Consider the following 114560-nt stretch of genomic DNA (forward strand, 5'->3'; position numbering starts at 1 on the left):
AATTTCCAGCTGGTGCCCGTTGCACGTTTTATGACCCTCACACAGCCAATCGGCTGATCAGCCTTGGTGGATGAGATCGCGAATCGCCTGCAGCATCCGCTCGATGTCCTGCGGGCGGGAGAGACGGTGATCGCCATCGCGAACGAGTGTGAGAACGACATCATCGGCAGGCAGATGTTCGACCAGACGGAGCGCATGAGTATGCGGCACGTCGGGATCGGCCATGCCCTGGATGATATGGATCGGGCAGCCCGCATCGATCACGCCGTTGAGTACGCGATTGCGACGGCCATCCTCGAACAGCGCGCGGGTAAAGACGTTCGGCTCCGGACCGTAGGGAGTCGGCTCCTCGAAATAGCCTTTGGATTCAAGGTCGCTCTTCTGCGCCTCGGTCAGTTCCGGCTCCATCAGTTCGATCGTGAAATCGGGCGCAGGCGCCAGGAGAATGAGACCAGCGATGCGATCGGCCTCGCCCCGGCGCTGAAATTCCTGAACGAGCCGCAGCGCGATCCAGGCCCCCATCGAAGAGCCGACCAGAATCTGCGGGCCGGGCGCCTCCTGACCCATCACCGCCAGGCTCTCCTCCAGCCAGCGCGATATCGTCCCGTCGCGAAAATCGCCGCCTGAGCGGCCATGCCCCGAATAGTCGAACCGCGTGCAGGCAAGGCCTTCCGCGCCACAATAGCGGTCGAGTTCGACAGCCTTGGTCCCATCCATGTCGGAGCGATAGCCGCCGAGCCATACAAGTCCCGGCCGGCCGACAGCATCACGGGGCGCGCGGCGCACCAATGCAATCGTCCGCTTGGTTGCGCCCTCACCTACAGTCAGCGTCGTCGTGCCGTGGCTTTCAACCGTCATGTCTCATCCCTCAACATGGCCTGATCTCAGTAATTCCCGAAGCCCACTCACTGTCCGGGATGATTTTTTCGCCGGGGCATGCTATTGACTTGCCCGGTTCGATCACGACATTGCGGCAGATCACGCAATGCCGAGGGCCGGCATATGCGATATTCCATGCATCGGTTCAACAATTCGAGGAGAATACGACCATTCGCAGACCATTCAGAGCCCCACCGCCGACCAGGGAAGGGCCGCGCGCCAACGAGGAGATCCGGGTCGACCGGGTCCAGCTTATCGATTCCGAGGGTGAGAACCGGGGCGTCGTCCCCATTCGCGAGGCGCTGGAAATCGCCGCCGACGCAGGTCTCGATCTCGTGGAAATTTCGCCGAACGCCGATCCCCCGGTCTGCAAGATCCAGGACCTCGGCAAGCTGAAATACGAAAAGCAGAAGAAGGCCGCCGAGGCGCGCAAGAAGCAGAAGACCGTCGAGGTCAAAGAAATCAAGATGCGCCCGAACATCGACACGCATGATTATGACGTGAAGATGCGCGCCATGAACCGCTTCTTCGACGAAGGCGACAAGGTCAAGGTGACGCTGCGATTCCGCGGGCGCGAAATGGCGCACCAGGAACTCGGCATGAAGCTGCTGCAGAAGGTCAAGGAGCAGACGGCGGAGATCGCCAAGGTCGAGGCCGAACCGAAGCTCGAGGGCCGTCAGATGATGATGGTGCTGGCGCCGCGCTAGAGGCGGCCGCTTCCGCTGATCAATGCCCCTCCCCACAAAGAATGCGGGAGGGGCATTTTGTTTTTCGGACGATTTTCCCCGATGGATGATCCAGCCAGTTCCCGCGTGGTCCTGCAAAAGTTTCAGCGGTTGCGCCGACTGGTTCTCGCCTCGATCCTTGGCGCCGTCATTCTGGCGCTGCTGTTCGTGCGCTCACGCTGGCAATCAGAAGCCATTCACGAAACGATCGAGATTCTCGGGCTCGCCTGCATTGCCGCCGGGATATTGGGCCGCCTGTGGTGCACGCTCTATATAGGCGGGCGAAAGGCGGACGAAATCGTCGACGGCGGGCCGTATTCCATCACACGCAATCCGCTCTATCTCTTTTCGACGCTCGCTGCCGCCGGTGTCGGAGCCCAGACCGGAAGCCTTTTGGTGACGGCATTCTTCGCCATCGGCTCGGCTCTCGCCTTTCACGTCGTTATCGCCCGTGAGGAACAGTATCTGGCAGAACGCTTTGGCGACCCGTATGCGGCCTACATGGCGCGAGTACCGCGCTTCCTTCCGCGGCCAAGCCTCTTCCAGACCGACGACGTGCTGACCGTCCGCCCGGCCCGGCTTTACCGGACCTTTGCGGACGGCCTCGTCTTCTTCCTGGCGATGCCGCTTCTCGAGACGGTCGAATACCTTCAGGACAGTGGTGTGCTACCGGTCATTCTGCACCTCTACTGAGCGGCGTCCCATCATGCAGCCTTGGCGACAGCATCTCCCCGGCCGAGCGTGGCAAACGGATAGTCGGTGTAACCTTCCGCTCCACCTCCATAGAACGTGTCCTTGTCCTGCGGATTGAGCGCCGCTCCCGTGCGGAATCGCTCCGGCAGATCAGGATTGGCGATGAATGCCTTGCCGACTGACACAGCATCTGCATGGCCGCTCCTGATCGCTTCCGCCGACCGTTCGGCATCGTATTCGCCGTTGGCAATATAAAAGCCGGTCCAATCGGAACGCAGTGTACGGATCAGCGCCTCGCCCTTCTCGTCGCCCGCCGTCCCGAAGCTTTCCACCACATGCAGGTAGGCCAGCCCGCGCGTGTCGAGCGCCTTGTAAAGCGCGGAAAACAGCCCGTGCGGATCGCTGTCGGTGATGTCGTTGGCTTGGCCTCGCGGCGACAGCCGGATGCCGACGCGGCCGGCACCGATCTCCGCGATCACGCGATCACACACCTCCAATGTCAGACGCATGCGATTATCGATCGATCCGCCATAGGCGTCTGTCCGGTCATTCGCGCCATCCTGAAGGAACTGGTCGAGCAGATAGCCATTTGCGGAATGGATTTCGACACCGTCGAAACCGGCGGCAATGGCGGACCGCGCCGCATGGCCATAGTCCTCGATCAGCGCGGCGATCTCGTCGCCTTCAAGAGCGCGCGGCTTTGACGTATCCTCGAACCCATTGCTCGTGAACGTCTTCGACCGGGCGCGGCGGTTGCTGGACGACACCGGGGCCTGGCCGTCGGGAAGCAGGGACGTGTGAGAAATTCTGCCGACATGCCAAAGTTGGCAGAAGATGCGGCCACCATTGGCATGGACGGCGGAGGTGATCGGCTTCCATGCCTCGACTTGCGCGTCGGTATATATGCCGGGCGTATCGATATATCCTTTGCCCAAGGGCGATATTTGCGTGGCTTCGGAGACGATCAAACCAGCCGAAGCGCGTTGCGCATAGTAAGTCGCGGCAAGCGGCTTCGGCGTGCCGTCGGGATTTGCACGGTTGCGCGTCAGCGGCGCCATGAAAATTCGGTTTGGAATTGTGAGCTCGCCCATTTCCGTCGGCGAGAACATCTGATGTGTCATGAACTAAGCCTCAAATCTGAAGGTGCGCCATAGGGCGTCAATCGATCGCTTGGACATGGGGACGGCAGCCCGATGGTCAAGTGAACGCATTGGGCAGCATGAGTGAACGCTTGATGGCGGTTTTCGAACGGCGAGGCCTTGCACATTCGCGCGCTTATGGGTAAGGGAGCGCGTTCGAACCGGCCGGCAGGGCATGCCGTGGCGGTTCACAATGCTTGCGGAGGACGGTTCGTCTCGTTTCCGCAGACCAACAACCAAGCGTTCCGGCTCAGTCTCGGTCAGCCAGCCTCAGGGCAGGCCCGACGTCCAAGGACATCGCGGCACTGATCATAGCCTCGAACGCGCATAGGAGAAGCAAAATGCCCAAGATGAAGACGAAGGCATCCGCGAAAAAGCGGTTCAAGATCACCGGCTCCGGCAAGGTGCTGGCGGCAGCTGCCGGTAAGCGGCATGGCATGATCAAGCGGTCCAACAAGTTCATTCGCGACGCCCGCGGCACGATGGTTCTCTCCGAGGCCGATGCCAAGATCGTCAAGAAGTTCCTTCCGAACGGTCTTTGAGACCTTCGATCAGACCGACATTTAAGGAGATCATACCATGGCACGCGTCAAGAGAGGCGTTACCGCCCACGCCAAGCACAAGAAGGTCCTGAAGAAAGCTAAGGGCTTTTACGGCCGTCGCAAGAACACGATCCGCGCAGCCAAGGCTGCCGTCGATCGTTCGATGCAGTTCGCCTATCGCGACCGCAAGGTCCGCAAGCGCAACTTCCGTGCGCTCTGGGTTCAGCGCATCAACGCGGCCGTTCGCGAACACGGCCTGACCTATGGCCGTTTCATCGACGGCTTGACCAAGGCCGGCATCGAGGTCGACCGCAAGGTTCTTTCCGACATGGCTATCCACGAGCCCGAAGCATTCGGTGCCTTGGTTGCCAGCGCCAAGAAGGCATTGGAATACCTCAAGGATACGACGCCGAACGCTTTTGAAAGCGCTGTCCGTTAGTCAGCGCTTTTCCAAGCATACATGGATTTGGGAAACCCGCGCTGGCTCGAGGCCTTGCGCGGGTTTTTGCTTTTCAGGGGTGGTCGGACGACCTTTCACCGGCCCGCCCTTTCTGATTAAAGCCTGGCACAACGGTTCAGGCGACACGCAAGATGCAGGACATGGAATGAGCGATCTCGTCCAACTGGAAGAACAGATCATGGCGGAGATTTCCGCCGCCGATGATGAGCCCGCCATCGAAGCGGTGCGAGTGGCGGCACTCGGCAAGAAGGGGTCGGTTTCCGAAAAGCTCAAGACGCTTGGGGCGATGAGCCCGGAAGAGCGGCAGACCATGGGTCCGGCGATCAACGGGCTCAAGAGCAGGATCGCCGACGCCATCGCCGAGCGCAAACAGGCACTGAAGGCCAAGGCGATCGAGGCAAGGCTCGAGCGCGAGCGGGTCGATGTCACGCTTCCCACACGGCCGTCGCCGGTCGAGACCGGCCGCATCCATCCGATCAGCCAGGTCATCGATGAGATCACCGCAATCTTCGGGGACATGGGCTTCTCGATCGCCGAAGGCCCGGATATCGAAACGGACTACTACAACTTCACCGCGCTGAACTTCCCCGAAGGCCATCCGGCGCGTGAGATGCACGATACGTTCTTCTTCGCCAAGGACGACAAGGGCGAGGCCAAGGTGCTGCGCACCCACACCTCTCCCGTGCAGATCCGTACGATGGAAAGCCAGAAGCCGCCGATCCGCATCGTCATCCCCGGCAAGACCTATCGTCAGGATTCCGACGCCACGCACTCGCCGATGTTTCATCAGATCGAGGGTCTCGTCATCGACAAGACCGCGAATGTCGCAAACATGAAGTGGGTCCTGACGGAATTCTGCAAGACGTTCTTCGAGGTGCCGCAGGTCAAGATGCGCTTCCGGCCATCGTTCTTCCCATTCACCGAACCGAGCCTGGAGGTCGATATCCAGTGCGACCGGTCGGGATCGGAAGTGAAATTCGGCGAAGGCGACGACTGGATGGAAATCCTCGGCTGCGGCATGGTTCACCCGAACGTGTTGCGGGCCGGCGGTCTCGATCCCGACGAGTACCAGGGCTTTGCCTGGGGCATGGGCATCGACCGCATCGCCATGCTGAAATACGGCATGCCGGATTTGCGCGCCTTTTTCGACGCCGATGTGCGTTGGCTCAACCATTACGGTTTCCGCCCGCTCGACATGCCGACCCTGTTCGGCGGCCTCAGCAGCTAGGTGCCGGCAGGGAGCGCGACCGTCCGCATCTTTGCGTCACAATGGAGCTGACCATGTCCCATACCGGATCCTGCCGCTGCGGCGTCATATCCGCCGATGCACACGGCGAACCCTTTCGCCGGGCCTATTGCCATTGCCGCGATTGCCGCAAGCAAACCGGCGCGCCCGTAATGGCGTTCGTCGGGTTCAAGGATGAAGACCTGACCTTTTTCGGAGAGCCGCAGAGCTATCGTTTCGGCGGCGTGGAGCGGGTTTTCTGTGGCCGCTGCGGCAGCCAGATCGGCTATCGCGACGAGGAACTGCCCGGCCGCATCTATCTGACGCTGGGCTTCATGGACGAACCGCAGAACCATCCGCCCGCCTTCCATGCCTTTACCAAGCGGCAGCTTCCCTTTGTCGAACTCGCCGACGACCTGCCCCATTTCGATGGCTTCCCGCCGGAACGCTGAAACCCTCAAGGGACGACCAGACCAATGAAATTCACACTCTCCTGGCTCAAGGAGCACCTTGAGACCGATGCCACGCTGGAAGAGATCGCCGAGCGACTGACGGCGATCGGACTTGAAGTTGAAAGCATCGATGACAAGGCGGCGCTGAAGCCTTTCACCATCGCGCGCGTGCTGAGCGCAGAAAAGCACCCGGATGCCGACAAGCTTCAGGTCCTGACGGTCGACACTGGATCGGGCACGCCGGTACAGGTCGTCTGCGGCGCGCCGAACGCGCGCGCTGGCCTCGTTGGCGCATTCGCCGCGCCCGGCTCCTATGTGCCTGGAATCGACGTCACGCTTTCGGTCGGCAACATTCGCGGGGTGGAAAGCCGGGGCATGATGTGCTCGGAACGCGAATTGCAGATGTCGGACGAGCATTCGGGCATTATCGATCTTGATGACGACGCACCTGTCGGTCAGTCCTTCGCCGCCTATGCGGGCCTTGACGATCCTGTCATCGAAATCGGCCTGACGCCCAATCACCCGGAAGCGACGGGCGTTTACGGCATCGCGCGCGATCTGGCGGCAGCCGGTATCGGCCGCCTCAAGGAGACGGCGATCGAGCCTGTCCGCGCGGAAGGTGCGTGCCCGGTCAATGTCGCGATCGAGGCCGGCGATCTTTGTCCCGGTTTTGCCTTGCGGCGCGTCAAGGGTGTGACCAACGGCCCAAGCCCGCGCTGGATGCAACAGCGCCTTCTGGCCATCGGGCTGCGTCCGATCAATGCATTGGTCGACATCACCAACTACATGACGTTCGACCGCGGACGTCCGCTGCACGTCTTCGACGCCGCCAAGGTCGCGGGGAACCTGACCATCCGCCGCGCACGCGATGGCGAAACCCTTCTGGCTCTGGACGAACGCACCTATCGGCTCACCCCGGAGATGTGCGTGATCGCCGACGAGCGCGGTGTGGAATCGCTCGCCGGCATCATGGGTGGGGAGCATTCTGGCTGCGACGAGACCACGACCGACGTGTTGATCGAATCGGCACTTTGGGATCCGATCGCGACCGCAAAGGCTGGCCGGTCGCTCGGCATCATCACGGATGCGCGCTATCGCTTCGAACGCGGTGTCGACCCGGAGTTCATGATCCCCGGATTGGATCTTGCAACGCACCTTGTCATGCAGATTTGCGGCGGGACGCCGAGCGAGATGGAAGTCGCGGGCTACCGGCCGCCGGAGCGCAAGGTCGTCAGCTTCCCGTTCTCCGAGGTGAAGCGGCTGACCGGCCTTGACGTGCCGGCGGGTGAAGCGACGGACATCCTGACGCGCCTCGGCTTCGAGCCGATCGGCAGCGGCGAGGTGATCGAGGTCAAGGTCCCCACATGGCGCCCCGATGTCGACGGCAAGGCCGACCTCGTCGAAGAGGTCATGCGCATCAAAGGTGTCGACCACATTGCTCCATTGCCGCTGGAAACCCACAGTGCGGTCAACGGCAGGATCTTGACGACGTTGCAGATCCGCACGCGCCTGGCACGCCGCGCACTTGCTGCCCGCGGCATGCTGGAAGCGGTGACGTGGTCGTTCATTCCCGAGGCGCATGCGAAAGCGTTCGGCGGGGGCGCCGCGGGCCTCAAGCTTGCCAACCCGATCGCAGCCGACATGTCGGACATGCGCCCATCGCTGCTGCCTGGTCTACTGGCGGCTGCCCAGCGCAACACGGATCGCGGGTTCGGTGATGCCGCGCTGTTCGAAGTGTCGGGGACGTATGAAAGCGATGCGCCTGACGGTCAGCGACGCGTTGCCGGCGGCGTGCGCCGCGGCACGGCCAAGTTCGGTGGCGCCAGCCGCCACTGGGACGGGGCGGCCAAGCCGGTCGATGTCTTCGACGCCAAGGCCGATGCGATCGCCGCGCTGGAAGCGGCCGGCGCGCCGGTGGACAAGCTGCAGATCGAACCCGGCGGCCCTGAATGGTATCACCCCGGCCGCTCGGGCACGATCAGGCTCGGACCGAAGATGGTGCTCGCCCATTTCGGGGAGTTTCATCCCATCACGCTCGAAACGCTGGACGTCTCTGGTCCACTGACCGGCTTTGAGGTCTTCCTCGACGCCATCCCCGAGCCAAAGCGCAAGGCAACGCGCACCAAGCCGTCGCTCACTCTGTCGCCGCTGCAGGCCGTCAAGCGTGATTTCGCCTTCGTGGTGGACAAGGCCGTCAAGGCTGCCGACCTCGTCAAGGCCGCGTCCGGCGCCGACAAGAAGCTGATCGCCGGCATCACCGTGTTCGATCTTTTCGAAGGCGCGGCGCTCGGCGAAGGCAAGAAATCTGTGGCCATCGAGGTCACGATCCAGCCGCTTGACCGGACACTGACGGACGAGGACCTGGAGGCACTGGCCGGCAAGGTCGTCGACAACGTCACCAAATCCACCGGCGGCACGCTGAGGCGCTGATCGATCCTGGATGTCGCTGCCGAAACCATCCGTCCGGCAGGGACATCCGATCGCATCTCCGCAGGACGAATACAGCCGATCTCGGAACAAACTGGCCTTTCCCGCGTCTGGTGCAGAGACACCGAATCCGAGCGGATGCCATGCCTTCCTATTCTCCTTCGCCTATCGTCGTCGGTCGCCATCCGGTGCACGGCGCACTCGTCGCCTTCCCCATCGTCTGCTTCACGCTGACGCTCCTCAGCGATGTCGCCTACTGGCAGACGTCCAATCTGCTCTGGCAGCATTTCGCCGAGTGGTTGCTGCTTGTCGGGGTGGTCATGGGAGCGCTGGCCGCCGTCGCGGGCATCGTCGACCATGTGCTGCATCGCCATATGCGTTCTCCGGGCGCAGGTTGGCCCTATGCCATCGGCTCCGGCCTGGTTCTTCTGCTCGCCTTCATTAACAATTTCGTTCACGCCGGTGACGGCTGGACCGGTGTCATGCCCTATGGGCTGGCGCTGTCGGCCATCACGGTCATCGCTCTGGTCGTTACCGAAGTCATCGGCCACGCGACAATCCACCGACGCGGCGCGGGAGTATACGTCAATGACTGACCGTCTTTGGAGCCGAGGCATTGTCCTTGCCGGTGGCTGCACGATGTTTCTGGCACTTGCCGGCTGCGGCAATGGATCCGATTTCGATGTGACGCAGCAGATCGGGCCCGACCCGGAGTTGCCCGAACCCAGCATGAGCCTCTGGCCCGATCTCAAGGTGGCTGAAGTCACGGGTTGGCAAGACGGCGAGACGCCGACCGTGCCAGAGGGGCTGACTGTATCCGCCTACGCGAAAGACCTCGCCAACCCGCGCACGGTCCACACGCTGCCCAATGGAGACGTTATCGTCATCCAGTCGCGCGCGCCGGCCGGCAAGCCACTCGATCGCCCCAAGGACTACATTCGCGGCTGGATCATGTCGATTGCCCATGGCGGCGGTGGCGGCGCGCAACCGGAAAGCAACATCGCGACCTTGCTGCGCGACACCGACCGCGACGGTACGGTGGACGAACGAAGCGACCTGCTGACCGGCCTCAACTCGCCCTTTGGCGTCGCCTGGTACGACGGCACACTCTACATCGCCGCTGCCGATGCGATCCTTGCATATCCCTATGAGCTGGGGACGAGCGAAATTTCGGCCGAGCCGGAGATCCTGACACCGCTTCCCGGCGGGCCCATCAACCATCACTGGACCAAGGATCTGGCCGTCAGCCCGGATGGGCGGTTTCTCTACGCCTCCGTCGGCTCGAACTCCAATATCGCCGAACGCGGACTTGAAGCCGAAAAGGGCCGCGCGGCAATTTGGCAGGTCGACCGCGAGACCGGCGCGGCGCGGGTTTTCGCCTCGGGCCTTCGCAATCCGAACGGCCTCAACATCCATCCCGAGACCGGAGAACTCTGGACCGTCGTGAACGAACGCGACGAGCTGGGCCCCAACCTCGTCCCCGATTACATGACTTCGGTCGAGGATGGGGCCTTCTACGGCTGGCCGTGGAGCTATTACGGCGAGCATGTCGACGAACGCGTGCATCCACCACGTCCCGACATGGTGGCATCCGCAACATCACCGGATTATGCGCTATCGAGCCACGTCGCGGCGTTGGGCCTGACATTCTCCAACGATTCCGCGATGCCGGAAGCCTATGGCAACGGTGCGTTCATCGGCGAACACGGCAGTTGGAACCGCAGTGCGTTCAACGGCTACAAGGTCGTCTATGTGCCTTTCGAGAATGGCGAACCCGCCGGAATGGCGCAGGACGTCGTGACGGGCTTCCTTGATGGAGACCAGGCGAAGGGCCGTCCGGTCGGTGTCGCGATCGACGGCACAGGTGCACTTCTCGTCGCCGACGATGCCGGGAACACCGTTTGGAGGGTTGCCGCCGCCGATGGATCCGTCACGGATGAGCCAGTGCCGACGGACCGGATCGAGCAGGCGGCTGACGCTGCAGCAGAGAGCGACGCAGCCGCGCCGCAGGAGGCCGTCGATTCTCAGCCGACTCAGCCCGAAAATGCTGGTGAGCCAGCAGCGCAGGGCGAAGGGGAGCCGGCAGACACCGAGGCACCGGCCGAGGGGCAGCCGTCGCAGACGGACATTGCCCCCGCGACACAGCCAGAAGGGACCGTCGACGACGGAGACGGTGCGCAGGATCAGTAGCAGGTCTCCGACGACTGTATGTCGCGGCGACGGGGTAAGGCCTCCTTCGGCCTCCTGCCCTTTTCGATGGGCGCCGCGTCGGCTATGCCTCTCTTCCGCGTGAAGGGACAGCCGACATGAACCCCATTCTCAACACAGACAGCTACAAGTACTCGCATTTCGCGCAGTATCCGCCGGACACCGCGGCCATATCCGCCTATATCGAATCGCGGCCGGGCGGGGTCTATGACCACGTGCTGTTCTTCGGCCTCCAGATGTTTCTCAAGGCCTATCTGACACGGCTCGTCACGCTCGAAGACGTCGAAGAGGCAGCCGATCTCGTAACCGCGCACGGGTTGCCCTTTCACCGCGAGGGGTGGGAACTCCTCGTTGCGCGCCATGGCGGGGCGATGCCGATCGAGATCGAAGCGCTGCCTGAGGGCATGGTCGTGCCATCGGGAACGCCGCTCGTCCAGGTCAAGAATACCGATCCCGACTTCTTCTGGCTGCCGACGTTCATCGAGACCGCCCTGCTGCGTGCCGTATGGTATCCTTCAACCGTCGCTACCGTTTCGCACGCCGTACGCCAGATGATCGCAGCATCGCTGGAGCGGACCTGCGAGACGCCCGAGGAGGTCCTGCCGTTCCGGCTCCACGATTTCGGAGCTCGTGGCGCGACCTCGGCCGAGCAGGCCGGCATCGGCGGCGTTGCCCATCTCGTCAATTTCCTCGGAACCGACACGGTGGCCGGCGTCGTCTATGCACGGCGCTACTACCACGAAGCGATGGCGGGATTTTCCATCCCGGCCGCCGAGCATTCGACGATGACGAGTTGGGGCGAGGACCGTGAAGCGGACGCCTATCGCAACATGCTTGTTCAGTTCGGCGGCAAGGACAAACTGGTCGCCGTCGTATCCGACAGCTACGATCTTTATCGCGCGGTGAAGAAGATCTGGGGCCAGGAATTGCGGGCCGAGGTCGAGGCGACCGGTGGAACGCTGGTGGTCCGGCCCGATTCCGGAGATGCCGCCCGCGTGCCCATCGACACCATCGAGATGCTGGGCGAAATCTTCGGCTTCACGGTGAACGGCAAGGGCTACAAAGTGCTGAATCCGGCGGTGCGCGTCATTCAGGGCGACGGCATATCACCGGCGATGATCAAGCGCCTTCTCACAGGCCTGGAGGATCGCGGTTGGTCGTCTGAGAACCTCGCCTTCGGCATGGGTGGCGGTCTGCTGCAAAAGGTCAATCGCGATACTCTGCGTTTCGCCATGAAGGCCAATGCCCGCCAGGATCGGGACGGTCAATGGACCGGGATTCACAAGGATCCGAAAACCGACCCCGGCAAGGCATCGAAGCGGTCACGGCAGGCGGTCGTCATGGAAAACGAGAGCCCCGTGGCGGTCCCGCTGCGTGACCTCGGCGAACGCCAGAACCTGCTGCAGCCGGTATGGCGCAACGGCGAATTGCTCAAGGACTGGACGCTCGAGACAATCCGCCGAAGGGCGGCTGGCTGAGGCGCGTCGCCCAACATGAAGAGGACTTGCCACATGTTCCGATGGGGAATTTTGTCGACCGCCAAGATCGGCCGCGATCAGGTGATCCCGCAATTGCTGGATGCGCAGAATTGCGTGGTCACGGCGATCGCCAGCCGCAGTGCCGACAGCGGCGCCAGCGTCGCGGAGCGCTTCTCCATCGCGCATGTCTTCGATTCCTACGATGCACTCCTCGCCTCGGACACCGTTGACGGTGTGTATATTCCGCTGCCGACCAGCCAGCATGTGGAATGGGCGATCCGGGCTGCCGACGCAGGCAAGCACGTGCTTGTCGAGAAGCCTCTGGCCCTCGATGCGGCATCGATCGACGAGGTCATCGCGGCGCGCGAGCGCAACGGTGTCCTGATCTGCGAGGCCTTCATGGTCTTCTACCATCCGCAATGGCAGAAGGTGCGGTCGCTGATTGCCGAAGGCGCGATCGGAACGCTCAGGCATGTTCAAGGCGCGTTCACCTATTTCAACACGGATGCGGCCAATATGCGAAACAAGGTCGAGCTCGGCGGCGGGGGCCTGCTCGACATCGGCGTTTACCCGACTGTCACCACGCGCATCGCCACCGGCGCGGAGCCGAAGCGCATCCAGGCAACGATCGATCGCGATCCGACCTTCGGCACGGACCGCTATGCCAGCGTGAAAGCCGATTTCGGCGCTTTCGATCTACAGTTCTATTGTTCGACGCAGATGTCGCTCCGCCAGTCGATGGTCTTCCATGGCGATGCCGGCCTGATCGAGGTCGACGCACCGTTCAATGCCGGAGACTACGGCCATGCCGCCATTACCCTGCATGGGCGCAGGCACGATCATGCCGAAACGTTCCGTTTTCCCGGCGTGCGGCAATACCGGTTGCAGGCAGAGGCCTTCGTCAAGAAATTGTCGGGCGAGGATGTCGATGTTTTCACGCTGGAAAGTTCACGGTCCAACCAGGCAACGATCGACGCAATCTTCCGCGCCGGAAAGCATGACGGCTGGGAGACGGTCTGACACGCCTCAGGTTCCGGCCCCTTTGCGGTCTTCAGCGCTTGAAGACCAGCTTGGAATAGCCGGTATAGGCGAAGATCGTCGCAGAGGCGGAGCCGAGCGTTAGCGCAATCAGCGGCTCGATCCGCGGAAATGCGATCAGCAGTCCGGAATAAACGCCATAGTTGATCAGGCTGCCCAGCATCCCGACGGAGCCGTAGCGCATACCCTCGATCGCGACGTGATGACGGCTCGCGCCGAAGGTGAACCGCCGGTTCAGCGTCCACGTCACGCAAAGGGCAAGCGCGATTGCGACCACGCGGGCGCTGAATTTGTCCGCGAGCCTGTATTCCAGGAGTGCTGTGAGAACCCCGGCATCAACGATGAAGCCTGTGCCGCCAACGACGGCAAAGGCAAAAAGCTTTCTCATGCGTGGACTGCTTTGTCCTGCTTGTCTCTTCTGACACGCTTGCCGGGCACGATCGGATCACCGGGATCGGAGCGGCGGAGCGCCGGGATGGTCATATACTGCACACGCTTGTGTTCTGCACGTCCCCTGGCGACCGAATCGAGAATAATTCCGGCGACCAGGATCATGAGCGATATCATCAAGAGCGCCATCGACAGCACCCAGGTCGGCATGCGGTCAACGAGTCCGGTGCGGAAATAGTCGACCAATACGGGCAACATGAAGGCAAGCGACAATCCGAGGAACGTCAGGCTGACATGGGAGAAGAAATAGAAGGGCCGCGTTTCCTTCATCAGGAGCACGAACGTCCACAGAATGCGCGCCCCGTCGCGAAAGGTCGAAAGCTTGCTCATGGAGCCAAGCGGCCGGCGGCCGTAATCGACGCCGATCTCGCAGACTGGCATCTTGAGCTGGCCGGCATGGACGGACATCTCCGTTTCGATCTCGAAACCGCCGGACAAGGCCGGGAAGCTTTTGGCAAAGCGGCGTGAGAAAGCACGATAGCCGGAGAAGATGTCGGTGAAATCGCGGCCGAACAGGCGCTGGTAGAGTGTATTGAATATCCGATTGCCGAAGGCATGGCCGGCACGACCGGCGTCGACCGTCACCTTGCGGCGTGTGGCCACCACCATGTCAGCGCGTTCGCTGAGCAGGGTCAGAACAAGTTCGGGCGCGTCTTCGGCCGCGTAGGTGCCGTCGCCGTCGGCCATGATGTAGATGTCGGCTTCGATGTCGGAAAACATGCGCCGCACGACGTGGCCCTTGCCCTGCCGACTCTCGCGCACGACCGTTGCGCCCGCAAGAGCGGCCCGCAACGCCGTTCGGTCCGTGGAGTTGTTGTCGCACACATAGATTCTCGCGCCCGGCAAAGCCGCGATGAATCCTGCGACCACCTCCATGATGGTGGATTCCTCGTTGTAGCAGGGGATCAGCACCGCGATATCGAGGTCGGCTGGAAAGCGTTCTGGCATCGTCTTCGTTCCGGGGTCGGATCGCCACGGCGCCCGTGGCCGGTCTCCGCAAGGAGCCTGCTTTACTATTTCTTCGGAAGGTTAAGGCTAGGTTGCGCGCCACGAAGAAAGGCAGGGGCGCGCGATGACACCGATCGCAACGACAAGCGGCGCGGCGACCGATACGGTCCGCCCCTCTGGGCAACAAGCGGCCCGCTGCAAGACGGTGGTCCTGCTGACGTTCCTGGCCGTAGCGGGTGTCATTCTCCTGCGCCATTTCATGTTCGGGGCGGATTACGTCGGCCTCGACAACGATGACACGATGCGCCTCGTTCAGGTTCGCGATCTGCTCGCAGGACAAGCCTGGTTCGACACCACCCAGCTGCGTCTCGGCCTGGAAGGCGGCACGGTGATGCACTGGTCCCGGCTCGTCGATCTGCCCATCGCCAACCTCGTTGCATTCTTTTCCGCGTTCGCCGACCGGGAAACGGCCGAAGCGATCGCTTTGACGGTTTGGCCGCTGGTCACGATGCTGGTGCTTCTGGCAGCCATCGCCCGTGTCGCAGCCATCCTCGGCGATGAACATTGCGTCTTTGCCGCCATGCTGCTGACCGGGATCTTCGCGGCGACATCGCACCGCTTCGCACCCGGCGCCATCGATCATCACAACGTGCAACTGGCCCTTCTCGCCGTCGGGCTGATCGGGTTGGCCCGCCCCGCATGTCCCCGATCGGCGGGGTTGTCGGGCGCCGGGCTTGCTCTGGCGATAGCCATCGGCGCAGAGACGGTGCCGATCGTTGCCGCCATGTGCGGCGCCTATGCCTTGATCTGGCTTCGTCACGGGTCCGAGATGCGCCAAGGCGCGGTCACCTTCGCGCTTTCGCTCTCTCTGACGCTGACAGCGGCGTTCTATGCGACCGTTGCGCCAGCTGACTACGGCCGCGTCGTGTGCGACGGCTTCTCGACCGGTTTTTATGCCATCGGCGTGTTCGGCGGCGGAACGCTGTTTGCCCTCGCGGTCACATTGAGCGGACGATCCTTCACCGCGCGCCTCGTCGGCTGCGGATGCGCGGCATTGGCGATCGCGGCTGCGATCCTCCTGGTCGCGCCGCAGTGCGTCGCAGACCCGCTCGCCGGCCTCGATCCGATGTTGAGGACCATGTGGCTGGATCATGTCGGCGAGGCGCAGTCGATCGCTGCGATGTGGTCCACTAGCCCCGCCATGATCGCAGGGCACTATCTGGTCCCGATCATTGCCCTTGCGATCGCGCTCCGTGCGGCTTGGAGGGATGACGCGCGGCAGTTTCATCTCGTTTCGGCGCTCCTCGTTGCGGCGGCTCTTGCCATTGCTCTCGTCCAGGTCCGAGGTGCCGTCTTTGCCGCCTTGTTCGCCATACCTGTGCTCGCTCTGGTGGCAGGGCGCGCCAGGGCCAGGCTCAGAGCCAGTCCGCGCAGTCTTCGGGCAGCGGCAGCCTTCTGTCTGTCGATCGTGCTGGCAGCGCCGGCGAGTTGGGCGCTCGCTGGCAACCTCATCGGCTCCAGCTTGAGAGGGAAAAGCATCAGCGGCCCCGCGACCGCCGACAGTGCAAAGGGCTGCCGGTCCCAAGCCCAGATGGCGGCCCTCGCCGATGCCCCCACCGGCGTCGTTTCCGCCGTCTCCAATATCGGCGACGACATCCTGCGCCACACCGAACATCGGGTTCTGTCCGCCCCCTATCATCGCAATCAGGCGGGAATGCTGACGCAGTTGCATATCGCCACCGAAGGGCCGCAGACGGCGCAAGCTTTCCTGAATGGTGCCGGGGTCACGCTCGTCGTCTTTTGCCCCGGCGATCCGGAAACACGTCAGATCATCCGCGCGGCACCGGACGGGCTTTATGCAAGTCTCGCTCGGGGCGATGTGCCCGACTACCTGGCGCCCGTTCCAGGCGGCAATGGTGCCATGACGATTTATCGCGTGCGCTGAGCGTTTCCCTCATTATCGATTTGGCGATAGCCTTCGCAAGGAAGAGGCCGATTCGGAGCGCACGCGTATGGGAAAAGCCAAGACCATGACGGCCTGGACCAATGCGTTGAGCGCGTTGCTCATCATCGCGTTTGCCGGAGATGCACTGGCGCAGGGGCCGGCCGCGCGCGATCTTTTCGGGTCGAAGTCCCTGCCTTCGCAGGCTGCGCCCGCCGCCTTCGGCTTTTACAACAAGGGGTGCCTGGCCGGTGGCGTAGCGATTCCGACCGACGGTCCGACCTGGCAGGCCATGCGCCTTTCGCGGAACCGGCGCTGGGGTCACCCGGACATGATCGCGTTGCTCGACCGGCTGTCCAGGGAGGCCGCGGCGCAGGACGGTTGGCCGGGACTTCTCATCGGCGACATATCGCAGCCGCGCGGCGGACCAATGCTGTCGGGCCACGCCTCCCATCAGATCGGGCTCGATGCAGACATCTGGCTCACGCCGATGCCGGACCGCCGGCTCAGCTATCGCGAGCGCGAGGACATCAGCGCTCGAACCGTCCTGCGGGAAGGAACGCTCCAGGTCGATCCATCCGTCTGGACGCCGGCCCATGCACGCGTCATCATGCGGGCCGCGAGCTATCGCGAGGTGCAACGCATCTTCGTCCATCCCGGAATCAAGCAGAAGCTGTGCGACAGCTGGCAGGGTGATCGCAGCCACCTCGGCAAGGTCCGGCCCTATTGGGGGCACCACTACCATTTCCACATTCGCATGCGTTGCCCGGATGGCTCGCCGGGCTGCACGCCGCAAGCCCCGATCGGTCGCGGAACCGGCTGCGACGAGTCGCTTGCCTGGTGGTTCACCGACGAGCCGTGGGCGCAACCCGACGACCCGCCTCCCGCACCGACGAAACCTCGCCTCACGCAGCTGAGCGAGCTCCCCAACGCCTGCGCCATCGTGCTCGACAGCGACGCGGTATCGGAAGAGGCCGCGACCTATCCGGCATCCTCCGCGGCCAATGCCTATCAGGCCGTCGATGTGCCCGTTCCCACGCCCCGGCCGCGCTGAGACGACCTCTGTCCACGCTCCTGCATCTTTTCATCGCGCGCGGCATTGGCTATAGAGCTATTCAAATCGATTTAAATCGAAGCTGGAGCCATACGCCTTGGAGCGTCGAAGGACCATCGCGCTCATCGCGCATGACAGCAAGAAGGACGACATGGTGGCATTCGCAGCCGCGCATGCTGGCGTCCTTGCCGACCATCGGATCGTCTCCACCGGTACGACTGGCGGCTTGGTTCTTGCCGCCTGCCCGAAACTCGACGTCATGCGCGTCAAGAGCGGCCCACTTGGCGGCGACCAGCAGATCGGTGCCCTGATCGCTACCGGGGACGTCGACATGGTGATCTTCTTTGTCGATCCGTTGACGCCTCTGCCGCATGACGTCGACGTCAAGGCGCTGATGCGGCTGGCGATCGTCTACGACATTCCGATGGCGCTCAACCAGGCGACCGCCGAAGTGCTGTTGCGCCGCTGAGACGCGGCACCCATACTCGACCCGAACAGGGAGTTTGAACGGATAACCTCATGGCTCAATCGACCGAACAGGACCAAACCTATCCATTTCCGATCCTGATCGGCGACATCGGCGGCACCAATGCCCGCTTTGCAATTCTCGTCGATGCCCTGGCCGAGCCGAAGGAATTCCCGATCGTCGCAACGGCCGATTTCCCGGCGATCGACGAGGCCATTCAGGCCAGCGTGCTGGACAAGACCTCCCTGCAGCCCAAAACCGCCATTCTCGCAGTCGCCGGGCCGGTCGATGGCGACGAGATCGACCTGACCAATTGTCCCTGGATCGTCAAGCCTCGTCAGATGATCGCCGAACTGGGTTTCGACGAGGTGATGGTCGTCAACGATTTCGCGGCCCAGGCGCTCGCCGTCGCCTCGCTCGACGAGGCAAATCGCCACCAGATCGGCGAGGGCAGGATCGCGTTGCACGCCTCGCGCGTCGTCGTGGGGCCCGGGACCGGGCTCGGCGTCGCGGGCCTGGTCTATGCGCAGCGCAAATGGATCCCGGTCCCCGGTGAAGGCGGCCATATCGACATGGGACCACGTACCAAGCGCGATTTCGAGATATTCCCCCACCTCGAAGCGATCGAGGGGCGCATTTCCGCCGAGCAGCTTTTGTGCGGCCGCGGCATCGTCAACATCTACCGGGCCGTCTGCAAGGCGGATGGCCGCGATGCCTCGCTCGGCACGCCGGCGGAGATCACGACGGCCGGTCTCAAGGCGGCCGACCCGCAAAGCGAGGAAACGCTTTCTCTGTTCTCGACCTATCTCGGCCGTTGCGCGGGCGATCTGGCGTTGATCTTCATGGCGCAGGGCGGTGTCTATCTTGCCGGCGGTATCTCGCAGAAGGTCATCCCGGCCCTCGAGCGCCCGGATTTTCGCGCTGCCTTTGAGGACAAGGCGCCGCATTCGGCTCTGCTGCGCGCCATGCCGACCTTCGTCATGACGCACCCTCTGGCAGCGCTTTCCGGGCTCGCCGCATATGCGCGCACCCCGGCACTGTTCGGCGTCGCCACCGAGGGACGGCATTGGAAGCGGTAGACCCTTTGCCGGCGTGGCGCTCTTGCCATAGGCAAAGCTTCGCCGAGAGGCTATAGACCCGTCTGCACCCGGCTGCCTTGCAGCCACCAACGCGCGGACTGGACGCTTTTTGGAACAGAAGCGAGCAAAGAAGACCCGGCTCGACCCCGATACCGTTCTCGGCATGCTGAAGCGCATCCTGGCCGAAAACGGCAAGGACTATGTGGGCACCTACGCCGTCGCCATCGTGTGCCTGGTGATCGTGGCCCTGACGACCGCATTTACGGCATGGATCATGGAAGCGGTCGTCAACGAGGCGTTCGCCAATCAGCGCGCCGATGTCGTCTGGCTGATCTGCGGATCGATCCTCGCCGCCTTCATCCTGCGCGGCCTTGCGTCCTACGGGCAGGCCGTTGCGCTGGCACAGGTCGGTAACAACATCGTCGCCCGCTACCAAAAGCGCCTGTTCGATCATCTGATGGCGCTTAGCGTCGGTTTTTTCTCCGACATGCGCTCAGCCCAGATCGCCGCGCAAATCAGCCAGAATGTCACCGGCATCCGCGATGTGCTGAACCTGACGATCACGTCGCTGGCCCGAGACCTGCTGACTCTGGTGGCGTTGATCGGGGTGATGATCTCGAAAGACGCACTCTTGACCCTTGTCGTCTTCGCCGTCGCGCCGCCGCTGCTGATCGCATTGCGCTACATCTCCAAGCGTCTGCGAAGCGCGACGCGGGAATCGGTGGAACTCAACAGCCACGTTCTCGGCGCCATGCAGGAGACAGTGCAGGGCGTCACCATCGTCAAGGCCTTCACGATGGAGGAGCAACTGCGCGCCAAGATGCGGGTGCTGATCGATGCGGCGGAAGGACGGGCCAATCGCATCGTCCGCCTCACCGAGCGCACGTCTCCCCTTACCGAGACGCTCGCCGGCATCGCCATATCAGGCGTTCTCGCCTATGCCGCCTTCCGCTCGATCTATGGTGGCGTCCTTCCCGGTGCGTTCTTCGCGTTCGTCACGGCGCTTCTCCTCGCCTATGAGCCGGCGAAGCGGCTGGCGCGCCTGCAGGTCAATCTGGAACGCGCGATCGTCAATGCGCGGATGATCTACGAGATCCTCGACATCGTGCCGACACAAGCCGACGCGCCGAATGCGGTGCCGCTCAAGGTCGAAGGCGGGCGGGTCGTCTTCGACGCCGTCGACTTCGCCTACACCGAAGGCGAGCCTATCCTGACCGATGTCAGCTTCACGGCCGAAGCTGGCCGCACGACCGCGCTTGTCGGCCCCTCGGGCGCTGGAAAATCAACGGTGATCGGGCTGATCCCGCGCTTTCACGACCCCGAGAGGGGCCGCATCCTGATCGACGGCCAGGATATCGCGGCCGTGACCAAGAATTCGCTGCGCGCCGCGATCGCTTATGTCTCGCAGCAACCTTACCTTTTCGAAGGCACCATTCGCGACAACATCCGCTATGGCCGGCCCGACGCCACGGATGCCGAGATCGAGGCGGCCGCGCACCAGGCGCATGCCCATGCGTTCATTCTGAGCCAGCCCCAGGGCTATGACACCCCCGTTGGCGAAAACGGCATCACGCTTTCCGGCGGACAGCGCCAGCGTCTCTCGATCGCCCGCGCCCTCGTGCGCAATGCTCCGATCCTCCTCTTGGACGAAGCCACATCGGCGCTCGACACCGAATCCGAAGCGCTCGTCCAGAGCGCCTTGGAGACCGCAATGGAAGGGCGCACGGTCATCGTCATCGCGCACCGTCTTTCCACGATCGCACGGGCGGACAAGATCATCGTCATGCAGAATGGCCGTGTCGCCGAGGAAGGTCGCCACGAGGAACTGGCGCGACGTGAGGAGGGGCTTTATGCCCGCTTCCATCGCATGCAGGCGCTAGGCCTCGACAGCGACGCCGCGCTGGAAGCGGCCGCCGAAACCGGCGACACCGAACGCAAGGGCAAGAGTGCATCATGAGCGAGATGAAGGATCTGGGGCTGGTGGTCGTCGGTGCCGGTGGGCGCATGGGACAGACGCTCATCAGAGTGATCGCGGCGATGGACGGCGTGCGTCTTGCCGGTGCCGTCGAGCGGCAGGGCTCCAGCGACCTTGGACGCGATGCCGGTGAGATTGCAGGGTCGGGCAAGTTGGGCGTCGCGCTCACCGACGACCTCGATACAGCGCTCGCCGGTGCCGATGGCATCATCGATTTCACCACGCCGGAAGCCACATCCGCATTCGCCGCCAGAGCGGCAGCCGGCGGGCTCATACACATCATCGGCACGACGGGATGCAACGAGGACGTGGAGCGCGCGATCTCTCAGGCCGCTGAGAAGGCGCGGATCGTCAAGTCGGGCAATATGAGCCTCGGCGTCAATCTCCTGTCGGTTCTTGTCGAAGACGCGGCCCGCGCGCTGGAGGCAGCGGACTGGGATATCGAAGTGCTGGAGATGCATCATCGCCACAAGGTCGATGCGCCGTCCGGAACCGCGCTTCTTCTTGCCGAGGCTGCTGCGCGGGGGCGCGCCATCGACCTTGCGGAGAAGAGCGTGCGGGTGCGCGATGGCCACACCGGCGCCCGCCCCCTGGGCACGATCGGGTTCGCCACGTTGCGCGGCGGTTCCGTCGTCGGCGAACACGCTGTGCTGCTCGCTGGCGAAGGCGAAACCATCGAACTGACCCACAAGGCAAGCGACCGCGCGATCTTCGCTCGCGGCGCCATCAAGGCCGCACTCTGGGCCAGCCGGCAACAACCGGGCCTTTATTCCATGCTCGATGTTCTCGGGCTTGCCAGCCACAATTGATCCGTTTGCCATCAGGAGAGCGATACCAATGTCCGGAACCCTCGTGCTTGTGCGTCACGGCCAGAGCGAATGGAACCTGAAGAACCTGTTCACCGGCTGGAAGGACCCCGGTCTCACCGATCTCGGGGTTCAGGAGGCCAGCGAAGGCGGCAAGGCACTCAAGGCCTATGGGATCGACTTCGACATCGCTTACACGTCGGCGCTCTCACGGGCGCAGAAGACGCTGGACATCATCCTTGAGGAGATCGGCCAGCGCGACCTTGAGACGATCCGCGACGAAGCCCTGAACGAGCGGGACTATGGCGATCTGTCCGGTCTCAACAAGGACGATGCCCGCGAAAAATGGGGTGAGGAGCAAGTGCACATCTGGCGACGTTCCTACGACGTCCCGCCGCCGGGCGGCGAGAGCCTGAAGGATACCGGCGCGCGCGTGTGGCCCTATTACGTGATGGAGATTCTGCCGCGGGTGCTGCGCGGCGAGAAGGTTCTCGTGGCCGCCCACGGCAACTCTCTGAGGGCACTGGTCATGATCCTTGATCGCCTGAGCCGCGAGTCAGTGTTGAAGCTCAATCTGGCGACCGGCGTGCCGATGGTCTACAAGCTCAATGCGGATTCGACTGTCGCCTCGAAAGAGGTTCTGGGCGACATGTCGAAGGCACACTGAGCCCTCACGCCTGCCCCTGGCCCACTTCCCAGCCGAGCATTGCGCGCTTGCGGGTCAGTCCCCAGTGATAGCCGGTGAGATCACCGGATTTGCCGAGCGCGCGGTGGCAGGGAACGACGAACGAAATCGGATTGCGTCCGACTGCAGCACCGACCGCGCGTGAGGCGGTGGGCTGGCCGATCTTGCGAGCGAGGTCGGAATAGGTGCACGCCCTGGCCAAGGGAATCTGCATCAGCGCCTGCCACACCCGGATCTGGAAGTCCGAGCCGATGAGAACGACGTTGAGCGGTTCGTCGGCTTGCCAGCGGGCCGGATCGAAGACCCGCGCGGCATAGGGCGCCGTCGCCGCCGCGTCCTCGACATAGCGGGCCTTCGGCCAGCGGCTCGCCATATCCTCGAACGCATCCTTGCCGAGAGACGGGTCGTCGAACGCCAGCCCCGCCAATCCGCGGTCGGTGATCATGATCAGCGCGAGACCAAAGGGCGAGGGATGATAGCCGTAGCGGATGGTCAGGCCCTCGCCCCTGGCTTTCCAGACGCCTGGCGACATCGCCTCATGGGTGACGAAGAGATCATGCAGCCGGCCCGGCCCGGAATAACCGACCTCGAAGCTGGCATCGAGAAGCGGCAACCCCTCCGTCCCAAGCAGCCTCTTGGCGTGGTCGAGCGTGACCGCCTGGAGAAAGGCCTTGGGCGACAGGCCAGCCCAACGCGTGAACACCTTCTGCAACTGGCTCGGAGACTGTCCAAGGTCGGCCGCAAGCCGGTCTAGCGTCGGCTGGGAGCGGTAGTCCTGCGTGATCATCTCGATCACCCGTCGAACGGTCTCGTAGTCGGACCCGTCAGGCGTAATGTCTTGATGCAAGCGGGCGGCGACGGTCATGGCGGTTCTCCTGAATTGGTCCGATTGGACCATGGTCCGCGATCCGCCGCCACCCGATTCATGCCAGCCGTCAGCTGCTGGCGTTGAACGCAGCGATAGCGGCCATGTTGACGATGTCGGAGTCCTTGGCGCCCATCGAGGCGATCTGCACCGACTTGTCCAGGCCGACAAGCAAGGGGCCGATCACCGTCGAGCCGCCCAGTTCCTGCAGCATCTTCGTCGAGATCGATGCCGAGTGGAACGCCGGCATCACGAGGACGTTGGCGGTGCCCGACAGACGGCAGAACGGGTACTGCTCCATCAGCTTGGCATTGAGCGCGACATCGGCGGCCATGTCGCCGTCATACTCAAAATCCACGCGGCGCCGATCGAGAATGCGCACGGCCTCCTTGACCTTTTCCGACCGCTCGCCGGAGGGATGACCGAATGTCGAATAGGCAAGCATCGCCACGCGCGGCTCATAGCCCATGCGCCGTGCCATGTGCGCCGCCTCCTCCGCAATATCGGCCAGTTCGTCCGCCGTCGGCATGTCGATCACCGCCGTATCGGCGACAAGGACGGTGCGGCCGCGGCACAGCGCCAGGGAAGCGCCGATGACGCGGTGTCCGGGCTTGGTGTCGATCACCCGCCGAACGTCTTCGAGCGCCGTCGAATAGTTGCGCGTCGTGCCCGTAACCATCGCGTCGGCATCGCCGAGCGCAACCATGCAGGCAGCAAAGTGGTTGCGATCGTTGTTGATCAAGCGCTGGCAGTCGCGCTGGAGAAAGCCCTTCCGCTGCAATCGCGCATAGAGATAGTCGACATAGGCGTTGACGCGGTGCGAGCGCCGGGCATTGACGAGTTCGATGCCCGGACGATCGAGGTCGATGCCGGCCCGCCGCGCGGTCTCCTGCATCTCCTCGTCGCGGCCGAGCAGGATGGCTGTGCCGAGGCGCTGATTCACATAGGAGATCGCCGCGCGCATCACCTGTTCTTCCTCGCCCTCCGCAAAGACGACGCGGCGCGGATGGCGCCTCACGCGTTCGTAGATGCGCTGCAGCGTCGATGCGATCGGATCGCGGCGGGCCGACAGTTCGTGCGCGTAAGCCTCAAGATCGAGGATCGGCCTGCTGGCGACACCGGAGTCCATCGCAGCCTTGGCGACGGCAACGGGGATGGCGGAGATCAACCGCGGATCGAAGGGCACCGGGATGATGTATTGCGGGCCGAAGCGCGGGCGGTTGCCGGAATAAGCGGCGGCGACGTCGTCGGGCACGTCCTCGCGGGCAAGCGCGGCGAGTGCCTCGGCGGCGGCGATCTTCATGGCGTCATTGATGGTGGACGCCCGCACATCCAGCGCGCCGCGGAAGATATAGGGGAAACCCAGAACGTTGTTGACCTGGTTCGGATAGTCAGAGCGCCCGGTCGCCATGATCGCGTCGTTGCGGAACTCGGCGACCTCCTCCGGCGTGATCTCCGGGTCGGGATTGGCCATGGCGAAGATGATCGGCTGCGGCGCCATCGAGCGGATCATATCTTCCGTCAGGGCGCCCTTGACCGAAAGCCCGAAGACGACGTCGGCTCCTTTCAGGGCGTCAGCGAGCGAGCGCGCCTCAGTGTCCGTCGCATGGGCCGATTTCCACTGGTTCATGCCCTCGGTGCGGCCCTCGTAGATGACGCCCTTGGTGTCGCAGAGGATGACGTTCTCCGGCGAAAAGCCCATGGCCTTGATGAGGTCCATGCAGGCGATCGCGGCTGCGCCCGCGCCGTTGCACACCAGCTTGGTCGACTTCAGGTCGCGGCCGGTCAGATGCAGGGCGTTGATCAACCCTGCCGCGGCGATGATGGCGGTGCCGTGCTGGTCGTCGTGGAAGACGGGAATGTCCATCACTTCGCGCAGGCGCTGCTCGATGATGAAGCAGTCCGGCGCCTTGATATCCTCCAGATTGATGCCGCCGAAGGAGGGACCGAGGAAACGCACCGAATTGATGAATTCGTCCGTGTCCTGCGTGTCGACCTCCAGATCGATGGAATCGACGTCGGCGAAGCGCTTGAACAGCACCGCCTTGCCTTCCATTACCGGCTTGGAGGCCAACGCGCCGAGATTGCCGAGACCGAGAATTGCGGTTCCGTTGGAGATCACGGCAACCATGTTGCCGCGCGCGGTGTAATCGAACGCCTTGGATGGATCTTCGGCGATCGCCTTGACCGGCACGGCGACGCCCGGTGAATAGGCCAGGGAGAGGTCGCGCTGCGTCGCCATCGCCTTGGTGGGATTGACCTCCAGTTTGCCGGGTCGGCCGCGCGCGTGAAAATCCAGAGCCTCCTGATCGGAGACGGTCGTCGGCGACTGGCCGGAGCGTTGCTTCTTCGGCTGCAATTCTATGGGCATGTTTCCTCAAACCTTTTGTGGGCGACGGTTCTTGCGCCATCGCATCCTGATCGTTTTTGTGGCCTTAACTTCCTGTGGAGCCAGGCCCGCGGCCGGCTGTTCTTTCGCCACGGGGAAACGCAGACTACCCTATCGGACCGAAACCGCAATTCGATTGGACGGACAAGGTTTTTTGCTGAAAGAGACGGACCCGAAAGCCGAGCGCGCGGCACGCCTTGCCTCGACGGAAAGCCTGTCGAGTGCGACGCCGATGATCGCCCAGTTCATCGAGATCAAAGCAGCCAACCCCGATTCCCTGCTCTTTTATCGCATGGGCGATTTCTACGAGCTGTTCTTCGACGATGCCGTCGAGGCCTCGCGCGCGCTCGGCATCACGCTCACCAAGCGCGGCCAGCATATGGGCGAGGCCATCCCGATGTGCGGCGTACCGGTGCATGCGGCCGATGATTATCTGCAGAAGCTGATTGGCCTTGGCTATCGCGTTGCGGTCTGCGAGCAGGTCGAAGATCCCGCAGAAGCAAAAAAACGCGGCGCAAAATCGGTCGTGCGGCGTGACGTGACACGGCTCGTCACGCCCGGCACGCTGACCGAAGAGCGATTGCTGAACCCCTCCGAGTCCAACTATCTGATGGCTCTTGCCCGCGTTCGATCCGGCGGTGCGAACGGGTTTGCCCTCGCCTGGATCGACATCTCGACCGGGGTCTTCCGGCTGGCGGAAACAAGCCCGGCAAGGCTCGTCGCCGACATCATGCGCGTCGACCCGCGCGAGGTGATCGTCGCCGACACCGTCTTTTACGACGACGAGATGCGAGCGGTCTTCCATGCGCTCGGTCGTCTCACCGTCCCGCAGCCGGGCGTTCTCTTCGACAGCTCGTCGGCAGAAGGGCGCGTCGCACGCTTCTTTGGCGTTGCGACCCTCGATGGCTTCGGCAGTTTCTCGCGCGCCGAACTCGCCGCGGCCTCCGCTGCCATCGCCTATGTGGAAAAGACGCAGATCGCCGAACGCCCTGCGCTGTCCAGGCCGGAACGGGAAGCGACATCATCCGCGCTCTATATCGATCCGGCGACACGGGCCAATCTGGAGCTGCTGCGCACGCTCGCCGGCAGCCGCGAGGGCAGTCTGCTCAAGGCGCTGGATCGAACGGTGACAGGGGGCGGTGCACGGCTGCTGGCGGAACGGCTGATGGCGCCGCTGACGGAACCGAAGTCGATCGACGCACGTCTTGATTCCGTCGCGCATTTCCTGGCGGCTCCGGGTCAGGCGGACCGCCTGAACACGGCGCTCAAATCAATGACGGACATGCCGCGTGCGCTGTCCCGCATCGCGCTCAACCGCGGCGGCCCACGGGATCTTGGAGCGCTGCGGCATGGCATGGCGACCGCGCGGAACATTGCGGAGTTGCTCGAGGCCAGCGATCTTCCCGCCGAACTGGCAAGCGCCCGAAAGGCGCTGATCGGCCTGCCGGCGAAACTGATCGAGCGATTGCATGAAACGCTTGCCGAGGACTTGCCGCTGATGAAGCGCGACGGCGGCTTCGTGCGGGCCGGACATCATGGCGAACTCGACGAGCTGCGCGATCTGCGCGACCAGTCACGAAAGGTCATCGCCGGACTGCAGGCGCGCTACGCGGACGAGACCGGGGTGAAATCACTCAAGATCCGCCACAACAACGTGCTCGGATACTACATCGAAGTGACGGCCGGGAATGCGGGTGCGCTGACTGGCGAGGATGCGCGCGCACGGTTCATCCACCGGCAGACCATGGCGAGCGCCATGCGCTTTACCACCACGGAACTGTCCGACCTCGAAAGCCGAATCGCCAATGCCGCCGACAGGGCGCTGACAATCGAGCTTTCGATCTTCGACGCCGTGAGCGCTGCCGTGGTGGACGCCGCGGACGCGATTCGTCAGGCGGCACAAGCCGTTTCCGTCATCGACGTGGCGGGCGCCCTCGCCGTCCTTGCGGAGGAACAAGGCTATTGCCGACCGACCATCGACAATTCACTCGCATTCCAGATCGTGAGCGGCCGGCATCCGGTGGTGGAACAGGCGCTGAGACGCAGCGCGGGCCAGCCCTTCGTCGCCAATGATTGCGACCTCTCCCCCTCGGGCGAGGCGGGCAACGGGGCGATCTGGCTCTTGACCGGACCGAACATGGGCGGCAAGTCGACGTTCTTGCGCCAGAATGCGCTGATCGCCATCATGGCTCAGACCGGCTCGTTCGTACCTGCCGGAAGCGCGCATATCGGCGTGGTCGACAGGCTCTTCAGCCGTGTCGGCGCCTCGGACGACCTGGCGCGCGGACGCTCGACCTTCATGGTGGAGATGGTCGAGACGGCCGCGATCCTTAACCAGGCAAGCGAGCGCTCGCTGGTGATCCTCGACGAGATCGGACGCGGCACGGCGACATTCGACGGACTGTCGATCGCCTGGGCTTCGGTCGAGCATCTGCATGAGGTCAATCGTTGCCGCGGCCTCTTCGCCACCCACTATCACGAGCTTACGGCGCTTTCGGAAAAGCTTGGGCGCCTCGCCAATGCAACGATGCGGGTGAAGGAATGGAACGGTGACGTGATCTTCCTTCACTCGGTCGGACCGGGGGCAGCCGACCGCTCCTACGGCATTCAGGTCGCACGCTTGGCGGGCCTTCCCGAAACGGTCGTTGAACGCGCGCGCAACGTCCTGGCACGGCTGGAAGACACCGAGCGCAAGAACCCCGCTATCAGCCTGATCGACGATCTGCCGCTTTTCGCGGCAATGTCGCGTCCGCCCCCGGCATTGCCGCCATCCGACGACCGTTTGAAGACGGCCCTTGATGCGCTGGACCCGGACGACATGACCCCTCGCGATGCCATGGAAGCCCTCTATCGCCTGAAAGGCTTGGCTTTCGAGCCATGAATGAGGCAGACGATGCCTTGATTTTTGGACCGGAAGCATCGATATCCGGCGCACGGAAAGGCTTGGCCAGGCTCCCCGCACGACCGGGTCTGCCAGCGAGCCGATAATCGGACGACGGGACAGGGATCAAAATAACGTCATGACCGACGAGACCAAGAAGCACGCGCCGGACGATAAAAAGGAAACCCAGAACGGGTTTGACGAGGCCCGCGAAGCCGCGGAAGCCGCGCTCGGTGAGGAAGATCAGCCCTTTGGCGACGAGATTGCGGACAACGGCGAAGCCTTGACGATCCTCGTCGACGGCCTGAAGAGCGAGAACGCCGATCTGAAGGACAAGTATCTGCGGCTCGCAGCGGAGATGGACAATCTGCGCCGCCGCACGGCACGCGACGTCAAGGATGCCAAGAGCTACGCCATCGCGAATTTCGCGCGAGACATGCTGGCCGTTTCGGACAATCTGCGCCGCGCACTCGACGCCATACCGGACGAACAGCGCCAATCGGACGATGCCGGCTTCAATTCGCTTGTCGAGGGCGTGGAGATGACCGAGCGGGCCATGCTTTCCGCGATGGAGCGCCATGGCGTGCGCAAGCAGGAGCCGGAAGGCCAGAAGTTCGATCCCAACTTCCATCAGGCAATGTTCGAGGTGCCCAATACGGACGTGGCGAACAACACGGTCGTCCAGGTCGTCCAGGATGGGTATGTCATTGGCGAGCGCGTTCTGCGGCCCGCAATGGTGGGCGTGTCCAAGGGTGGCCCGAAGCAATCGGCAGAAGCAGCGGCAGAGGGCGGCGCTGCGGCACAGAGCGCCGACGGCGAGGCCGAACCCGGCGCGCCCAACGCGCAGTCCGAGAAGGACGCCTAGAGCGCTTAAGCCCGGCCGTTCTGGCCGGGTTTTGGTCATCGGGGGCCCGTCATGCCGATCCTGGAACTGATGGATTATGCCGGCGTCGCTGTCTTTGCCGCGACCGGCGCACTGGCGGCTTCGCGCAAGCTGCTGGATATCATCGGCTTCCTTTTTCTTGCCGGCGTGACGGGCATCGGCGGAGGAACATTGAGGGACGTCATTCTGGGCGTGCCGGTCTTCTGGGTGGAGAACCCGACCTATCTCATCGTATGCGCCAGCGTCGCCGTAATCGTTTTTCTCACGGCGCACCTTGTGGAGTCGCGGTACCGTCTCCTCATCTGGCTCGATGCGGTCGGGCTTTCGGCCTATTGCGTGATGGGCGCCGCGAAGGGTTTCGACGCAACCGGATCGATGACCGTCGCGGTCGTCATGGGCATGCTCACGGCGACGTTCGGCGGCATATTGCGGGATCTGCTCTCGGGCGAACCCTCCGTCCTGATGCGGCCGGAGGTCTATGTGACGGCGGCTCTTGCCGGCGCTTCCACCTACACCGTCACCGCCGCGATCGGTACGCCGATCATCGCCGCCTCGCTTGCAGGCCTTGCCGTTGCCTTCACCGTCCGCGGCGGTGCGCTGCGCTATGGCTGGGCATTTTCGCCCTATCGCCCGCGTCCGGGCCGCCCGCCCGACGACGTGATGTGAGCGGGTGCATCAGGCAAGGCCAACCTTCTCCGCTTCCTTTGACAGCTGCTGCATGGGACGCGGTCCCACCTGCTGAATGACGAGGCCGGCGGCCAGGCTGCCAAGTCGGCCGCATTCGTCCAGCGTCTTGCCGTTGGTATAGCCATAGAGGAACCCGGCGGCATAGAGATCGCCGGCTCCGGTCGTATCGACCAGCTCGCGGATTTCGATCGCATCGATCTCGACACGCTCGTCACCACGCAGCACGATCGAGCCAAGCTCGCTGCGCGTCACGGCGGCGAGCCGGCAGTCCTTCGCGATCCGCGCCAATGCTTCCTCCAGGTCGTCCGTCTGGTAGAGCGACTTGGCTTCGCTGGCATTGGCGAAGACGATATCCACCGTGCCCGACCGCATCAGATCCAGAAACTCCTCGCGATAGCGATCGACGCAGAATGGATCGGACAGCGTCATCGACATCTCGCGTCCATTGGCATGCGCGATGCTTGCACATTGGCGGATCGCTTCCTTGGCACGCGGCGGGTCCCAAAGATAACCTTCGAAATACGTGACCTTGGATGCGGCCACGACGGCTTCCTCGACGTCTTCCGGCCCCAGTTCGACGCAAGCGCCGAGATAGGTGTTCATAGACCGCTCCCCATCCGGCGTCACGAAGATCATCGAGCGTGCCGTCGGCGGTGGCCCGGCGAGCGGCGCGGTGGCAAAACGCACACCCTGGGCGCGGATGTCGTGGGCGTAGATATCGCCAAGCTGGTCCTTCGCGACCTTGCCGAAAAAGGCTGCCGCTCCGCCAAAACTGGCAACGCCGGCGGCGGTGTTTCCAGCCGAACCGCCGGAGGCTTCGAGTGCCGGACCCATGCGGTCGTACAACAACTCGGCGCGCTCGGCATCGATCAGGTTCATCGCTCCCTTGATGATCCCGTTATCTGTCAGAAATTCTTCCTCGCAGCGCGCGATGATGTCGACAATCGCATTGCCGATGCACAAAACGTCGATGGTAGTCATGAGCTCCGATCTCGTTTCTTCGAATGGACGGTCGATCAATAATCGACCTGCATGAAATAAAGCCCGCAGGGCGGCGCAACCGGGCCGCATGCCTTCCGGTCACGCGCCTCGAGCGCCGTGCGGAGGTCGTCCGGCCGCCACTTGCCTTCTCCGACAAGCTTGAGAGATCCTGCGAAAGAACGGATCTGATTGTGGAGAAAACTCTGGGCGGTCACTTGAAGATCTATCCGCTCACCGCAGCGGGTCACGTCCAGCCGGTCCATTGTCCTCACAGGGCTGTTGGCCTGGCACTGAACCGAACGGAACGTCGTGAAATCGTGACGGCCGACCAGCAATTGCGCAGCCTCGTTCATCGCGGCGGCATCGAGCGAGCGGGCGACGCGCCAGGCGCGGGCCGCCTCCAGCGTCAGTGGCGCGGCACGATTGATGAAGCGATAGAGATAATGTCGCTTCCTGGCGGAAAAGCGGGCATCGAAATCTTCGGCAACCTCGGCCGCGTCCAGAACGCAGACAGTCTGCCTCGCCATCGTCAGATGCGCGTTGATCGCATTGCGCACCGTCTCAAACGGCCATTGCTTCGAAAGATCGAAATGCGCGACCTGGCCGCGCGCATGGACACCGGCATCGGTGCGCCCTGCCCCGGAAACACGCGGCGCTTCGCCGCTGAAACATGCGATGGCCTGTTCGAGCGCGGCCTGAATGGAAGGGCCGTTCTCCTGCCGCTGCCAGCCGACATAGCCGGTCCCATCATATTCCACGATGATACGATAGCGCGGCATTACGCGACCTTCATTCCCTCGAAAAGGCCAGTGCCGCGCTGGAACGCATCGGCCGGAAGTGCCTTGCCGCCGGCGCGCTGAAGGGTAACAAGCCGCACCGCGCCCTCGCCGCATGCGATGGTCAGGCTGTCGTCTAGAACGTTTCCCGGTTCGCCGCTGCCGCCGGCCCGCTCGCTGCGCAGGACCTTTATCCGCTCCGGCCCCGCTCCGCGATCGGCCTCGAACCATGCGCCAGGAAACGGCGACAGTCCGCGAATATGGTTGTGGACGTCGCGCGCGGGCTGCGTGAAATCGATGCGTGCTTCGGCCTTTTCGATCTTCCGTGCGTAGGTGACGCCCTCGTCGGACTGCGGCGTCAGCGTCAGCGCATCCGCTTCCAGCGCCTTCATCGCGCGAGCCATCAGCCCGCCGCCGACCACCATCAGCCTGTCGTGCAATTCCCCGGTGGTCATGTCCGGCCCGATGGAAACCTTTTCGCTCATCGCGACCGGTCCCGTGTCGAGCCCCTCATCCATCTTCATGACCATCACGCCGGTCTCGCCATCACCGGCCATGATCGCCCGATGGATCGGCGCGGCACCGCGCCAACGCGGCAGCAGCGAAGCATGCCCATTGAAACAGCCGAGCCGTGTGCCCGAGAGGATCGCGGGAGGCAGCAACTGACCGTAGGCGACGACCACTGCGACATCCGCCTTGAGCGCGCGAAATGCGTGCTGCTCGTCCTGCCCCTTCAAGGACGTCGGCGTGCGCACGTCAAAACCCAGCAGTTCAGCCTGCTGATGGACCGGAGACTTCACCGGAGCCAGTCCGCGCCGTCCTCCGGGGCGAGGCGGCTGCGTGTAGACAGCCAGAATCTCATGTCCGTCCTGGGCGAGGGCAGCCAGTGTCGGCACGGCAAAAGCCGGCGTTCCCATGAACACGATCTTCAACGGCATGCCTCATCCGCGGGACTGCGATCTTCAAGCGAAGGTCACATATGCCCAGCCGGCGCTCCGAGGGCAAGCACCGCCACGTATTTCGCCTCAGTTCAACGCCTCGGGCAAAAGGCTGGCGGGGATGTCCTGATAGCAGACAGGTCGTAGAAACCGCCGGATCGCCAGCGTTCCGACTGATGTGGTCGAGACTTGCGTGGAAGCCGGGTACGGCCCGCCATGCATCATCGCATCCGCCACCTCGACCCCCGTCGGAAAGCCGTTTGCCAGGAGCCGGCCTGCCTTGCGCTCCAGGATGGGCAGAAGGCGGCGCGCATCCGCGTGGTCGGCCTCGTCGAGCTGCAGCGTGCAGGTCAACTGCCCTTCGAGCCCTCGGGCGATTTCGAGCATCTGATCGACATCCTTCGCCTTGACCACAATGCCGAGCGGACCGAACACTTCGTGGTGGAGGTCGGGCTCGGCCAACCAGGTCTCGCCGCTGGCGACGAAAACCGCCGGCGCGCTGTTGCGGCCGCTGCTTTCGCCGGCCCACACCGTCTGCGTGCCACCATGCGCGGCGATGCGGTCGAGCCCCTTGCGATAGGCATCGGCGATGCCGTCGCCCAGCATCGTCTGGGCCGCAACACCTTCCAGCGCCTCGCTGGTCGTGGCGATGAAGGCATCGGCTTCGCCCTCCGGCATCACGACAACGCCGGGATTGGTGCAGAACTGACCGACACCCATGGTCAGGGAGCCTGCCCAGGACTTGCCGATCTGGCTGGCACGTGCCTTTGCGGCAGCCGGCAGGACAAAGACGGGGTTCACGCTGCCGAGTTCGCCGAAGAAGGGGATCGGCTCGGGACGGTTCTGCGCGATGTCATAAAGCGCCCGGCCTCCACCGAGCGATCCGGTGAAACCGATGGCCCTGATCAGTGGATGGCTGACCAGCGCCTCGCCCAGTGCATTCGTGCTGCCATGGATCAGCGAGAAAACGCCGGGCGGCATGTCTTCCGCCCGTATCGCGGCATCGATCGCCTCTGCGACATGCTGCGCTGTCCCCGGATGGGCAGGGTGCCCCTTGACGACCACCGGACAGCCCGCAGCAAGAGCCGACGCCGTGTCGCCGCCAGCCGTGGAAAAGGCGAGCGGAAAGTTCGAGGCTCCGAAGACGCCGACCGGGCCGATGGGCCGCTGCATCAGACGCAGATCCGGACGCGGTGCCGGCTGGCGATCGGGCAGGGCCTCGTCATGCCGCCGGTCGAGGTAGTCGCCCTTTTCGATGTGGCGCGCGAAAAGCTGGAGCTGTCCCGTGGTGCGGCCACACTCGCCCTCAAGGCGCGCCTGCGGCAGACCCGACTCGGCCATGGCGGTCTCCACGATCGCGGCCTTGCGCGCGGTGATCTCTTCGGCGATGCGGTTCAGGAAGGAAGCACGTTTGCTGTCCGGCAGGTATCCATAGGTCCAGAAGGCATCCTCGGCAGCCTTGGCCGCGCGGTCGACCTCTGCCGCGCCACCTTCGGCGAAGGTCCTTGGCTCGCCCGTTGCCGGGCGCGAGGCGAAGGTCTGCGATCCGGCGACCCACTCGCCGGCGATGAGGTGCTTTCCGTCGGTCATGTCACTCAATCCTCGAAATGTCCTTTGGCGGCAAATCCGCCGCCCTGAAATCTGACGGCTGGGGCGGTGCCTTCGTCCGGCGGATCGCCAGCGAACTTGGCACGGAATTTCTCCGCATTGTCCTTTGGCCGCCAGCCCAGATAGGCGACCTTGGAATTGTCCCACCAACTCTCGTCATTGTCCGATGCACCATAGATGATCGGACAGCCGAGCCGCGGCGCAGCGAAGACACGCTCGATCAGCGAAACGAAATCATCCGCGCTGAGCCATGTCGCCAGCATGCGGCGATCCTTCGGCTCGTCGAAACAGCTTCCGATCCTGACGATCGCCGTTTCGATGCCGAACTTGTCGTAATAGAGCCGCGCCACCGCCTCGCCAAAACACTTGGATACGCCATAAAGGCTGTCGGGCCGCAGCACCGAATCCGCATCCAGCCGGGTCTCGCGCTCATGAAACCCGATCGCATGATTGGAACTGGCGAAGACAATGCGGCGGCAGCCGGTCTGGCGCGCGGCTTCATAGACATTGTAGAGCCCGCGAATGTTCGCATCGAGAATGACGTCGAACGTGTTCTCGACCGACATGCCGCCAAAATGCACGATGCCGTCACATCCGTCGACGAGATCCTTCACGGCAGCGAAATCGGCGAGATCGCACGGCACGACCTCTTCTCCCGACGTCTGGGGCGCCATTTCGGCGACGTCGGACAGGCGGATCGTTTCGGCCAGATGCGTCAAGCGGCTGCGTGCCATGCGGCCGAGATTTCCGCCGGCGCCTGTTATGAGCAATCGTTTCATGTGGCGTCCTTACTGCAGCAGGTCGGGTAGGGTCAAAGAGACGGCGGGGACGTAGGTCGTCAGCATCAATGCGATGAGGATCGCCAGATAGAAAGGCCAGACGGTTTTCAGGACATGCTCGATCTTCACCTTGGCGATCGCGCAACCGACGAACAGGCAGCCTCCGACGGGCGGCGTCGTCAATCCGAGCCCGAGATTCATCATCATCACCATGCCGAATTGCACCGGATCCATCCCGAATGACGAAACGACAGGCAGGAAGATCGGTGTGCAGATGAGAATGAGCGCCGCCATGTCCATGAACATGCCAAGCACGAGCAGCGCCAGGTTGATGAGCAGCAGGATGACGATGGGATTTTCCGAGACGCCCGTCAACATGTCCATGATCGAAGCAGGCACTCGATAAAGCGACAGGAAATAGGCGAATGCCGTCGCCGTGCCCACCAGGGTCATCACCATCGCGGTGGTGCGGATTGCCTGCGTGATGCACTCCCAGAAGGCCGAGAGCGACAAGGAGCGGTAGACGACAATGGTGACGAAAAGCGCGTAGATAGCGCCGATCGCTGCCGATTCGGTAACCGTGAAGATGCCCGACAATACCCCGCCGATGATGACGACGGCGGTGAGGAAGCCCGGCAGTGCGGCTGTCGCGGCAACGACCAACGCCCGCATCCCGGGGAACGGCGAAGCCGGATATCCCCGTTTGACGGCAACGAGATAGGCCGCCACCGCAAGGAAGAAGCACATGATCACGCCCGGCACCACCCCGGCCAGGAAAAGCGAGGTGATCGAAATGCCGCCCCCCGCTGCCAGCGCATAGAGGATCATGTTGTGGCTGGGCGGGATCATGACGCCTGCGATCGACGACGTGACCGTGACATTGACCGAGTAATCGTCGTCGTAGCCGCGCTCGCGCATCATCGGGATCATGACGGAACCGAGTGCCGACGTATCGGCCACCGCCGAGCCGGAAATGCCGCCGAACAGCATCGAGGAAAAGACGTTGACGACGCCGAGGCCGCCGCGCACCCGGCCCACCAGCGCTTCGGCGAAGTGGACCAGCCGGATCGCGATGCCGCCGCGCATCATCAATTCGCCCGCGAAGATAAAGAACGGGATCGCAAGGAGCGAATAGACATTCATCCCAGCGACCATGCGCTGGAACACGATCATGGGCGGCACGCCCTCGTAGAATGCGGCCAAGAGCGCGGCGATCCCCAGGCCGAAGGCGATAGGCAGGCCGATCACGACGGCAACCGCAAAACTGACGAGAAGGATGGCAAGGCCCATGCAAATGCTCCTGTGGCCGGATCAATCCTGACGCGGCGCGTCGACGGCTTCGTCCAGCAAAGCCTCACCCGGCGTCCTGACCCTGGCGGACGAACCGATCAGCCCGACCAAGCGCTCGATCATGAAGATGAAGATCAGCACGCCGCAGATGACCAGCGGCAGGTACTGGAAGGATTGGGGTATTCCCAGAAGCGGGATCGAGCGATTCCACGTGGAGGTGACGAGGCTCCACGAGAAATACGCCATCGCGGCGCCGAAGGCCGCCAGTATCACCGCATTGACGATCTGCAGGCTCCGTTGAATACGCTTCGGAAGCATTTCGACGATCAGCGAAATGCCGAGATGAAAATCCTCCCGCAATCCGATGGCCGCAATCGGCAATGAAACGACGAGGATCAGGATCAAGGACAGGCGCTCGGCCCATGTGGGCGTATCGTTCAAGACATAACGCCCGAAGACCTGCCAGCCTGTCGTCGCGATGATCACGATCAGCGCCAGACCGCCCAAAGCCACGACCGCCGCGGCGAGATGGTTCAATGGCTTCCAGTGCATGAAGGCTCCCTATGGCAGATGGGCCGGCCAGCCCAGAAGCGCGCCGGCCCGGATTCAGCAAAGGATGTTATTCGGTGTTCTGAATGCGCTCGAGCAGATCGGCAACGACGGGATCGGCGGCGAACTCTTCATAGACCGGCTGCATCGCCTCGATGAACGGTGTCTTGTCCTCGACCTCGATGACCGTCGTGCCCGCTTCACGTACGATCTTTTCCGATTCCTCGTCGCGTTTGGCCCATTCCTCACGCTGGAAGGCCTGCGATTCCAGAGCGGCTTCGCGCACGATTTCCTGATCCTCGGCGCTCAGCCCGTCCCAAACCGGCTTCGAGACGGCGAAAATCTCCGGAACGATCGAGTGCTCGTCGAGGATGTAATAGGGCGCCACGCTGTAATGGTTGGTGTATTCATAGGACGGCCAATTGTTCTCGGCGCCTTCGACCACACCCGACTGGATCGCGGAATACAGCTCTCCAAAGGGGATCGGCGTTGCGTTGGCGCCGAGCGCCTCGACGAGGGCGACGAACATGTCGGAGGACTGTACGCGGATCTTCAGACCCTCGAAATCATCGATCGTCTCCAACGGAACGCTGGCATAGAATGAGCGCGCGCCGCTGTCGTACCAGGCCAGCGCCACCATGCCCGCCTCTTCCATCGCGGCGCCGATCTCCTGGCCGATCTCGCCGTCCATGACGGTATGCATGTGATCGAGCGACCGGAACGCATAGGGCAGCGTCGTGGCCTGGGAGGCTGGGACTATGTTGTTGAGCGGAACCATGTTGAACACGGCGAAGTCGATGCCGCCGAACTGCATCTGCTCGATGGCGAAGTCCTGCTCGCCGAGTTCGGCATTGTGGAAGACGTCGGCCGTGATGCGCCCCTCGGTCCGCTCCTCCACCAGCTCGGCAAAGCGCTCCATCGCGGTGGACACCGGATAGTCGGGCGCATGCTGGTTCCAGCCGCGCAATTCCTGCGCGCCCGCGGACGCCATGAAGGTCAGGGTGGTTCCGGCCAGCAGAGCGGCGATCGACAGCTTGTTCGTGAAATGGGACATCGGTGGCTCCTCCCGAGGGTCGATGGTGTTGGGCAAGGCCGCAACAAACCTCCGGCGGCCAATGTGATCCTTTTCTAGATGTCATAGTATGACTTGTCAACGAGACATCTTACCGGCTTGCCTTTACCCGCGCCGTCGCCCAGAATGCCGGAACGACAAGGAAGAGGATTTTCATGGCGGCCCCGCAACAGGACAAGCCCCGGATCAGCCTGACGGCGACACTGGTGCGCCGGCTGCGCGATGATATCGAAAGCGGCCGATACGCCGCCGGGGAAAAGCTGCCGACCGAGCCCGAGATGATCCGCCAGCACGGCGTCAGCCGCACGGTGGTGCGCGAGGCGATCGCTGCGCTGCGCGCCGACGGCCTGGTGGAATCGCGCCACGGGGTCGGCGTCTTCGTGCTTCAGGCGCAACCGGCGCCATCCGGACTCGACCTCCTCACACAGGTCAGCGACAAGATTTCCGACATCATCGAGGAACTGGAACTGCGGGCTGGCGTCGAGATCGAGGCGGCGGGCCTTGCAGCGCAGCGGTCCTCGCCCGCGCAGGAGGCCGAAATTCAGGCCTGCGTCGATGCATTTGCCGCAGACATGGAGGCCGGGCGCGCCACGGACGAAGCCGATTTCGCCTTCCACATGGCAGTCGCCCGCGCGACCAACAATGCCCGCTTCGAGGCCTTTCTCGCCCACCTTGGGCGCCGCACCATTCCACGGGTGAAGTTTCGCAGCGCGCTCGGCGGCGTCGACCCCCTCCCCAATCGGGACCATGAACTCAACGCCGAGCACGCGCGCGTCGCCGACGCCATATTCGCGCGCGATGCAGAGGCTGCACGCGACGCAATGCGCCAGCATCTTGTCGGCGGAATGGAGCGCTACAGGGCCATCACACGCTCCCCGCGCGCAGCCCGCGCAAAGCCAGGCGACAGTTGACGTCATTTCATAGTCATACTATGACTTGATCATCATACGAATATATGTGGATTGATCTCAGATGACGCCTAATGCCATCAAGCAGCGGATTTCGTCCGGCTTGCTATCCTTTCCCGTCACACATTTCAAAAACGACCTGACGCTCGATCTGGACAGCTACGGCAGACACATCGAATGGCTGTCCGGGTTCGGCGCCGGCGCCCTGTTTGCCGCAGGCGGTACGGGCGAATTCTTTTCGCTTTCGCGCGAAGAAATATCCCGGCTCACCCGTGCGGCGAAGGAAGCTTCCGGCACGGTTCCCATCATTACCGGGTGCGGATACGGCACAGAAATGGCGAAGGAAATTGCCGCCGATGCCGAAGCGGCGGGCGCGGATGGGCTTTTGCTTCTGCCGCACTATCTCATCGGCGCTCCGCAGGAAGGGCTTTATCGCCACATCAAGGCGGTCTGCCAGTCCACGGGTCTTGGCGTGGTGGTCTACAATCGCGCCAATTCCATCGTGAAAGCCGATACGATGGCGCGATTGGCGGAGGATTGCGACAACCTGATCGGCTTCAAGGACGGAACCGGGCAGATCGATGTCGTGCGGGAAATTTCGGCAAGGCTCAAGGATCGCCTCTGCTACATCGGCGGCATGCCGACACACGAACTCTACGCCGAGGCCTATCACGGAGCGGGTGTCACCACCTACTCGTCGGCCGTGTTCAACTTCGTGCCCGACCTCGCCGTGGCCTTCTACAACGCGTTCCGCGCCAACGATACAAAGCGCATGGAAGACATCCTCACCGGGTTCTTCTATCCTTTCGCGCGGATCCGCGACCGACAGACCGGATATGCGGTCTCTGCGATCAAGGCAGGGGCGCGGCTGGCCGGCTATGACCCCGGACCGGTGCGCCCACCCCTCACGGACCTCACCGAGGAGGAACAGGCGATGCTCGAAGACCTGATCGGGCGCAACGTGCAATGAAGATCGTTTCCGTCGCGACCCACGTTCTGAGGCACCAACTTGAGCAGGCGTTCGACAGCGCCTTCTCCACCTTTCACGATCGCTGGGCTTGTCTCGTGGAAATCGGGACGGACGCCGGCGTTGTCGGCTGGGGCGAGTGCCTTGGACCGGCCGGTCCCAACGCCGCGCTGGTCGAGGCGATGGCCGGGCGTCTGATCGGTCGCGATCCGCTCGATATCGAGCCGATCTGGGCCGACATCTACAACCAGTTCCGCGATCAGGGTCAGCGCGGCGCCACCATGACCGCGCAGTCGGGCATCGACATCGCTTTGTGGGACATTGCCGGCAAGCATTTCGGCGCCCCGATCCACCGGTTACTGGGCGGCGCCCACCGGACCTCGATCCCGGCCTATGCAACCGGCGGCTTCCGCCCGGTCGGCAGGGACCGCGTCGCGACGGTGGTCGAGGAGGTCAAGGGCTATATGGCGGCCGGCTTCTCGGCGACGAAAATCAAGATCGGCTTTAGCGTCGCGGACGACCTGGCGCTGATCGCCGCCGTGCGCGAAGCGATCGGCCCCGGTGCACGGCTGATGATCGACGCCAATCACGGCTACGATGCCATCGAGGCGATCGCGCTCGGCAACAAGGCCGCTCACTTCGATATCGACTGGTTCGAGGAGCCGGTGGTTCCCGAAACGCTCGATGCCTATTGCGACGTTCGGGCGCGCCAACCCCTGCCGGTGGCCGGCGGCGAAACCTGGCACGGCCGTCTCGCCTTTACTCAGGCGATCGAAAAGCGCGCCGTCGATATCCTTCAGCCAGACGTTTGCGGCTGCGGCGGCATCACGGAAATGAAGAAGATCTTCGCTCTGGCCGAGACGGCCGGCGTTCGAGTCGTCCCGCATGTCTGGGGCACCGGCGTCGCGCTCGCCGCTTCGCTTCACATGCTTGCCGTCCTGCCACCGGCGCCGCTGCGGCACGGCGCCAGGTCGCCCTGGCTGGAATTCGACCAGACCCACAATCCGTATCGCCAGGCGATCCTGTCGACCCCGATCGTCCAGAAGGGCGGCCGCGTTGCGGTGCCGCTGAAGCCGGGGCTTGGAATCGACATCGTGCCGGAGATCGTCGCGCAGTACCGCGTCGGCGGATCGACCAGCGAATGAAGCGCCCCTTCACAGGCAAGAAGCCTCGGTGCCCGCTGCCGCCCGGCACGGTGGACACGCAGATGCATCTTTACCCACCGGGCTTTGACGCCGTACCGGGCGGCCCTGCCCTGCCGCCGAACCCACCATCGGTGCCAGCGTACCGATCGGTGATGCAATGGCTCGGAATCGAGCGTGTCGTCGTCACCCAGGCCAACGCGCACCAGGCAGACAATGCCGCGCTCATCCACTGCCTCGGCGAACTCGGCGATATCGCACGCGGCGTGGCGGTCATCGAGCCCGGCGCAACACGCGAACACATTGCGCATCTCGACGCGGTGGGCGTGCGCGGGGCGCGCATCATGGACCTGCCGGGCGGCGCTGTCGGGCTCAGTTGCCTGCGGGACGTCGAACCGCTGATCCGCGATTTCGACTGGGTCATTGCCGTCCAGTTCGACGGCATGCACATTGCGGATCACGTCGCGACACTGGAAACGATCGAGGGCGACTACATCATCGATCACCACGGCAAGTTCTTCGGCAACGTTGGTCCCGACGATCCGCGCATCGACACGCTCAAGCGTTTGATGGATCGCGGCAATTGCTATTTCAAGCTGGCGGGGTGCTATGAATCCTCGCAGAGCGGCCCGCCCGACTATGCCGATGTCGCGGCCGTGGCGCGGGCAATCCTCGCGCACGCACCGGACAGGGTCGTCTGGGGCACGAACTGGCCGCACGTCCTGATGCGCGAGGAGGCGGACTATCCGGACGACGCCGCGCTGTGCGATCTCGTCACGGGCTGGATTCCCGAAGCGGTGAGACGAAAGGTGCTGGTGGAGACACCCGCCAGGCTTTTCGACTTTACCTGACGTTCACCGGGCTCAGGCGCGCTGGCGCGCCAGCTTGGTGAACTTCTTGACGACCATATCGCGCTTCAGCTTCGATATATGATCGATGAAAAGCACGCCGTTCAGGTGATCGATCTCGTGCTGAAGGCACGTGGCGAGCAGGCCTTCGGCCTCCACGGTCTGTTCCTTGCCGTCGCGATCGAGATGACGGACCGTGACGCGGGCCGGCCGCTCGACCTCCGCGTAATAGTCCGGAATTGACAGGCAACCCTCTTCATAGATCGAGCGCTCATCCGAGGTTGCGACCACTTCCGGGTTGATGAAGACCTGTGGTCGGCGTCCCTCCTCTTCCCCCGCGACATCGATCACGAGCAGCCGACGCGGAATGCCGACCTGAACGGCGGCAAGCCCGATGCCGGGCGCATCATACATCGTCTCCAGCATGTCGTCGGCCAACCGGCGCAGGTCGTCGTCGACGCGCTCGACTGTTGCGGATGGCTGGCGGAGGACGGGATCGGGCAGAAGGATGAGAGGCTTGATCGTCATGGCCCGCAATTAAGCATGGAAAACCATGCCGTCAATCTGCACGCGGCCAGTTGTTCTTGTTTTGATCTGGCCTTCCGGCGAGAATCGGGTATCGTCGCGCGCATGAATCCTGTTGCCACGACTTCCGATACCATCGCCATCGGCGCTATCACCATCCCGATCGAAGACGCGCTCGTCTTCGCCGGCGCAGCCATGCTGGCGATCCTTCTGATCATGCTGATCGTGCTATGGCGGAGCGCGCGTCAGCGTGCCGACGCCCAGGAGGAGGCCGCGGCCGCTGCGCGCGATGCCGAATTCCGCATGGCGGAAATCTTGAAGACGCAGTCCGAGATGCAGGGCCGAATGGCCACCATCGCCGACGTTTTCGGCTCGCGCCAGGCCGAGCTCAACCAGTCGATCCAATCCCGCCTCGACGGAATGACGCAGCGGCTCGGCAGCACGATGAGCGAGCAGACGAAATCGACGCACGAGAATCTTGCCAAACTGCAGGAGCGCCTAGCCGTCATCGACACGGCCCAGAACAACATTCAGGCGCTGGCGAAGGACGTCGTCGGTTTGCAGGCGATCCTGTCCAACAAGCAGACGCGCGGCGCATTCGGCCAGTCGCGCATGGAAACCATCGTCGCCGACGGCCTGCCGATGGGCAGCTATGCCTTCCAGTCGACCCTGTCGAACGGATCGCGGCCGGACTGCACCGTGGACATGCCGAACGGACAGCCCTCGCTGGTGATCGACGCGAAATTTCCGCTCGAAGCGTGGAATGCCATCCGGTCCGCGGACTCGGCCGACGCCACCAAGACGGCGTCGCAGCAATTCCGCCGGGACATGGAGGTGCATATCCGCGACATTGCTGAGAAGTATCTCATTCAGGGCGAGACGCAGGACACCGCATTCCTCTTCGTTCCATCCGAATCGATTTTCGCCGAGATCCACGAGAATTTCGAGGGTGTCATCCAGCGGGCGCACAAGGCGCGCGTGGTCATCGTGTCGCCATCGCTGCTGATGCTGTCCATCCAGGTGATCCAGGCGATCCTGAAGGATGCCCGCATGCGCGAGCAGGCGCATCTCATCCAGGGCGAAGTCATCCGCCTGATGGAAGATCTCGGCCGGCTCGACGACCGGGTGCGCAAATTGCAGTCGCATTTCTCGCAGACGCAGAAGGACGTCGACCTGATCCTCACCTCGACCGACAAGCTGACCAAACGCGGTGCCAAGATCGAAGCGCTCGAGTTCGAGGCCCCCGAAAAGCGGTCCGCACGGAGCGAGGGCGCGGATTTGCGCAACGTCGAACAGCGCACCGGTTCACTTAAACTGCGGATCGTCGACGAGGATTGAGGTGCCGCACTTGCCTCGGCGCGCGAAAGCGGCACACTGCGGCGCCTTTCGACCCGACAGCAGGACAAGCCGACCATGATCACGGTTTTCGGTTCCATCAACATGGATCTGATCGCAACGACGCCCAGACTTCCCAAGCCTGGCGAGACGCTTGCCGGACGCAGCTTCACAACCGCCGCAGGCGGCAAGGGAGCCAATCAGGCACTGGCGGCGCGACGCGCCGGGGCGCAAGTCGCGCTGTGCGGGGCGGTGGGCGACGACGCCTTTGCCGACGGAGCCCTTGGCCTTTTGAGCGAGGCGGGCACCGACCTTTCTCGCGTGCGACGCGTCGAAGGCGCGACAGGCACCGCTTCCATTCTCGTTGGTGACGAGGATGGCGAAAACGTCATCGTGGTCGTCGCCGCCGCCAATGACATGGTCTCCCCCGATGACGCGCGAAACGCTATCGCGGCCATGTCGCGCGGCGACATACTTCTCCTGCAGTTGGAAGTCCCTGCACCATCGGTCGAGGCTGCCTTGACGGCCGCGCGCGAAGCCGGCGTCACCACCATCCTCAACACCGCGCCGCTGACAAGCGACGCAGCGCGCCTGGCAGCGCTCGCCGATATCGTCATCGCCAATGAAACCGAATTCGCGCTTCTGATCGAACGCGAGGCGCTTGGTGCGGACGAGCGCGAGGCGGAAATGATGACCCGCCAGCGCGAGACCGGCCGCAGCTTCATCGTGACGCTTGGCGCCGACGGCGTTGTAGCCGCCCATGAGGGCGCCTTGCACAAGGTGCAGGGTTTGAAGATCAAGCCCGTCGACACGGTCGGGGCAGGCGACACATTCTGCGGCTATCTCGCCGCCGGCCTCGACACGGGCCTTGCCCTGCCAGAGGCGCTGCGCCTCGCCGCGGCGGCCGGCAGCCTCGCCTGCCTCAAGCCGGGCGCCCAGCCATCCATACCGCTTGCTGACGCGGTGACTGAAGCCTTGAGCGCGCCATTCGCATCCTGACATCTGCCATCCACCGCGAGGCCCGCAGTCTTTGACTAGCTGTCCAACCGTTCGATGAACCAGTTGGTCAGCCGCATCCAGACCTCGTCCTTCTCCGCGTGATCCTCGACGCCGTGTTCCATGTTCGGGTTGTCGTTCACCTCGATGACGAAGACGCCGTCGTCGGTTTCCTTGAGATCGACGCCATAGAGGCCGTCGCCGATGCACCTGGCCGCGCGCAGGCCGGTGTCCACGACGAGGGGCGGCGCGGCGGCGAGGGAGAAGGACTTGAACCCGCCTTCCAGCGGCTTGCCGCCCGCGGTGTCGTGCTTGATGATCTGCCAGTGCTTCTTCGCCATCAGGTATTGCACGGCAAAGAGCGGTTTTCCGCCAAGCACGCCGATGCGCCAGTCGTAGCTGGTCGGCATGAATTTCTGCGCCAGAAGCAGGTCGGAATCCTCAAGCCATGTGGTGGCGAGCTGCCGGAGCTCCTCCATGCTGGCGACTTTCGATACGCCGCGGGAGAACGATGAATCCGGGATCTTGAGGACCATCGGGAATCCGAGAAGATCAGCCGCGCGCGGCAAATCCTCCAACCCTGCGATCATCACGGTCTTCGGTACGGCGATACCGTTGGATGCCATCAACTCGTCAAGAAAGACCTTGTTGGTGCAGCGGATCATGGACACCGGGTCATCGATGACTGGCATCCCTTCCTGCTGGGCGCGCCGCGCGAAGCGGTAGGTGTGGTTGGAGATGGAGGTCGTTTCGCGAATGAAGAGCGCGTCGTAATTGGCAAGCCGGGAAAGGTCCTTCTTGCCGATGGGTTCGACTTCGACGCCCATGCGCGCGGCTATGCGGGACCAGTGCTTCAGCGTGGAAATCGAGGACGGCGGCAGGGCCTCGGACGGGTCGACCAGTGTCGCGAAGGAATAGCGCGCCGGGGTCTTGACCTTCGCGTCCCGCCATTGGCGACCGGTATATCTGGCAAGGCAATCGAAGAAGAAGGCGCGTTCGTCGCCCGCAAGCTTGGCTGTCGAGCCGAGCGCGATCCGGGTGATCGTCAGCCAGCTTCCATTGTCCTTGATCGCGACATCGAGATAGGGCGCGCGAAACCAGTCGAAGACGAGCCGGCCGAAACGTTCCAGCCGGTTGTCGGCGGTGAAACCGAAGAAGATGCGGATGACGGAAGGCTTCAAGCCATCCTTGAGGCAGGCTCTGTTCAACGCGTCTTCAAGCTCCGGGATCGCGTTTTCGTAGAGCTTTCGCGCCGACAGATCGATGATCGTCTCGACCGACGGGATCACCCTTTGCCCCCGCGCCCCGGCGAGCAGCGATGCGTAGTACCCCCGGCTTTGATAGCTGTAGGACCTGGCAAGGTTGATGATGTTTGGACGGGCGCCGCGGAAGAGCTCGGGCCGCGCCAGATAGTCGCGCGTTGCCAGGACCTTGTGCGAAGTGGCGGCGTGGTCGACGTCGTTCATCCGGCTGGAAAGGATGACCCAGTTGAACATTGCTATCTCTTGCCCTTGATTATGACCGCGGCGCGCAGATGCGCCTTGCCGAATCGCGTGATGCGGTCGAAGATTTCGTAAGGAACGGGCAGGTTTGCGGCGTCTGACGCCGTTTCCTCGATCTTGTCCTCGACCCATGGATCGTGAAGGATGATGTGGCGCCCGTCGTCGCCATGCGCCAGCACCCAATGCGGCACCTTCTTGCCGAACATGAAGTATCCCGAAACCAGAACGATCGCCGAGTGACCGCGCGCGATCGCAGCGCGGATGGTGTTCAACGAAGCTGCATGGCTCATGACGGGAATGTCAGCCTCGACCACGCGTTGGCGGAAGTCGCGCTGCGCCAGTTCCATCACCTGGCGCTTTTCCGGGTCACGCACCGTATCGAGAAAGAGAACGCGCGTGTCCGTGACGTAGATCTCGGGATCGAGTCCATATTGATGCGCTGCCACCGCAAGACCGAACGGTTCGCAACCGCCCATGCCGGACATCATGAAGATGGTCGTCGCCTCGCGCCAGAACCGGATTTCCCACACCGGGTCGAGATAGTCCGCCGAGACATAGCGACCCATCGCCATGTTGAGACAAGCGGCGCCACAGGTAAAATCCGTCGTCTGTTCGTAGAACGGCGTCTCGTAGACGGCATGCTCTTCCTCACGCAGGAGCTTTTCGAAGCGAAGCGCGGGCGTATGGTCGGCATAATAATCCTCGTAACGCCCGATCTTGCGATAGCCCGCGCGCCGGTAGAGCGCGATCGCCGCTGCATTGTCCTCGCGCACCTCCAGCCGAAGCAGATAGCGGTCGTGTCCAAGCGCTTCGGTCTCGGCAGCCTCCAGAAGTGCACGTCCGACGCCCCGCCCGGTGGCCCTGGGCGAAACGGCGATCGAATAAAGCCGCGCCAAACCCGTTCCCTTGCGAAAGAGGATCATCGCATAACCGAGGATGCCGCCTTCATCTTCGCAAACGAGCGTCGCAGCGGTCGGCCGGGAGACAAGCAGACGGAAGGATCGCCGCGATATGCGGTCGGCGGAAAACGCCGCGTTTTCAAGGTCTACCAGAGCATCGATGTCGGTCGGGGTGGCAGCGCGGATGCGCATTGGCGGTGCTTATCGCAAGAGCTTGGAGACGAGCTGCGCCGTATAGTCGACCATCGGCACGATCCGCGCATAATTCAGCCGCGTTGGACCGATGACGCCCACGGCGCCGATGACGCGCGAATCGCTGTCTCGATAGGGGGCGACCACAAGCGACGAGCCGGAGAGGGAGAACAGCTTGTTTTCCGATCCGATGAAAATCCGCACGCCCGAGCCTTCTTCGGCGAGCGTCATCAGTTCAATGAGGCTGTCCTTCGTTTCCAGATCGTCGAAAAGGAGCCGCAGGCGCTCGATGTCTTCGCTTCCCGACACGCTGTCGAGCAGATTGGCGCGCCCCCTGACGATCAGCCGTGCCGGGTGGCCGTCGCCAGCACCGGACCAGACGGCGAGCCCGCGCTCGACGAGATCACGCGACAGCACGTCAAGTTCACGCGAGACCTCACCCTTCAGTTTCTCAAGCTCGGCGCGCACCTCGCCGATCGTCCGTCCCGACAGATGGGCGTTGAGGAAATTCGAGGCTTCCGTCAGCTGCGAAGCGGTCGTGCCGGCGGGAAGCTCGACGATCCGGTTCTCGACCTGATCATGTTCGCCGACCAGCACCGCGAGCGCCTTGGTAGGCTCCAGCCTGATGAATTCGATATGGCGCAGCACCGCGTCGCTCTTGGCGGTGATCACGAGGCCGGCGCCGCGCGACAGGCCGGACAGCATCTGGCTCGCATCCGTCAGAAGGGTTTCCACCGACTGATCGCGATGCTGGGCGCGCACTTCGGTCTCGATCCGGGCGCGCTCGTCTTCGGAAAGGTCGCCGGTCTGCATGAAGGCGTCGACGAAGAAGCGCAGGCCCCGCTGGGTCGGCAACCGCCCGGCGGAAATATGCGGCGCGTAGATGAGGCCCAGATGCTCCAGATCGCTCATCACATTGCGCACTGACGCTGGCGACAGCGCCATGGGCAGGATGCGCGAGAGATTGCGCGAGCCGAGCGGCTCGCCCGACTCGAGATAGGATTCGACGATGCGCCGGAAAATCTCTCGCGAGCGATCGTCGAGGTCACCCGCAATGTTTCTAAGGTCGGATACGGAGGTAAAGCTATTCACCATCAAACCGCTGAAAATCGCTCCGCCATGGGCGGCGCCTCCTTCAATTCAACAGATATAGCGTTTCCGTGCGAGTCGAAAAAGGGCACTTCAAGCAAGAGTGTACCGCGCATCGCCGGCTTTTTCTTTGCAAGGCGGCGGCGGCGGCGATAGAAGGCGGCAACCAAACGACAGGGAGATCCCAATGCGACCATCCGGACGCAAGCCAGACCAGATGCGCGCCGTTTCCTTCGAGCGGAACTTTTCCAAGCATGCCGAAGGATCGTGCCTGGTCCGGTTCGGCGATACACACGTGCTGTGCACCGCTTCTCTGGAAGAGCGCGTTCCGCCATGGCTGCGAAACGGTGGCCGCGGCTGGGTGACGGCCGAATACGGCATGCTGCCACGCGCCACGGGCGATCGCATGCGCCGCGAAGCCGCTGCCGGCAAGCAGGGCGGCCGCACCGTCGAAATCCAGCGGCTGATCGGCCGTTCGCTTCGTGCCATCGTCAACCTCGAGGCATTGGGCGAGCGTCAGATCTCGATCGATTGCGACGTTCTCCAGGCCGATGGCGGCACACGCACCGCTTCGATCACCGGTGCCTGGGTGGCGCTGCATGACTGCCTGAAGTGGATGGAAGCGCGGCAGATGGTCAAGACCGACCGCGTCCTCAAGGATCACGTTGCGGCCGTCTCCTGTGGCATCTTCGCCAGTCAACCGGTCATCGATCTCGACTATCTGGAAGATTCCGCAGCCGACACGGACGCAAACTTCGTCTTGACCGGCACTGGCGGCATCGTCGAAATCCAGGGAACGGCCGAAAAGGACCCGTTCAGCGAGGAACAGTTCGGCACGTTGATGTCACTGGCCAAAAATGGGGTCGGCGAGCTCGTCGCGATGCAGAAGGCGGCGATCGCCCAATGAGCAAGGCGCCTTTGGCTCCGGCGGGCATCCTGGAATCGGCGCTTTACGCCGAGGATCTCGCCGCGGCCGAGGCGTTCTATGCCGGGATCATGGGACTGGAGAAGATCGTCGCGGTCGAAAGCCGCCATGTCTTCTTCCGCTGCGGCGACGGCGTCCTGCTGATCTTCGATCCGCGCGCAACGGTCGAAGCGCCGTCCAATCCCGACATGCCCGTTCCACCGCACGGCGCACATGGTCCGGGCCATCTGTGCTTTCGCGCCGACGCCGCGGCGATCGCGCAATGGGCCGACCATCTGCGGGCAAACGACGTGGTGATCGAAGCCGATTTTCATTGGCCGAATGGCGCGCGTTCCATCTATTTCCGCGACCCCGCCGGAAACAGCATCGAATTCGCCGAACCCTCAATCTGGGGCCTATCATGAGAAAACTCGACAGCGATCGCCTTGTGGTCGCCAGCCACAACGCCGGAAAGATAAGAGAGATTCGCGATCTCATCGAACCGTTCGGGTTCAAGGTGGTCACAGCCGGCGAGCTTGGCCTGGAAGAGCCGGAAGAGACCGGGACGACCTTCGAAGAAAACGCCGCGATCAAGGCGCTGACTGCGGCCAGGGCCGCGTCGCTTCCTGCGCTGTCCGACGACAGCGGCATCATGGTCGACGCGCTGGACGGCCAGCCGGGCGTCTACACCGCCGATTGGGCGGAGACAGGCAGCGGGCGCGACTTCAACATGGCGATGCAGAAGGTCGAGGATTTGCTGATAGAGAAGGGTGCGCGCGAGCCCGAAGCCAGGACCGCCAGGTTCGTTTCGACGCTGTGCCTTGCCTGGCCGGACGGCCATGTCGAGTATTTCCGCGGCGAAGTCGAGGGCACGCTGGTCTGGCCGCCGCGCGGAGAAAAAGGGTTCGGCTACGACCCCGTCTTCCTGCCCGAAGGCCGGCAGCAGACGTTCGGCGAGATGAGCGCCGAGGAGAAGCACGGGTGGAAGCCGGGAGACGGCGAGGCCCTTTCGCATCGCGCACGCGCTTTCAAGCGCTTTGCCGAAACCGGACTTGCGGCCAGGACCGGAGCGTGAGACCGATTGCGACATGAATGAGATGACGCGATTCGGTGGCGTGTTCGAGCCTTTCGCCGACACGGGAGATCCCGGTTTCGGGGTCTATCTGCATTGGCCCTTCTGCGCGGCCAAATGCCCCTATTGCGACTTCAACAGCCACGTACGCCACAAGCCCGTCGACCAGCAGCGCTTCATCGAGGCGTTTCGGCAGGAGATAGCGTATACGAGCGGAATGACCGGGCCACGCACCGTGACGTCGATTTTCATTGGTGGCGGCACGCCCTCCCTGATGGAGCCGTCCACTGTCGGCGCGATCCTCGACAGTGTGGCGCGTAACTGGACGGTGCCCGATGGGATCGAGATCACGCTCGAGGCCAATCCGTCATCCGTCGAGGCCACACGTTTTCGCGGCTATCGCGATGCAGGCGTCAATCGGGTTTCCATGGGCGTGCAGGCGCTCAACGACGCCGACCTCAAGGTGCTCGGCAGGCTGCACGATGTGGCGGATGCCTTGAAGGCAATTCGCCTGGCGCGTGAGACGTTTCCCCGCCTGTCCTTTGATTTGATCTATGCCCGACCCGGCCAGACAGTCGCGGCGTGGGAAGCGGAGCTGAAACAGGCCATCTCCTTTGCGGTCGACCACCTCTCGCTTTATCAACTCACCATCGAGGAAGGCACGCCGTTTTACGCGCTGCACAAGGCCGGCAAACTCGTGGTGCCTGACGGCGACGTCTCGGCGGAGCTCTATGAGGCGACCCAGGCGATCACCGCCGATGCCGGCCTGCCCGCCTATGAAGTCTCCAACCACGCACGGCCCGGCGCCGAGAGCCGGCACAATCTCACCTATTGGCGCTACGGCGACTATGCAGGCATCGGTGCCGGTGCGCATGGACGCCTGACGCTCAACGGTTCGAAGGTCGCGACGGCCACCGAACGGCTGCCGGAGCGATGGCTGGAGATGGTCGAGGCGCGCGGCGCCGGCCATGTCGATATCGAGGAGCTGGAGCTTGAAGAACAGGCCGATGAGCTGCTCTTGATGGGACTGCGGCTGACGGAAGGCCTCGACCTGTCGCGCTGGGAGGCGCTGTCTGGCCACGCGATCGACACGGAGCGGGAAGCCTTCCTCATCGAGCAGGGCTTTCTTGAACGGCTCGGCAACAGCAGGATCCGGTGCACACCAGCCGGGATGCTGATCCTCGACGCCGTGGTCGCCGATCTCGCTCTTTAGAGTTTCACTGCCAATGGGTCGCGTATCTCAGCGATCCTTGTCCGGCGCGCACGACTTTCGGTCGATTGACGATCACCGCCACGGGCCTTAATTTGCCAGTGTTGCGGTTGGTTGGCATCAGCCGCTCGCTGCGCCCCGGAGAGCCGGCCATGGGTCTTTTCGACCTCGTCATGACAGTATGCCTCATCGCCCAACCGGGCGATTGCCGCCTCGAACGCATAGGCTTCGACCAGGGCGATACGGCACACAGCTGCATGTTTCTGGCACCGATGGAGATCGCGCGCTGGGCCGATACGCACCCCGGCCTGCAGGTAAAGCGCTGGAAGTGCGCCCCTCATGGTGAGCGTGACATTTAGGGTCGGGACCGTATCTCTCTCCCGGCACGACGCGATGGAAGTCAAATCGAGGCTTGCAACCTTGGCGGCTTTCGTCGCAACTGCCCGCAATGGCTGAATCGATCTCGAATGACGACACTGACCGTCCGGCGGAAGGATCGGGCCAGGACCAGCGCGCTCACTTTCGCATAGGACGAAACGCGATCCCCGCACGGCCGCTGGAGCCGGCGCTCTATCTCGTTTCGACCCCGATCGGCAATCTTGGCGACATCACGTTGCGCGCGCTTGAAGTGCTGGCAGCTTCCGACATCCTGGCTTGCGAGGACACACGCGTTTCCCGTGTGCTTCTCCAGCGTTATGGGATCGAGCGCCGCCCCGTCGCCTATCACGAGCACAATGCCGAGGCATCGGGTGCGGCATTGCTGGAGGCGCTTGCCGCCGGCCGGAGCGTCGCGCTGATCAGCGATGCGGGCACGCCGCTGGTTTCCGATCCGGGATTCCGCCTCGTCGGCAGCGCCATCGAGGCCGGGCACGCCGTCATCCCCATCCCCGGCGCGTCGGCCCCGCTCGCCGCGTTGGCCGCCTCCGGCCTGCCGACCGACGCATTCTTCTTCGCCGGATTTCTTCCCGCCAAGCAAAAAGCGCGGCGCGAGCGGATCGAGGCAGTCGGGACGATTCCCGGCACGATCATTTTTTTCGAGTCGCCGCATCGTCTCGCAGCGACACTCGCCGATTGCGCCGCTGTCCTCGGCGGCGGGCGCGGCGCTGTCGTCTGCCGTGAACTGACAAAGGCATTCGAGGACGTTCGGCGTGGCAGCCTCGACGCGCTTGCGGCGTTCTATGCCGACGCGGCGAGCGTCAAGGGTGAAATCGTTCTTCTCATTGCCCCTTACGAGCCGCCGTCGGCAAGCGCCGACGAGGCCGAAGCTTTGCTCAAGGATCTGTCCGCAACGATGGCGCCTGGGCAGGCGGCGACCGAAGCTGCCCGGATCACTGGTCTTCCCCGCAAGACGCTCTACAACCGGCTCCTTGCGATGAAGAAGGACTGACGGTGGCCCGGACGCGCGAGGAGGAAAGCGCACGGCGACGGCAGGCGGAGCGGCGCGGCCACAGGGGCGAGACGCTCGCGGCAATCGCGCTTCGACTCAGAGGCTATCGCATCCTTGCGCGCCGGTTCCGCACGCGGGCCGGCGAGATCGACCTTATCGCCCGCAAGGGCGACGTCATCGCTTTTGTCGAGGTCAAGGCGCGCGCGGGGACACTCCTTGCCATCGATGCGGTGCCGGCCGCAACGCAGCGCCGGATTCGCGCCGCCGGCGACATATGGCTCGCCCAGCAATATGACCGCGGGCGCGATTATTCGGGCTATACGTGGCGCTACGATATCGTCGTGATCCGGCCAAGGCGCTGGCCGACGCATTTCACCGATGCATTCTGAAGCCAGCGCCTTGTGCGAATGAACGGTTGCGGCGATCGGCCGGTCGGCCTTATCTGAGCACCGATTGCCAACAATGAAGGTCAGGTCATGGCGAAGTCGCTGAAAGTCGCGGTCCAGATGGACCATGTTTCCTCCATCCATATCGAAGGCGACTCGACCTTTGCCATGTGCCTGGAAGCGCAGCGGCGCGGCCACACGCTTTTTCACTACACACCCGACCGGCTGACGCTGCGAGACGGCAGCGTGTTCGCCCGCATCGAGCCGATGACGGTGAAGGACGAAAAAGGCGCGCACTACCAGCTGGGCGACGCCGAGCGCACGGACCTTTCGACGCTCGACGTGATCCTCCTGCGTCAGGATCCCCCTTTCGACATGTCCTATATAACGTCCACGCATCTGCTGGAGCGCATTCATCCCCAGACGCTGGTCGTCAACGATCCGGCGTGGGTCCGCAACTCGCCTGAGAAGATCTTCGTCACGGAGTTCCCCGACCTGATGCCGGAGACGCTGATCACGCGGGACTGGGCCGAAATCCGGGCGTTCCGCCAGGAAATGGGCGACATCATCCTGAAGCCGCTCTACGGCAATGGCGGTGCCGGCGTCTTTCATCTCGGCGAAAGCGACCGCAATCTCTCGTCGCTGCTGGAGATGTTCACGCAGATGTTCCGCGAACCGATCATCGCCCAGCGCTACCTGCCGAAGGTGCGCGAAGGTGACAAGCGCATCCTGCTCGTCGACGGTGAGCCTGTCGGCGCCATCAATCGGGTGCCTGCGGAAAACGATGCCCGATCCAACATGCATGTCGGGGGCAAGGCGGTCAGAACCGAGATGACGGATCGCGAGCGCGAGATCTGTGCGCGGATCGGTCCGGCCTTGCGGGAACGGGGTTTCCTGATCGTCGGCATCGATGTCATCGGCGACGTGATGACCGAAATCAACGTGACGTCTCCGACCGGTCTGCGCGAGGTCGAGAAATTCGGCGGTGCCAACATCGCCGCCCTGATGTGGGACGCGATCGAGAAGCGGCGCTGAGCGACTGCGCAGTCGGGAACTGCCGGCAACTGCCGATTGCGGAAACAACGCTTCGTTTCCACAATGTTCTTGTTTCATTCTCGTCATTGTGTCAAGTTGCATGGGCGGCGTGGTGAAACAGGCGGTTGTCCGGACGTTGAGGAGCGTGAGGATGGCGGCCCGGGCAAGGGGCTTGGCGCATGGTAGCACGCGTCGCGACGATTGCATTTCAGGGCATCGAGGCTGTACCGGTCGACGTTCAGGTGATGATCGGTCCGGGCAAGGTCAACACGCACATCGTCGGACTTCCCGACAAGGCGGTGGCCGAAAGCCGCGAGCGTGTGCAGGCCGCCCTGCACGCATCCGGACTGACGCTGCCGCCCAAGAAGATCACGGTCAACCTTGCGCCCGCCGACCTGCCGAAGGAAGGCAGCCACTATGATTTGCCGATCGCACTGGCTCTGATGGCGGCGCTCGGCGCGATTCCGGGCGACGTTCTGGAGGGTTATGTCGTCGTTGGAGAACTGGCGCTCGACGGGACGATTGCGCCGGTCGCCGGGGCGCTGCCGGCTGCGATCGGCGCCAATGCGCTCGGCAAGGGTCTCATCTGCCCGGCCCCGAGCGGGCCGGAAGCTGCCTGGGCCGGCGCGGAACTCGACATCCTGGCGCCCCGCAGCCTGATCGCGATGGCCAATCATTTCCGCGGCACGCAGGTGCTTTCGCGCCCCGAGCCGGCGCTGCACGCGCCGCCGGCCGATCTGCCGGATCTTGCTGACATCAAGGGGCAGGAAAGCGCCAAACGTGCGCTCGAGGTTGCCGCTGCGGGTGGGCACAATCTGCTCATGGTCGGCCCGCCAGGATCGGGCAAGTCGATGCTGGCACAGCGCCTTGCGGCCATCTTGCCGCCGCTGCCGCCGGCCGAGTTGCTCGAGGTGTCCATGGTCCACTCCATCGCCGGCAAACTGGCGGGCGGCAAGCTTTCCGACCGTCGGCCCTTTCGCGCACCGCATCATTCCGCCTCGATGGCGGCGATGGTCGGCGGCGGGCTGAAAGCTCGTCCCGGAGAAATGTCGCTCGCCCACCACGGCGTGCTTTTCCTCGACGAACTCCCGGAATTCACGCCGCAGGTCCTCGACAGCCTTCGTCAGCCCTTGGAAACCGGTGAGTGCGTCATTGCGCGCGCCAATCATCGCATCACCTACCCGGCCAAAATTCAGTTGATCGCTGCGATGAACCCCTGTCGCTGCGGCATGGCGGGCGAGCCGGGCCATCGCTGCGCGCGCGGGCCACGCTGCCAGAGCGAGTATCAGGCGCGCATCTCCGGCCCACTGCTCGACCGAATCGACCTGCGCATCGACGTTCCAGCGGTCTCGGCCGCCGATCTCATCAAGCCCGCACCGGCCGAGCGGAGCGTCGAGGTTGCTGTCCGGGTCGCGCGTGCACGCGCGCTCCAGAGGGAGCGCTTCACCGAAGAAGGTATAAAGCAGGCCACGACCAACGCCCAGTGCTCCACCTCCCTAATCGAACGGATCGCCCATCCGGACGCGTCCGGCCAGGCCCTTCTTTCCGACGCTGCCGACAAGCTGCAGTTTTCAGCACGCGCCTACCATCGCGTCCTGAAGGTTGCACGCACCCTCGCCGACCTCGATGGCTGCGACACGGTGGGACGTATTCATCTGGCGGAAGCGATTTCCTACCGGATGCCGGGCGAGCGGTTAAGCGCGGCGGCCTGACGCCGGCCCACGACCAGTCAGGACCAGCGAATTCCCCCGGCGCACTTTATGCCGCGCCGATTTTGCCCGTTCACAAACCGGCACCTCTGCAGCTAGAATCACGACGAACACAACTCTGCCGGACGACACGTCGATCCCGATGAAGCCGGCCTTCGGTGATGAGACTACGCCTGCATGACATCAACTGCCGAAAAGCCCACCACGTCCCACCATGCGGCCCCCCAAGCCCAGGATGCCGCCAGGCTGCGTGCCATGCTCGATTTTTCGAGCGACGCGATCGCCATGCTGACAGCCAGGCGCGACGCATCCGGAAACATTGTCGATTTCACCTGCACGGAGCTCAATCCGGCAGCCTGCCGTGTCTTGAAGACCGAACGCAGGCGCGTCCTCGGCGCTTCCCTCCTGACGATCCTGCCGGGGCACGACGGCGTCGACGGCCTCTTCGGCAAGTATCGCGCCGTGGTGGAAAGCGGGGAAGGTCACGACGTGGAGTTTCCCTATGACCGCGACGGTCTCGATGGATGGTGGCGCAATATCGCCGTCAAGCATGGTGACGGGGTTCTCGTGCGGTTCACCAACATCACCGAGCAGCGCCGCGAGCAGATCCATGCGCAGCGGCTTGCCGTCATCGTCGAGCAATCCGCCGACTTCATCGGCATAAGCCACCCCGACGGCCGTGTCGATTTCGTCAACGATGCCGGGCTTCGCATGGTCGGCCTGCCCGATATGGCAAGCGCCGGCAGAACAGCGATGGCAGACTATTTCCAGCCGGAGTCGCGGCGCCGGATGAGCGAGACGGCCGTACCGGTGATGGAGCGAGAAGGCTTCTGGGAAGGCGAAGTCGAACTGCGCGACTTTCGCTCGGGCAAGGCGCTGCCGGTCCACTACAGTCTGTTTCCCGTTCTCGATGCAGGGCAACGGACCGTCGCCTATGCGACAGTGGCGCGCGACATTTCGGGGTCCCGAGAAATGACGGACGCGCTGCGCGTCAGCGAAAGCAAGTTCCGTGCGATCGCCGACACGATGCCGCAAATGGTCTGGTCGACGACACCCGACGGTCTGCATGACTACTACAACGCGCGATGGTACGAATTCACCGGCGTGCCGGAGGGCTCGACCGACGGCGAGGGCTGGAACGGCATGTTCCATCCCGACGACCAGCCACGCGCATGGGAGAAGTGGCGTCGATCACTGGAGACCGGCGAGCTATATGAGATCGAGTATCGGCTGCGCCATCACAGCGGGCAATACCGCTGGACGCTCGGGCGGGCCTTGCCGATCCGCGACGAAGCAGGCGTGATCCTGCGTTGGTTTGGCACCTGCACGGACATTCACGACACCCGCATGCATACGGATCGGCTGCACAATGCGCAGTTGCGTCTGCAACTGGCACTGGCAGCGGCGGCCATCGGCGTTTGGGAATACGATCCAGCGCTCGACCTTGTCGAATGGGATGAACGGATTCGCGCTGCAACAGGTCGCACGAATGAGGACGGCCCCTTTTCGTTCAGCCGCGATTTTCTCCCACTCGTCAACCCGGACGACCGCGAACGGGTGCGGGCCGCGATCGAAGAGGCGGCCGCATCCGGCAAGGAACTGGCCCTTGAATACCGAATCCGCCCAGCCGGTTCACCTGCCGATGTCTGGGTCTCTTCGGCAGGCCGGCGCGTGCTCGGCGAGGATGGATCCGTGCGCGTCATCGGAACCGCGATGGACATTTCGGAAGATGTGCGCGCCCTTGAGGAGCAGGAGGTCGTGGCGCAGGAACTCAGCCACCGCATCAAGAACATCTTCTCCGTCATATCGGGGATGATCGGGCTTTCGGCGCGAACCTACCCGGAGACGCGCCCGCTTGCAGACAAATTGCGTGAGCGCATTGCCGCACTCGGCCGGGCCCACGACTTCGTCCGCCCCAACAAGAACCGGGCAATCGGCGCACCGGCGGCGACGCTGCAAGGGCTGGCAGCGCAGATTTTCGAACCCTATGGCGATGACCAAGGCTCGCCCATTGTCCTCCTTGGCGACGATCTGCCGATCGACGACCGCGCCGCCACGCCTCTTGCTCTCCTGTTTCATGAATTGGCGACCAACGCGGCGAAATATGGCGCGCTTTCGACAAGGGAGGGACGGGTCACGATCACCATCGCGACCGGGCCAGAATCCGTCTCGGTCGACTGGAAAGAGACCGGCGGCCCGCCGATCACCAGTCCCCCGGAGCGACGCGGCTTCGGATCACGCCTGACCTCGCTCAGCGTAGAGGCACAATTGGGCGGGACGATCAAGACACTGTGGTGCCAGGACGGCCTCCACAGTCGGATCGAGATACCGGCGTCGTCGTTCAGCCGGACCTAGACCGTTCGCTCACGCACTGCTGGGCAGGCGTCGGTTTGGCGCGAATACCCAGAGGTCAGGCAAAAAGGCGCAGGTCGGCGGGCGGTTCGATAGCACCGCGCGGCGCGCGTTTTGCTGCGGCAAAGTCGAGCGCGGCCACGATCACCCGATGCGAGCATGGTTTGGTCAGCACCCCAATGGTGCCGTCGACGCCTTCGCCGAGCAGCGAGGGGTTTGCCGTCATGTAGACGACCGTGACGCCCATTTCGCTTGCCAGACGACGGCCGACGGCGATCCCCGTCAATCCATCGCGAAGGTTGAGATCGATAAAGGCGATGTCCGCATTCTCGGCGAGCTGCAATGCGCTATGGCTATCCGGGGCTATCCCGATAACGGTGTAGCCTGCATCCTCGACCGCGTTCTCCACATCCAGCGCGACGAAGATTTCGTCTTCGACAATCAAGACATTCATAAGAACCCAGCTATTCCGTTTCAGACCCGCCAAGGGACACAGTGTGTCGCTGCGGCATTGAGAAATCGTCAATCGACGCTCTGCCGCATGAGAACATGCGAACCGCTCCCTTGCGCGCGTAACGCGTGGACCCGCCTCGAGTTCCATTCGGCGTGCGTAAATCGGGCCGTCCGCTATTCATCGGCGGGCGCCGGATTGGAGATGTAACCTTCGATCAGGGAGGAAGGCGCCGCTTTCTCGACGAAGGCGAAGCTACCATCCTGCCGCATCGCCCGCGCGGCATCGATCAGCGTCCCATAGACCAGCTTGGACAATTGCGAGCCGAGGCTGATGCGCGCCACCCCCGCCTCGGCCAGTTGATCGCGCGTGAATGGCGGATCGGCGGGAATTCCGGCCAGCACGTTGACGGGTTTCGACAAGGCGGAACAGACCGTGCGGATTGCCGCAAGGCTTGGCAGCCCGGGCGCATAGAGCACATCGGCGCCGGCCAGCTCGAAGGCGCGCAGCCGAGCGATCGTGTCGTCGAGGTCTTGGCGGCCCCACAGGAAATTCTCCGCCCGTGCCGTCAGAACAAACGTGCGGCCCAGCCGGTCGCGGGCTTCGCATGCGGCTGCGATGCGTTCGACGGCAAGGCCGGAGTCATAGATCGGGGCGCGCGGATCGCCGCTATGGTCCTCGATGGAACAGCCTGCCATCCCGGTCTCTGCGGCTTCGGCGATGCCCACGGCCACGGTATCGGGATCGTGGCCCTTGCCGTTTTCCAGGTCGGCGTTGACCGGAAGCGACGTTGCCGAGACCATCGTGCGCGCGTGGTCCAGCCTTTCGCTCCAGGACACGGTGCCGTCGCGCCTGCCGAGGGTGAAGGCATGGGCGGCGCTGCTGGTCGCGATGGCCTCAAAACCGAGACCGGCGAAAAGGCGGGCGGTACCGACGTCCCACGGGTTGGGCATGATCACGGGATCGCCCTTGCGGTGAAGGCTCAGGAAGCGATCGCCCGGAGATGGATTGAACGCACTCATGTGCCCGTCGAGCCGAAACCGCCCGCTCCGCGTCTTGTCTCGTCAGTCGTCGCGCGTTCCTCGACGACCGCTCGCAAAACGGGCGCGATCACGAGCTGCGCGATGCGCATGCCGCGGCTGATGGTGAACGGCGCCTCACCCAGATTGACCAGCAGGATCCTAACCTCGCCGCGGTAGTCCCAATCGATGGTGCCGGGGGTATTGAGACAGGTGATGCCATGCTTGAACGCGAGGCCGGACCGCGGCCGGATCTGGCCCTCATAGCCGGCCGGAATATGCATGACGAACCCCGAAGGGACCAATACGCGCGTCCCCGGCTCCAGGATCAACGGTGCCTCGCCGGCAACGGCGGCGCGCAAGTCCATTCCCGCGGCGCCATCGCTCTCATAGGCAGGAAGGGCAAGCCCCTCGCCATGCGGCAAGCGCACGAACCCGACGGTCGGGGCGGTGGCTTCGGCAGGCGGACGAATCTCAGATGCACTCATGGCACCATAGTGTGCCGCACGAACTTCAGGTCAATTGCAAGGGCCGGGCGAAAACGCTAGAAGCCCGCCAACAACAGGATATCCACAGAATGACCGAGAGCCTGGAAAAGGCGGTTGCCCGCCGCCGCACCTTCGCGATCATATCGCACCCGGACGCCGGCAAGACGACCCTGACGGAAAAGCTGCTGCTTTTCGGCGGTGCGATCCAGCTCGCCGGTGAAGTGAAGGCGAAGAAGAATCGGATGGATACCCGCTCCGACTGGATGAAGATCGAGCGCGAGCGCGGCATCTCGGTGGTCACGTCCGTGATGACCTTCGAATATGGCGAGCATGTCTTCAACCTGCTCGACACGCCGGGCCACGAAGACTTTGCCGACGACACATACCGCACTTTGACAGCCGTCGACGCCGCGATCATGGTCATCGACGCCGCCAAGGGCATCGAGCCGCGCACGCTGAAGCTTTTCGAGGTCTGCCGCCTGCGCGACATCCCCATCGTGACCTTCGTGAACAAGATGGACCGCGAAAGCCGCGATCCCTTCGAGATACTCGATGAAGTCGAACAGAAGCTGGCGCTGGACACAGCGCCGATGACCTGGCCGATCGGGCGGGCCAAGACCTTCTCGGGAACCTACCACCTTTCCGACAACACGGTGCGCGGCTCGGACGGCGAGGAAAGGACCACGCCGGCCAATGGGCCGGAATCGGATGCGGCGGCCGGGCTCTTGCCGGAGAACGAGCGCGAGACCTTCATCGAGGAATGCGGGCTTGCGATGGAGGCTTGCCGGCCCTTCGACCACAAGGCCTTTCTCGAGGGACATCTGACGCCCGTCTATTTCGGTTCGGCGCTGAAGAACTTCGGCGTGCGCGACCTCATCAATGCGCTCGGGCGCTATGCGCCGCCGCCACGCGCCCAGGTCGCCGACACGCGCGTCGTCGAGGCGACGGACGAGAAAATGTCGGCGTTCGTTTTCAAGATCCAGGCCAACATGGACCCCAACCACCGTGACCGCATCGCCTTCGTGCGGGTGTGTTCCGGCAAGCTGCAGCGCGGCATGAAGGCGCGCCTGTCCCGTACAGGCAAGCCGATGTCGCTGTCCGCGCCACAGTTCTTTTTCGCCCATCAGCGTCAGTTGGCCGACACGGCCTTTGCCGGCGACGTGGTCGGTATCCCCAACCATGGAACGCTGCGCATCGGCGATACCCTGACGGACGGCGAGCCGCTCGTCTTCAAGGGCGTGCCGAATTTCGCTCCGGAGATTTTGCGTCGCGTGCGTCTGGAAGACGCGATGAAGGCAAAGAAGATGAAAGAGGCCCTCGCCCAGATGGCGGAAGAAGGCGTCGTCCAGCTGTTCCAGCCAGAAGACGGCTCGCCGCCTCTCGTCGGTGTGGTGGGCGCGCTCCAACTCGACGTGCTCAAGGCGCGGCTCGAGGTGGAATACGGTCTGCCGGTCTCGTTCGAAACGGCACGGTTCAACGTCTGCCGTTGGATTTCAGCCACCGACAAGGCGGAACTGGATCGGTTCATCAACGCCAAGCGCGGCGACATCGCGCGAGATCTCGACGGCGATCCGGTGTTCCTCGCCTCGGACGGTTTCTCTCTCAACTATGAGACGGATCGCTGGAAAGCCATCCGGTTCGATGCGGTAAAGGAATATCAGATCGGGATCGCGGCCTGATTCATCCGCACCGGTCAAAGCGGAGTCATATTCATCGGCGAGCATCGACGGCATGATCGTCGATTTGGCAGCCAGGACCGGGCGCAGCTTCTCCGTGACCGGACTTCTGCTCGGCACGCTTTTCTTCGCTGCGTCGCTGACGCCGAGCCTCCTGCCGCGCACCGACCTTTTGCAGGGCGTCCTGTCGGGCTGTTCCTTTGCCGCCGGATACGGCGTCGGAGTCGCGGCGCGCTTCGCCTGGGATATCATTCAATTGCCGGTGCCGCCGCGGCGCTGGAAGCAGAGGCTGCGCCTCGTTGCCGCGGCCGCCTGCCTGTCGACAGCCGCTGCCTTCCTGCTGCAGGCGTCGGAATGGCAAAACGATATTCGGGCACTCATGGACCTTGAGCCGGTCGCCCAATCGCGCCCGCTTCAGATCGGCGCGCTGGCAATCGCAGTCTTCGCCGTCATTGTCCTTCTCACCCGGCTCGTCCTGCTGGTGCCGATCCGCTCGTCGCGCCTGCTCGGCCGCTATGTTCCGCCGCGCACGGCTGCCATCTTCGGGACGATCTTCGGCGCTCTGGCCTTGTGGTCCGTTCTGGACGGTGTCGTCTTCCGACTGGCGCTGCGTGCCGTCGATTCCTCGTTCCAGCAACTCGACGCGCTGGTCGAGGACACCGTTATGCAGCCGCAAGGCATTCTTCGCACCGGCAGTGATGCGTCCTTGATCAACTGGGACGAGATCGGCCGCGCCGGTCGACGGTTCGTCGCATCCGGCCCGTCGCGCTTCGCCATATCCTCATTCACCGGCGATGACGCGGAAGAACCGATCCGCGTCTTTGTCGGCCTGAATTCCGCCGAAACGGTGGAGGAGCGCGCAACGCTGGCGCTTGAGGAACTGAAGCGTACCGGGGCGTTCGATCGCTCGCTGCTCGTCATCGTGACGCCGATCGGCACCGGAGGCATCGATGCTGGCGCGATGAACACGCTTGAGTATCTTCACAGAGGCGACGTCGCGAGCGTGGCGGTCCAGTACTCCTATCTGACCAGTTGGCTGTCGCTGCTCATCGAGCCCGGCTACGGGGCCGACACGGCTCGCGCGCTCTTCACGAAGATTTACGAGCATTGGACAAACCTGCCCCCCAACGAGCGTCCCCGCCTCTATCTGCATGGCCTCAGCCTTGGCGCTCTCAACTCGGATCTCTCCGTCGATCTCTACGATATCGTTGCGGACCCGATCGACGGCGCATTGTGGAGCGGCCCGCCCTTCTCAATGGAAACCTGGCGTCTGGCAACGGCGGAACGGAACTCCTCATCCCCGGCCTGGCTGCCGACATTCCGCGACGGGTCCGTCATCCGTTTTGCCAACAGATACAACGGTCTTGCCCGGGGCGGCGCACACTGGGGGCCGTTTCGCATCGCCTTCCTCCAGTATGGCAGCGATCCGGTGACGTTTTTCGAGCCGGCCGCGTTCTACCGGCCGCCCGCCTGGATGGAAGGGGCGCGGGCCGCCGACGTTTCAGAAGATTTCCGCTGGTTTCCCGTGGTCACCTTCCTGCAACTGGCGCTCGACATGGCAAATGCCGTCAAGACCCCTGTCGGCTACGGTCATCGATATGGAGCCGCCGACTATATCGACGCCTGGATCGCCTTGACCGAGCCTGAAGGCTGGAGCGCCGAGGAGATCAGCGAACTCAAGGAACGCTTTCGTCCGCCGCCCTTCGAGCCGTCGGTCTCGTCCTTTTCTTTTCACTGAAGCCCGCAGCGCCGGCAGGAACCATCGCCGTTGCCCACCGTTGGGTTCGACACCGTCATCGACGCCATCTGGCGGATGACGGACGAACCCCGGGAGACCGACATGAGCATTGCGGACAGCACACGCGAGGGAGCAACCGACCCGCTCTCCTCCGATATCGAATCGACGCGGCACACGATCCGACAAGAGGTCGACGACGCCAAGCGGCGTGCCTCCAATCTCGGCGAGGCCGCAGGCAAAGAGGCGCACCGGCTTGGGGACAGCCTGAAGGCAAAGGCCCATCACGAAGCGGAGAAGCGCAAGAACGAGACCGCGACCCATATCGACCATTTTGCCGAAGCCGTGCGGCACGCCTCCGACGAACTGGCGGAGCGCGATCAATCCATCGTCTCCCGGCTCGTGCAGGAGGCAGCCGGGAGCATCGAAAGCGTCGCGCGATCCATCCGGACACACTCGGTGGACGACATGGCCCGCTCGGTCTCACGCTTCGGACTGGAGCGCCCGACGGCCTTCCTCGCTGGCGCGGTCATCGCAGGCATCGCCATCGGACGCTTCGCCAAGGCGTCGGCCGAACGCCAGCGCCAGCGCGACCTCGACAGCGAGTCGGATTTCGAGGGAGGCCTGCCTGTCGCCCGTCCTCTCGCCGACCGCCCGGCAATGGGAGATGACGATGCACAGCGATGATCCCGAAACGCGGCGCACGCCCATCAGTCGCTCCATCCCCGATCTTCTCAGCGATCTGATCCGCGATCTCTCGGCGCTCTTCAGGACGGAGAGCCGCCTGGTAAAGGCAGAAATTTCCGAAGCGCTCGGCAGGATGGCGACCGGGGCCGAACTCATCGGGGCCGGCAGCATCGTACTTCTGGTCTCGCTGGTGGTTCTTGCCCAGGCGCTGGTGATCGCACTCTCCAACATCATGGGTCCCGGCTGGGCAGCGCTGGCCGTCGGCGGCGCGCTGGCAGTGATCGGCGCGGTGATGGTTGCGCGCGGCAAATCCGACCTCAGCGCCAACACGCTGGTGCCGGAGCGCACGCTCGGCCAGACAAGCCGCGATGCCGAACTGGCACGCAGCCAGATGTCCTCGGACCAAACCAGGAAGGAATCTGTCAAATGAGCAAGTCTTCGGCAGAATTGGAACGCGAGGCCGAAAGCAAGCGCCAGGATGTCGAGCGCACGCTGGATAGTCTCAAGGGCAAGTTGAGCTTCGGACAGTTGGCCGAAGAGGCCGGAAATTATCTTCACGCCGATCAGGCGCGGGACGCTGCCCTCAATGTCGGACGCCAGATGCGGGACAATCCGCTGGCGCTTGGGCTTGTAGGCGCGGGACTTGCCTGGCTGATGTTCGGAGATGGCGTTCGCCACCGTGCCGACCGTCTGCGATCCGACTACGACGACTACGGCGTCGGCTATATCGAAGATCGCGAAGGTGTGCGTCCGCTGGACCGCCGCCATGCCCCGGTCCGTCGTGATGCCGCAACGCCAGGCGTCGTGCCCATCGAGCCAGCGATCAACACGCAGGGCGGCGAGGGCATTTCATCGCGCGCCAAAGACCGTGCAAGCGCCGCCAGCCATTCGGTGCGCCAGGGTGCGGCATCCCTCGCACACGGCGCGGCAGACAGCGCATCGGCGGCGCGCGAGCGCGCAAGGCACGGCTACGACCGCAGCCGTGAGGGACTTCACGACGCCGCCGACTATGTTTCCGAGCGCGGCCATCAGGCACGCACGGCCGCGGGTCGCTACGGACGGCGCGTCGAGAACGCGTTCGTCGATGCGATGCGCAATGAACCGCTGATCATCGGCGCTTTCGCGGTCGCCGTCGGTGCGGCGATCGGTGCCGCGCTGCCGCCGACGCGGCGCGAGGACGAGTGGCTGGGCGAAGAGCGCGACCGGCTGGCGGGAGAAGCCGCCGACTACGCTCGCCATGCCGGGCACGAAGCCGAGGCGGTAGCCCGTAAGGCGTACGACAGCGCCAGCGCTGCGGCCTCCGAGGAAGGCCTCACCAAGGGCCCCGACGACAAGACGGTGGCTGAGAAGGTGGAGCATGTCGCCAAGGCGGCCCGCGACACCACGGCAAGTGAAGCCGACAAGCGCTTCTGAGCCGGTGCCAGACATGAAAAAGGCTGCGGGCACCATTTGTGTCCGCAGCCTTTTGTCTTGTTCGGTAGCAGGCCGCTAGGCAGACGGCTGCTTGGTCTTGCGCAGATAGGGCAGCACGCGCTCGAACCCGCCGAAGCGCTTTTCCGCGTCCTCGTCCGACACGGCGGCGGTGATGATCACATCTTCGCCCTGCTTCCACTGCGCCGGTGTCGCAACCTGGTGCTTGGCCGTCAGTTGGATCGAATCGATCGCTCTGAGAATCTCGTCAAAATTGCGCCCCGTAGTCATAGGGTAGGTCAGGATCAGCTTGATCTTCTTGTCCGGCCCGATGACGAAGACAGACCGCACGGTCGCATTGTCAGCAGGCGTGCGCCCATCCGAGGAGTCGCCCGCGCCAGCCGGCAGCATGTCATAAAGCTTGGCAACTTTCAGTTGGTTGTCGCCGATCAGCGGGTAATCGACGCTGTGCCCCGTCGCGACCTTGATATCTTCCTTCCACTTGCCGTGGTCGGCGACCGGATCAACCGAAATTCCGATGATCTTGGCGTTGCGCTTTTCGAACTCGCCGGCGAGGCTGGCCATATAGCCCAATTCGGTCGTGCAGACCGGCGTGAAATTCTTCGGATGCGAGAAGAGCACGGCCCAGCCATCGCCAATCCATTCATGGAAATTGATCGTTCCCTGCGTGGTCTCGGCCGTGAAGTCGGGCGCGGTGTCGTTGATGCGAAGGCCCATGTTTCGTCTCCCTTCCTGTGATGATCGTGCTGACCGTTATGTAGGAACCCGGTCGGCAATTTTGAGCAGCAGAATACGCCAAAGTCCGGCCAGGCGTGAGGCAAGCGTTGCGGACGAAAGCGCAAAACGCGGAAAATTGTTGCCGAACTACGCCTCGACAGGCGCTCCGGGCAGAGTGCTGATGTCCTGTGTCCATTCCAGAGCGGATCGGCACCATATCTGTCGGGTCGGAACGAGGTCGCGACGCTGGCGGATTGCGCCCCAACGCAGGCCGAACGGCGACGCATCATCGTGTGCATCGCATGCATAGAGCGGTGTACCGCAGTCTGCGCAGAAGGCCTGCAGGCGCTTGGCGCCACTCTCGGCCATCTTGACATAGGCGCGCGGCTCGCCGCGCAACAGCGCGAAATCGCGGCGCTCGGCCCGCACTGAAACGCGAAATGCCGTTCCGGTCAGTTGCTGGCAGTCGGTGCAATGGCAGATCGCAACATTCGCAGGGTCCACCTGCGCCTCATAGGCGATGGCGCCGCAATGGCACTGCCCTTCAACCTTCATGGTCTTCTCCTGCTAGAGTGGGACCGCTGTCGTTTCCTTTATTTCCTCCATTACGAAGGAAGCCGAAACGTCCGAGAGGGGCACTTTCTCGATGAGGCGCTGATACAGCCTGTCATAGGCCTTCACATCACGCACCCTCGCCTTCAAGACATAATCGAGATCGCCCGAGGTCCGGTAAACGCCGACGACCTCCGGCAGTTGCGTCACCGCACTGCGGAAATCGGCCAGCCAGCCGGGGTCGTGATTGGCGGTGCGAATGAAGACGAAGACGCTGAGGCCGCAGCCGGCCCGCTCGGCATCCACCAGCGCGACCCGCCCCCGCATGATGCCTTTCTCCTCCAAGGCCTTCATCCGGCGCCAGCAGGCGTTGCGCGAAAGCGGAAGCCGCTCGGCCACCGCTTCGACCGAGAGCGTTCCATCCTGCTGCAGGACGGCGAGTATCTTGCGATCTATGTCATCCATTTCCGTCATTAGTTGGGATGGATATCCCAAAATTAAGGCTCACGAAAGGATATTCGGGACAAAATCGGCCCAGCGAATCGTTAGGATTGCGCATTGCCATCCAACGAGAGGACCTGCAATGAGCCGCACATTCACACGCCTTTTCACGGATCATCCTGCCTCGGTCGAGGAAAGCTACATCGAGCATATGCGTTTTGCGGGTTGGTTCGCCGGTCAGCTTCTCATTGCCGGCCTTGCGGCGCTGACGCATGCGATCCTGCCATTTCTTTTCGAGCGCACCGCGAGCCGCATCATCGATCGGCTGCATCATCGCATGCACAACAGGGCTGGATAGGAACGTCATGTGCCGCTGGGCAGCCTTTCGCGGTCAGGCGCGATTCCTTGAAGACCTTGTCGCTTCGCCCGCGCATTCGCTGATCGCCCAGTCCCATTGCGCCAGCCAGGCCAAGACCGCGACCAACGGCGATGGCTTCGGCATCGCCTGGTATGGCGAGCGACCAGAGCCGGGGCTCTACCGCGACATCCTGCCAGCGTGGTCGGACTGCAACCTCAGGAGCCTGTCGCGCCAGATCCGCTCGCCGCTGTTCCTGGCTCATGTCCGTGCCTCAACGTCGGGTGGCACGCGGCGCGACAATTGTCATCCCTTCGTATCGGGACAATGGTCGTTCATGCACAACGGCCAGATAGGCGCCTACGAATCCCTGAAGAGGACGCTCGAAGGAAAACTGACGGATCGCTTCTACCGCGAGCGCATCGGCACCACCGATTCCGAACTCGTCTTTCTGCTGGCGCGCGATGCGGGGCTGAACGAGGATCCGCTCCGCGCTTTCGAAACGGTGATTGGCCTGATCACATCAGAAGCTCGCAGTCTCGGCGTTGCCCCGCTGATCCGCTTTACCGCCGCGTTCTCGGACGGATGCACGCTCTATGCGATCCGTTACGCAACGGACGTTTTCGCGCCGACGCTCTATGTGGGCCGCTCGGTTTCCGGCTTCACGCTGGTTTCCGAACCGCTGGACGAAATCACCGAATGGGAAACCGTGCCGGCCGGCAGTTTCGTCACGGTCGACGATCGCGGGATCGACATCCGGCCGTTCTTCGGATCCGCGGGCAGCTTGGCGCTCGCCTCCTGAGGCTCTAGCCCTTTTCCGCCGACGCAAGCCGGTCGGCGAACAGGCGCGCAAGCTGCGCGGCAACCTCTTCCTTGCCCGATTCCGGCCAGTCCTCGACGCCATCCGCCGTGACGATGTGCACGGCGTTGCGCAGGCCGCCCATGACACCCTTTTCCGGCTGCACGTCGTTGGCAACGATGATATCGGCCCCCTTGCGGGCCAGTTTCGCCTCAGCGTTCGCAATGACGTTCTCGGTTTCGGCGGCGAAGCCGACAACCAGTGCCGGCCGCTGGCGATGATGACCGACCGCCTTTAGGATGTCCGGATTTTCGACGAGCGTCAGCGCCGGCGGCCCCTCGCTCGCCTGTTTCTTGATCTTTTGCCGGCTGTCTGCCTCCGTGCGCCAGTCTGCAACGGCGGCGACCATCACCGCGATGTCGGCCGGCAAGGCGGCCTCGACCGCCTCCATCATGGCTCGCGCCGTCTCCACATGCACCGTCGCAACGCCATCGGGATCCGGGATCGTCACCGGCCCGGAAATGAGGGTGACATCGGCGCCCAGCTGCGCAAGCGCGGCGGCGATGGCGTGACCCTGCCGGCCGCTGGAACGATTGGCGATGTAGCGCACAGGGTCGATCGGCTCATGGGTCGGCCCCGATGTGACGACCGCCCGCTTGCCGGAAAGGGGCTTTTCGCCGCCATCGAGAATCGAGCTCAGCGCTTCGGCAATGGCAAGCGGCTCGCTCATCCGACCAACGCCCGCCTCGTTGCGCTCCGCCATCTCGCCGGCCTCCGGCCCAATGAAGCGCACGCCGTCGCGTTTCAAGGTTTCGACATTGCGGCGCGTTGCCGGATGCGCCCACATGGCAGGGTTCATCGCGGGTGCGACCAGAACGGGCCGATCGCTCGCCAGAAGAACGGCGCCGGCAAGGTCGCCGGCAAGGCCGTTCGCCATCTTGGCCATAAGGTCCGCCGTCGCAGGCGCCACGACGATCGCATCACAGTCGCGCGCCAGGCGAATATGACCGACATCGTGCTCGTCCTCGCGGGAGAAAAGATCGGTAAAGACCTTGTCGGCGGCAAGAGCGCCTGCAGCCAGCGGCGTTATGAATTCCTGCGCGCCGGCCGTCATGATCACACGCACGGCCGCACCGCGCTCACGCAGCCGACGAATGAGGTCGAGGCACTTGTAAGCCGCGATGCCGCCGCCGATGATCAGCAGGATACGTTTTGCGTTCAGGCTCATGGCACCATCCGTTCAGCCCGCCGGCATGACGCGCTCGACCTTGGTATGGACAAAATCGTCGCGCTTGAAAAGAAGTCGCCATTCGCGGGACAGCGATAGCGAAACGGCCGCGGGTCTGAACGCCCACCCATCGGCCGCGGCGTTGCCATCGAAATCAGGCCAGCTGCCAGCCGATGAAGACCAGTGCCAGCGCGGCGATCCAGAGCGCGATGCGCCCGCTGCGGCCGTGACGCGCCTCCGAGCGGCCGATCGCCTCCGCGGTTTCCGCGTCGAAGCGAACGCCGTTCTCGGCCATCTCATCCAGTTCGCGCGAAAGCCGCTCGGCGCGGGCAGCCAGCTCCGGCGCCTGCTCGGCCAGGCGAAACGCGGCACCCAGCCCTTCGCGGGCGTCGCTCAGCAGGCGCGCGGGGCCGAGATTCTGCCGGATCCACTCGCCGACCACCGGCTCTGCGGCCTTCCACATGTTGAAGCGCGGGTTGAGACTGCGCGAGACACCCTCGACAACGACCATGGTCTTTTGCAGCATCACGAGCTCGGGCCGCGTCTGCATCTCGAACAGTTCGGTGATCTCGAAAAGCAGCGTCAGCAGGCGCGCCATCGAGATCGTCTCGGCGGACTGACCGTGAATGGGCTCGCCGATCGCGCGGATCGCCTGGGCGAAGCTGCGCACGTCGTGGTGGCGCGGCACATATCCGGCTTCGAAGTGCACTTCGGCAACGCGCAGATAGTCGCGGGTGATGAAGCCGAACAGGATCTCCGCAAGAAAGCGCCGCTCCTTCTTGCCCAGCCGGCCGACGATGCCGAGGTCGACAGCGACGATCGTGCCGTCGGGTTCGACGAAAAGATTGCCCTGATGCATGTCGGCGTGAAAAAAACCGTCGCGAAGCGTATGGCGCAGGAACGACTGGATAAGCACATCGGCCAGGTGATTGAGGTCGTGCCCGGCCCGGCGCAGTTCGTCGACATGCGACATCTTGATGCCGTCGATCCACTCCATCGTCAGGACATCGCGGCCGGTGCGCTCCCAGTCGACTTCCGGCACGCGAAAGCCCGGGTCATCGCGGGTGTTCTCGCCGAGTTCCGAGAGTGCAGCGGCTTCGAGGCGAAGGTCCATCTCGATCCGTGTCGTCTGCTCCAGGATGCGCGCGACTTCCACCGGCTTGAGGCGGCGCGCCTGCGGCACGTGACGCTCGACCAGATGGGAGACGAGATAGAAGGTCTGCAAGTCCTGGGCGAACCTTCGGCGAATGCCGGGTCGAACGACCTTGACCGCGACCTTGTGATCGCCGGCGTCGGTCCTGACCGCCGCAGGATGCACCTGTGCGATCGAAGCGGCAGCGATGGGAGCGTCGAAGCGACTGAAGACTTCCGGTATGGGCCGGCCGATGGACATGGCCGCGCTCGCCTCGGCCTTGTCCTGCGCGAAGGTCTCCATCTGGTCCTGCAGCAGGGACAGATCGCTCGCCATTTCGGCACCGACAACGTCGGGACGGGTGGCCAGGAACTGTCCGAGCTTCACATAGGACGGACCAAGGCGCGCCACCGCACGCGCCAGCCGATCGCTACGGCTCGCATGCTTGGCCTTGGAGCGGGCGAAATGCCGCGAAAGCGACTGAACCATGCGCGCCGATGGCGGCAATTCTTCGGCGGGCAGCGCCGAGATCACCCCTTCGCGCAGGAAGACCCAGCCAACACGCACCAATTGCAGATAGGAATAAAGCCGCCCCATGAAGTCTAGAGCTTCCAGGCCGAATGCAGCGCAGCGATCCCGCCCGAATAATCGGTCCATTTGACGCGATCGAAGCCGGCGCGCGCGATCATGTCGGCGAAATCGCGCTGATTGGGGAACTTGCGGATCGATTCGACCAGATAGCGATAGGGTTCGTCGTCGCCGGCGATCGCCTTGCCGAGCGCCGGGATCGCGTTGAACGACCAGGCCTCGTACACCTTGTCCAGAATCGGCATCTGCACCTCGGAAAATTCCAGGACGAGCAGGCGCCCGCCTCGTTTGAGGACGCGGCGTGCCTCGCCGAGTGCCTTGGCGATATCCGGGACGTTGCGAATGCCGAAGGCGATCGTATAGGCGTCGAAGCTGGCGTCGTCGAACGGAAGCTCCTCCGCATTCGCCTCGATGAAATCGACATTGCCGGAGAGCTTGCGCTGCTGCGCCCGCTCGCGGCCGACGGCCAGCATCGAGCCGTTGATGTCGAGCACCGTCGCATGCGCCTCGCGCCGCGACGCCTCGACGATGCGAAAGGCGATATCGCCGGTGCCGCCCGCCACATCAAGGACTCGGTAGTCGTGGCGCGCTGGAGGATTGAGCGCGGCGACCATAGCCTCCTTCCACAAACGGTGCAGCCCGCCCGACATGACGTCGTTCATCACATCGTAGCGCTTTGCGACACGGTGGAACACGTCGTTCACCAGTCCCTGCTTCTCGCCGCTCGCAACGGACTGAAATCCATAGGACGTATCCATTCCGCCAGCTGCGCTGGTGCGCTCGTCAGACATTCAAGGCCTCATGCAGTGTCATCGCGTCCGGCTTTCTTGTGGACTTGCGAGGTCTTATATGGGCAATCCACGTCAAAACGAAAGCGCGGTCGGCCGCAAAGAACAAAGTGACGCGAGATTGGGTTAAGGCGCGATGCCCGAACTGCCTGAAGTTGAGACCGTGCGGCGGGGCCTTGCGCCGGCCATGGAGGGTGCCCGGATCGTCGCCGTCGACCAGCGCCGTCCCGATCTGCGTTTTCCCTTCCCGGCGGATTTCGCCGACCGGCTTGCCGGCCGCACGATCGTGGCGCTCGGGCGCCGCGCGAAATACCTTTTGATCGAACTCGACGACGGCGGCGTCCTCGTCTGCCATCTCGGCATGTCGGGCTCGTTCCGGGTCGAAACCGAAACCCTCGCCTCCGCCCCCGCAACGTTTCACCACAAGCGGTCCAAGCTCGCCCGCCACGACCATGTCGTCTTCCACCTTTACGCCGGGGATACGAGCGGTGGCTGCAAGGTCATCTACAACGATCCGCGGCGTTTCGGCTTCATGGATATTGTCGCCACCAAGGGCGACCTTGACGCCCACCCCTATTTTGCCGGCATGGGACGCGAGCCGACCGGCAACGACCTTGACGCCGCCTATCTCGCCCGAAAATTTGCCGGAAAGAGCGCGCCGCTCAAGGCAGCCCTTCTCGACCAGCGCGTTATCGCCGGGCTCGGCAACATCTATGTCTGTGAAGCGCTCTGGCGGGCCCGCCTGTCGCCGAGGCGCCTTGCAGGATCGCTCGTGCGTGTGAACGGGCAACCCGGCGAACGTCTCGTCACCTTGAGCACCGCAATCCGCGCCGTCATCGCCGACGCGATCGCCGCAGGCGGCTCGTCGCTCCGCGACTACGTGCGCGCCGATGGGTCGCTCGGCTACTTCCAGCACAGCTTTTCCGTCTATGATCGCGAAGGCGCGCCTTGCCCGAGACAGGACTGTGGCGATACGGTCCGGCGGATCGTCCAGAGCGGACGCTCGACTTTCTATTGTCCGCGCTGCCAGCGATAGACACTGGCCGGAACGCTACCCGGAGGAACCATGAGCCACAGCACCATCAAGACCGATATCAGGGGACGCGTTGCGCTGATCACCCTCAACCGGCCCGAAGCGCTCAACGCGCTGAATTCGACGCTTATGCGCGAGCTGCTGGAAGCACTGAGGGCGTTCGACGAGAACCCGGATATCGGCGCGATCGTCATGACGGGCTCGGAAAAAGCCTTTGCCGCCGGCGCCGACATCAAGGAGATGCAGAATCTCACCTTCATCGACAACTATGTCGGCAATTTCATCGGCGGCTGGGACGACGTGGCCCGCACCCGAAAGCCGAAGATCGCCGCCGTCGCCGGCTACGCACTGGGTGGGGGCTGCGAGCTTGCGATGATGTGCGACTTCATCATCGCGGGCGACAATGCGAAATTCGGCCAGCCCGAGATCACGCTGGGCGTGCTGCCGGGCATGGGCGGCACGCAGCGTCTGGCGCGTGCTGTCGGCAAGGCCAAGGCCATGGACCTTTGTCTGACGGGGCGCATGATGGATGCGGCGGAAGCCGAGCGTTCCGGCCTCGTGGCGCGGATCGTTCCGGCTGCCGAGCTGTTGGATGTCGCGGTCAAGGCCGCAGAGAAAATCGCCGGCTTTTCGCTGCCCGCCACGATGATGGCGAAGGAAACCGTCGACCGCGCCTTCGAAACCACGCTGGAAGAAGGTCTTCGCTTTGAGCGCCGTGTCTTCCACTCGCTCTTTGCGACGGACGATCAGAAGGAAGGCATGAGCGCCTTTGTCGAGAAGCGGAAGCCTGATTTCCGCCACCGATGACAAGACGAAGCTGATCTGCGCGATTGCGCGTTGACGCGCCGCGCCAATCCAGCTATACGGCGCCTCACGGATTTGGCGGGCCATGTGCCCGCCTTCGCGTATTGCTCCCAGAGACGATGACGACGATGCCTTCGAGGCTCTCCGCTGTCATGGGCGCACTGGACAGGTTTTGAAGAGAGGCATTGATGGCCAATACAGCTTCGGCGAAGAAGGCGACCCGCAAGATCGCTAGCCGCACCTTGATCAACAAGTCGCGCCGTTCGCGGGTGCGCAACTTCGTACGCAAGGTCGAAGAGGCGATTGCCTCGGGCGACCAGAATGCTGCAAAGGATGCGCTCCAGGCTGCCCAGCCTGAGCTGATGCGCGCCGCCACCAAGGGCGTCCTGCATCGCAACACCGCATCGCGCAAGGTTTCGCGGCTTGCCGCACGGGTCAAGTCGCTCGGCGCCTGATCCCGGCTGAACGCCACACCTAATTTGCCGCACATCGACAAGCCCGGTCAGCGACCGGGCCGTTCCGATTCGTGCCTTATACACCAAGGCCGACGGCGCCTCGCTGCCGTTAGGTAACTTTTTCACCTGCAGGATATTGTTAATAAAATCAAAGGCTTGCAGGAGCTTTTTGTTTGTACGCTTCTTGTTCTCAGGGCGCCGCCGATGGCTTTGGCGTCAAGCGAAAAATAAATTATCTTTGTGCGGGATGGGCCGGACCGGGGCTTTGAATTTGAAAAAGCCTTGTCTTCAAAGCCTTACCGAAAACGCACTGCATGCGGCCGTTGCCCGGCAATCGTGTCAAGCCTCCCACAGGTTAAAATGGCGTAAATTCTCGGGTTGATCTCTCCCGGTCAGCCTGCCTTAATACAGCTCACAGGGGGCGGCCGAGAGACACTCCTCCACGATCGATAGCGGCAGGAAATGCACGACGATCTGGAAGCCTGCATGTCTCGCCACGGTCAGTTTTTTGTCGCGCGGCGTTTTACGCGCGCTTTATCATTGCAGCATGTTTCGTTCCCGACCGGACCCGTCCGGCCGACGGTCGAATTGTGCCGCATTGCCGGGGCAACATTAAGGAGGTTCGACGGTGGCGAAGACGTAACGAGGACGTTTTTTCTTCCAAATCCGCTTTCGGCATCCGCCTCGGGCAAGGCGATGGCGAGAACGGTGACCGGGGCTTGGCGACAGTTCCCCGGAGAGGCCAGAGACCGACAAAGAGCGGCCGGCCAATAAGGCCTGATCCTGTGCGAGGTAGAGCGGGGATCGGGGGGATTAGGCGAAGAACAGGCAAAAAGGCGGCAAAACATGCAATCGACCCAGACGTCCGTCGCGAAAGGCGGCGATTGGAATGCGCGTAAGGACGTTGTTGAACCGGTTTCGGCCGACATTTGCCCTCCCAAGGAGAGAGGGGGCGACGAGATGGTGCATGATGCACTGTTCGACCGGGTTCGGACTCGGCTGAAGGCCCAGTTGGGGCAGGAAATCTTCGCAAGCTGGTTCGGCCGCCTCAAGGTGGATTCCACGTCGAAGAGCGTCGTCCGGCTTTCGGTTCCGACCACCTTCCTGAAATCCTGGATTCAGAACCGCTATCTCGACCTGATCACGCAGCTCTACAAGGAAGAGAACGCCGACATCCTGCGTGTTGAGATCGTCGTGCGCTCCGCGACGCGGCAGGCGCGACCGGTGGTGGCGGCAACGGGCGAGCGGCCCGCGGCACCGACAGGACAGCACACGACAAACGTCAATCCAGTCCATATCCGCATTCCGTCCTCGGCTCCGGCCCATGCGGCCGCGAAGCGCGGCCCCGGATCCAACCCGGTCATCGGTTCGCCGCTGGATGCGCGCTATACCTTCGAGACCTTCGTGGAGGGCTCCTCCAATCGCGTGGCGCTCGCTGCCGCCAAGACAATCGCGGAAGCCGGCTCGGGTGCCGTCAGATTCAACCCGCTGTTCGTCCACTCCAGCGTTGGGCTCGGAAAGACGCACCTTCTCCAGGCCATCGCCTCGGCCGCATTGGCAAGCCCGCGCAATCCGCGCGTGGTCTATCTGACCGCAGAATATTTCATGTGGCGCTTTGCCAGCGCGATCCGTGACAATGACGCGCTGTCGTTCAAGGAATCCCTGCGCAATATTGACCTCTTGGTCATCGACGACATGCAGTTCCTTCAGGGCAAGGCGATCCAGAACGAGTTCTGCCATCTGCTCAACATGCTGCTCGATAGCGCAAAGCAGGTCGTCGTTGCCGCTGATCGTGCACCTTGGGAGCTGGAATCGCTCGATGCGCGTGTGCGTTCGCGCCTGCAGGGCGGCGTTGCGATCGAGATGGACGGACCGGATTACGAGATGCGCCTTGAAATCCTCAAGCGCCGGCTGTCGACCGCGCAGACCGAGGACCCGAGCATCGATATTCCCGCTCCGGTTCTCGACCACGTCGCCAAGAGCATCACGGCCAGCGGCCGCGAACTGGAAGGCGCCTTCAACCAGTTGCTGTTCCGCCGCTCGTTCGAGCCGAACCTGACGATCGACCGCGTCGACGAGTTTCTCGGCCACCTCGTCAATGCCGGCGAACCCAAACGTGTGCGGATCGAGGACATCCAGCGCGTCGTCGCTCGGCATTACAACGTTTCGCGCCAGGAGCTGGTGTCGAACCGGCGCACACGCGTCATCGTCAAGCCACGGCAGATCGCCATGTATCTCGCCAAGACCTTGACGCCGCGCTCTTTCCCGGAGATCGGCCGCCGCTTCGGCGGTCGCGATCATACGACGGTGCTGCACGCAGTGCGCAAGATCGAAGACCTGATCGGCAAGGACACCAAGCTGTCGCATGAGGTCGAACTCCTCAAGCGCCTGATCAACGAGTAGCGCCGAGCGCCTGCGCCAGGTTTGATATCAGGCGCGCTGCAAGACAACCGGCGATGCCGTCACGGCATCGCCCGGCATCCCGGAGAGGGCGGCGGGATGGTTGGTGGGTCGGGCCTGCATTCGTGGGTCCGACCCGCCAGCCGGTCTGAAGACCGCCCGATCCTCAAAAACCGGTGCAAGTTGATCGGCCGTATTGCTGCCGGCCTTGCGTTGCACCGTGTGAATTGCCATTTTGCTCGTCCACATTTGGGCGAGCCTTCCGGACAAGCGATCGATGGCAAACCGGCCATGGCCGGATCGACGATTCACTGATATCCGGACGGGGCGACACAAGAAACGGACAAGTCTCATGCGCGTCACACTCGAGCGGTCGAACCTCTTGAAATCGCTGAACCACGTTCACCGCGTGGTGGAACGGCGCAACACGATCCCGATCCTGTCCAATGTCCTGATGAAGGCCGAGGGCGCGAGCCTGTCGCTGCGCGCGACGGACCTCGACCTTGAGATCACCGAGGCCACCGCCGCTGTTGTCGAGCAGGCCGGGTCCACCACGGTTCCCGCGCACCTGCTCTACGAGATCGTGCGCAAGCTGCCGGACGGGGCCGAGGTGTCGCTTACGATGAGCGGTGATGCCGGATCCATGACCGTCACGTCGGGCCGCTCGCGCTTCACGTTGCAGTGCCTTCCGGAGGCCGACTTCCCCGACCTGACAGCGGGTGCCTTTTCCCACACCTTCCGGCTGCCTTCGAGCGCGCTTAAGATGCTGATCGCGCGCACGCAGTTCGCGATCTCAACGGAGGAGACGCGCTACTATCTGAACGGAATCTATGTCCATACGATGGAAGAAAACGGCAAGCTGAAGCTTCGGGCCGTAGCCACCGACGGACACAGGCTGGCGCGCGCCGATGTGGAGGCGCCTTCCGGCTCCGAAGGCATGCCCGGCATCATCATTCCACGCAAGACCGTCGGCGAACTGCAGAAGCTCGTCGACGATCCGGATGCGGTGGTCACGATCGAATTGTCGGACGCCAAGATCCGCTTCACCATCGGTTCGGTCGTGCTGACCTCCAAGCTGATCGACGGAACCTTCCCCGACTACCAGCGCGTGATCCCGACGGGCAACGACAAGGAACTGACGATCGACTGCCAGTCCTTCGCTCAGGCGGTGGACCGCGTCTCGACCATCTCGTCGGAGCGCGGGCGCGCGGTGAAGCTCGCGATCTCGGACGGTCAGCTCGTTCTGACGGTCAACAATCCCGACTCCGGCAGCGCCACCGAAGAACTCGCGGTCGGCTACGAGCACGATCCCATCGAGATCGGCTTCAATGCAAAATATCTCCTCGACATCACCAATCAGCTCTCGGGGTCTGAAGCCGTCTTCATGCTCGCCGATCCCGGCTCGCCGACGCTGGTGCGCGAGACCAAGGACGACGACGCGCTCTATGTGCTGATGCCCATGCGGGTTTGAGCCGCGCCGTCTGCCAGAAGCAGAGCCGCCAATGCCGGAATGCGTTGCAATCAAGCGGCTGTCGCTTACCGATTTCCGCAACTACGACACGCTGAGCGTTGCGTTCGACGGGCGGCATGTGGTTCTTGCCGGTGAAAACGGCGCGGGCAAGACCAATCTGCTCGAAGCGATCTCATTCCTCTCGCCCGGCCGCGGCCTCAGGCGCGCATCCTATGGTGAGGCGGTGCGCAAAGGCGCGCCTGACGGGTTCACGATCTTCGCCGAGATCGAGGGATTGGCCGGACCGGCGCGCATCGGAACCACGGCGGGCGGAGCGGCGGAGGGCGGCCAGCGCCGTGTGCGGATCAATGGCGGACCCGTGAAGGCAAATGAAGAGCTGCTGGACTATCTGCGCGTCCTGTGGCTGACGCCGGCCATGGACGGCCTCTTCACCGGGCCGGCCGGCGACAGGCGGCGTTTCCTCGATCGCATGGTGCTCGCCGTTGATCCTGAGCACGCGCGCCGCACGATCGATTACGAACGGGCCATGAAGGGCCGAAACCGGCTTTTGTCGGAGGGCCGGCTCGATCCCGTCTGGCTCGATGGCCTGGAAACGCAGATGGCCGAGCTCGGCATCGCGATCCTTGCGGCGCGGCGTGATTTCGTCGGCATGCTGAGAAGCCTCGCCGCCCGAACGAGCGACGAGGAGGGGCCATTCCCCCGCGCCGCGGTCGCCCTGGCCGGATTCTTCGATGAGGAAGAACTGGCGCCGGCGGTCGACCTGGAGAACCGCTTCATGGACCTTCTCGGCGCAGAGCGGCGGCGCGACCAGGCGGCCGGCCGCACGCTGACCGGGCCGCATCGCCAGGACCTGATCGTGCTTCACGAAGCCAAGGCGATGCCGGCAGCGTCGTCCTCGACGGGCGAACAGAAGGCGCTGCTCACCGGTCTCATCCTCGCTCATGCGCGCCTTGTCCGGGAGATGACGGGCGCTGCGCCGATCCTGCTTCTGGACGAAATCGCCGCCCATCTCGACGCCGGACGCCGCGCGGCGCTTTTCGACCTCATCGACACGCTTGGCGGTCAGGCTTTCATGACGGGAACCGATGCGGCGATGTTTTCTGCCCTTGAGGGCCGCGCACAATTCTTTAGCGTCACCGGTGGCAGCATAGCGGAGGCCGGCACGCCATGACCGATACCCCTACCCTTTCGCGTGAGGAAATCGAGCGCTACGCCCGCCACATCGTGTTGCCCGAAGTCGGTGGCCCCGGCCAGCAGAAGCTGAAGGCGGCCCGTGCGCTCGTCGTCGGAGCGGGCGGGCTCGGAGCGCCGGTTATCGCCTACCTCGCCGCGGCGGGCGTCGGCACGATCGGCATCGTCGATGATGATCATGTCTCGCTGTCCAACCTGCAGCGGCAGGTGATCCACGACACCAATCGCATCGGCATGGCAAAGACCGACAGCGCGGCGGCGGCGGCGCGTGCAATCAACCCGCACGCAACGGTGGTTGCGCATCAAACGCGCCTAGATGCTGCCAATGCGCCAGCGCTTTTCTCGGCCTATACGCTCGTGCTGGACGGTTCGGACAATTTCGCAACCCGCTACCTTTGCGCCGACATCGCTGCCAGCGTTCAACGGCCGCTCGTCACTGGCGCCGTCGGGCGTTTCGACGGGTCGCTGACCGTGCTCAAACCCTACGAGGTGGGCGATGACGGCAAGCCCAACCCCTCCTATCGCGACCTCTTTCCCGAGCCGCCGCCGGCAGGGCTCGTGCCCTCCTGCGCCGAGGCAGGCGTGATCGGCGCGCTGACCGGCGTCATCGGCACCCTGATGGCGATGGAGGCGATCAAGCTCGTCACGGGGATCGGCGAGCCGCTTGTCGGCAGGCTGTTGCTTTATGATGGGCTAGCGGCACGTTTCGACGAGATGCGCTACCGGGCGGGCTGATCAGCTGGCCTTTGCCAGAAAGTCCCGACCGGCAAAGGCAAGCACCATCTCGAGCATCATGCCGCCGTCAGCGTCGCCGATGCGGTTCTGCAGTGCCTGACGCGACAGTTCGAACACCGCCTGATCGTCCTTCAGCTTCGGGTCGAGGCGCTTGAAGCCCATTTGCCAATCGGAAAACGCGCGCGCTTCTGCCTGCAGCTCGGCCAGCACCATGAAGTTGCGATGGCGCTGATCCTTCCGGATCGTCTGGGCAAGCGACTGAACCACGTGACGCTCTCCTTCCAGGATCTGGATGAAGGTGCCATCGGCGTAAAGCAGCAGGCCGGTGACGTCCAGACGCGCATTGTTCGCCCGCGAGGCGGCCAGGATGGCGTCGATATCGGCCGGAAGCATCGGGCGGGTCGCGCCGGAGACATAGAGAAGTTGATAAGTGGACATGGTGCCTCCCTGACGTTGCAAGCAAAGCCAGCATAGGGGCAAGTCGGTTGCAGAAGGGTGAATCCATCGTCCCGCGTGTCGCCATCGCCGCTCCAACCCTTGCTCTTGCACCCTCCGCATGGTCGAACTCGGTGCAGAAACAAGGGAGCGCCAGAATGCAGACCTATGACCGTCAGCGCCGCGAGCGCTACGATGCGCAGACGAGCACCTATACCGTCATCCAGATCACCGACGAGGATCACGCATCGCAGGTGCGCCTCGACGATGGCGAGACCTTCTTCCAGGCGCGCTTGCGCTACGACCGAGCCCACCGTCATGTCGATGAGAATGGCAAGGTCCGCTACACCTTCGACATGATCCCGGACGACGAAGGCGGCGAGTTTCACGTCCATTCCAAGTTCGGCGAAGTCGACAACGAGACCTTCCGCGGCGGCGAGTTCTCCGAACTGGTGCGTTGGGGACGCCACCTGATGACGTTCGATGACCGAACGGGGATCGTCGGCGAGATTCGTGGCGACAACAACATGATCATACCGCGCCAGATCCTCATGACGGGAGCCGGCGACGAGCGCCAGAAGGGGTTCAAGTGCGAATGGGCGACGCTCTTCGGCAACGAACTGATCGTCGGGTCCCACGGAAAGGTGCGTCACGAGGAATGGGTCAAGCGGCTCGATCCGGACGGCTTCAAGGTCGTCAGCGAGGATTGGGGGCCGCGATATCAGCGCATGCGTGACGCATGCGACGTCGGGCCCGAAGGCTACATGACCCACGAGGCCGCGGAATGGGACCCGCTGCAGGAGCGCTGGTACTTCTTCCCGCGCAAACTGTCCCTTGAGCCGTTCGACGAACCCGTCGACGAGCGCGAAAAGGGCAACAACCGGCTGATCGTGGCCGACGCCGAATTCGAGCGTATCGACGTTCGAACCGTCGGAGAACCGACCCCACAGCTCGGGCCGTCGTCGCTCAAGCTCGTCCCCGGCCGCCCCGACGAGTTCCTCTACATGAAGTCATTGGAGATCGGCGACCGGGTGGAAAGCTGGATCGGCGCGGCCGACGTCAATGGCAATCTCCTGGCGGAGGAAACCAAGCTCGGCGATTTCAAATGCGAGGGAATCGAGTTTCTTTAACCGTGGATCATGTGTCCGATCGGCAAAACCGTGACTGACGAGCGAGCTTGGTGGAGCCGATATGCTCACAGAATTGGACCAGAACATCTGGAGCGTTGACGGGTCGCCAGTGTCTGCCGCCCTCGGTTTTTGCTATCCGACACGCATGGTCGTCATCCGTCTTTCGCAAGGCGGACTTTTCGTCTGGTCACCGGTGGCGCTGACGGAGGATTTGCATGCGCAGATCATGACGCTCGGTCCGGTCCGCCACTTGGTGGCGCCTAACGGGCTGCACGATACGTTCATCGCGGATTGGGCCCGCGTTTTCCCCGAAGCCCGGCTCTATGCAGCTCCCGGGCTCATCGAGCGGCGCAAGGATTTTTCCTTCGAGGAGGAGCTGTCGGATGTGGCGCCAGACGCGTGGAAAGGGGAGATCGAACAAGTGGTGGTGCGTGGGAACGCCATTGCCACGGAGGTGATATTCTTCCACCGTTCCAGCGGAACGGTGCTCTTTACCGACCTCCTGCAGCAATTCCCGCGCGGGTGGTTCTCCGGCTGGCGCGCCATCGTGGCGCGGCTGGACCTCATGCTGGCTCCGGAGCCGGCCGTGCCGCGCAAGTTTCGCCTCGCATTCACGGATCGCCGGAGCGCTCGCAGAGCAATCGAGGCAGTCCTCGCCTGGCCTGCGAAACGCGTGATGATGGCGCACGGAACACCGGTAACCGCAGACGCGCCGGCATATTTGCGACGGGCCTTCAAATGGCTGACAGGGTGACGACGAGACCTACCCGTTCGCCGGCATCCGCTGGTCGCGCCGCTACCGGCTTTGCGGCGTCCTGACCACACGGCCAAGACGCATTGCCATCAGCTGTCGCTCATCTTGAGCGCCTGGATGAACGCCTCCTGCGGGATGTCGACCTTGCCGAATTGGCGCATGCGCTTCTTGCCTTCCTTCTGCTTGTCCAGAAGCTTGCGCTTGCGTGTCGCGTCGCCGCCATAGCACTTGGCGGTTACGTCCTTCCTGAGGGCGGAAATCGTCTCGCGGGCGATGACCGATCCGCCGATCGCAGCCTGGATCGGAATCTTGAACATGTGCTTGGGGATCAGATCCTTGAGTTTCTCGCACATGTCCCGGCCACGTTTTTCGGCCGCCGATCGGTGCACCAGCATCGAAAGCGCGTCGACGGGTTCGCCATTCACGAGAATGGACATCTTGACGAGATTGCCCTCGCGATATTCGGTGATCTGATAGTCGAAGCTGGCATAGCCGCGGCTGATCGACTTCAAGCGGTCGTAGAAGTCGAACACGACCTCATTGAGCGGCAAATCGTAGATCAGCATGGCTCGGTTGCCGACATAGGACATGTCGACCTGGATGCCGCGACGATCCTGGCACAGCTTGAGGATGGCACCGAGATGGTCGTCGGGCGTCAGGATGGTGGCGCGGATCCACGGCTCCTCGATGTAGTCGATCTTGACGACATCAGGCATGTCGGCCGGGTTGTGCAGCTCGCGCTTGGAGCCGTCGGTCATGGTCAGATGGTAGACGACGGACGGAGCGGTCGCGATCAGGTCGAGATTGAACTCGCGCTCGAGCCTTTCCTGAACGATCTCCAGGTGCAGCAGGCCGAGGAAGCCGCAGCGGAAGCCGAAGCCGAGCGCGGCGGACGTCTCCATCTCGAAGGAAAAGCTCGCATCGTTGAGCCTCAGCTTGCCCATTGCGGCACGCAGATCCTCGAAATCGGCGGCATCGACCGGAAAGAGCCCGCAGAAGACGACAGGCTGCGCCGGCTTGAAGCCCGGCAGCATCTTGGCGGTGGGGCGCTTGTCCTCGGTGATGGTATCGCCGACGCGGGTATCGGCCACTTCCTTGATCGAGGCGGTGAGAAAACCGATCTCGCCGGGTCCGAGTGCCTTCACCTCCAGCATCTTTGGCGTGATCACGCCGACGCGGTCGACGGTGTATTTGGCGTCGGTGCCCATCATGCGGATCACCTGGCCCTTCTGCATGTGGCCGTCGAGGATGCGGACGAGCACGATGACGCCGAGATAGGTGTCGTACCAGCTGTCGACCAGAAGCGCCTTCAGCGGGTCGGTGCGGTCACCGCCTTCCGGCGGGGGCAGCCGTGTGACGATCGCCTCGAGCACCTTTTCGATGCCGAGCCCCGTCTTGGCCGAAATCTCCACCGCATCGGAGGCGTCGAGACCGATCACTTCCTCGATCTGTGCGCGGATGCGCTCGGGCTCGGCGGCGGGCAGATCGATCTTGTTCAGCACCGGAACGATCTCGTGATCGTTGTCGAGCGCCTGGTAGACGTTGGCGAGCGTCTGCGCCTCCACGCCCTGACTGGCGTCGACGACGAGCAGCGAGCCTTCGCAGGCCGACAGCGACCGCGAGACCTCGTAGGCGAAGTCGACATGGCCGGGCGTGTCGATGAGGTTGAGCACGTAATGCTCGCCATCCTTGGCATCATATTCGAGGCGGACGGTGTTCGCCTTGATGGTGATGCCGCGCTCGCGCTCGATATCCATCGCGTCGAGGATCTGGTCCTTCATCTCGCGCTCTTCCAGCGAACCGGTCATCTGGATGAGCCGGTCGGCGAGCGTCGACTTGCCATGGTCGATATGCGCGACGATGGAAAAGTTGCGGATGTTCTTCAGCGGAGTTTCATTGACTGATTTGCTCATGGCCCGGCCATATAGAGCCTTTCCGCCCCATACGGAAGCGCTGTCACGCAAGGCGCGGCGGAATGAAACGGTATTTGCATGTCTTGCGCGTTTCAGGCTCCGCGGCGGCGACGCCAGGCAGCGAGCGCGAGACCGAGGACGATGCCGACGCCGATCGCCACCGTCAGATCGACGAGCACGGTGATGAACAGCGTGAGGAGCAGCAGGGCCGTGTCCGCGCCGGGGCCGCGCAGGCGTTCGAAGAGATGCTGCGGCTCGGCCATGCCCCAGGCGGCGACGAGAAGGACGGCCGCAAGCGCCGGCAAGGCGAAGTGCGCAGCCAGCGGCGCGGCGATGAGAATGAAGGCGAGGATGAAGGCGGCGTGGGCCATGCCCGCTACCGGCGTCTTGGCACCGGCGCGCACGTTGGTGGCAGTTCGGGCAAGCGCACCGGTGGCCGGAAGACCGGCAAAAAGCGCGGAGGCGGTGTTGGCGATCCCCTGTGCCACCAGTTCCGTGTCGGAGCGATGGGAAAAGCCTGTCATCCGGTCGGCGATCACCGCTGATAGCAGCGACTCCATACCGGCCAGAAACGCGATGACGAGGGCCCAGGGCAGCAGTTCGACAAGGCGGGCAACATCGAACTCGGGCAGGCCGGGAGCGCGAAAGGCGATATCGAGACCGCCGAAGCGCGACCCGATGGTCGCGACATCGCCCGGGAGGAACGGCGCGATCGCCGAGGCCAGGACGACGGCGATGACAAAGCCGGGAAGCCGCGGCGCCAGGCGGCGCAGCACGAGAATGAGCGCCAGCGTGAAAAGGCCGATGGCGAGCGCGGCGGGCTCGACCGTCGGCAGCGAACGCATCAGGACGGCTGTCTTTTGCAGAAAGTCCGCCGGCAGGCCGGCAGCGTCCATGCCCGAGAAGTCCGCGACCTGGCTGACCGCGATGATGATGGCGATGCCCAACGTGAAGCCGTGGATCACGCTGTCGGGCACGAGGGCGACGAGGCGACCGGCACGAAGGAAGCCGGCGGCGATGAGGATGGTCCCCGCCATGAAGGTGGCAATCACAAGCCCGTCATAGCCATGGGCGGCGATGACCGAATAGACGACGACGATGAACGCGCCGGTTGGCCCGCCGATCTGGACGCGGCTGCCGCCGAATGCGGAGATGAGAAAACCCGCGATTACCGCCGTGAGCAGGCCGGCGCCCGGCTCGGCGCCGGAGGCGATGGCAATCGCAACGGCAAGCGGAATCGCCACGACCGCCACCGTCAGCCCCGCCGAAAGATCCGCCATCAGGGCCGTCCGGTCATACCCTCTCAAGGTCGTCAGAACCTTGGGACGGAACGGACCTATGCCCGGTCCGCGACCCGCTCCATCATGATTCTTCATCCCGCCGTGCATCGCCGATCGCATCTCCGCCGGCGGTCCGCGCGCCGCCCCCGCCTGCTTCCTTCCGACGCGGGCGGCCCCCTGTCAATTGCACGGCCATTGGCCGATAGGCGCAGCCTTCCGTTCGATCTATCATCGGCGTTATCGGATCGACCAGGAGACCTCAAATGGCGGACCACGACGGGCATGGCGGACTCGACGCTGGCGAGATCGAGGATTTCATCGAGGACGGCTACGTCAGACTTGATGATGCGTTCGACCGTGAAACGGCCGATGAGGCGCGTGCCATCCTGTGGCGCGATACGGGGTTCGATCCGCAGGATCGGTCAAGCTGGACCATGCCGGTCGTTCGCCTCGGCCATTATGACGCGCCGCCCTTTGCCCGTGCGGCCAACGCACCCCGCCTGCTCAGGGCGTTCGACCAGCTTGCGGGGCGCGGCCGGTGGAAGCCGCGCGGCGGCCTCGGAACATTCCCCATCCGGTTCCCTTCGCCCGACGATCCGGGGGACGCGGGCTGGCATATCGACGTCAGCTTCCGCGACGAGGACGACGATCCCGACGACTTCTTCGGCTGGCGGGCGAATGTCCATACCAAAGGGCGGGCATTGCTGATGCTGTTTCTCTTTTCCGATGTCGGCCACGACGATGCGCCGACACGCATCCGCGCCGGATCGCACAAGGACATTGCACGACGGCTGGAGCACGCCGGGGAAGCAGGTCTGACGCTACGCGAGCTTGCGGCAGGCGGCTTCGCTGAAACCGCGCATCGCCGGGAGGTGCTGGCAACGGGCCCGGCAGGAACGGTCTATCTGTGCCATCCGTTCATCGTCCATGCCGCACAGCCGCATAGCGGCCGCAATCCGCGGTTCATGGCGCAGCCCCCGCTGGAACTGACCGAACCCTACCCGATCGATGGTCCGTCCAGTGGTGCGCCCGTGGAGGAGGCGATCCGGCGCGCATTGCGACGCTGACCGGTACGCCCGCTGGACATCGCCATTCGCGCGATCCAGTATCGGTCCGGCGCAGGAGATACCACGTTGGCCGTCACGACACCCGGCAGGAACGGCGCACGCTTCCGGCTCGACATGAGCGAGATCAACGGCGCGCTCGGTGACCTCGGCACGCTGCTGCCGCTTCTCCTGGGCGCAGTGGCCGTTGGCGTTGTCGCGCCTCAGGCTGCTCTCGCCGGCTTCGGGCTTTGCTATATCGCCGTCGCCTTTATCTATCGCCTGCCCATTCCCGTGCAGCCGATGAAAGCCATCGCCGCTTTTGCGCTGACGGCCGCGGTGACGCCGAGCGAACTGGCACTTGCCGGCTTCCTGACGGGATTCGTGCTGCTTGTCCTCGGCCTGACGGGTTGGATCGAACGCTTGCGGCGGCTGGTGCCTCAGTCGATCATCGCAGGGCTGCAACTGGGCCTCGGCTTGTCTCTTGCCCTGCTCGCACTCAACCTGATGGGCACGTCGCCCTTGCTGGCCCTTATCGCGGCCGGCGCCATGCTGGTCGTCAGCGTGACGAGGCCCGCGGCTCCCGCCGTCCTCATACTCCTCGTCGTCGCCTGCAGCGGATCGGTGTTCGTCGGCACCGTCCCCGGCCAACCGGAAACGCACGCGTTTGCAGGGGCCATCGCGCTGCCGACGGCGGCCGAATGGGAACGGTCGCTGACACAACTCGTTCTTCCGCAACTCTCCCTGACCCTGACCAACGCGATCATCCTGACGGCACTGGTCGCCGGGGATTATTTCCAGGACCGCGCCAGGCATGTGACGCCGCGCCGGCTCTGCGTGACGAGTGGACTTGCCAACATCCTGCTTTGCCCGTTCGGGGCGATGCCGATGTGCCATGGCGCGGGAGGCCTTGCCGCGCATCACCGCTTTGGTGCCCGCAGCGGCGGCGCGCCGCTGGTGATCGGGGCTCTTCTCCTTACATTGGCTATCGTTCCGGGCGGCTCTCTTGTGCCTGCCTTGGTCCCCTCGGCCGTTCTCGGCGTCCTCATCGCCATTGCCGCGTTCGAGTTATCGGTCAGTCGACGGCTCCTGGACAGCCGTCCCTCATGCTGGCCTGTCATCGCCGCGACGGCGCTCGCCACCTTTGCGTTCGATCCATTCATCGGGCTCCTCTTCGGTACGGGAGCCGAAATGCTGCGACTCATCCTTCTGCGAAGGTTCAGCGGTCAGCGCGGTTGACCTCGCGCGCGCTTTTCGCCCAAGCGTCCGGCCGGTGAGCCAGTTGCACATCCCGGGCGCAACAATCGTATCCGATCTGATCCATTTTCTTGCGCCTTGCCCGCGACGCGCCCTGTTTCATTTTGGGGCAACCGGAAGACCGGGATCAAGCGTGCGCGCCACCAGCGCAATCATTGGATGAAATGTGATCCGCTTTGCCATCGCTGTACACGCGATCACATCAAAGTGCTTTGAACATGCATCCATAATGCAGATCACTTCGGTTTTATATTTGGAAATCAGAGTTTATTTTTCGTTGATGTGCGTCAATTTTTGTATCTCATGGTCATGCCAAGGATTAAGTGTTAACGAGTTGCTGACGTGGAAGGGCACTCCAATGCGTCTAATCGAGCAGGTCACCGGCGAAACATTCCGCTTCGACCCCGGTGTGGGAAGGATCACGGGATCGGCGTCGGCCGAAGCGGCCGCACGTGCTCCGGCGATCCGATCATCCGGATTTCCAACACCACTGCATCGCCGCCGCATAGAATCGCTGAAGATGGGCCAAACCCTGTTTCTCGACGGCGATCCAGGCGATGATGTCTTCCAGATCGTATCGGGCACGATCCGCTTCGTTTCCGTCCAGTTGGACGGGCGGCGCATGATCGCAGGTTTCGCCGTCGGCGGAGAAGCGTTCAGCATCTCCCATCGCGGCCACTATCTCTATACTGCCGAAGCGGCCTCGGACTGCCAGTTGCGGCGCATGACCCGCAGAGAACTCGCAGCCGACGGCACACGGGGTTTCATCGTCGATCGGCTGGAGCGCGAGGCGTGGGCCCTGCAAGGCGAAATGCTGCTCCTGCTGCACAAGGATTCCGATGAGAGCATCGGGCATTTCATTCTTCGCATGGCAGAGCGCCTCGCTCCCGGCATGGCCGAAGGCACCCGCTTTCGCCTCGATCTGTCGCGCGCCGATATCGCCGATTACCTTGGCCTGACAGTCGAAACGGTTTGTCGCGGCATTCGAAGGCTGCGGACGCAGGGAATTCTGCTGACGGAAGGCCCGCATCTCTTCGCGATCAGAAACCTGGCTGCCCTGCGCCGATGGGCCGGCGACGCGGAGAGCGGCATTTGAACCCCTTGTCGCGCGCGCAGTGCCATTGGTCTGCCGCCATGACAGTAACCGGCAGCGGTCGATCGCCATGAGCCCATTTAGCAATCGCTTTCCACTTGGCGATGCTTTATACTTTCAAAGCGAAAAACATTCCGGCTTTTGAAAGCCATCAGTAATTATGGTTGGTGGGCAGGGCGTTTCTTCTTCTAAACCTTTTCGCTCGTTCTGGCTCGCGGGACGGCACCGCCCGCTTTATGGCCTGATGGTTGCCATCGCATCCGTCCTCACCGTTTTTCTCTTGCGCTACGCCTTGAGCGACGTTTTCGATGACGGGGCGCTCTTCCTCTTCTTCACGCCGACGATCCTTCTGGCGGCGATGTTCGGCGGGATCGGTCCAGGGCTCGCTGCGGTCGGGCTGTCGCTGATCATGGTCATGGTGCTGGAACAACTCGTTCTGAGCCGTGAGATCGGATTGCTTGACTTCATCGCCTTCCTGTCCGTCGGGATCGCGATCGCTTGGCTTGGCGAAGCCTTCTTGAGGGCTTCGATCGCCTCGACCACAAGCGCGGAAGCGCTGGAAGAACGCGAAGCGCAGTTGCGAACGATTCTGGAAACCGCCTTTGACGCCGCTGTCGTCATCAATGCCGAAGGCGTGATCATCTCATTCAATCCTGCGGCGGAGCGGCAATTCGGATACCGTCTCGACGAGGTTCTCGGGCGCAACGTCAAATGTCTGATGCCGGAGCCCTATCACAGTGACCACGACCACTATCTCCGACGCTTCCTGGAGACCGGAGAACGGCGCATCATCGGCACGGACCGGATCGTCGTCGGCCAGAAAAAGGACGGCTCGACCTTTCCCATGAAGCTTGCTGTCGGTGAAACAAAGACAGAGAGCTGGCACTATTTCACCGGCTTCATCCGTGACCTGACGGAGCGAGAGGAGTCGGCGGCCCGCCTGGAGCAGGCCCATGGCGAGTTGGCGCGCCTTTCCCGCCTCAACGAGATGGGCGAGATGGCCTCGATGCTGGCCCATGAACTCAACCAGCCCCTGGCGGCGACGATCAACTATGTCCAGGGGTGCCGGATTCTCCTTCGCGACATCGACAATCCGAACGCCGAACGGGCGCGCGCGGCGATGGACGAAGCCTCACGCCAGGCGCTGAGGGCCGGCGACATCATTCGGCATCTGCGCGAATATGTGGTGCGCGGCGGCACACAGAAATTTCCCGAGAGTATGCACACCCTGATCGAGGGTGCGGCTGGATTGGCGCTTCTTGGTTCGCGCGACCAGGGCGTTCGAACGGAATTCCGTTACATGGCAAGCCATGACACGGTGATCGCCGATCGCGTGCAGATCCAGCAGGTGCTGATCAATCTGATGCGAAACGCCCTCGACGCGATGCGAGATACCACCCGCCGCGAGTTGATCGTGACGACACGCAACGACGGCGACATGCGCAACATCGTCGTCGACGTCGCCGATACCGGCACCGGCATCGCACCCGAGACCATCGAAAGACTGTTTCAACCGTTCGTCACGACAAAATCGAACGGAATCGGGATTGGATTGTCCATTTCGCGCCGGATCATTGGCATTCACAGTGGAACAATCTCGGTCTTCAATAATCAGGATGGCGGGGCCACCTTCCGTTTCATCCTGCCGACGCTGCAGCAAATGGGGGACAGCGATGGGTGACTGGACCGTTCATATCGTCGATGACGACGCCGCCGTGCGCGACTCGCTGGCATTCATGCTCGCTGCCGCGGGCTTTGCGGTGCGGACCTATCCCAACGGCTCGGAATTTCTTTCTGTCGCCCGATCCTTGCGCCACAGCTGTCTCTTGACCGATCTGCGCATGCCGGACATGTCCGGCGTCGAACTGATCCGACGGCTGAAAGCGGCCGATGCGGCACTGCCCGCGATCGTGATCACCGGCCATGGCGACGTTCCGATGGCTGTGGAAGCCATGAAGGTCGGCGCGTCCGACTTCATCGAGAAGCCGTTCGACGATGCAGTGCTCCTGGAGGCCATTGCCAGGGCGACAGGCGAGCGCAATGCGCCGGCCGGCGATGGCGGCATAGCCGATGATATCGTCGCACGGCTCGACACGCTGACGCCGCGCGAAGTGGAGGTTTTCGAAGCCGTTGTCGGCGGACTGCCCAACAAGACGATCGCCCACGCACTCGACATCAGCCCCCGTACCGTGGAAGTGCACCGCGCCAATGTGATGACGAAGATGCAGGCCCGCAACCTGCCGGAGCTCGTGCGGCTTGCGTTGGCGGCCGGATATGACATCACGTCGCCAGTGCGAAATCCGATAAACCGTTGATTCATAGCAATGGTTCGAAGTCGGTGGGGAGCTAGATTTGATCGAGGAGCCGGCTCGCTTTGGATTCCGGCGATGGATCAGTCGCGTGTGCGTTACCGCCAGTATCGGGATCATTCTCGCCGTCGCCAACCCCGAGCTTCGGGAATCGATCGTCTTCATGTTGGGAACGGAGAGGCTGAGCGTCGCACCTTGCGACACAGCGGATGGCGCGCTGGAGGTTGCCAGTACGAGCGGCGGCATATGCTTCATCATCGACACCGACCCGATGCCACCAGACGAGGCAGTCGCCCGGTTGGTCTCCACGGGACTGCCTTTGATCTGGCTCGTCAATCGAGAGCATTCTCAGTCGCTTGAGAAGCAGCACTTCGTTGAAAAACCGAAACTCGGCGAACGGCTGATGGCAGCGGTGCGCGATGCGATCGGCTGCAACGCGAAACAACCTACGTAATATCCCCTAAGCAGAGACCCCAATTTTGCCTTGCGTTGCAAGTTGCGACAATGGCGCTCGAAGGCTCAGGGGTCATGGTCATGCTGTCGCTCTCGCTTCACACGCTCAACGAACGCCGTGGGATAACGCCCGGCTCGCCGCCGCATCGCGTGCGCCAGGCAGTCTTTCATCGCGCCAACTCGATGCTCTATCGGCCGGGCGACCGGACCGGAACACTCTACGATATCGCATTCGGAACAGTGCGTACCTATCACATGATGAGCGATGGTCGCCGACAGATCAGCGGCTTTTATTTCGCTGGCGACGTTTTCGGGTTGGAGCCTCAGCCAAGGCACCGTCTGTTCGCAGAGACCGTTGAAGAATGCGCCATCAGGCCGTTCGACCAGCGAACGGAAGTGGCCGGCGCCGAGGCACTCTATGCGCTGGCGCAGGCTGACCTCGGCCGCCTTGGCGATCATCTCATGTTGCTTGGCCATGCCAACGCACTGGCGCGGATCAGTCGCTTCATGCTCGATCTGGACAGCCGTCAGGGCCGAGACGGGTTGGTCACGCTTGGAATGCCGCGCGCCGACATCGCCGATTTCCTCGGATTGACGATCGAAACGGTATCACGGGTCTTCACGCGTCTCAGCGAGATGCGGCTGATTGCCCGCGACACCGCCCGTTCCATCGAGCTTCTGGATCGCGACGGGTTGGCGGCGCTCTGCGATTAGCGCCGGGGCGCCTGCGCGCCTATTGTCCGGACTTGTGCGCTTCGTAGCGCTTTTTCGTCTCTTCGTTCATGGGATAGAGGCCGGGCAGCGCAACGCCGCGGTCGATCTCCGTCATGATCCAGGCTTCCATCGCTTCCTGTTCCGGCGCTTCGGCAAGGACCTCTTCCAGCAGCCCGGCGGGGATGACGACCGCGCCGTCGTCATCGACGACCACGATATCGCCCGGAATGACGGCGACGCCGCCGCAGCCGATCGTTTCCTGCCAGCCGACGAATGTCAGGCCCGCCACCGAGGGCGGCGCGGCGATGCCGCTGCTCCAGACGGCAAGTCCCGTCGACAGGACGCCGGCGGCATCGCGCACAACGCCGTCGGTGATGAGACCGGCAACGCCTTTTTTTGCCATGCGGGCGCACAGGATGTCGCCGAAGATGCCCGCGTCGCTCACACCCATAGCATCGGCGACGACGATCGCGCCTTCCGGCATGGCCTCGATTGCCGCGCGCGTCGAGATGGGCGAGCCCCAGGACGCCGGCGTGGCAAGATCTTCGCGAGCCGGCACGAAGCGCAGGGTGAAGGCCGGACCGACGAGGCGCGGCTGGCCGGGGCGGAACGGCCGGGCGCCACGAATCCAGACATTGCGCAGCCCCTTCTTCAGAAGAACCGTGGTCAATGTCGCCGTGGATACGCCCTTCAGCGTGTCGATCGCTTCGCTGGTCAATTCCATGATGCCTGTTCCTTAAGAGGGGTCGTGCCGAAAAAGATGGGTGCCCGGCGCCGGGCGGCGGGACTATAGGATCGGGCGCGGCTGGCCGGCAAGATTTGCTCGCGGCAAAACTGGCGAAAGCCCATGGACGGCCGGGCGCGATGCCACGGCGGGCAACGGCGCCTGGTTGCCATCGTGGACTTTCCGACATTTCGCGCTAATGCTTAACCCCACCCACAACGCGGCACAGACGGGCTCGGCGGCCGAGCCACTGTGGTTTGGAGGTCTCGTGGCAGACGTTTTTCCCCATGGCACCGTGCACAAAGCAGACGACGACCTTAAGGCGGCATTGCGATCGAGCCCGGACGTCTTCGCCCTGTGGAAAGGTCTGACACCGCTTGGGCGAAACGAATTCATCTGCTGGGTGGAGGATGCCAAGCGCCCCGCAACACGCGAGAAGCGCATCAGGCGGACATGCGAGGAACTCACGGAGGGCAAGAAGCGGCCCTGCTGCTGGGCGGGTTGCATTCACCGCACCGACAAATCCCCGAGCCGCTGGCAGCAAGCGGTTCTCATCGACGGCAAGCAAGAGCGTTCGTAAGCGACGAGGGCGCATCCGCGTCATGCTTTTCGGCTGCATATCTCGATGATGGTGCATGCGTGCAAAATGCCGCTCGCACTGATCAACCAAAAAAATCAGATCGGCGTGTCGGAACCCGAACCGCTCCTGCGTCCTTGGGATGTCAATTGAGGAGACAGACCATGAATGCACTCAACGACAAGTCATCCTCTGCCATCGTCGCGGTCAGTGACATTTCGCGCTCGAGGCAGTTCTACAGCGACGTTCTGGGCCTTGAGCTCAGCGAAGACGGAATGGAAGGCGTGCTGGTCTACAGGACCGGGGCGACGCATCTCGTCGTCTATCCCTCGCAATTTGCCGGCACCAACAAGGCCAATGCCGTTGTCTGGGATTGCGGCAATGATCTCGACGCCATTGCTGCAAAGCTGCGCGACAAGGGCGTTGCGTTTCAGCGGTACGAAATGGAGGGCGTTTCCTATCGCGACGGCATCCACAATGCGGGCGGGTTCAAGATGGTCTGGTTCAAGGATCCCGACGGCAATCTGCTGCATCTGAACAGCGCCTGAGGGCACTGCCTTTTCCATCATGAACAGCACCAGCGCGACAGGAGCGAGACTCAGCGATGCCTTCACCGATCATCATCTGGACGTTTGATTGGGTGCCCGGCGGGGATAGCGGCCCGCGCGGCTTTGTTCGCGACCTCAGATTGCGCTGGGCCTGCGAGGAGGCCGGCCTCGACTATGCGGTCCGTTCAGTGAACTTCGAGGATCGCGGACCAGCCCACCTTGCGCGTCAACCGTTCGGACAGGTGCCGTTCATCGAAGATGGCGATATCATGATCTTCGAGAGCGGCGCGGCACTCTTGCACCTGGCGGAGCAGAGCGAGGCGCTGATGCCGCGCGATCGTGTCGGAGCGGCCGAGACGCTGCAGTGGGTGGTCGCCGCCTTGAACTCGATCGAGATGGTGAGTGTGCCCTGGTGGTTCGTCGGCATGTCGGAGCCGAAGAACAATCCGCTCGAAGGCTGGATGACATCGCGGCTCGTTCATCTCGAGGCGGTGCTCGCCGGGCGGGAATGGCTGGCCGGCGGCCGATTCACTGTCGCGGACCTTTTGATGGCGGACGTGCTGCGCGTTCCGAAGGTGCGCAAGTTCGGATCGTTTCCCGCGCTCCAGGGCTATGTCGACCGCGTATTGGCGCGACCCGCGTTCAAGAAGGCGAAAGCCGACCAGATCGCGCATTTTGCAGCTTCAGACAAACAGCGAGCGTCCATATCCTGACCGTCGGCCCGACCCGGCCTCCCGCGCCGGTTTGTAAGGATCGCGACGAACGACGCATTCCATCATAGGGCGATAGAGCGGGAGACCTTCAAGCCCTTCGGTTTCAGGCGGTCCGATTGACATGGAACTGTAATCAATTCGTCGCGTCGCCGTCATCGGCATCGTGAATAAGCCTGCGGGTATACCGTTCACACCCGCTGGAGGCTTTCCATGAAAACGATAGTGACCGCGTTGTTGCTCAGCGCCGCGACCATGTTGCCGGCGCAGGCCCAGTTCGCCCTCGATTCCCGATTTGCAGACGAGGATGGCGACCTCATCGCCGACGTTCCGACCGATGAGGGTGAACATGTCGATCCCGACACGCTGATCTTCACCTACACGCCCGTGGAAGATCCTGCCGTCTATGCAGATGTCTGGCAGGGCTTCATGGATCATCTGGCCGAGGCCACCGGCAAGGACGTCGAGTTCTTCCCCGTCCAGTCGAATGCCGCACAGCTCGAAGCCATGCGCGCCGGCCGTCTGCACATTGCCGGCTTCAACACGGGATCAAACCCGATTGCCGTCGCCTGCGCCGGATTCCGCCCTTTCGCCATGATGGCCGCCAATGATGGATCGTTCGGCTACGAGATGGAAATCATCGTGCCGGCCGGCAGCGACGCGCAGGAAATCGAGGACCTGCGCGGCGGAGAAATCGCCTTCACTCAGGAAACCTCCAACTCCGGCTTCAAGGCGCCGTCGGCGATCCTTTCCTCCGAGTTCGACATGGTGGCGAATGAGGACTTCACCCCGGCCTTTTCGGGCTCGCACGACACCTCGATACTCGGCGTCGCCAATGGCGACTATGAAGCAGCCGCCATCGCCAATTCGGTGATGACCCGCATGGTCGAGCGCGAAGTGGTCGATGCCGACCAGATCCGCTCGATCTATCAGTCCGCGACCTTCCCGACGACAGGCTACGGCACCGTCTACAACCTGACGCCGGACCTGCAGGAACAGATCCGCGAAGCCTTTTTCTCCTTCGATTGGGAAGGCTCCACGCTGGCCGAGGAGTTCAATGCTTCAGGAGAAGAGCAATTCATCGAGATCAGCTTCGAGGAAGACTGGGAAGTGATCCGCCAGATCGATGACGCGAACGGTGTTTCCTACACCTGCCAATAGGCCTTTATCGACGATTTCGATGACCGGGCGGGGGTTCCATGCATCTCCGTCCGTTTCCCCTTCTTGACGGGAGCGCTCATGCTGACAGTCCAGTCTCTCGAAAAACGCTACAAGACCGGCGACAGAGCACTGACCGGCGTATCCTTCCGTGTGCCGCGCGGCCAGGTGGTCGGCCTGATCGGACCGTCGGGCGCCGGCAAGTCGTCGCTGATCCGCTGCATCAACAGGCTGATCGAGCCCACTGGCGGCAAGATAATGCTCAACGATACCGATCTGACGCGACTGAACGGTGCGGCATTGCGCAAGGCGCGCCGCAGGATCGGCATGATCTTCCAGGAATATGCGCTCGTCGAACGCTTGACGGTGATGGAGAACGTCCTGTCGGGCCGGCTTGGCTATGTCTCGTTCTGGCGCTCTTTTTTTCGCCGCTTCCCGCAGACTGACGTGGACAAGGCCTTCGGCCTCATCGATCACGTCGGTCTATCCGACCATGTCGACAAGCGCGCCGATGCGCTCTCGGGCGGGCAGCGCCAGCGCGTCGGCATCGCGAGGGCGCTCGAGCAGGACCCGGAACTGCTGCTCGTGGACGAGCCGACCGCCTCGCTGGATCCGAAAACATCGCGCCAGATCATGCGGCTGATCTGCGAAGTGTGCCGGGAGCGAGAGCTGCCCGCGATCATCAACATCCACGATGTCGTTCTCGCCCAGATGTTCGTCGACCGGATCATCGGCCTTCGCGCCGGCGCGGTCGTATTCGACGGCCCGCCCGCCGATCTTTCCAGCGACGCGTTGACGCAAATCTACGGCGAGGAAGACTGGGCCGCGATGCGCAAGGAGAAGGAGGCGGACGCGAAAGATGCAGCCGATGCCGACGCCTTTGAGACCGAGCGACTTGAACGGATGGCCGAACCGGCATGACCGCCCCGACCCGATCTTCGCCGGGGCGCACATGGCGCCGGCCCCCGGCTCTCATCAAGAGCCCGGCATGGCGCATCGTGATATATGGATGCGCAGCGGTCTATCTCGCCGCCGCGATGGGGTCCGTCGAACTCGACTGGGCGCGCATATCGCAGGGGCTGGAGCGCGGCGCACGCTTTGCCGAAGGGTTCCTCACGCCGAACTTCACCACCCGCTCGCGCGATATCTGGCAAGGTATGGTCGAGAGCATCACCATGACGGTCACCGCAAGCGTGGTCGGGATCCTCATCTCTGTGCCGATCGGCATCGGTGCGGCGCGCAACATCGCGCCCTTTCCCATCCATTCGCTCTGCCGCGGCGTGATCGCGATCTCGCGCGCGTTCCAGGAGATCGTCATCGCGATCGTGTTCGTCGCGATGTTCGGCTTCGGACCGTTCGCCGGCTTTCTCACGCTCTCCTTCGCCACGATCGGCTTCATCTCCAAGCTGCTTGCCGACGACATAGAGGAGGTGGACGAGGCGCAGGCCGAGGCCATTCGCTCCACCGGCGCAGGCTGGTGGCAGATCGTCAACTACGCCATCCAGCCACAGGTCATGCCCCGCCTCATCGGGCTGTCGCTCTACCGCGTCGACATCAATTTCCGCGAGAGTTCGGTGATCGGCATCGTCGGTGCGGGCGGTATCGGCGCGACGCTCAATACGTCGATGGAGCGCTACGACTACGACACGGCCGGCGCGATCATCATCCTCATCATCGTCTTCGTCATGCTGGCTGAATACAGTTCCAGCCACATTCGCAGATGGGCCCAGTAGATGCCGGTCGCGCCGCGCAACGGTCAACGCGTCTGGACCCGGCGCACCCACGCAGCCGAATGGACCGTCTGGGCGGGCTGGTTCGCCCTTGCCGTCCTTTTCGTGCTGTCCTGGCAGGTGATGAACGAGCGAACCATCTGGGCGTTCGTCCAGGATGCACCGCGTCAGGGCGCAGATCTTCTGTCCCGCGCCTGGCCGCCGCGCTGGGACTATGTGGACAATCTCTGGCGCCCGCTCTGGGACACGCTCAACATGGCGACGCTCGGCACCCTGCTCGGAACCGCGCTGGCCGTTCCGACCGCGTTTCTCGCCGCCCGCAACACGACGCCAAGCGCATTCCTTCTTCGACCGATGGCGCTCTTCGTCATCGTTTCCTCACGCTCGATCAACTCGCTGATCTGGGCGCTGCTTCTGGTCGCGATCATCGGCCCCGGCATCCTCGCTGGGATCCTATCGATCGCGCTGCGCTCGATCGGCTTCATCGGCAAGCTGCTCTATGAAGCGATCGAGGAGATAGACGAGACGCAGGTGGAGGCGGTGCGCGCCACCGGCGCCGGCCGCTCGCAGATCATCGATTATGCGATCGTGCCACAGATACTGCCGGCCTTCGCCGGCATGACGGTCTTCCGCTGGGACATCAATATCCGCGAATCCACCATTCTCGGGCTCGTCGGCGCCGGCGGCATCGGGCTGCAATTGCAAAGTTCGCTCAACACACTTGCCTGGTCGCAGGTCTCGGTGATCTTCGCTCTGATCCTCGCGACCGTCATCGCCTCGGAATGGGTTTCCTCCAGGGTGCGGCGGGCGATCATATGACGATCACCGGAAAAAGCGCCAATGTTCCACCACCGCTGCCCGGACCCATCGTCCTTTCACTCACCAAGGTGGATCGCGCTGACTGCCTATCTCGACAACGCTAGCGAGCCAGCAATGGCGCGCGACAGCACGAGCGCTCGGCAGCGGGCGCGCGGATATCGCTGACCGGCTCTGTCTGTCGCGCGTTCGGCGCGACGGATGGACGTGCCTAGTCGCAAATGGAGCGGCAGATTTATGGCATCCACCACTGGATTTCGGACAAGCATCTCGCCCGCCATCTGTCCGAGATTACATGGCGCTACAGGAGTGGGGACCGCAAATAGCCGTCTTCGCCGACACAGAGGCAAAGGTGGTTGAGAATTACCGGGAGGCTATGGAGCGCTGGCGGGAGATCTTAGATCCGATCTATGCGTTAGGTCACACACGTATGGTCCCGATGCAAGGCTGCTTAAGAGCAATCAGGCGGTGATGACAGCGAGCTTGAGCGGTGTGCTAAGGAATGAAAGACGCATAAGCCAGCTTGGAGAGGTTATCTTGTGGCTTCGAACATGGACCGATTGAAATCCGTTATTGCCTTATCCATTAGAAAGCGCTTGCGTGAAATCGCCGCGGTACCCTTGGCCTTATTGATATATTATGGCTTCGCACTGAACCCGGAAGATTCATTATCTGCTGGCATTTTGTATTTTGCGGCACATTTGCTACCGATAATACTCGTAATTATAATAATAATTGACGTTATCTGGGAGGTTAATAAAAATTGAGTTGGCGTCAATTTAACTGCTGGGATGTTTTCTGCAGCAACATGTCGGCAAGCACGACGCCGCAGACACCGATTTGGCGCTCTTCAAGGCTACCGCCGGCTCAGCCGCAAATCCACAGCAGCTTCAATTTGCTTCAAATAGATGCGGCAGATTAGAATTCTGAAGTATCCATGTTTCAGAATGGTTATTACAAATCACAATTGCACAGCGTGAAATGGCGGGCCGAAGCCGACGAAACGGAGAGCTACGCCTACGCCATAGCCCTCTAAAATTGAGGCAAGAGCGAATGGCTACAACGGGGGTGGAAAGCAGCCATTTGCGAGACTGTTGGCCGATGGCAGCTTAGCGGGGCTGTTCGGGCTTTCGCCGCCGGCGCACCTGCCTAAAGCAGCAGGGTCAATGCTCTCGAAGGGTGTCTCCGTCTGCCTCACCGGTGGATTGCTCGGTGTGCAGTGCCCGCGGGCGTGGTGTTCCGAAAGGCCGCCCTCCCTTCCAACTGAACAACACGTCCCGCAAGCTTAGCACGCGGACCTCCGGGTAGCGATGCTGATCGGATTGCACATAGCCTACCAGTGAGAAGGCGACCACGCCGCCTATTGTGTTGCCCAGACCCACCGGGAGCAGAAACCCCCAAACAGCAGCGCTCAGATCGATCCCGCTGCGGAAGTAGACGAAGAACACTTCGCAGGTCGAAGAGATGATATGGTAGAGGCCCGTCGCAGTAATGGTGAAGAAGACGAAGTAGATGATCAGCACGCGCGAGATCGTGTCCCTTGCCGCGACGCTGAGCCAGACGAGACCGGCGACAAGCCAGCCAGCGAAAAATGCCTTGAAGAACACCGACCACCAGCCCGTCGCCAAGCTGTGCTCCACCAAGATGGCCGCTGCGTCACCCCCGGCCTCGGAAACGACCCCGGCCTCGGCCAGAATGAAGGCGCCGCCAATGGCACCGAGTATGTTGGATACCAGCACAATCGACCACAGCCTGAGCAGCAGTGGCAGGCTCGCCAACCTCGTCAGCACCAGCTTGACGGGCGGCAGCGTGTTCTCTGTAAAGAGTTGGTACCGCCCCAGCACGATATAGAGAAAGCCGATCGGGTAAAGCAGAGAAGCCAGGAACGGATTGTCCGGGAAGGCTGCCAATCCCGTGGCAAGGCCAAGAAATGTCAGGGTGATCGCGAAACCCGCGGTCAGGCCGCTGAAGAATAGTATTCGCGTTCTGTGCGCGATTTCTTCGTCGGCGCCCGCCAATAAGCGTTGGTGGATTTCCTCCCATGAGAACCGGTCGCCTGTCGCCCACCCGGCGGCAGGCGCACCCGATGCCGCGCTGTCGCGCTCACGCACTTCGATCGGTTGTTTCTCGGATCGTATCTTAAACGGGCGGTCGGAGTGTCGCGGATCGGTCATAACCAGACATTATCAGCTTTCGCCGACGGTTCCACCGCTGCTGGCTGCCCAAAACCAGGACATTCGCTACTCTGCTCGGCGATCTCGGCGACAACCAGCTGTCAGGAGACGGCGCGCTCCCGGAGTTCTATCCGACGCATCGGCACGGCGACATCATTGCAGTCGAGGAAGAGGGGCACCGCCTGGTCGGGCCAGATCCGCCGAAACGGTCGTTTTTGTATTCCGTAGCGTCGGTAAGGAAGGACTGCCTCGAAGCAGACATTCGTTGCGAGCCCCATGAAGTGACGAATGCTGCACGATGGGCGAATGTCGATTACCGACCGCACTACGCCGGCGTGCGCGTCATCTCACGGATCAGATCATTTGTCTCTGGTCTCGTCGTTTGGTGCCGATATCGAAGGGCCAAAACAGTTCTTGATATTTCAAGGCCATCGATGGGTTTCGACACCAGGCCCATGTCCGAAGGAATAGCGGTGGCTGGCAGGATCACCGCACCTGACCCTTGCCGAGCAAGTTCAACTAACCAATCCACGCGATTTGACCGATAGGCCGCGTAGAGTTCGTGACCATGATCCGCGCAGGCCCCATGCAAAGCATCCCGCATTTCGCAATTTGGTCGGTCAAGCATGTCAGTTTTAGCAAGAGTCGAAAGAGAAATCGCATCTAGTTCAGACAACGGATGCGACTTTGACACCACGACCTTGTAGTCCTCTTCATAGAGGTGGTCTATACGATAGAGGTCTTCACTGACCTTCTCTGCGGTCACCACAACGTCAAATTCACCATCTCGCAACCCGGCAAGAAGCTCGGAGGATGATGCAACGATCAATTCGATTTCGGCTTGCGGCAATCTCTTACGAGTACGCTCCATAGCTGCCGAAATCCTGTTGTGGCCAATCGTTTCGCCGACACCGACAGAGATTGGAACCCGCTCCAAGCGCATATGACGGACCGCCTCTGCCTTAGCCTGTCGCGTCTCATCGTGAACCTTCTGCAACCTTGGCTGCATGAGTTTTCCGAGGGCCGTAAGCCTGCATCCCGCACGGTCCCTGACAAACAGGTTACCTCCAAGCTCGTCTTCAAGTTTCTTGATCGCAGTCGTCAAGGAAGGTTGGGAGACGTTGGAGGCACTGGCTGCGTGGGAGAAGTTTCGGTGCTCGCAGACAGCGAGAAAATACCTGATCTGGTTCATTTCCATCGCCGCATTCTCCGTCACATCTCATTTCAGGCCATCAAAACAAGTTCGATAGTCCACGTCTATCAAAGAATAGAATTTCGGAATTGGAGCCCGGCGCATCCGGCATGGGACAAGAGTGCATCGAAACCAAACACAATGCACTTCAAATCAGGGGACGACCATGAAAACGCGAATCCTCCAGACATTCGCCGCACTGGCTCTGATCACAACTTCTGCAACTGCACAGGACAACCCAATGGAAAATCACACTGCCAGCTACATCGCCATGCCCGCCGCCGAAGGCCAGACCGGAGCCTTCGCGGAGTTTCTGGCTGGTGCCGCACCTATCGTGGGAGAAACAGAGCCGGGCACTGTACTTTGGTTTGCTCTGCAAGCCGACGATACGCTCGCAATCTTTGACATCTTCGCAGATGAAGAAGCACGCGACGCTCACTTCTCAGGAGCGGTTGCTGCGGCTTTGAACCAAAACGCCGACACGTTGGTCGACGGAGGATGGGACGACGGTGTTGTCGCGAATATCAACAACTCCGATGTACTGTCGGCAAAAGCGCCGGTTGATCTCTACACGGCAACGACCGCAACTTACATCAAGCTCGAAGCTGCTCCAGGTAAAGGCCCCGAATTGGCAGCCTTGCTGACCGCCGCCGGCCCCATCGTCGCAGATACCGAACCCAAGACATTGTTCTGGGCGGCGCTGCAGATTGACGAGAACAACTTCGCCATCTTCGACATTTTTGCCGACAACTCTGGCCGCGAAGCGCACTTTGCCGGACAAGTCGCCGGACTCCTGAATGAAAAGGCTTCAGAATTGGTCTCAGGCGGATGGGACGACGGTGTGGTGGCAAACGTTCACAATTTCGACATCCTCGCTACCAAGTAATCTCTAGGTGACTTGAGAAAGAAGTGCCCGGTGAAACCCATCGGGCGCTTTGCTGTTTGAATTTAGATTCACGCCAAAGCGGCCGTTCGAGTAACCGCAGCGAACTGGCGCTTTACCTGGTGTCCGAAAAACCGGCAGCAGGCCACATAAAGGAGATGAGTCAAGAGTCTGTGTGCTTTATTGATAGCTCTTTTCATCCCCAGCCTAACCGCTAGTAGAAATAGGTGAGCTGTAGCGTGGAAACAGCGGCATAGTTGGCTCTCTGCCACTTGGTGGTGATGCGGTAATCGGCGGCAATATCGCACTATAGAGGGCAATCGGCAGTGTCTGGCGGAGGAAGTATAACTGACGTCGAACCTTCTCCAACTTAGGGTGGAAATGGCAGCGTCAGACCCCCAAGCTTCTTTCGCAACATTTTCGAGGTTGGACATGAGACCACGCTGGTCGGTAATGCGCTCGGCGGGGATAGGATACTTTAGTCCGCGGGTCGTTCCCACTGATCCGGAATCAGTCGCTTTCGGAAAAAACTACGGTCCAAGATTCACATCTTTTGCCCACCGATGTCTACGGGGCCTCGACACCGCTCCTACCACGCCCGATTGCACAGGTAGGTATGCAATGCGTCAAGCGCATAAGATGATGAAGTATTATTATTTGACCAAATAGATATCACGACATCAGATTGGCGCCGATGGGGCTTTCGGCCCCCGCGTGATGTAGAGGAGCAGCTGTGGCGATTATCGAGATCAAGGCGGAAATCACGGGAAATGTCTGGACGATTCAGGTGCGGCCGGGTGACCAAATCGACGAGGACACGCCGATCCTGATCCTAGAATCGATGAAGATGGAAATTCCTATCGTAGCGACGGATGGCGGCAAGGTCGTGGACATTCTCGTATCCGAGGGAGATACGGTCCAAGAAGGTGCGACCATCGCGCGGCTGGAGGTGTAACGTGCGGCGCATCCTGATCGCCAATCGCGGGGAGATTTCGCGTCGCATTACTCGCTCCGCGCACGAACTGGGCATCGAGACGGTGGCGGTCTATTCTGAAGCGGATCGGGAGGCGGCTCACGTTGTCGACGCCGACCATGCCGTTGATGTCGGCCCCGCACCCGCGCGCCAAAGCTATCTCGATACCGACCGCATACTTGAGGCCGCCAGCCGGGCAAGCGCCGATGCAGTGCATCCCGGATACGGCTTTCTGTCGGAGAACGCCGACTTCGCCGAGGCGGTGCTGCGACAAGGCTTGTGCTGGATCGGCCCCGCCCCCCACACGTTGCGCGCCATGGGTGACAAGCAGCGAGCACGGGAAATCGCCGTCGCGGCCAACGTTCCTGTGGTTCCGGGCAGCGGTCGAATCGCCGAAGGCGAGCTGTCGCGGGCCGAGGCGGAAGCCGAGGCCGTCGGCTTTCCGCTTCTCGTGAAGGCCTCCGCCGGTGGCGGCGGCATTGGCATGCGCCGCGTTGACTCGATCGAAAAGCTGGTCGAATCCGTGAAGGCGACGCAGTCGATGGCTGCCAAATCCTTCGGTGACGGCACTGTCTTTCTCGAGCGCTATGTTCCGCGCGCCAGGCATGTCGAGATCCAGGTCTTCGGCTTTGGCGACGGGACCGCCGTTCATCTTTTCGAACGCGACTGCTCCCTGCAGCGGCGATTTCAAAAGATCATCGAGGAAGCGCCGGCCCCCGGCCTGTCGCGGGCCCGGCGTGCAGCGATGGCCGAAGCCGCGATCTCGCTCTGCCGCGCCACGCGCTATGCCGGAGCCGGGACGGTCGAATTCATCCTCGACGTCGAGAGTGAGGATTTCTTCTTCCTCGAGATGAACACCCGCATCCAGGTCGAGCATCCGGTCACGGAGATGATCACAGGCAGGGACCTCGTGGCGATGCAGATTGACTTCGCGCGCGGGCGGCTCGCCGCCATGGAACAGCATGGGATATCCGCCGAGGGCCACGCTCTTGAATGTCGCCTCTACGCCGAGAACCCGGCAAAGATGTTCATGCCGTCGCCGGGGCGGCTGGAGCGCTTCGCGTTGCCCGCCGACTCCGCGACGGTGCGGGTGGATACCGGCTATCGCGCTGGTGACATGGTCACGCCATACTACGATCCGCTGCTGGCCAAGATCGTCGTCAAAGGCGCGGATCGCGAGCTGGCGTGTGCGACAGCTATCGAGGCGCTCGGTAAGGTGGACGTCGAGGGGGTCGCCACAAACCGCGACTTCCTGATCGCCTGCCTCCGCGACGACGCCTTTAGGAAAGGAGCAGTGCACACGGCCTTCATCGATATGAACCACCAGCAGTTGCTGGCTGCGTAGAAAAATAAGGCAACATGTCCCGCAGATCGGACAGGCTTCTCAACAATGCTATCGTCGCTCACCCAACCCGTCTGCGGACCTTCGAGCACATTGTGATCGTCCTGACGGGTACGATGCTGTTTGCCCTGAATGCACGGGACCAGGTCCCGATGTGGCCAGCGCCGACGACGATGGAGACATTCGCCGTACTCATCATCGCCATCGTCTGCAGCGCACACCTCGCGGTCGTCACAGACGGGCTCCACCTGCTTCAGGGCGCCATCGACGTGCCGGTCTTTCCCGCAGGTGGTGTGCTCGTGAATACCGCAGGGCCGACAGCGGGCTATCTGTGGGGCTTTCTCGCCGTGACCGCGGTCGCCGGCACGCTGGCCGAACGCCGCATGACGCGCGCATTTTGACATCGGACATTCCCGCATGCAGCTCGATCACCTATCGTCGGCGGGGAACGCATATCGCTCCGCTTCCAGGCTAACACCGGGGTTCCTCATCTGTGCGACGGTGGCAGTTGCCGCTCAGTTCCTAGCCGACCATCACGGCGCGCCCGTTATGCTGCTCGCCCTGATGCTCGGTATCGCCCTGCATTTCCTTTCGGATGTCGAACGTGCCTCGGCCGGTATCGAGTACACGGCGAGGCGGGTGCTGCGCATCGGTGTAGCGCTACTGGGGGCGCGCATCACCCCAGAACTGATGGCCGGTATCGATGTCGCAGACATCGCCTTGGTGACGGCGGCGGTCGCGGCCGTTATCCTTTTCGCGCTGGCAGCGGCGTGGGCGCTGAATCGCGGATGGAGACTCGCAATCTTAACCGGCGGAGCCGTCGCGATATGTGGCGCTTCTGCAGCAATGGCCATTGCCGCGGTCCTGCCGAGTAACGATCGTTCCGAGCGCAACCTTACATTCACCGTCATCGGCGTGACCGTGCTCTCGACCGTGGCGATGATCGTCTACCCGCTGATGTGTGCGGCATTGGGGCTCGATGACCGCACAGCTGGGGTCTTTATCGGCGGCACCATCCACGACGTGGCCCAGGTCGTCGGCGCCGGCTTCTCCGTTTCGGAAGAGACCGGCGAGACTGCCACACTCGTTAAGATGTTGCGGGTTATCATGCTCGCGCCGACCGTGATCTGCCTGTCGCTCGTGTTTAGGGGCGGTGCGCCATCGGGTCGCCGCAGCGCAGGCCGGGCGCCGCTCGTCCCTCGTTTCGTGTTGGTCTTTATCTCCCTAGCGGCGCTCAATGCGAGCGGCCTGCTGCCGCGGCCGGTGGCGGAAGTTCTAGTCGCGCTGTCGGGATGGGCGCTGGTGCTCGGGATCGCGGCAATCGGCATGAAGACGTCGCTGAGTTCCCTATCCTCGGTCGGCACCACGGCGATCGTGCTCCTCGTGGCCGAAACCGTGTTCATGGCGGCAATTGTTCTTGGAGGCCTACTTCTGATCGGCCAAGGAAGTGCGCCTTAGCTATAAGACTAATGCATAGAATGATGATGCAATTATATTCGACTGCATACATCCGAAAACCTATCCTTGTCGCTAGTCGGGATGAACCATCTTGAGCGGGGAGGAACCATGAAATTCGTCGAGAAGATCGAGGAGCATGCCGAGCGAAAGCAGCGTGCCCTGTCGATGGGCGGGGAGGAGAAGCTCGCCAAGCGTCGCGAGAAGGGCATGCTCAATGCGCGCGAACGCGTCCACTACCTTCTTGATCCAGGTTCATTCGTGGAAAGCGGCCTGTTCAGCACCTCGATGCAGCCGAAGGATCGCGACCGCACTCCAGCCGACGGAAAGATCGTCGGTTTCGGCCGAATCGAATCGCGCCGGGTGGGCATCGTCTCCAATGACTTCACGGTGAAGGGCGCCTCCAGCAGCCCCGTCAATTCTAACAAGATGGAGCACGTCAAGAAGGTCGGAGCCCGCAGTGGATTCCCCGTCGTCTTCCTCGGCGAATCCACCGGTGCGCGTATGCCCGACATCATGGGCGCTAAGGGCATCATCGGCGTCAACAACGACCCGCAGCAATATATGCGTTTGCGCACCAACCCGTGGGCAGCCGCGGTGCTAGGCCTCTCCTTCGGCTCGGCCACGTGGTATTCGGCAATGGCCGACTTCACGGTGATGAAGAAGGGCGCCTGCATGGCGGTATCCAGTCCACGTCTCGTGGCCCTCGCCACGCGCCAGGAGGTCGATTTCGAGGAACTGGGCGGATGGCGTCTGCACAGCGAGGTGACCGGTCTCGTCGACATGGTGGTCGACACGGACGAACAGGCACTCGATGCGATCCGGAACTATCTTGGCTACCTACCCTCGCATGCCAACGAAGCACCGCCGCGGCACGAGGTGCCAAAAGGCTCTGACGAAGCCTGCGAAGGCATTCTCGACCTGATCCCCGAAGCCAAGGGGCAGGTCTATGACGTGCGCAAGGTCATCGACCGCATCGTCGATCAAGGCTCGACCTTCGAACTAAAACCCAGATTCGGAAAGACGCTGGTCACCGCTCTCGCCCGCATCGACGGGCGCAGCGTCGGCATCATCGCCAACAATCCCTTCTTCAAGGGCGGGGCGATCGACGCGGATGCTTGCGACAAGGCAATTAGCCTACTGGTCCAGTGCGATTCCTACAATATCCCTGTCGTGTTCCTGGTCGACCAGCCGGGCTTCCTCATCGGCATCGAGGCCGAGCGGCGGCGCATGCCGGGCAAGGTTATGAACTGGCTCAACGCTTTGGCGCAGTGCACCGTCCCCAAGTTCTCCGTGATTATGCGCAAGAGCTACGGCCTTGCCGTGCGCAACATGGGGGGAAGCAACAACGCCAACGAAGTTGCTGCATGGTGGAGTGCAGAGGTCAGTTTCATGGACCCCCGTTCGGGCGTTGCCGTGGTGCACGGGATCTCGCCGGAGGACGACCCGGAGGCGCATGCGGCCCATCTAGAGGAGATGAGTCGCGACACCTCTGCCTACGATCTCGCCTCAATTAATGGCGCGCGCGCAGTCATCGATCCGAGAGAAACTCGCCAATATCTCAAGAACATGCTGGACGTCTATGAGGACAGCTATTCGGGAGGTGTCGGCCAGCATCATCTGCGCAACTGGCCCACGGGCTTCTGAGCGCCGCCGAGAGGAGACCACGAAAATGGACGCACGAACCCACGCGCCGGCGAGTGGCGAACACGACACACGGCCCTATCCCCTGGCAGGGGTCAAGGTGCTTGATTTCTCGCATGTGCTGTCCGGTCCGCACTGCACCATGCTGCTTGCCGATCTCGGCGCCGAAGTGGTGAAGGTCGAGCGACCCGGCACCGGCGACGAAAACCGCCGCATGCGCAGCTATGCGGGGCGCCAGCCCCACGACGAAGACTATTTCTATCCTATGAACCGCAACAAGAAGAGCATTGAGGTCAATCTTAAAGACCCGGCCGACCGCGAGCGCGTCATCACGTTGATGAAGACCAGCGATGTCGTCGTCGAAAACTTCACCCCCGGCGCGATGAAGAAGCTCGGCCTCGACTACGAGAGCGCCAAGGTGGTGAACCCGCGGCTGGTCTATTGTTCAATATCGGGCTACGGGCAGACGGGACCATATCGCAACCGGAAGGCCTATGACTCCATCATCCAGGCATTCGCCGGCGTCATGTCAATCACCGGCGAAGCTGACGGACCGCCGCTGCGCAGCGGGCTCATGTTCGCCGATTTGACCGGCGCCATGTATGCGCTCTCAGCAATTCTCGTTTCGCTCTACGCGCGCGAGCGCACCGGCCTCGGCAACTATATCGACCTCTCGATGTCGGACGCGCTTTTGAGCCTCTACTCGACAAACGCGGCCGAATACATGGCTACCGGCAAGTCGCCCGGGCGCGCGGGATCGGAAAATCCAGGCCGCAGCCCGACCGGCAGCTATCTATGCGCCGACGACCGATACGTCCAGGTGATGGGTGGCAGCGACAGGCTGTGGCCCGGCTTCTGCGCCGCTGTCGGCCGACCGGATCTGGCAGAGGACGTGCGCTTTGCCAGCAACGAGGCGCGCATCGCCAACCGCAAGCAGTTGCGTGCGATCCTGACGCCCGTGTTCCGTAGCAAGCCATCCGCCGAATGGGTTGAACAGATGAGCGTCCTCGGCCTGCCGATCGCACCTATCAACACACTGGCCGACGCGATGAACGATCCGCATTTCCAGCATCGCGAGATGGACCTGCGGCTTGAACATCCCCGATCGGGCGAGATACGCACCATCAACAATCCGTTCCGCTTCAGCACCTATGCAACGTGGCAGCACAAATCGCCGCCCCTTCTGGGCCAGCACAACGACGAATATCGATGACGCACGGGGTTTGACGATGACGAAGGACAGCAGACCTGCAGCCGCCGGGCCGGTCGCGGCGACGGACGAGGCGCTTTGCAGCGACTGGTCCGCCGAAATGAAGGAACTCGCGTTCCGCCGCGACAAGGCCATGGCCATGGGCGGCGAGGAGGCGATCGCCTTTCAGCATGATCGCGGCAAGAACACCATTCGCGAGCGCCTCGATGACCTGCTCGACGCAGGCACCTTCAGGGAACTGGGCACGCTTGCCGGCAAGGGAAGCTACGGCGACGACGGGCGCCTCGTCGACTTCACTCCCTCCAACGCCGTCATCGGAACCGGACGTGTGGACCGTCGCAAGGTCGTCGTGTCGGGCGACGATTTCACCATCCGCGCGGGCTCTTCCGAAGCCACCGTCTCCGACAAATGGGTCTATGCTGAACGTCTGGCTCACGAGTACCGGATGCCGCTAGTGCGGCTCGTCGATACCGCCGGAGGCAGCATCAAGATCCTCGAACAGCAGCAGGCGACCAAGATACCCGGCTATGCGCGCTGGCCCTCCATATCGTTGCTAGGGCGGGTCCCGGTGGTCGGTATGGCACTGGGCGCCTGTGCCGGGCTGGGAGCGATCAAGGTCGGACTTTCTCACTTCTCGGTCATGCTGCGCGATACCGCCTTCGTGTTCGCCGGCGGACCCCCGGTGGTCAAACGAGGTCTCAACCAAGACGTGACCAAGGAGGAACTCGGCGGGGCCAGGGTCCACACCCGCAGCGGCGTGGTCAACAACATGGCTAGGGATGAACAGGACGCCTTCGAGCAGGTCCGGCGCTTCCTGTCCTACATGCCGCGCAACGTCTGGGAAGTCCCCCCGCGCGTCGTGCCGGAGGATAGGGCCGACCGCGCCGAGGCGGCGCTCGACAGGCTCGTGCCCCGCGACCGGCGAAAGATCTACGCCGCACGCGACATCGTCCGGCTGGTCATGGATACCGGCAGTGTCTTCGAGGTGGGCAAGCGCTTCGGCGGGTCCGTCGTCACCTGCTATGCTCGGCTCGACGGCCATTCCGTGGGCGTCATCTGCAACGATCCGGCCGTGATGGGCGGGGCGTTGACGCATCAGGCGGCGCAGAAAATGGCCCGCTTCGTCGACACCTGCGACACGTTCCACCTGCCGATTGTCAACTTCGTTGACCAGCCCGGGGTCATGACCGGCCCCACTGCGGAGGCGGCCGGTACGCTCACCTCTGCCATCGGCCTTCTCGGCGCGATCGAGCAAGCATCAGTGCCCTGGTGCTCGATCATCGTGCGCCGCGCCTTCGGCGTCGGTGGTGGCGCGCACGGTCCCAAACACGGCCCCGACGGGCGCTCCCTCAACCATCGCTTTGCATGGCCCTCCGCGCGCTGGGGCTCGATCCCGATCGAAGGCGGCGTCGCGGCCGCCTACAAGAAGGATATCGCAGCAGATGCTGATCCCGATACCCGGCGCATGGAACTGGAGAGTTACTATCACGAGCTCTCCTCGCCGTTCCGGACGGCGGAGAAGTTCGGCATCGTTGACGTAATCCGGCCCGCGGAGACGCGTGCCATCCTGTGCGACTGGATTGAGGACGCCTACGCTCTGACGACAACCCAACTCGGCCCCAAGCGGCGCACCATGCGTTGATGGCGCGCGGCCCGACACTACTAATCGTCGGGCCGCAAAGGAGCGGCACTCTCGGCCTCGGCCGGCACCTTTAGCCTCGCCGCGCCGGCGACGAGCACCGCTCCTATTAAGAAGAAGATTCCAGAAACGCCGGCGAAGATCGACGCCCCGCCAATGGCGAGCGGGGTGACGAACTGGGTCAAACGGTTGCACGCAAGCCGGATGCCCAGGACCTCGCCGACCTTATGGGGCGGCGACAAGTTGATCGTCCGCGTGATCGATAGCGGTTGACCCAACCCCAGGCCGAACCCCATGGCGATCGAGATCGCCGCGAGCGCAAGGGGGTCCCGGGTGAGCGGCAACAATAGGTAGCATACACCTGCGCCGATCACCGAGGTGATGATCACGAGGTTCTTGCCGAACCTAATGACCAGCGACACCATGAAGAAACGCATAATAACGCCGCCCACGTTGTGCATAGCCACTACTATGCCGATCCACGAAGCGGTCATCCCGGCCTGAACGGCGTAGAGCGGGAAATAGGCGACATACATGTCCTTGCCAATCAGGATAAGCGAGCTGACGAGGAAGGCGCGCGCCATGTACTTGTTGTAGCCGAAGACCCGCAACGGATTGTGCCCGGATTTATCCGGTTCGCCATTCTGGGGCAAGGGTGTGGGGCGCATCCCCGCCATAAGGGGTAGGACGAGGGAGGCGGCGACGAGCGCCACGCCACCCAGGATTGCGAAGGTCGTCGCATAGCCAAGATGGTCGCCTCCAGGTCCTCCCAGAAGCGGTCCGGCCAGTGAGCCGAGCGCCACGCCCATGCTAAAAACGGCGACCGAACGCTCGCGCGAAAGGCCGGGGGCGGCGCGGCCGGAGTGCTTCTGCGCGGCCAATATGAAAAGCGTGAAGCCGGTGCCTGCCACGAGCTGGGATAGATAGAGGCCGACGCGGCCGCCCAGCGCGAAAGGCAGGGCGAGCCCCAGCGCGGTGACGATCGCGCCTAGCAGCAGAGGCCGGACGACGCCGTGCCGGTCCATCCAGCTCCCCGCCACCGCAGCCGCCAGGAGCGGGATCATGGCGAACACCGCGACGAGCACACCGATCTCAGCCACGCCGATGCCGAGCTCGATTGCCAGCAGCGGCACCAGGGGGCGCGTACCCATCACGCCGGCGACCAGAAAGAAGGACGCCGTTGGCACAATGGGGAGCGACATTGCGAATGATGATTTCAACTGGCGGCTCTCAACTGCCTGCCGACGGCCGGGCAGTCTCTTGCGAGGATCTTCGAAGCCTACTCGCAATACCGAGCACAACGACGAGTGTGATGACCGCAAGGATCGCGATCGAATAGCCGCGCGTGATGAACATTGTGTAACTGCCGTCCGAGATCAACAGGGCCCGCCGCAGGCTTTCTTCGAGTATCGGGCTCAGGACGAAGGCCAGAATGAAGGCCGGCGCCGAGAAGTCGAGCTTGTTGAGAAGGAAGAAGGCGACGCCGAAGATCAACGCGACCCACAGATCGACATGGACATAGCTCGAGGCGTAGACGCCCACCATCGCCAGGATCATGACGATCGGCACCAGGATGTAATTCGGGACCACAAGCACGCGGGCGAAGAAGGGTGTCAGCAGCTTACCGATCACGAACATGGCCAAGGTGGCGACTAGGAAACCATAGAAAATTCCGTTTACGAGCGCGGGGTTCGCAGTGAAGACGGTCGGTCCCGGCTGGATGCCGTGGATGATGAACGCACTCATAATGATGGCCGTCGAGGCCGATCCCGGTATGCCCAGCGTGATGACGGGAAGCATCGCGCCACCGACAGTTGCGTTATTGGCCGCTTCCGGGGCCGCGATGCCCTCGGGATTGCCGGTTCCGAAAGTTTCGGGCTTACGCGAGGTGTTGCGGGCCAAGCTGTAGGCGAACCAGGCCGAAGCCCCGGCCCCCATGCCGGGCAGGAAGCCGATGACTGAGCCGATGCCGGAGCCGATCCACATGGCGCGCAGAACGCGGCGCAGCTCCGCAATGTTAAGCCGTGTGCTGAGGCCACGCCTGTCTGTCACATATTTACGGTGCAGGTCCGTGCTGATCATGGAGAACATCTCGGCAAAAGCGAATATGCCAACCAAAACAGCCACCAGATGGAGACCGTCGAACAGCAGGGGCGAGCCAAACGTATAACGGTGTGCGCTCGAAATCACGTCGATTCCGATCGTAGCTGTCATGAGGCCGAGAACCACCGAAATCGAACTGCGCAGCACATCAACGGAGCTGAGGCCTGCCACGGCGACGAGGCCAAGAATCCCGATCAGGAAGAATTCTGGATCGCCGAGTTGAAGGGCAACGACCGATAGGGGGACCGACATGAATAGCAGCACTAGGCCGCCGAACAGGCCACCCACGGTCGATGCC

111 protein-coding genes (1 of these 111 only partly in view) are annotated in these 114560 nt (G+C 63.0%); 76 read left to right on the forward strand and 35 right to left on the reverse strand.

Annotation, left to right across the window (positions count from 1 at the left end; all coding sequences use genetic code 11):
- Positions 1-57: 57 nt before the first annotated feature.
- Positions 58-858, reverse strand: coding sequence for an alpha/beta hydrolase (locus CN673_RS08400; RefSeq protein WP_099865808.1), 801 nt, complete (start codon positions 856-858; stop codon positions 58-60).
- Positions 859-1049: 191 nt separating this feature from the next.
- Between CN673_RS08400 and infC the strand changes: the two genes are divergently transcribed.
- Entirely contained in the window at positions 1050-1586 is a 537-nt protein-coding gene (gene infC, locus CN673_RS08405; protein WP_198585966.1) for a translation initiation factor IF-3, read from the forward strand.
- An 81-nt stretch (positions 1587-1667) separates the two neighbouring features.
- Positions 1668-2297: a methyltransferase family protein gene (locus CN673_RS08410; protein WP_099865810.1), complete on the forward strand. Its 630-nt coding sequence runs from the start codon at positions 1668-1670 to the stop codon at positions 2295-2297.
- 11 nt (positions 2298-2308) lie between these two features.
- On the opposite strand, the gene CN673_RS08415 is transcribed toward CN673_RS08410, so the two are convergent.
- Positions 2309-3418, reverse strand: a complete 1110-nt coding sequence (locus CN673_RS08415; RefSeq protein WP_198585950.1) for an alkene reductase — start codon at positions 3416-3418, stop codon at positions 2309-2311.
- A gap of 359 nt (positions 3419-3777) precedes the next feature.
- Between CN673_RS08415 and rpmI the strand changes: the two genes are divergently transcribed.
- The 9 genes from rpmI to CN673_RS08460 all read left to right on the forward strand — a co-directional run bounded on the left by rpmI (position 3778) and on the right by CN673_RS08460 (position 13248).
- Positions 3778-3978, forward strand: a complete 201-nt coding sequence (gene rpmI / locus CN673_RS08420) for a 50S ribosomal protein L35 (RefSeq protein ID WP_099865811.1) — start codon at positions 3778-3780, stop codon at positions 3976-3978.
- A 37-nt stretch (positions 3979-4015) separates the two neighbouring features.
- Positions 4016-4417: a 50S ribosomal protein L20 gene (gene rplT, locus CN673_RS08425; protein WP_099865812.1), complete on the forward strand. Its 402-nt coding sequence runs from the start codon at positions 4016-4018 to the stop codon at positions 4415-4417.
- Between the two features lie 166 nt (positions 4418-4583).
- On the forward strand, positions 4584-5666 hold the full coding sequence (gene pheS / locus CN673_RS08430) for a phenylalanine--tRNA ligase subunit alpha (RefSeq protein ID WP_099865813.1): 1083 nt from the start codon (positions 4584-4586) through the stop codon (positions 5664-5666).
- Between the two features lie 53 nt (positions 5667-5719).
- A complete protein-coding gene (locus tag CN673_RS08435) occupies positions 5720-6115 on the forward strand; it encodes a GFA family protein (protein WP_245409833.1) in 396 nt (131 codons plus the stop codon).
- Between the two features lie 24 nt (positions 6116-6139).
- Positions 6140-8545 carry a phenylalanine--tRNA ligase subunit beta gene (gene pheT / locus CN673_RS08440; RefSeq protein WP_099865815.1) on the forward strand — a complete coding sequence of 802 codons (2406 nt, stop codon included), beginning with the start codon at positions 6140-6142 and terminating at the stop codon, positions 8543-8545.
- A gap of 140 nt (positions 8546-8685) precedes the next feature.
- Positions 8686-9138: a DUF2231 domain-containing protein gene (locus CN673_RS08445; RefSeq protein ID WP_099865816.1), complete on the forward strand. Its 453-nt coding sequence runs from the start codon at positions 8686-8688 to the stop codon at positions 9136-9138.
- Positions 9131-10732, forward strand: a complete 1602-nt coding sequence (locus CN673_RS08450; protein ID WP_099865817.1) for a PQQ-dependent sugar dehydrogenase — start codon at positions 9131-9133, stop codon at positions 10730-10732. Before CN673_RS08445 ends, CN673_RS08450 begins: the two co-directional genes overlap by 8 nt.
- 116 nt (positions 10733-10848) lie before the next feature.
- Positions 10849-12228, forward strand: a complete 1380-nt coding sequence (locus CN673_RS08455) for a nicotinate phosphoribosyltransferase (RefSeq protein ID WP_099865818.1) — start codon at positions 10849-10851, stop codon at positions 12226-12228.
- Between the two features lie 33 nt (positions 12229-12261).
- Complete coding sequence (locus tag CN673_RS08460) at positions 12262-13248, forward strand: Gfo/Idh/MocA family protein (protein ID WP_099865819.1); 987 nt, start codon at positions 12262-12264, stop codon at positions 13246-13248.
- A gap of 31 nt (positions 13249-13279) precedes the next feature.
- On the opposite strand, the gene CN673_RS08465 is transcribed toward CN673_RS08460, so the two are convergent.
- Positions 13280-13654, reverse strand: a complete 375-nt coding sequence (locus CN673_RS08465) for a GtrA family protein (RefSeq protein ID WP_099865820.1) — start codon at positions 13652-13654, stop codon at positions 13280-13282.
- Positions 13651-14664, reverse strand: a complete 1014-nt coding sequence (locus tag CN673_RS08470) for a glycosyltransferase (RefSeq protein WP_099865821.1) — start codon at positions 14662-14664, stop codon at positions 13651-13653. The genes CN673_RS08465 and CN673_RS08470 overlap by 4 nt, the downstream gene beginning before the upstream one ends.
- Before the next feature lie 124 nt (positions 14665-14788).
- Here CN673_RS08470 and CN673_RS08475 point away from each other — a divergent pair, with 124 nt between their 5' ends.
- The 7 genes from CN673_RS08475 to CN673_RS08505 all read left to right on the forward strand — a co-directional run bounded on the left by CN673_RS08475 (position 14789) and on the right by CN673_RS08505 (position 22653).
- Positions 14789-16609 carry a hypothetical protein gene (locus tag CN673_RS08475; protein ID WP_099865822.1) on the forward strand — a complete coding sequence of 607 codons (1821 nt, stop codon included), beginning with the start codon at positions 14789-14791 and terminating at the stop codon, positions 16607-16609.
- Positions 16610-16676: 67 nt separating this feature from the next.
- Positions 16677-17660 (forward strand): penicillin-insensitive murein endopeptidase, encoded by a 984-nt coding sequence (gene mepA / locus CN673_RS08480; protein WP_099865823.1) that lies wholly within the window; start codon positions 16677-16679, stop codon positions 17658-17660.
- 97 nt (positions 17661-17757) lie between these two features.
- Positions 17758-18129, forward strand: coding sequence for a methylglyoxal synthase (locus tag CN673_RS08485; protein ID WP_099865824.1), 372 nt, complete (start codon positions 17758-17760; stop codon positions 18127-18129).
- 50 nt (positions 18130-18179) lie between these two features.
- Complete coding sequence (locus tag CN673_RS08490) at positions 18180-19205, forward strand: glucokinase (protein WP_099865825.1); 1026 nt, start codon at positions 18180-18182, stop codon at positions 19203-19205.
- A gap of 163 nt (positions 19206-19368) precedes the next feature.
- The gene (locus tag CN673_RS08495) at positions 19369-21162 is read left to right on the forward strand and encodes an ABC transporter ATP-binding protein (protein WP_099866112.1); all 1794 of its coding nucleotides are present in this window, start codon (positions 19369-19371) and stop codon (positions 21160-21162) included.
- Between the two features lie 5 nt (positions 21163-21167).
- Complete coding sequence (dapB, locus tag CN673_RS08500; protein ID WP_099865826.1) at positions 21168-21989, forward strand: 4-hydroxy-tetrahydrodipicolinate reductase; 822 nt, start codon at positions 21168-21170, stop codon at positions 21987-21989.
- Between the two features lie 28 nt (positions 21990-22017).
- Complete coding sequence (locus CN673_RS08505) at positions 22018-22653, forward strand: 2,3-bisphosphoglycerate-dependent phosphoglycerate mutase (RefSeq protein ID WP_099865827.1); 636 nt, start codon at positions 22018-22020, stop codon at positions 22651-22653.
- Between the two features lie 4 nt (positions 22654-22657).
- Here the strand turns inward: CN673_RS08505 and CN673_RS08510 are convergent, their stop codons facing one another.
- Together CN673_RS08510 and CN673_RS08515 are read right to left on the reverse strand one after the other, a co-directional pair.
- Positions 22658-23536, reverse strand: a complete 879-nt coding sequence (locus CN673_RS08510; RefSeq protein WP_099865828.1) for a methylated-DNA--[protein]-cysteine S-methyltransferase — start codon at positions 23534-23536, stop codon at positions 22658-22660.
- A gap of 70 nt (positions 23537-23606) precedes the next feature.
- Complete coding sequence (locus CN673_RS08515; protein WP_099865829.1) at positions 23607-25907, reverse strand: NADP-dependent malic enzyme; 2301 nt, start codon at positions 25905-25907, stop codon at positions 23607-23609.
- Positions 25908-26079: 172 nt separating this feature from the next.
- On the opposite strand from CN673_RS08515, the gene mutS reads away from it, so the two are divergent.
- The 3 genes from mutS (at position 26080) to CN673_RS08530 (ending at position 30355) form a co-directional block, all read left to right on the forward strand.
- Positions 26080-28806 carry a DNA mismatch repair protein MutS gene (gene mutS, locus CN673_RS08520; RefSeq protein WP_245409834.1) on the forward strand — a complete coding sequence of 909 codons (2727 nt, stop codon included), beginning with the start codon at positions 26080-26082 and terminating at the stop codon, positions 28804-28806.
- Positions 28807-28945: 139 nt separating this feature from the next.
- Entirely contained in the window at positions 28946-29671 is a 726-nt protein-coding gene (gene grpE / locus CN673_RS08525) for a nucleotide exchange factor GrpE (protein ID WP_099865830.1), read from the forward strand.
- Between the two features lie 51 nt (positions 29672-29722).
- Positions 29723-30355 carry a trimeric intracellular cation channel family protein gene (locus CN673_RS08530; protein ID WP_099865831.1) on the forward strand — a complete coding sequence of 211 codons (633 nt, stop codon included), beginning with the start codon at positions 29723-29725 and terminating at the stop codon, positions 30353-30355.
- A gap of 9 nt (positions 30356-30364) precedes the next feature.
- Here the strand turns inward: CN673_RS08530 and CN673_RS08535 are convergent, their stop codons facing one another.
- From CN673_RS08535 to CN673_RS08570, 8 genes are all read right to left on the reverse strand, one after another.
- Positions 30365-31357 carry an adenosine kinase gene (locus CN673_RS08535; RefSeq protein WP_099866114.1) on the reverse strand — a complete coding sequence of 331 codons (993 nt, stop codon included), beginning with the start codon at positions 31355-31357 and terminating at the stop codon, positions 30365-30367.
- Positions 31358-31392: 35 nt separating this feature from the next.
- On the reverse strand, positions 31393-32136 hold the full coding sequence (gene truA / locus CN673_RS08540) for a tRNA pseudouridine(38-40) synthase TruA (RefSeq protein WP_099865832.1): 744 nt from the start codon (positions 32134-32136) through the stop codon (positions 31393-31395).
- A complete protein-coding gene (fmt, locus tag CN673_RS08545) occupies positions 32136-33071 on the reverse strand; it encodes a methionyl-tRNA formyltransferase (RefSeq protein WP_099865833.1) in 936 nt (311 codons plus the stop codon). The genes truA and fmt overlap by 1 nt, the downstream gene beginning before the upstream one ends.
- A gap of 87 nt (positions 33072-33158) precedes the next feature.
- A complete protein-coding gene (locus CN673_RS08550; RefSeq protein WP_099865834.1) occupies positions 33159-34661 on the reverse strand; it encodes an aldehyde dehydrogenase (NADP(+)) in 1503 nt (500 codons plus the stop codon).
- Between the two features lie 5 nt (positions 34662-34666).
- The gene (locus CN673_RS08555; RefSeq protein ID WP_099865835.1) at positions 34667-35458 is read right to left on the reverse strand and encodes an NAD-dependent epimerase/dehydratase family protein; all 792 of its coding nucleotides are present in this window, start codon (positions 35456-35458) and stop codon (positions 34667-34669) included.
- 9 nt (positions 35459-35467) lie between these two features.
- Positions 35468-36748, reverse strand: a complete 1281-nt coding sequence (locus tag CN673_RS08560; protein ID WP_099865836.1) for a TRAP transporter large permease — start codon at positions 36746-36748, stop codon at positions 35468-35470.
- A 21-nt stretch (positions 36749-36769) separates the two neighbouring features.
- Entirely contained in the window at positions 36770-37300 is a 531-nt protein-coding gene (locus CN673_RS08565) for a TRAP transporter small permease (RefSeq protein ID WP_099865837.1), read from the reverse strand.
- 67 nt (positions 37301-37367) lie between these two features.
- Positions 37368-38351: a TRAP transporter substrate-binding protein gene (locus CN673_RS08570; protein WP_099865838.1), complete on the reverse strand. Its 984-nt coding sequence runs from the start codon at positions 38349-38351 to the stop codon at positions 37368-37370.
- A 173-nt stretch (positions 38352-38524) separates the two neighbouring features.
- Here CN673_RS08570 and CN673_RS08575 point away from each other — a divergent pair, with 173 nt between their 5' ends.
- The 4 genes from CN673_RS08575 to CN673_RS08590 all read left to right on the forward strand — a co-directional run bounded on the left by CN673_RS08575 (position 38525) and on the right by CN673_RS08590 (position 42237).
- Positions 38525-39280 carry a FadR/GntR family transcriptional regulator gene (locus tag CN673_RS08575; protein WP_099865839.1) on the forward strand — a complete coding sequence of 252 codons (756 nt, stop codon included), beginning with the start codon at positions 38525-38527 and terminating at the stop codon, positions 39278-39280.
- A gap of 61 nt (positions 39281-39341) precedes the next feature.
- Positions 39342-40247 carry a 5-dehydro-4-deoxyglucarate dehydratase gene (gene kdgD / locus CN673_RS08580; RefSeq protein ID WP_099865840.1) on the forward strand — a complete coding sequence of 302 codons (906 nt, stop codon included), beginning with the start codon at positions 39342-39344 and terminating at the stop codon, positions 40245-40247.
- Positions 40244-41389 carry a mandelate racemase/muconate lactonizing enzyme family protein gene (locus CN673_RS08585; protein ID WP_099865841.1) on the forward strand — a complete coding sequence of 382 codons (1146 nt, stop codon included), beginning with the start codon at positions 40244-40246 and terminating at the stop codon, positions 41387-41389. Before kdgD ends, CN673_RS08585 begins: the two co-directional genes overlap by 4 nt.
- The gene (locus CN673_RS08590; protein ID WP_099865842.1) at positions 41386-42237 is read left to right on the forward strand and encodes an amidohydrolase family protein; all 852 of its coding nucleotides are present in this window, start codon (positions 41386-41388) and stop codon (positions 42235-42237) included. Before CN673_RS08585 ends, CN673_RS08590 begins: the two co-directional genes overlap by 4 nt.
- 12 nt (positions 42238-42249) lie before the next feature.
- Here CN673_RS08590 and def read toward each other — a convergent pair whose 3' ends face one another.
- A complete protein-coding gene (gene def, locus CN673_RS08595; RefSeq protein ID WP_099865843.1) occupies positions 42250-42762 on the reverse strand; it encodes a peptide deformylase in 513 nt (170 codons plus the stop codon).
- Positions 42763-42864: 102 nt separating this feature from the next.
- Here def and CN673_RS08600 point away from each other — a divergent pair, with 102 nt between their 5' ends.
- Positions 42865-44097 (forward strand): DNA recombination protein RmuC, encoded by a 1233-nt coding sequence (locus CN673_RS08600; protein WP_099866115.1) that lies wholly within the window; start codon positions 42865-42867, stop codon positions 44095-44097.
- Between the two features lie 75 nt (positions 44098-44172).
- Complete coding sequence (locus CN673_RS08605) at positions 44173-45093, forward strand: ribokinase (RefSeq protein WP_099865844.1); 921 nt, start codon at positions 44173-44175, stop codon at positions 45091-45093.
- A gap of 35 nt (positions 45094-45128) precedes the next feature.
- Here CN673_RS08605 and CN673_RS08610 read toward each other — a convergent pair whose 3' ends face one another.
- The 3 genes from CN673_RS08610 to hrcA are packed head-to-tail and all read right to left on the reverse strand — an operon-like array spanning position 45129 to position 48775.
- Positions 45129-46586: a RimK family ATP-grasp domain-containing protein gene (locus tag CN673_RS08610; RefSeq protein ID WP_099865845.1), complete on the reverse strand. Its 1458-nt coding sequence runs from the start codon at positions 46584-46586 to the stop codon at positions 45129-45131.
- A 2-nt stretch (positions 46587-46588) separates the two neighbouring features.
- Positions 46589-47683, reverse strand: a complete 1095-nt coding sequence (locus tag CN673_RS08615) for a GNAT family N-acetyltransferase/peptidase C39 family protein (RefSeq protein WP_099865846.1) — start codon at positions 47681-47683, stop codon at positions 46589-46591.
- A gap of 9 nt (positions 47684-47692) precedes the next feature.
- Positions 47693-48775, reverse strand: a complete 1083-nt coding sequence (gene hrcA / locus CN673_RS08620; protein ID WP_370853017.1) for a heat-inducible transcriptional repressor HrcA — start codon at positions 48773-48775, stop codon at positions 47693-47695.
- A gap of 184 nt (positions 48776-48959) precedes the next feature.
- On the opposite strand from hrcA, the gene rph reads away from it, so the two are divergent.
- The 10 genes from rph (at position 48960) to CN673_RS08670 (ending at position 58830) form a co-directional block, all read left to right on the forward strand.
- Positions 48960-49679 carry a ribonuclease PH gene (rph, locus tag CN673_RS08625; protein WP_099865848.1) on the forward strand — a complete coding sequence of 240 codons (720 nt, stop codon included), beginning with the start codon at positions 48960-48962 and terminating at the stop codon, positions 49677-49679.
- The gene (locus CN673_RS08630; protein WP_370853018.1) at positions 49676-50101 is read left to right on the forward strand and encodes a VOC family protein; all 426 of its coding nucleotides are present in this window, start codon (positions 49676-49678) and stop codon (positions 50099-50101) included. Before rph ends, CN673_RS08630 begins: the two co-directional genes overlap by 4 nt.
- The gene (gene rdgB, locus CN673_RS08635) at positions 50098-50751 is read left to right on the forward strand and encodes an RdgB/HAM1 family non-canonical purine NTP pyrophosphatase (RefSeq protein WP_099865849.1); all 654 of its coding nucleotides are present in this window, start codon (positions 50098-50100) and stop codon (positions 50749-50751) included. Before CN673_RS08630 ends, rdgB begins: the two co-directional genes overlap by 4 nt.
- A gap of 13 nt (positions 50752-50764) precedes the next feature.
- A complete protein-coding gene (hemW, locus tag CN673_RS08640) occupies positions 50765-51961 on the forward strand; it encodes a radical SAM family heme chaperone HemW (RefSeq protein WP_099865850.1) in 1197 nt (398 codons plus the stop codon).
- A 149-nt stretch (positions 51962-52110) separates the two neighbouring features.
- Complete coding sequence (locus CN673_RS08645) at positions 52111-52317, forward strand: hypothetical protein (protein ID WP_099866117.1); 207 nt, start codon at positions 52111-52113, stop codon at positions 52315-52317.
- 89 nt (positions 52318-52406) lie between these two features.
- Entirely contained in the window at positions 52407-53345 is a 939-nt protein-coding gene (gene rsmI / locus CN673_RS08650; protein WP_099865851.1) for a 16S rRNA (cytidine(1402)-2'-O)-methyltransferase, read from the forward strand.
- A gap of 2 nt (positions 53346-53347) precedes the next feature.
- A complete protein-coding gene (locus tag CN673_RS08655; RefSeq protein ID WP_099865852.1) occupies positions 53348-53734 on the forward strand; it encodes a YraN family protein in 387 nt (128 codons plus the stop codon).
- Between the two features lie 87 nt (positions 53735-53821).
- Positions 53822-54766, forward strand: coding sequence for a glutathione synthase (gene gshB, locus CN673_RS08660; protein WP_099865853.1), 945 nt, complete (start codon positions 53822-53824; stop codon positions 54764-54766).
- Positions 54767-54945: 179 nt separating this feature from the next.
- Positions 54946-56478, forward strand: a complete 1533-nt coding sequence (locus CN673_RS08665) for a YifB family Mg chelatase-like AAA ATPase (RefSeq protein WP_099865854.1) — start codon at positions 54946-54948, stop codon at positions 56476-56478.
- 174 nt (positions 56479-56652) lie between these two features.
- Positions 56653-58830, forward strand: coding sequence for a PAS domain-containing protein (locus CN673_RS08670; protein ID WP_099865855.1), 2178 nt, complete (start codon positions 56653-56655; stop codon positions 58828-58830).
- Positions 58831-58885: 55 nt separating this feature from the next.
- On the opposite strand, the gene CN673_RS08675 is transcribed toward CN673_RS08670, so the two are convergent.
- From CN673_RS08675 to dut, 3 genes are read right to left on the reverse strand one after another with little or no spacing between them, the layout of a single operon-like run.
- Complete coding sequence (locus tag CN673_RS08675) at positions 58886-59428, reverse strand: response regulator (protein ID WP_099865856.1); 543 nt, start codon at positions 59426-59428, stop codon at positions 58886-58888.
- A gap of 26 nt (positions 59429-59454) precedes the next feature.
- The gene (locus tag CN673_RS08680) at positions 59455-60300 is read right to left on the reverse strand and encodes an isocitrate lyase/PEP mutase family protein (RefSeq protein WP_099865857.1); all 846 of its coding nucleotides are present in this window, start codon (positions 60298-60300) and stop codon (positions 59455-59457) included.
- Positions 60297-60785, reverse strand: a complete 489-nt coding sequence (gene dut, locus CN673_RS08685) for a dUTP diphosphatase (protein ID WP_099865858.1) — start codon at positions 60783-60785, stop codon at positions 60297-60299. Before dut ends, CN673_RS08680 begins: the two co-directional genes overlap by 4 nt.
- Positions 60786-60874: 89 nt before the next feature.
- Between dut and CN673_RS08690 the strand changes: the two genes are divergently transcribed.
- Genes CN673_RS08690 through CN673_RS08710 form a run of 5 tightly spaced genes read left to right on the forward strand, consistent with a single transcriptional unit; the run spans position 60875 to position 66296 of the window.
- The gene (locus CN673_RS08690; protein ID WP_099865859.1) at positions 60875-62464 is read left to right on the forward strand and encodes a peptide chain release factor 3; all 1590 of its coding nucleotides are present in this window, start codon (positions 60875-60877) and stop codon (positions 62462-62464) included.
- Positions 62465-62516: 52 nt separating this feature from the next.
- Positions 62517-64199, forward strand: a complete 1683-nt coding sequence (locus CN673_RS08695; protein ID WP_099865860.1) for an alpha/beta hydrolase — start codon at positions 62517-62519, stop codon at positions 64197-64199.
- 30 nt (positions 64200-64229) lie between these two features.
- A complete protein-coding gene (locus CN673_RS08700; RefSeq protein WP_099865861.1) occupies positions 64230-64883 on the forward strand; it encodes a hypothetical protein in 654 nt (217 codons plus the stop codon).
- Positions 64870-65313 (forward strand): phage holin family protein, encoded by a 444-nt coding sequence (locus CN673_RS08705; RefSeq protein ID WP_099866118.1) that lies wholly within the window; start codon positions 64870-64872, stop codon positions 65311-65313. The genes CN673_RS08700 and CN673_RS08705 overlap by 14 nt, the downstream gene beginning before the upstream one ends.
- Positions 65310-66296 (forward strand): DUF3618 domain-containing protein, encoded by a 987-nt coding sequence (locus CN673_RS08710; RefSeq protein ID WP_099865862.1) that lies wholly within the window; start codon positions 65310-65312, stop codon positions 66294-66296. The genes CN673_RS08705 and CN673_RS08710 overlap by 4 nt, the downstream gene beginning before the upstream one ends.
- A gap of 75 nt (positions 66297-66371) precedes the next feature.
- Here the strand turns inward: CN673_RS08710 and CN673_RS08715 are convergent, their stop codons facing one another.
- The 3 genes from CN673_RS08715 to CN673_RS08725 form a co-directional block, all read right to left on the reverse strand.
- Entirely contained in the window at positions 66372-67031 is a 660-nt protein-coding gene (locus tag CN673_RS08715; RefSeq protein ID WP_099865863.1) for a peroxiredoxin, read from the reverse strand.
- A gap of 147 nt (positions 67032-67178) precedes the next feature.
- Positions 67179-67586 (reverse strand): GFA family protein, encoded by a 408-nt coding sequence (locus CN673_RS08720; RefSeq protein ID WP_099865864.1) that lies wholly within the window; start codon positions 67584-67586, stop codon positions 67179-67181.
- Between the two features lie 12 nt (positions 67587-67598).
- A complete protein-coding gene (locus tag CN673_RS08725) occupies positions 67599-68048 on the reverse strand; it encodes an Lrp/AsnC family transcriptional regulator (protein WP_503128223.1) in 450 nt (149 codons plus the stop codon).
- Between the two features lie 118 nt (positions 68049-68166).
- Here CN673_RS08725 and CN673_RS08730 point away from each other — a divergent pair, with 118 nt between their 5' ends.
- Together CN673_RS08730 and CN673_RS08735 are read left to right on the forward strand one after the other, a co-directional pair.
- Entirely contained in the window at positions 68167-68382 is a 216-nt protein-coding gene (locus CN673_RS08730; RefSeq protein ID WP_099865866.1) for a DUF6356 family protein, read from the forward strand.
- Between the two features lie 7 nt (positions 68383-68389).
- Entirely contained in the window at positions 68390-69181 is a 792-nt protein-coding gene (locus CN673_RS08735; RefSeq protein ID WP_099865867.1) for a class II glutamine amidotransferase, read from the forward strand.
- Positions 69182-69185: 4 nt separating this feature from the next.
- Here CN673_RS08735 and coaBC read toward each other — a convergent pair whose 3' ends face one another.
- From coaBC to ubiE, 3 genes are all read right to left on the reverse strand, one after another.
- Entirely contained in the window at positions 69186-70406 is a 1221-nt protein-coding gene (gene coaBC, locus CN673_RS08740; protein WP_099865868.1) for a bifunctional phosphopantothenoylcysteine decarboxylase/phosphopantothenate--cysteine ligase CoaBC, read from the reverse strand.
- 154 nt (positions 70407-70560) lie between these two features.
- The gene (gene ubiB / locus CN673_RS08745) at positions 70561-72135 is read right to left on the reverse strand and encodes a 2-polyprenylphenol 6-hydroxylase (protein WP_099865869.1); all 1575 of its coding nucleotides are present in this window, start codon (positions 72133-72135) and stop codon (positions 70561-70563) included.
- Between the two features lie 5 nt (positions 72136-72140).
- A complete protein-coding gene (gene ubiE, locus CN673_RS08750) occupies positions 72141-72917 on the reverse strand; it encodes a bifunctional demethylmenaquinone methyltransferase/2-methoxy-6-polyprenyl-1,4-benzoquinol methylase UbiE (RefSeq protein WP_099865870.1) in 777 nt (258 codons plus the stop codon).
- A 133-nt stretch (positions 72918-73050) separates the two neighbouring features.
- On the opposite strand from ubiE, the gene mutM reads away from it, so the two are divergent.
- From mutM to CN673_RS08790, 7 genes are all read left to right on the forward strand, one after another.
- Positions 73051-73950 (forward strand): bifunctional DNA-formamidopyrimidine glycosylase/DNA-(apurinic or apyrimidinic site) lyase, encoded by a 900-nt coding sequence (gene mutM, locus CN673_RS08755; protein ID WP_099865871.1) that lies wholly within the window; start codon positions 73051-73053, stop codon positions 73948-73950.
- Between the two features lie 30 nt (positions 73951-73980).
- Positions 73981-74754 (forward strand): enoyl-CoA hydratase, encoded by a 774-nt coding sequence (locus tag CN673_RS08760; RefSeq protein WP_099865872.1) that lies wholly within the window; start codon positions 73981-73983, stop codon positions 74752-74754.
- Between the two features lie 185 nt (positions 74755-74939).
- Positions 74940-75206 carry a 30S ribosomal protein S20 gene (rpsT, locus tag CN673_RS08765; RefSeq protein ID WP_099865873.1) on the forward strand — a complete coding sequence of 89 codons (267 nt, stop codon included), beginning with the start codon at positions 74940-74942 and terminating at the stop codon, positions 75204-75206.
- A 960-nt stretch (positions 75207-76166) separates the two neighbouring features.
- Positions 76167-77609: a chromosomal replication initiator protein DnaA gene (gene dnaA, locus CN673_RS08770; protein ID WP_099866119.1), complete on the forward strand. Its 1443-nt coding sequence runs from the start codon at positions 76167-76169 to the stop codon at positions 77607-77609.
- A gap of 349 nt (positions 77610-77958) precedes the next feature.
- Entirely contained in the window at positions 77959-79077 is a 1119-nt protein-coding gene (dnaN, locus tag CN673_RS08780) for a DNA polymerase III subunit beta (RefSeq protein WP_099865875.1), read from the forward strand.
- Positions 79078-79108: 31 nt separating this feature from the next.
- Positions 79109-80248 (forward strand): DNA replication/repair protein RecF, encoded by a 1140-nt coding sequence (recF, locus tag CN673_RS08785; RefSeq protein WP_099865876.1) that lies wholly within the window; start codon positions 79109-79111, stop codon positions 80246-80248.
- Positions 80245-81003: a molybdopterin-synthase adenylyltransferase MoeB gene (locus CN673_RS08790; protein WP_099865877.1), complete on the forward strand. Its 759-nt coding sequence runs from the start codon at positions 80245-80247 to the stop codon at positions 81001-81003. Before recF ends, CN673_RS08790 begins: the two co-directional genes overlap by 4 nt.
- On the opposite strand, the gene CN673_RS08795 is transcribed toward CN673_RS08790, so the two are convergent.
- Positions 81004-81441, reverse strand: coding sequence for a BLUF domain-containing protein (locus CN673_RS08795; RefSeq protein WP_157928835.1), 438 nt, complete (start codon positions 81439-81441; stop codon positions 81004-81006). It lies immediately after the preceding gene.
- Positions 81442-81596: 155 nt separating this feature from the next.
- Between CN673_RS08795 and CN673_RS08800 the strand changes: the two genes are divergently transcribed.
- Both CN673_RS08800 and CN673_RS08805 read left to right on the forward strand, forming a co-directional pair.
- Complete coding sequence (locus CN673_RS08800; protein WP_099865879.1) at positions 81597-82568, forward strand: hypothetical protein; 972 nt, start codon at positions 81597-81599, stop codon at positions 82566-82568.
- A 61-nt stretch (positions 82569-82629) separates the two neighbouring features.
- Positions 82630-83322 (forward strand): DUF4336 domain-containing protein, encoded by a 693-nt coding sequence (locus CN673_RS08805; protein ID WP_099865880.1) that lies wholly within the window; start codon positions 82630-82632, stop codon positions 83320-83322.
- A gap of 89 nt (positions 83323-83411) precedes the next feature.
- On the opposite strand, the gene lepA is transcribed toward CN673_RS08805, so the two are convergent.
- Positions 83412-85235, reverse strand: coding sequence for a translation elongation factor 4 (gene lepA / locus CN673_RS08810; protein ID WP_099865881.1), 1824 nt, complete (start codon positions 85233-85235; stop codon positions 83412-83414).
- A gap of 92 nt (positions 85236-85327) precedes the next feature.
- Positions 85328-86515, reverse strand: a complete 1188-nt coding sequence (locus CN673_RS08815) for a SulP family inorganic anion transporter (RefSeq protein ID WP_198585951.1) — start codon at positions 86513-86515, stop codon at positions 85328-85330.
- 263 nt (positions 86516-86778) lie between these two features.
- On the opposite strand from CN673_RS08815, the gene CN673_RS08820 reads away from it, so the two are divergent.
- From CN673_RS08820 to CN673_RS08850, 7 genes are all read left to right on the forward strand, one after another.
- Complete coding sequence (locus tag CN673_RS08820) at positions 86779-87582, forward strand: phytanoyl-CoA dioxygenase family protein (RefSeq protein WP_099865882.1); 804 nt, start codon at positions 86779-86781, stop codon at positions 87580-87582.
- A 66-nt stretch (positions 87583-87648) separates the two neighbouring features.
- On the forward strand, positions 87649-88797 hold the full coding sequence (locus CN673_RS08825; RefSeq protein ID WP_198585952.1) for a putative sulfate/molybdate transporter: 1149 nt from the start codon (positions 87649-87651) through the stop codon (positions 88795-88797).
- A gap of 184 nt (positions 88798-88981) precedes the next feature.
- Complete coding sequence (locus CN673_RS08830) at positions 88982-89911, forward strand: Crp/Fnr family transcriptional regulator (RefSeq protein WP_157928836.1); 930 nt, start codon at positions 88982-88984, stop codon at positions 89909-89911.
- A gap of 241 nt (positions 89912-90152) precedes the next feature.
- Positions 90153-91589 carry a PAS domain-containing sensor histidine kinase gene (locus CN673_RS08835; RefSeq protein ID WP_198585953.1) on the forward strand — a complete coding sequence of 479 codons (1437 nt, stop codon included), beginning with the start codon at positions 90153-90155 and terminating at the stop codon, positions 91587-91589.
- The gene (gene fixJ, locus CN673_RS08840; protein ID WP_099865885.1) at positions 91582-92223 is read left to right on the forward strand and encodes a response regulator FixJ; all 642 of its coding nucleotides are present in this window, start codon (positions 91582-91584) and stop codon (positions 92221-92223) included. Before CN673_RS08835 ends, fixJ begins: the two co-directional genes overlap by 8 nt.
- An 85-nt stretch (positions 92224-92308) precedes the next feature.
- The gene (locus tag CN673_RS08845) at positions 92309-92671 is read left to right on the forward strand and encodes a hypothetical protein (RefSeq protein ID WP_157928837.1); all 363 of its coding nucleotides are present in this window, start codon (positions 92309-92311) and stop codon (positions 92669-92671) included.
- Positions 92672-92721: 50 nt separating this feature from the next.
- Complete coding sequence (locus CN673_RS08850; protein WP_099865887.1) at positions 92722-93384, forward strand: helix-turn-helix domain-containing protein; 663 nt, start codon at positions 92722-92724, stop codon at positions 93382-93384.
- A gap of 19 nt (positions 93385-93403) precedes the next feature.
- Here the strand turns inward: CN673_RS08850 and CN673_RS08855 are convergent, their stop codons facing one another.
- Positions 93404-94108: a ribonuclease activity regulator RraA gene (locus CN673_RS08855; protein WP_099865888.1), complete on the reverse strand. Its 705-nt coding sequence runs from the start codon at positions 94106-94108 to the stop codon at positions 93404-93406.
- 268 nt (positions 94109-94376) lie between these two features.
- Here CN673_RS08855 and CN673_RS08860 point away from each other — a divergent pair, with 268 nt between their 5' ends.
- From CN673_RS08860 to CN673_RS21555, 8 genes are all read left to right on the forward strand, one after another.
- On the forward strand, positions 94377-94688 hold the full coding sequence (locus CN673_RS08860; protein ID WP_198585954.1) for a YdeI/OmpD-associated family protein: 312 nt from the start codon (positions 94377-94379) through the stop codon (positions 94686-94688).
- A gap of 161 nt (positions 94689-94849) precedes the next feature.
- Positions 94850-95233: a VOC family protein gene (locus CN673_RS08865; protein ID WP_099865890.1), complete on the forward strand. Its 384-nt coding sequence runs from the start codon at positions 94850-94852 to the stop codon at positions 95231-95233.
- A gap of 56 nt (positions 95234-95289) precedes the next feature.
- On the forward strand, positions 95290-95946 hold the full coding sequence (locus tag CN673_RS08870) for a glutathione S-transferase family protein (RefSeq protein WP_099865891.1): 657 nt from the start codon (positions 95290-95292) through the stop codon (positions 95944-95946).
- A gap of 210 nt (positions 95947-96156) precedes the next feature.
- Entirely contained in the window at positions 96157-97104 is a 948-nt protein-coding gene (gene phnD / locus CN673_RS08875) for a phosphate/phosphite/phosphonate ABC transporter substrate-binding protein (RefSeq protein ID WP_099865892.1), read from the forward strand.
- Between the two features lie 78 nt (positions 97105-97182).
- Positions 97183-98022 (forward strand): phosphonate ABC transporter ATP-binding protein, encoded by an 840-nt coding sequence (gene phnC / locus CN673_RS08880; RefSeq protein ID WP_099865893.1) that lies wholly within the window; start codon positions 97183-97185, stop codon positions 98020-98022.
- Positions 98019-98834, forward strand: coding sequence for a phosphonate ABC transporter, permease protein PhnE (phnE, locus tag CN673_RS08885; protein WP_099865894.1), 816 nt, complete (start codon positions 98019-98021; stop codon positions 98832-98834). Before phnC ends, phnE (CN673_RS08885) begins: the two co-directional genes overlap by 4 nt.
- Complete coding sequence (gene phnE, locus CN673_RS08890; RefSeq protein WP_099865895.1) at positions 98835-99650, forward strand: phosphonate ABC transporter, permease protein PhnE; 816 nt, start codon at positions 98835-98837, stop codon at positions 99648-99650.
- A gap of 218 nt (positions 99651-99868) precedes the next feature.
- Entirely contained in the window at positions 99869-99973 is a 105-nt protein-coding gene (locus CN673_RS21555) for a hypothetical protein (RefSeq protein WP_114149040.1), read from the forward strand.
- 837 nt (positions 99974-100810) lie between these two features.
- On the opposite strand, the gene CN673_RS08895 is transcribed toward CN673_RS21555, so the two are convergent.
- Complete coding sequence (locus tag CN673_RS08895; RefSeq protein WP_099865896.1) at positions 100811-101821, reverse strand: formate/nitrite transporter family protein; 1011 nt, start codon at positions 101819-101821, stop codon at positions 100811-100813.
- A 325-nt stretch (positions 101822-102146) separates the two neighbouring features.
- Positions 102147-103019 (reverse strand): LysR family transcriptional regulator, encoded by an 873-nt coding sequence (locus CN673_RS08900; RefSeq protein WP_099865897.1) that lies wholly within the window; start codon positions 103017-103019, stop codon positions 102147-102149.
- 160 nt (positions 103020-103179) lie between these two features.
- Between CN673_RS08900 and CN673_RS08905 the strand changes: the two genes are divergently transcribed.
- The 8 genes from CN673_RS08905 to CN673_RS08940 all read left to right on the forward strand — a co-directional run bounded on the left by CN673_RS08905 (position 103180) and on the right by CN673_RS08940 (position 112162).
- Complete coding sequence (locus tag CN673_RS08905) at positions 103180-103899, forward strand: putative quinol monooxygenase (protein ID WP_099865898.1); 720 nt, start codon at positions 103180-103182, stop codon at positions 103897-103899.
- Positions 103900-104629: 730 nt separating this feature from the next.
- Positions 104630-104851 (forward strand): biotin/lipoyl-binding carrier protein, encoded by a 222-nt coding sequence (locus tag CN673_RS08910; RefSeq protein WP_099865899.1) that lies wholly within the window; start codon positions 104630-104632, stop codon positions 104849-104851.
- Between the two features lies 1 nt (position 104852).
- Positions 104853-106214, forward strand: coding sequence for an acetyl-CoA carboxylase biotin carboxylase subunit (locus tag CN673_RS08915; RefSeq protein ID WP_099865900.1), 1362 nt, complete (start codon positions 104853-104855; stop codon positions 106212-106214).
- Between the two features lie 14 nt (positions 106215-106228).
- Positions 106229-106612, forward strand: a complete 384-nt coding sequence (locus tag CN673_RS08920) for a biotin transporter BioY (RefSeq protein WP_099865901.1) — start codon at positions 106229-106231, stop codon at positions 106610-106612.
- Positions 106613-106628: 16 nt separating this feature from the next.
- Complete coding sequence (locus CN673_RS08925; RefSeq protein WP_099865902.1) at positions 106629-107669, forward strand: YeiH family protein; 1041 nt, start codon at positions 106629-106631, stop codon at positions 107667-107669.
- 108 nt (positions 107670-107777) lie between these two features.
- A complete protein-coding gene (locus tag CN673_RS08930) occupies positions 107778-109313 on the forward strand; it encodes an acyl-CoA carboxylase subunit beta (protein WP_099866122.1) in 1536 nt (511 codons plus the stop codon).
- Positions 109314-109338: 25 nt separating this feature from the next.
- The gene (locus CN673_RS08935; protein WP_157928838.1) at positions 109339-110523 is read left to right on the forward strand and encodes a CaiB/BaiF CoA transferase family protein; all 1185 of its coding nucleotides are present in this window, start codon (positions 109339-109341) and stop codon (positions 110521-110523) included.
- Positions 110524-110539: 16 nt separating this feature from the next.
- Positions 110540-112162: an acyl-CoA carboxylase subunit beta gene (locus CN673_RS08940; RefSeq protein WP_245409837.1), complete on the forward strand. Its 1623-nt coding sequence runs from the start codon at positions 110540-110542 to the stop codon at positions 112160-112162.
- Positions 112163-112182: 20 nt separating this feature from the next.
- Here CN673_RS08940 and CN673_RS08945 read toward each other — a convergent pair whose 3' ends face one another.
- Together CN673_RS08945 and CN673_RS08950 are read right to left on the reverse strand one after the other, a co-directional pair.
- Positions 112183-113361, reverse strand: coding sequence for an MFS transporter (locus tag CN673_RS08945; protein ID WP_099865904.1), 1179 nt, complete (start codon positions 113359-113361; stop codon positions 112183-112185).
- A 28-nt stretch (positions 113362-113389) separates the two neighbouring features.
- A protein-coding gene (locus CN673_RS08950) for a tripartite tricarboxylate transporter permease (protein ID WP_157928840.1) crosses the window boundary here: on the reverse strand, positions 113390-114560 show its 3' portion. 335 nt of this gene lie beyond the right edge of the window; the window shows 1171 of its 1506 coding nt (coding positions 336-1506); its start codon lies off the right edge, out of view; its stop codon occupies positions 113390-113392.

Origin of the sequence: Neopararhizobium haloflavum (assembly GCF_002750855.1) — a bacterium.
GTDB classification, from domain to species: domain Bacteria; phylum Pseudomonadota; class Alphaproteobacteria; order Rhizobiales; family Rhizobiaceae; genus Georhizobium; species Georhizobium haloflavum.

Bases quoted from the DNA above. Each gene is read 5' to 3' on its own strand.
- ubiE (WP_099865870.1), bottom strand. From the start codon at position 72,917: ATGTCTGACGAGCGCACCAGCGCAGCTGGCGGAATGGATACGTCCTAT.
- gshB (WP_099865853.1), top strand. From the start codon at position 53,822: ATGGCGAAGTCGCTGAAAGTCGCGGTCCAGATGGACCATGTTTCCTCC.
- CN673_RS08590 (WP_099865842.1), top strand. From the start codon at position 41,386: ATGAAGCGCCCCTTCACAGGCAAGAAGCCTCGGTGCCCGCTGCCGCCC.
- pheT (WP_099865815.1), top strand. From the start codon at position 6,140: ATGAAATTCACACTCTCCTGGCTCAAGGAGCACCTTGAGACCGATGCC.
- CN673_RS08460 (WP_099865819.1), top strand. From the start codon at position 12,262: ATGTTCCGATGGGGAATTTTGTCGACCGCCAAGATCGGCCGCGATCAG.
- rdgB (WP_099865849.1), top strand. From the start codon at position 50,098: ATGAGAAAACTCGACAGCGATCGCCTTGTGGTCGCCAGCCACAACGCC.
- CN673_RS08835 (WP_198585953.1), top strand. From the start codon at position 90,153: ATGGTTGCCATCGCATCCGTCCTCACCGTTTTTCTCTTGCGCTACGCC.
- dnaN (WP_099865875.1), top strand. From the start codon at position 77,959: ATGCGCGTCACACTCGAGCGGTCGAACCTCTTGAAATCGCTGAACCAC.
- CN673_RS08905 (WP_099865898.1), top strand. From the start codon at position 103,180: ATGAAAACGCGAATCCTCCAGACATTCGCCGCACTGGCTCTGATCACA.
- CN673_RS08680 (WP_099865857.1), bottom strand. From the start codon at position 60,300: ATGAGTGCGTTCAATCCATCTCCGGGCGATCGCTTCCTGAGCCTTCAC.
- CN673_RS08925 (WP_099865902.1), top strand. From the start codon at position 106,629: ATGCAGCTCGATCACCTATCGTCGGCGGGGAACGCATATCGCTCCGCT.
- CN673_RS08575 (WP_099865839.1), top strand. From the start codon at position 38,525: ATGGCGGCCCCGCAACAGGACAAGCCCCGGATCAGCCTGACGGCGACA.
- CN673_RS08605 (WP_099865844.1), top strand. From the start codon at position 44,173: ATGATCACGGTTTTCGGTTCCATCAACATGGATCTGATCGCAACGACG.
- CN673_RS08920 (WP_099865901.1), top strand. From the start codon at position 106,229: ATGTCCCGCAGATCGGACAGGCTTCTCAACAATGCTATCGTCGCTCAC.
- CN673_RS08435 (WP_245409833.1), top strand. From the start codon at position 5,720: ATGTCCCATACCGGATCCTGCCGCTGCGGCGTCATATCCGCCGATGCA.
- CN673_RS08675 (WP_099865856.1), bottom strand. From the start codon at position 59,428: ATGGAACTCGAGGCGGGTCCACGCGTTACGCGCGCAAGGGAGCGGTTC.
- CN673_RS08560 (WP_099865836.1), bottom strand. From the start codon at position 36,748: ATGGGCCTTGCCATCCTTCTCGTCAGTTTTGCGGTTGCCGTCGTGATC.
- rph (WP_099865848.1), top strand. From the start codon at position 48,960: ATGCGACCATCCGGACGCAAGCCAGACCAGATGCGCGCCGTTTCCTTC.
- CN673_RS08565 (WP_099865837.1), bottom strand. From the start codon at position 37,300: ATGCACTGGAAGCCATTGAACCATCTCGCCGCGGCGGTCGTGGCTTTG.
- CN673_RS08735 (WP_099865867.1), top strand. From the start codon at position 68,390: ATGTGCCGCTGGGCAGCCTTTCGCGGTCAGGCGCGATTCCTTGAAGAC.
- CN673_RS21555 (WP_114149040.1), top strand. From the start codon at position 99,869: ATGGAGCGGCAGATTTATGGCATCCACCACTGGATTTCGGACAAGCAT.
- CN673_RS08505 (WP_099865827.1), top strand. From the start codon at position 22,018: ATGTCCGGAACCCTCGTGCTTGTGCGTCACGGCCAGAGCGAATGGAAC.
- CN673_RS08615 (WP_099865846.1), bottom strand. From the start codon at position 47,683: ATGCGCATCCGCGCTGCCACCCCGACCGACATCGATGCTCTGGTAGAC.
- CN673_RS08760 (WP_099865872.1), top strand. From the start codon at position 73,981: ATGAGCCACAGCACCATCAAGACCGATATCAGGGGACGCGTTGCGCTG.
- rsmI (WP_099865851.1), top strand. From the start codon at position 52,407: ATGGCTGAATCGATCTCGAATGACGACACTGACCGTCCGGCGGAAGGA.
- CN673_RS08535 (WP_099866114.1), bottom strand. From the start codon at position 31,357: ATGACTACCATCGACGTTTTGTGCATCGGCAATGCGATTGTCGACATC.
- mutM (WP_099865871.1), top strand. From the start codon at position 73,051: ATGCCCGAACTGCCTGAAGTTGAGACCGTGCGGCGGGGCCTTGCGCCG.
- CN673_RS08815 (WP_198585951.1), bottom strand. From the start codon at position 86,515: ATGGCGGATCTTTCGGCGGGGCTGACGGTGGCGGTCGTGGCGATTCCG.
- CN673_RS08710 (WP_099865862.1), top strand. From the start codon at position 65,310: ATGAGCAAGTCTTCGGCAGAATTGGAACGCGAGGCCGAAAGCAAGCGC.
- CN673_RS08445 (WP_099865816.1), top strand. From the start codon at position 8,686: ATGCCTTCCTATTCTCCTTCGCCTATCGTCGTCGGTCGCCATCCGGTG.
- phnD (WP_099865892.1), top strand. From the start codon at position 96,157: ATGAAAACGATAGTGACCGCGTTGTTGCTCAGCGCCGCGACCATGTTG.
- CN673_RS08945 (WP_099865904.1), bottom strand. From the start codon at position 113,361: ATGTCGCTCCCCATTGTGCCAACGGCGTCCTTCTTTCTGGTCGCCGGC.
- phnE (WP_099865895.1), top strand. From the start codon at position 98,835: ATGCCGGTCGCGCCGCGCAACGGTCAACGCGTCTGGACCCGGCGCACC.
- CN673_RS08820 (WP_099865882.1), top strand. From the start codon at position 86,779: ATGGCGGACCACGACGGGCATGGCGGACTCGACGCTGGCGAGATCGAG.
- CN673_RS08935 (WP_157928838.1), top strand. From the start codon at position 109,339: ATGGACGCACGAACCCACGCGCCGGCGAGTGGCGAACACGACACACGG.
- CN673_RS08790 (WP_099865877.1), top strand. From the start codon at position 80,245: ATGACCGATACCCCTACCCTTTCGCGTGAGGAAATCGAGCGCTACGCC.
- CN673_RS08400 (WP_099865808.1), bottom strand. From the start codon at position 858: ATGACGGTTGAAAGCCACGGCACGACGACGCTGACTGTAGGTGAGGGC.
- CN673_RS08515 (WP_099865829.1), bottom strand. From the start codon at position 25,907: ATGCCCATAGAATTGCAGCCGAAGAAGCAACGCTCCGGCCAGTCGCCG.
- CN673_RS08665 (WP_099865854.1), top strand. From the start codon at position 54,946: ATGGTAGCACGCGTCGCGACGATTGCATTTCAGGGCATCGAGGCTGTA.
- CN673_RS08450 (WP_099865817.1), top strand. From the start codon at position 9,131: ATGACTGACCGTCTTTGGAGCCGAGGCATTGTCCTTGCCGGTGGCTGC.
- CN673_RS08930 (WP_099866122.1), top strand. From the start codon at position 107,778: ATGAAATTCGTCGAGAAGATCGAGGAGCATGCCGAGCGAAAGCAGCGT.
- fixJ (WP_099865885.1), top strand. From the start codon at position 91,582: ATGGGTGACTGGACCGTTCATATCGTCGATGACGACGCCGCCGTGCGC.
- truA (WP_099865832.1), bottom strand. From the start codon at position 32,136: ATGCCGCGCTATCGTATCATCGTGGAATATGATGGGACCGGCTATGTC.
- grpE (WP_099865830.1), top strand. From the start codon at position 28,946: ATGACCGACGAGACCAAGAAGCACGCGCCGGACGATAAAAAGGAAACC.
- CN673_RS08600 (WP_099866115.1), top strand. From the start codon at position 42,865: ATGAATCCTGTTGCCACGACTTCCGATACCATCGCCATCGGCGCTATC.
- CN673_RS08555 (WP_099865835.1), bottom strand. From the start codon at position 35,458: ATGAAACGATTGCTCATAACAGGCGCCGGCGGAAATCTCGGCCGCATG.
- CN673_RS08720 (WP_099865864.1), bottom strand. From the start codon at position 67,586: ATGAAGGTTGAAGGGCAGTGCCATTGCGGCGCCATCGCCTATGAGGCG.
- ubiB (WP_099865869.1), bottom strand. From the start codon at position 72,135: ATGGGGCGGCTTTATTCCTATCTGCAATTGGTGCGTGTTGGCTGGGTC.
- rpmI (WP_099865811.1), top strand. From the start codon at position 3,778: ATGCCCAAGATGAAGACGAAGGCATCCGCGAAAAAGCGGTTCAAGATC.
- phnE (WP_099865894.1), top strand. From the start codon at position 98,019: ATGACCGCCCCGACCCGATCTTCGCCGGGGCGCACATGGCGCCGGCCC.
- CN673_RS08800 (WP_099865879.1), top strand. From the start codon at position 81,597: ATGCAGACCTATGACCGTCAGCGCCGCGAGCGCTACGATGCGCAGACG.
- CN673_RS08510 (WP_099865828.1), bottom strand. From the start codon at position 23,536: ATGACCGTCGCCGCCCGCTTGCATCAAGACATTACGCCTGACGGGTCC.
- lepA (WP_099865881.1), bottom strand. From the start codon at position 85,235: ATGAGCAAATCAGTCAATGAAACTCCGCTGAAGAACATCCGCAACTTT.
- CN673_RS08855 (WP_099865888.1), bottom strand. From the start codon at position 94,108: ATGGAATTGACCAGCGAAGCGATCGACACGCTGAAGGGCGTATCCACG.
- CN673_RS08670 (WP_099865855.1), top strand. From the start codon at position 56,653: ATGACATCAACTGCCGAAAAGCCCACCACGTCCCACCATGCGGCCCCC.
- CN673_RS08695 (WP_099865860.1), top strand. From the start codon at position 62,517: ATGATCGTCGATTTGGCAGCCAGGACCGGGCGCAGCTTCTCCGTGACC.
- CN673_RS08550 (WP_099865834.1), bottom strand. From the start codon at position 34,661: ATGACCGACGGAAAGCACCTCATCGCCGGCGAGTGGGTCGCCGGATCG.
- CN673_RS08715 (WP_099865863.1), bottom strand. From the start codon at position 67,031: ATGGGCCTTCGCATCAACGACACCGCGCCCGACTTCACGGCCGAGACC.
- coaBC (WP_099865868.1), bottom strand. From the start codon at position 70,406: ATGAGCCTGAACGCAAAACGTATCCTGCTGATCATCGGCGGCGGCATC.
- kdgD (WP_099865840.1), top strand. From the start codon at position 39,342: ATGACGCCTAATGCCATCAAGCAGCGGATTTCGTCCGGCTTGCTATCC.
- CN673_RS08415 (WP_198585950.1), bottom strand. From the start codon at position 3,418: ATGACACATCAGATGTTCTCGCCGACGGAAATGGGCGAGCTCACAATT.
- CN673_RS08705 (WP_099866118.1), top strand. From the start codon at position 64,870: ATGCACAGCGATGATCCCGAAACGCGGCGCACGCCCATCAGTCGCTCC.
- rpsT (WP_099865873.1), top strand. From the start codon at position 74,940: ATGGCCAATACAGCTTCGGCGAAGAAGGCGACCCGCAAGATCGCTAGC.
- CN673_RS08465 (WP_099865820.1), bottom strand. From the start codon at position 13,654: ATGAGAAAGCTTTTTGCCTTTGCCGTCGTTGGCGGCACAGGCTTCATC.
- mepA (WP_099865823.1), top strand. From the start codon at position 16,677: ATGGGAAAAGCCAAGACCATGACGGCCTGGACCAATGCGTTGAGCGCG.
- CN673_RS08585 (WP_099865841.1), top strand. From the start codon at position 40,244: ATGAAGATCGTTTCCGTCGCGACCCACGTTCTGAGGCACCAACTTGAG.
- CN673_RS08730 (WP_099865866.1), top strand. From the start codon at position 68,167: ATGAGCCGCACATTCACACGCCTTTTCACGGATCATCCTGCCTCGGTC.
- CN673_RS08900 (WP_099865897.1), bottom strand. From the start codon at position 103,019: ATGGAAATGAACCAGATCAGGTATTTTCTCGCTGTCTGCGAGCACCGA.
- CN673_RS08530 (WP_099865831.1), top strand. From the start codon at position 29,723: ATGCCGATCCTGGAACTGATGGATTATGCCGGCGTCGCTGTCTTTGCC.
- CN673_RS08725 (WP_503128223.1), bottom strand. From the start codon at position 68,048: ATGGATGACATAGATCGCAAGATACTCGCCGTCCTGCAGCAGGATGGA.
- dapB (WP_099865826.1), top strand. From the start codon at position 21,168: ATGAAGGATCTGGGGCTGGTGGTCGTCGGTGCCGGTGGGCGCATGGGA.
- CN673_RS08410 (WP_099865810.1), top strand. From the start codon at position 1,668: ATGGATGATCCAGCCAGTTCCCGCGTGGTCCTGCAAAAGTTTCAGCGG.
- hemW (WP_099865850.1), top strand. From the start codon at position 50,765: ATGAATGAGATGACGCGATTCGGTGGCGTGTTCGAGCCTTTCGCCGAC.
- dnaA (WP_099866119.1), top strand. From the start codon at position 76,167: ATGGTGCATGATGCACTGTTCGACCGGGTTCGGACTCGGCTGAAGGCC.
- CN673_RS08850 (WP_099865887.1), top strand. From the start codon at position 92,722: ATGGCGCTCGAAGGCTCAGGGGTCATGGTCATGCTGTCGCTCTCGCTT.
- CN673_RS08490 (WP_099865825.1), top strand. From the start codon at position 18,180: ATGGCTCAATCGACCGAACAGGACCAAACCTATCCATTTCCGATCCTG.
- CN673_RS08870 (WP_099865891.1), top strand. From the start codon at position 95,290: ATGCCTTCACCGATCATCATCTGGACGTTTGATTGGGTGCCCGGCGGG.
- CN673_RS08470 (WP_099865821.1), bottom strand. From the start codon at position 14,664: ATGCCAGAACGCTTTCCAGCCGACCTCGATATCGCGGTGCTGATCCCC.
- CN673_RS08895 (WP_099865896.1), bottom strand. From the start codon at position 101,821: ATGACCGATCCGCGACACTCCGACCGCCCGTTTAAGATACGATCCGAG.
- fmt (WP_099865833.1), bottom strand. From the start codon at position 33,071: ATGCCGTTGAAGATCGTGTTCATGGGAACGCCGGCTTTTGCCGTGCCG.
- CN673_RS08645 (WP_099866117.1), top strand. From the start codon at position 52,111: ATGGGTCTTTTCGACCTCGTCATGACAGTATGCCTCATCGCCCAACCG.
- CN673_RS08455 (WP_099865818.1), top strand. From the start codon at position 10,849: ATGAACCCCATTCTCAACACAGACAGCTACAAGTACTCGCATTTCGCG.
- pheS (WP_099865813.1), top strand. From the start codon at position 4,584: ATGAGCGATCTCGTCCAACTGGAAGAACAGATCATGGCGGAGATTTCC.
- CN673_RS08865 (WP_099865890.1), top strand. From the start codon at position 94,850: ATGAATGCACTCAACGACAAGTCATCCTCTGCCATCGTCGCGGTCAGT.
- rplT (WP_099865812.1), top strand. From the start codon at position 4,016: ATGGCACGCGTCAAGAGAGGCGTTACCGCCCACGCCAAGCACAAGAAG.
- CN673_RS08475 (WP_099865822.1), top strand. From the start codon at position 14,789: ATGACACCGATCGCAACGACAAGCGGCGCGGCGACCGATACGGTCCGC.
- CN673_RS08805 (WP_099865880.1), top strand. From the start codon at position 82,630: ATGCTCACAGAATTGGACCAGAACATCTGGAGCGTTGACGGGTCGCCA.
- dut (WP_099865858.1), bottom strand. From the start codon at position 60,785: ATGAGTGCATCTGAGATTCGTCCGCCTGCCGAAGCCACCGCCCCGACC.
- CN673_RS08795 (WP_157928835.1), bottom strand. From the start codon at position 81,441: ATGTCCACTTATCAACTTCTCTATGTCTCCGGCGCGACCCGCCCGATG.
- CN673_RS08495 (WP_099866112.1), top strand. From the start codon at position 19,369: ATGCTGAAGCGCATCCTGGCCGAAAACGGCAAGGACTATGTGGGCACC.
- CN673_RS08690 (WP_099865859.1), top strand. From the start codon at position 60,875: ATGACCGAGAGCCTGGAAAAGGCGGTTGCCCGCCGCCGCACCTTCGCG.
- phnC (WP_099865893.1), top strand. From the start codon at position 97,183: ATGCTGACAGTCCAGTCTCTCGAAAAACGCTACAAGACCGGCGACAGA.
- CN673_RS08610 (WP_099865845.1), bottom strand. From the start codon at position 46,586: ATGTTCAACTGGGTCATCCTTTCCAGCCGGATGAACGACGTCGACCAC.
- CN673_RS08570 (WP_099865838.1), bottom strand. From the start codon at position 38,351: ATGTCCCATTTCACGAACAAGCTGTCGATCGCCGCTCTGCTGGCCGGA.
- CN673_RS08940 (WP_245409837.1), top strand. From the start codon at position 110,540: ATGACGAAGGACAGCAGACCTGCAGCCGCCGGGCCGGTCGCGGCGACG.
- def (WP_099865843.1), bottom strand. From the start codon at position 42,762: ATGACGATCAAGCCTCTCATCCTTCTGCCCGATCCCGTCCTCCGCCAG.
- CN673_RS08630 (WP_370853018.1), top strand. From the start codon at position 49,676: ATGAGCAAGGCGCCTTTGGCTCCGGCGGGCATCCTGGAATCGGCGCTT.
- recF (WP_099865876.1), top strand. From the start codon at position 79,109: ATGCCGGAATGCGTTGCAATCAAGCGGCTGTCGCTTACCGATTTCCGC.